Genomic DNA, 115,343 nt, shown 5'->3' with positions numbered 1-115,343 from the left:
TCAATCAATGTATCTTCATCTATAATTAATGGTGGTAAGAATTTAACAATTTGATCTTCACTCCCACAAGTTTCAACAATTAATTTTTCCTCAAATGAGTATTGAGATATATCTGAAGCTATTGAGTTATCACCTTTTATATCAAATCCATAGGCTAATCCTCTACCTCTAACTTCTACTTCTAATTCATCACTGAATTTTTGTGCAATCTCTTCAAGTCTATTTTTTAATATTTTCTCTTTATATTTTACGGCATTTGTTAAATCATCATTATTCCAATATTGTTCAATTGCAACTTTTGCAGCAACAAAAGCTAAGTTATTACCTCTAAAAGTACCTGTATGTTCACCTGGCTTCCATTGGTCTAAGTCTGATTTTAATAGTACAATAGCCATTGGAAGACCCCCTCCAATAGATTTTGAAATTGTTACAATATCTGGATTTATTCCTGCAAATTCGAATGAGAAGAATTCTCCACTTCTACCATTTCCAACTTGAATATCATCAATAATTAGTAAAATATCATACTCTCTACAAATTGATTCAAGCTCTTGAAGCCACTCTTTTGAAGCCACATTTATTCCACCTTCACCTTGTATAGTTTCAACTATTACCGCAGCTGGAATATCAAGACCACTACTACTATCTTCTAAAAATTTTCTAAAGAAGGTCATAGTATTCATATCTCCAAAATATCCATCAAAAGGCATGAAACTAGCATTTGTTCTACTTATATAACTTTCATCTCTATAATCATTATTTCCTGTTACAGAAGATGAACCTTGAGTTAATCCGTGGAAACCATTTGTAAAAGATACAACATTACTTCTACCCTTTACTAGTCTTGCAAGTTTAAGGGCAGTCTCAACTGCATTTGTACCTGTTGGTCCTGTAAATTGTACTTTATAATCTAAGTTTCTAGGAACCAAGATTGTGTCATTAAAAGTTTGAAGGAAATCTTTTTTAGCAGTTGTTGCCATATCTAAACCATGAACAACTCCATCTTTTTTAATATAATCTATTAATGCTTCTTGAATATGTTCATTATTATGTCCATAGTTTAAAGTACCAGCTCCTGCAAAAAAGTCTATATACTCTTCACCTTGTTCATTTGTTAATATAGCACCTTTAGAAGTCTCAAATATAGTAGGGAAACTTCTAATATATCCTCTTACTTCAGACTCTAAATTTTCAAATATTCTCATTTATTTTTCCTTTTGTTTTTTAATTGGGCCAATCTCATATAGTGTTTCTTCTTCATGAGCATCAATAAAGTCTTCTTTTTTGAAAAACTTTTTACTTTTCATTTTTGTATTTAGCTTATTTGCAAGTTTTTCAAACATTCTTATTGAAGATTTGTTATCTGGTGAAACTGTAGTATGAATATAGTTAACTTCACTATTTACTTTTCTTTTTAGAGTATTAGTGATTAGTTTGTTTGCTAATCCTAAACCTCTAAAATTTTCATCTATAGCAACTTGCCAAATGAAAAGTGCATTTTCATTGTTAGGAATCTTATATCCAGATACAAAGCCTACAACTTTATCATCACAAAGTGCTATTGAACAACACTCTTTAAAATGGGTAGACTGTAATAAATATAGGTATTCAGAGTTTAAATCTAAATTACCACAACTCTTAACTAGCTGAAAGATTTTTTTTGAAAACTCTTTTTTTGGTTTTCTAATATATATCTTTTTTTCAGACAAAATTAATCCTTTTTACATTTTTTATGTAAATATGTTACATTTTGATTGTAATAAATTTACATATCTTGTGTAGAAATATAACGTAATAAACTTCAATAAAGCTTAAAGTGGTTGTAACTATTTTGTAATAATTGTGTTAAAAAGATGTACATAGACGTGCACGTAGTACGCTTAGTTAAGTTTATGAGAATTTTTAAAATTTATAAGTTTTAGATTAGTAGTTAAGTTTATAGGTAAGAATTTAAATCTTACCTACAGTTTTATAATTATATTATTTGATAGCCTCTGTGTCTAACAGTATTAATAAAGTTTTCTTCAAAAGTATTTTGAATACCTTTTCTTATGATATTGATATTTACTTCAACAACATTTCTAACAACCCACTCAGGATCATCCCATAAAACATCTAGAAGTTCTTCTTTTGAAATAGCAGACCTATGTCTGTTTTTTATTAGGTATTCCAATATGCTAAAAGGTTTTCCATTAATAACAAGTTTATTATTCTTGTTATCTGAAATAGAACGTTCCTCTTTATTTATTAGATATTTATCTTTGAAAATATATTGATTTTCAAAATTTTCTCTATGGATTGATTTCATCTTTGCAAGAAGTAAATCGTTTGAAATAGAGCCCTTAAGTACATCAATTGCACCTTTTTTTAGTAGTTCTAATTCTTCTTTCTTACTTATTTCATCTACTAAGAAAATCACTGCTGTTTGACGAGGATTAACATATTTAAGTATTTGTTTAAGATACTTAGTGTTATTGTGTTTTACTAATATTATATTGTAATATCTAACTTCACTGTGATATATTGCATCATCAATTTCTGATACATCATCACAAATGTAAAGTTCATTTTCAATAATATAATCTAAAACTTCTTTGTTAATATTTAATGATAAAAGACGCATTTATTATTAAAACCCTTTATACTGAGAATTTAAATCAAGTTAGAGGAATAAATTCAACACCTAAAAGTGTAAAATTTACGTAAATGATGTATACTTATATCATAAAATTCTTATAAAAATCTTAGTTTAAGCTATTTTATACATTTAATTAATAAAAAATTTATTATAATTACGAAAAAAAAAGGAATGACTTGGCTTTATTAGATAACAATAAAGATGTTTTACCATTAAGTAGCATAGCAGAACTACTTACTGCTAAAGTTAGAACACTAAAAATGTATGAAGACAAAGGACTACTACCTCAAAAGAAAGAGGTAAAAAAACTATACTCTATTAATGATGTAAAAATTATATCTTTTGTACATTATTTGGCAAGTGTGAAAAAGATAAATGCTAATGGTATAAAATATATTACTGAGATGTTAGAAAGTAATATGGATGAAAAAAATAGAAAAGAGTTTTTGGATATAGTTGAAAAAAGAATGGAAAAACTATCTGGAGTAGAAGTTAAAGATGTAGAAGTTATCTAGTAACTTCTATATCTTATTTATTATGTCCCTTTTGATTTTTTCTTTGAATTAATTTATCAAAATTTTCCCCACCAACATTGTATGCTTCTCCAAATCCAAATATAGCTTCTCCATAATATGGTGAAAACTCAAAAAAAGAAAAGTCTTTCATGGTTTTTAACATTTTCATTGTTGAACCGTGTTTTTCTTCAAATTGTTTTGCTAAGTTTTCAAACTCTTCATTGTCTCTTTGTAATTTTTCACTTTTACATTGTAAAACTACACGTTTTCTACCAAAAATATTATCACATAAAGATTCATCTTCAATAAAAAATAAAGAGGCTAGGGGATTTAATTCTAAATTCTGATAGTGTTTTGCCATTGAACTTATATATATGTAGTATTTGTTGTTATATTTTACAAATGGTGCATAGCTAGTAAAAGGAGCAGTATTTTCATCAAGTGTTGAAACAGTAAGACTTTTAAACTTATTAATATAATCTTCTAACATTTATATATCCTTTAATAAAATATATAATTGTACATAAATAAATATTTTTTTGATTAATTTTTTTTTGTTAAGTGATAAGTTTAAGTTGTGTAAAAAGTAGAGAAAAGAGATTTAATCTCTTTGTTTTAATCCTCTTTCTCTTCTTTTTGCTTTCATTTTATTTAATGCCAATCTTCTCATATCAGCTGTTGTATCAGATTCATCCATAATCTCTAAACCAAGAAGAGTTTCAATACAATCTTCTAATGTAATAATCCCTTCTGTTTGGTCATAATTATCAAGAACAATAAACATATGTTCCTTTTTCTGGATAAATTTATTTAAAGCTTTTCCTACTGGTATATTTTCATTTAGTGTAAACACTGGTTTCATAATTGATTCAAGTGTTGCACTACTATCTCTAATTGCTTGTTTGAAAAGTTTTTTTGTTAAAACGATACCAATGATATTATCAATTGTATCTTCATAAACTGGTACTCTTGAAAACTTAAAAGTTCTTTTATCATCAAGAATATCTTTTATAGTAGTATTTTTTTCAACAGCATACATTACAGATCTTGGAGTTAAAATATCTTTTATTTTAATCTCATGTAATGTTAGAGTATTTTCTATAATATCAGATTCTAAATCTCCAATAACACCTTCCTCTTCACTAAGTAGAGTTGTATGGATTAATTCTTCCCTTGATAAAGTTTCACTATTATCTTTACCTTTTATTTTTTTAGTAACAAATTGAGTTACTAAAATTATTGGATAAGTAATAAAAACACAAACTCTAATAATTCTTGCAGAGATTGGGGCTAACTCTTTCCAAAATACAGCTCCAATAGTTTTTGGAATAATTTCTGCAAAAAATAAAATTGCAAATGTTAATATGATTGAAACAACCATTACTAATGTTTTGTTACCTTCAAATACATTTTGGGCTTGAACACCAATTGCAGTAGCACCTAAAGTGTTTGCAATAGTATTTAATATAAGTATTGAAGCTATCGATTTATCAATATCTGTTTTTAAATCTTTAAGTAATTTACCAGTTAATGGTGTTTTCTCTTCAATTACAGATATATAAGTATAGTTTGTTGATAGAATAACAGATTCTAAAACGGAACATAAGAACGATGTGCCTATTACAATGATAAAAAGAAATATTAAAAATTCCATTTTTTACCCTTTTTATATAAACTGCACCTCTGGGAACTATCTTCCAATAAGACTCCTTTTTTAAAAATTAATAGCTAATAATAGCAAAAAATATATAAAAATTAATTTTTTTTTGACAAAATATTAAAAATTTTTGTATAATATTATTAAGAATCCTATAAGGAGGTTATTATGGAATATGGATTAATACCAACAATTAATCAATATGCTGAAAATAATGAGTTGTTGATACAACAAGTACAACCTTCTAATGAGATTGCAAAACTAAGTAATGGAAATGAAGCAAAACAGATAGCAAGAGATGCATTTTTAAAAGGTGTTAATGAAGTTTCAGAAACAGAATCTTCAAAAGTATCCAAAACAGAAGAGGTCTCTACTGCAAAAGTTTCGCAATATCAAGAAGTTGTATTAACTAATTTGAATTTTGGTTTTAATGATTCTTCAAGAGACTTTTATGTAAAAGCAGTTCGTGGAGAAGCTGAAAATCAATATCCAACAGATGATATGATGAGATTAAAAGCTTATTATATATCACAGGAACAAGCTTAAGTAGCTACTTCTGAATAAAGTTTTTACTTTTTTATTGTAGAGTTTATTTTCAGAAGTAGTTCTTTTGCTTCTATATATTTTTCTATATTTTCTAAATTAGCTACATTAAGATAATGCTCATATTTTTCAAATACTTTCCAAACTTTTTCATAACTTGTGGGTCTTTTTTTTATAAAAAATAGTGCTAAAGCTGTAGCACCATTTATTAGTCCTTGGATCGCTTTTTCTTCAGGTTTTAAACCCTTTTTTCTATAAAACTTCCAATCCTCTTCCAATACTTCATGGGCTTGGACATATTTTCCTTGTTTAACAATCTCAATAAACTCTTCAATTTTTGTCAAATTAGTTTATCTCTTTATCTAAATAGAAACCAGTATATGAAGCACTTTTTTTATGGTTTTTTGCTAATTGTTCTGGTGTTCCTTCATCAACAATTTTCCCACCTTTACTTCCACCTTCTGGTCCAATATCAATAACCCAATCAGAGTTTTTAATAATATCCAGATTATGTTCAATTACAAGTACTGAGTTTCCAACTTCAACAAGGTGATGTAATACTTTTGTTAATCTATCAACATCCGCAAAGTGAAGACCAGTTGTTGGTTCATCTAAGACATATAAAGTATTTCCTGTATCTTTTTTACTTAATTCTTTACTTAATTTAATTCTTTGAGCTTCACCACCTGAAAGTGTTACTGCATTTTGCCCTAGTGTAATATAGCCAAGTCCAACATCTGATAGAGTTTGAAGTTTAGCTTTTATTTTAGGTACTTTTGTAAAAAACTCTAAGGCTTCATCTACACTCATATTTAATACGTCAGAGATATTTTTACCCTTATACATGATTTCAAGAGTTTGTGCATTGTATCTTGTCCCTTGGCAATCATCACATTTAACCATAATATCTGGTAAGAAGTGCATCTCAATTTTTATTTCACCTTCACCTTGGCATTTTTCACATCTTCCACCTTTTACATTAAATGAGAATCTTCCAACTTTATAACCTCTTAGTTGTGCCTCTTTTGTTTTTGTAAAAAGTGTTCTAATCTCATCCATAAGCCCTGTATATGTAGCAGGATTACTTCTTGGTGTTCTTCCAATAGGACTTTGGTCTAGATATATAACTTTATCAAGTTTATCTAATCCTTCTATACTTACACCATCAACTTTTTTAACTCTTTTTGCATGATTTAAAAGCTCTTTAGCAACTGGTAAAAGTGTTTGTAAGATAAGTGAAGATTTTCCACTTCCTGAAACACCTGTGATTGATACTAGGTTTTTTAATGGAATTTTTACATCAAGGTTTTTAATATTGTTTATATTTACATTTTGAATCTCAATAAACTCTTCTTGAGGTCTATTATGTACATAATCAATTTTTTTCTCACCATTTACATATTTAGCTGTTAATGTTTTTGCTTTATGCATCTCTTCTAAAGTTCCTGCAAAAACAATTTCTCCACCATATTTACCAGCTTTTGGTCCAATATCAACTACAAAATCTGCTGCTTCAATAGTCTCTTTATCGTGTTCAACTACAATAACACTATTACCTTTTTCTTGTAAAGCTTTTAGAGTTTTAATTAGTTTATTAGTATCTCTTTCATGTAATCCAATTGATGGCTCATCTAACACATACATAACACCAGTTAGTCCAGAACCAATTTGTGAAGCAACACGGATTCTTTGAGCTTCTCCTCCACTGATTGTTCTTGCATCTCTTCCCAAAGTAATATATCCAAGACCAACATCATTTAAAAAAAAGATTCTCTCTTTTATCTCTTTTAGAATAGGTGCAGAAATCATCTTCTCTTGGTCATTAAAGTATTCAAAATTTTTTTCATCTTGAAAAAAGGCATGGGCTTCTTCTATTGGTTTATTAATTATATCTGATATTGTTTTTTGTGCTACAAATACACTTTGAGAAGAGGGCTTTAATCTATTTCCATTACAATCAGAGCATATTTTTTCTGTCATAAATTCTGCCATATCTTTTTCATCTTTTATCATGTCATAGGCAATTTTTACAATACCTTCCCACTTTCTTGTAAGCTTATGTCTTTTCCAAGTAAATTTAGCTTCTTCGATACCACCATGTAAAATCGATTTTTGTTGATGTTCTGGTAACTCTTTAAAAGGTATTGTTATATCTATTGAAGCTGCCTCACAATAGGCAATTAGCATCTTAAAATAATATCCCTTATTGAAACCATATATAATTTTAATGGCACCATCTTCAAGTGGTAACTCTTCATTTACAACTTTTTTCATATCTAAAGCATATCTAATTCCTAAACCATCACATGAAGGGCATGCTCCTTTTGGAGAGTTAAATGAGAAAGATAAAGGCTCAAGTGGTTCAAAAGATATTTTACAATCAAAACAAGCCATATGTTCAGAGTAATGGATATGTTTATCGCAACCAACCTCTTGATTGTTCATTACTTCAACTTCTAATTCACCAAAACTTTCTTTTAAACCTTTTTCAACATCTTGTGCTATTCTATCTCTATTTTCATCTTTTACAACAACTCTATCAATTACAACTTTAATTGTGTGCATTTGTGTTTTTGAAAGCTCAATATCCTCATCTAGTCTAACCATAACTCCATCAATCATGGCTCTTACGTAACCTTTTCCTCTTAGACTTTCAAGTAAGTCAGCGAAGGTTCCTTTTTTTCTATTTACTAATGGAGCTAAGATAACAATTTTAGAATTTTCAGGCAAAGATAATACTTGTTCGATAACATCAGAGGCACTCATTTGTGAGATTGGTTGTCCACATTTATGACAGTGTTGTTTCCCAACTCTTGCATATAAAAGTCTAAAATAATCATAAACTTCAGTAATAGTTCCAACTGTAGATCTTGGATTTTTTGAAGTAGTCTTTTGATCAATTGCAATTGCGGGAGTTAAACCTTCAATTCTTTCAACATCAGGTTTTCCAACTTTGTCTAAGAATTGTCTTGCATAAGCTGAAAGTGATTCTATATATCTTCTTTGTCCCTCTGCATATAAAGTATCAAAAGCTAGTGTTGATTTACCAGACCCTGATAGTCCAGTAAATACAACAAGTTTATTTTTTGGTATCTCTAAATTAATATTTTTTAAGTTATTTTCTTTTGCGTTATATATTTTGATTGTATCTTGCATAATATTCCATCTTCACTAAAATTAAAGGGTGCATTATACCAAATAAAAATGAAACTAAATATATATATAATATTAGTTTATAAATTTGTAGTGTTCTTTAATATTAAGTATTTACAATATTAATCACACGATTTTTTATTTTATTAATATTTTTTATTTTTGTATCTATTCCACCAAAAATATTAAAACTAGATAATTCCATACCACAAAAATTAATAATTTGCTCTTTCCACATATTTTTCAATCTTCTATTTGCTCCTGTTAGATCATAGTAGAATTTTGGAGCACCTGTTGTAGTAAATACAGTTACTTTCTTATTTTTTAATAATCCTTTTGGTTTTGAATTTTCATAACTATATGCAAAATTTGTTGAGAAGTTCCAATCTAACCAATTTTTTAGAATAGCTGGAATTGAGCCCCACCAATATGGAAATACAAATATTATTTCATCTGCTTTTGTTATCTTATCTTGAAAATATATTCTCTCTTTTGTATTTTCATTTTCTAGCTTATAAAATCCTTGTTGATAATCTGATTTATATAAATCTATATATTCAACATAGTTCTTTTTTGACATCTCATCTTTAATAAGAGATGCTATGTAATGGTTTAATGACTCTTCATTTGGATGGGCCAATATAAGTAAAATGTTTTTCATTTTATCTCCTTTTGATAAATTAAGTTAACAATGTTAACATATAAAGTTAACATTGTCAACATTAAAGATAAAATTTATGGTATAATATTTTTATGAAAAGTAATAAAGATTTGAAAAAAACTTCAAAATATCATCATGGGAATTTAAAAGAAGAGATGTTACAACTATCTTTGGAAACAATTTCAAAAGAGGGTATAGAGGTTTTAACTTTAAAGTTTTTAGGTGACAAACTTGGTACTTCAAGAAGTGCAATATACAGACACTTTTCTTCAAAACAAGATTTAATACAAAATGTTATTGTTTATGGTTTTACTCTTTTTGAGGAAGCTTTAATACCCACTTTAAATAGAGATAATGGAACAGTTTTAGAAAGATTATACTCAATGGGTAGTTCATATATAAATTTTGCAATAAAAAATCAAAATTTATATAGAGTTTTATTTGGTGAAAAATATCAAGATATAAGAGAAAATACCTGTACTATTGATGATGAGAATATTGAAGATAGCTTTAAACTTTTAATAAAACTTTTGGAAGAGGGTAAAGAGAAAGATATTTTAAAGATAGAAAACTCTTTTTTACAAGCTCAAACAATACATGCTTTGATTCATGGTATAGCAATACTTTATATTGATGGACATATTAATATTAAAAAAAATATAGAAGAGTTGTATAAAATATCTTTTGACTCATTAATTAATGGAATAAAAAAGTAAAGGGTTTATATATTTGGATATTGTAAATAGTTTTGAAATTGAAAATGAAGTCTTCTATTATTATGATTTAAAAAAGTTAACAAATGAAAATAAAAGATTAGAAAAACTTCCAATTGTTTTAAAAATTTTATTAGAATCTAATTTAAGAAAAGCAACTAATAAAGAGCAATTTGAACAGATAATTAATAGTTTTGAAAATAGAAGAAATGATAAAATTAGTTTTTATCCATCAAGATTAGTTTTAGAAGAATTTAGTGAACTTCCTATTTTTATTGATTTAGCAGTCCTAAGAGAAAAAGTTGATATCTTAGGTGGTGATTTAAAAAAAGTAAATCCACAAATACTAATAGATTTGATTATTGATAATAGATTTTTAGAAGAGAATGTAAAATCTTCAAAAGAAAGTGAATATAATCTTGTTGAAGAGAAATATCATTTTATAAAATGGGCTTCACATAATTTCACTAACTTAAGAATAATTCCACCTGGTTCTGGAATATGTAACCAAGTTAATTTAGAGTTTCTTTCTACAATTTTACATGTTGAAAGAAAAGATAATAAATTCTTTTTATATCCAGAAACTATTTTAGGTACAGATACCCATGCAACAATGATAAATTCTTTAGGTGTACTTGGTTTTAGAATTGATAGTATTGAATCTCAGCTTGCTATTTTGGGTTTACCTGTTAAAATAGATTTTCCAAAGGTTCTAGGTATAAATATATTTGGTAAACTTAATAATGCTGTCACTTCATCAGATTTAGTAACTTTTTTAATTGAAAAATTAAAAAATTCAAATATTAATGGTGAATTGGTTGAATTTTTTGGTGAAGGATTAGAGTATTTAACTTTAGAAGATAGATCTTTCATATCAATAGCTGCACCTAAATATAATGCTTCATGCTCTTATTTTGCAATAGATAATAAAACAATTAGATATTTCAAAAAAACTAGAGGTAATGAGGATTATGGCAAACTAATTAAAACATATTTAGAAAATCAAGGACTTTTTTATACTAACGAAATTTTAGATTATGACAAAATAATTGATTTTGATTTATCAACAGTTTATCCTGATATAAAAGATAAAAAAAATTTAAATGAAAGTTTGATTAACTTAAAGAAATTTCCATTAATGAAAAAAGGTAATTTTTTAAAAGATGGAGATATTGTATTATCACTTCTATTTACATCTAAGCTTAGTCTTCATCATCTAATTCACTCTTTATTACTCGCTAAAAAAGCTGTTACTTTAGGAATAAAAGTTAATAAAAATATAAATGCTAAATTTGTAATTGACACAAATATAAAAAAGGAGCATTTAGAAAGCTTAAATTTGATTAGATATATTGAAGATTTAGGTTTTGAAATAAAATATGATGAATATCATTTTAATTCAAGTGAAATAGATGAAGATATTAAAAAAGATATATTAACAAATAATTTAAATCTATGTTCAATTAGTTCACAAAATGTCGATTATTTAGAAAATAGTATGAATTTAATAAAATCAAACTATATAGTATCATCTTCATTAGTAGTCTTTTTTTCTTTAGTAGGAAATGTAAAATTTGATTTTGAAAATGATGTTATAGAGATTATTGACAATAAAGCTGTTTATCTTAATGATATATGGCCTACTAATGAGGAAGTAGTTTCATATCTTGGAAAAGTTGATTATACTTTATATAAAGAGATTTATAAAGATATCTATAAAGGTAATGAGTTTTGGCAAAACTTAAATATTGAGTTAAGTAATACTTATAACTGGAATCAGGATTCTACATATATCCAAGCTTCTCAAATAATCACACAAGAAAATTTTATAAGTGATTTAAGAATAGAAAATGCAGAGATTTTAGCTTTATTTGCAGATAATATCTCAACTGAACAAATTTTACCTTCAAAAAATATATCTTTATATTCACCTACGGCAAGATATTTAGAAGAAAAAGGTATAAAATCTTTTGAATATAATGACTTTGAAAGTAGATATGGAAATTTTGAAGTGATGATAAGAAATCTTTTTGATACAAGCGAAGTTAAAAATATGATGATATCAAAAGAGGGTGGTTATACTATTGATTATGAAAATAATGAGATAGTACCAATTTTTGAAAAAGCATTAAAATCTAAGAGTAAAAATATCCCACAAATCATTATTGCTGGTAAAGATTTTGGTAAAGGAAAAACAAAATATTGGGCAATACGAGCATTAAAAATTATTGGTGTAGATATAATTATTGCAAAATCATTTGATGAAAAATATAGAAAAAATTTGATTAATTTTGGTATTTTACCTCTTGAATTTGTTGATGATGATATTGAATCGATAAAATTAAAAGGCAATGAGAAAATTACAATTATTAATGAAAAAATAAAAGAAAAATCAATTATAGATGCTATTATAAAAAAAGAAAGTATAAATATCTCAATTGAATTAAAATGTAGATTAGATAATGATGAAGAGGTAAATTACTATAAAGAGGGTGGGGTCTTAAATTTTTTATTTAAAAATATTTTAAATAGTTCTTTATAATATAGTTTTATAAACCATTGTGCATAGAATTATAAGGTTCATTATAAGTATAGATTTTTTATAGTTTTTAGCTCCTATGGCATTTTTAGTTTTTATTCCAAAAAACACACCAACAAGTGAAGCTAAACCAATAATCAAACCTTCGTGAAAGGGCATTTGTCCAGTTATAGTTAAAGAAGTAAAACCTGCAACTGAAGAAAATATAACAAAAAATAAACTTAAACTTGTTGCTGATTTTAAAGGATACTTCATAAAACTTACTAGTATAGGTATAAGCATAATTGCTCCTCCCACGCCAATACTCATTGCAATCACACCAACAACAAATCCAACTAAAATTAAAACCAATTTACTATGATGTTTTACTTCTTGATCATGTTCAGCCGGAGATATAAATATTTTAATGATAGAGAAGATAATTATTATAATAAAAACATATTGTAAAAAAATGTCAGAAACTAATGAATGGATAAAACTATTTAAAAGTCCACCTAAAGAGCCACCAATACCTAGTATTATTCCATCTTTAAAAATATGTTTTGCTTTTTTAGAGTTTAAAAAAGAACCGTATATAGAACTAAATACCATTTGCATAATTGAAATTGCAATTGCTTCTTTCATAGCAAATCCTGCAATAACTAAAATAGGAGTTAAAACTGTACCTCCTCCTAATCCAAAGAAACCGGAAACAAAGCCAGCTGTTAATCCAAATAGTATCAGTTCTAAAGTCATTATTTTTCTATAGAGTTCATTGCACTAATAAATTTTTTATAAATACATTCTAAATCATGATCTTCATTAGCTAAATCAATTCCATCATGATCTTTTACAGCATGTTCAAGCAGAGCAACTCTTTTTAATAAGTATTCAAACATCTCTTTATTAATATCTGGAAGATCACTATGGTTTAGTCTTCCATTTTTATCATCTCTTTTAATCACTTTTGCTGGAACACCAACTGCTGTTGAGTTTTTAGGTACATCACAAATAACTACAGAATTTGCTCCAATTTTACCATTTTTACCAATAGTAATATTTCCTAAAACTTTTGCACCACTTCCTATTACTGAATTTGCTCTGATTGTTGGGTGTCTTTTCCCTTTATCTAAGCTAACCCCACCAAGAGTTACACCTTGATAGATTAAGACATCATCTTCAATAATTGCAGTTGCTCCAATTACTACTCCAATTGCATGGTCAATGAAAACTCTTCTACCTATAGTTGCTGCTGGATGTATATCTGTTTTTGTAAATAATGAACTAATCCCAACTAAAGCTCTTGCTAGTTTTATCCAACCTTTATTATAAAGTTTATTTGCAATTCTGTGGTTAATAATTGCCCATACTCCTGGATAGTTAAAAAAAAGCTCAAAGCTTGAGTCTAAAGCTGGGTCATTTAATTTAGGTACTGTAAAATCTTCTTTAATCTGTTTCCAAAGACCTAACTCTTTTTGTTCCTCTAAAATTTTTTCTTTAATCTTTTCATGTAAATCTTTCTCATCATTCATATTTAACTCCATGTTGTCTTTAGATAACTATTATCGTGTAAATATTTTTTTAGTATTTTATATGTTTTGTCATCTAAATTTGTTTTTAATACCTCTTTTATATTTTTAGTATCATGATCAATATCTTCTAAAATATCAATAATTTTCTGAGATTCTAATATTTTTTCAAGTTTTAGTTTGCCATTTTCAAAAACTACATTGATTTCAGTTGGATGTGAAAAAAGATTATGTCTCATACCTAATATATCTTGATATGCTCCAACATGGAAAAAACCTAAGTAGTATTCTTCTAATTTTAAATTTACATCATGTAAATAAAGTGGTTTTTCTGGATTAAATCCAATCTCTCCATCACTATCACAAGTAATATCCCAAAGGGAAGCACTTCTTGTTGGTTTTTTATTTAAATGTGTAATTGGCATCATAGGAAACTCTTGTTTAATACCCCAAAAATCAGGTAATGATTGAAAAATTGAAAAGTTTACAAGATATTTTTCTTGTATTTTATTATCTATTCTTTTTAACTCTTTATAATCATCAACTTCTAAGAACCAAATTGCTTTTTTAATTATTAGATTAGTTAATATCTCTGCATTACTTCTGTCTTCTAAATCTATATAACCTAAATCAAATAATTTTAATAATGATTCTAAATGGTCAATACTATCATGCATATATTCTAATGCAGTTTTTGAATTCATATCATTATATAAATCTCTTAACTCTTCAATTAAAGGTGGATTTTTTTCTTTAAGTCTTAAATGTTCTGCATCATACTCAGCTGTAAATAGTTCTAATACAGGAGTAATAAGTACAGTGGAACTAGCACTTATAAATCTTCCTGATTCTGTAAAAATATCAGGTTCCTCTACACCTTTTTGTTTTGCAATATTTTTTAATGTGAAAATTACATCATTTGCAAACTCTTGTAAATGGTATTGTGCCGTTCTATGAAATTGAGAATATTCTACTGCTAATCCTCCACCAATATTTATTGCAGATAAATTAACAGCACCAAGATTTTTAAGTTCAGCATAGATATGACCAGATTCTTTTAAAGCATTTTTTAAAGGTTTAATTGTTTCCATTGATGAACCAATATGAAAATGTATCATTGTAAGAATATTAGCTAAGTTGTTCTCTTCAAGCATCTCAAATGCCTCAAGAATTTCTGTAGAACTTAATCCAAATTTTGCATCAATACCACCAGATTTAGCCCAAGCTCCACCACCTGAATTGAAAAGTCTAACTCTAATACCAACATTTGGTGTTGGTAAAGAGGTTTCTTTTTCCACTTCAAGTATAGTTTCTAGTTCATTTAAACCCTCTATAATAATAGTTATATCATGCCCCATTTGTTTTGCAATAAAACCTAAATGAATCATCTCTTTATCTTTAAATCCATTTACTGTAATTGGTGCACCAAACTTATTATAAGTCATTGCTAAGAAAAGCTCAGCTTTACTTCCTGCTTCTAAACCATAATTGTATTTTTCTCCTGCTTTTACAAGAGGTAATATAAAATTTGGAAGTTGGTTAACTTTTAAAGGGAAAACAGCATTAAATTTACCCTTGTAATTATACTCTTTAATAGCATTTGAATATAGAGTATAAAGTTTGTTTATTTGCTTCTCTATTAAGTGTGGAAACCTAAAAAGTAGGGGTCCTTTATAATCTTTTTCTCTAATATCTTTTACCATATTTATTAAAGAAGGTTTAGAGGCATAGTTTAATTTTACTACTCCATCTTCTATAATAAAATTGTCGTCAGCCCAGATATCAATACCATAATTTTCCAATCTAAAAATCCTCTAATTTGATTGTTTTTTCTTCTTGCGTTTTAATATTTTTTGTATAAATAGTTCCATCATTTAATTCATTTTCACCAACTAATGCAACAATTGTTGCTCTACACTTTTCTGCAAGTTTAAAGTGTTTTCCAAAACCTCTAGGTGTATATTCCATAAAAGTTTTTGTATTATCTCTTTTTTTGGTTGCAATTTGGGTCAAGGTGTTTAAAGCCTCTTCATTTAATGCACCTAAATATATTACATCTTTCTTTTCTTCTTTTATTTTTACTAGTTCTAGAAGTCTTTCTATACCTATTGCAAAACCTATTCCAGGAGTTGCTCTTCCTCCTAAAAACTCAACAAGTCTATCATATCTTCCTCCACCTGCTATTGCACTTTGTGCTCCAATTTCACTTGAAGTAAATTCAAAAGCAGTTTGAGAATAGTAATCTAAACCTCTAACTAAATTAGTATCAATCTCATATTCAATGTTATTGAAATCTAAAATCTCTTTTAACTTTTCAAAATCAGTATCACATTTTTCACATAAATTATTAGTGATTTTTGGAGCATTGTATAATAGTTTTTGACAGTTTTCAATTTTACAATCAAGAACTCTTATTGGATTTGTTTCAATACGTCTATTACAGTCTTCACATAACTCTTCTTTTATATTTGTTAAATACTTAACTAGCTTATCTCTATACACTGGCATACATGTTGGACACCCTAATGAGTTTAGTTGTAATTTAAATCCTATTTGGAAAAAATCAAGAATATCTTTTATCATCATAATGATATTTGCATCTTCATAAACTGAACTTACTCCAAATACTTCACAACCAAATTGGTGAAATTCTCTTAATCTTCCTTTTTGAGGTCTTTCATATCTAAACATTGGACCATAATAGTACCATCTATAAGTTCCACCAGCTCTGTCAAACTTGTTTTGAACAAAGCTTCTTACTACTCCTGCTGTTCCTTCAGGTCTCAGACATACGTCATTCTCACCTTTGTCAATAAATTGATACATCTCTTTATTTACAATATCTGAACTCTCTCCAACTGATCTTTTAAAAAGTGCAGTTTCTTCTAAAATAGGTGTTTCTATATATGTAAATCCATAGTTTTTTGCAATTCTTGATGCATTTTCTACAAAATATGTAAATAACTCACTATCATCACCTAATATATCATTCATTCCTCTTAAGCTTTGAATATTAGCCATTAATAAAATCCTCAATCTTTTTTGAAATCTCTTCAATGCTTAAACTAGCATCTATAAAAATATAATTTAAATTTAATTGTTTAATTGTTCTTTTCATTCTATCTTGTATGTCCAATAGATAATCAATTCCTCTTGACTCGATAGAATCATTTGTTTTACCTTCTAATCGCTTTGTTAACTCTTCTTTTGACAACTCTAATAGGATAACATGGGATGGTAAAGTATTTGATGTTGCTATAAGATTTAGTGTTGTTACTATCTCTATTGGCATATTAGATGCATAAGCTATACCACTTATAATACTTCTATCACTAATTACCATCTTATATTCATTCGGTTTTATAACCTCTTCGATGTGTTCTGCTCTATCTGCTAGAAAAAGAAACATCTCTGCAACTTTACTTTTTGCTTCTCCATTTAAAGCCATAGCTCTTAATTTAAGACCTATTTCTGTACCACCAGGTTCTTTGGTGAAAATAGCCTCTGGATGGTTTACTTTTAGGATATCAAGTTGAGTTGATTTTCCGGCTGTATCTATCCCCTCAATTACTGCATACATTCTAATACCTTTTGTGGAACTAAGTGCTCAAATTTACCATTAAACCGAATTATCTCACGCACAATTGTAGATGAAACAAAGGCATTTTCTAGTGTTGGCATAAGATAAAGTGTTTCAAGTTTTTTATTTATTGATGAATTCGCATATCCCATTTGTAATTCATACTCAAAATCTGAAACAGCTCTAAGCCCTCTAATAATAGTATTTATTTTAAGTTCACTTGCTAAATCAACTAATAAAGTATCAAATCCAATAACCTTAACTTTTTGCATATCTTTTGTTGCAGCTTGAGCAAAAGCTACCCTTTTTTCATGGGAAAACATAGGGCTTTTCATCTCACTTTTTGCAACTGCTATAATCACTTCATCAAAAATATATGTAGCTCTTTTAATAATATCCATATGACCGTTGGTTATAGGATCAAAAGTACCACTATATATCGCTTTTCTATACGTTGTTGTATTATTATTAACCTGCATATTTATTTCCATCTTTCATATAAGTTATGCTCAATTTTAAGTAAATCGTACCATTTACCAATCATAAAGTCTTCCATTAATTCTAATGAGTTTTGTTTTGAATAGTATGCTAAAACAGGAGGTGCAATTGTTACTCCTAATTGAGAAAGTTTGTGCATATTTTCAAGTGCAATAGTTGAAAAAGGCATTTCTCTAGGTGCAAGTACTATTTCTCTTTTTTCTTTTAACATTACTGTAAAAGCTCTTGTGATTAGATTATCTGAAATCCCTACGGAACATTTTGCCAAAGTATTCATAGAACAAGGTAATATTATCATCTTTTCAGTTTTAAATGAACCTGAAGAAATAGGAGCTTCAATCTGATTTTCTTTAAATATGTGAATTTTTTCGTTCTCTTTAAAAAGTTTTGTAATATCAATACCTTCTTCAAGTTTTAAAGCTTTTTTTGCACTTTTTGAAAATACAGCAAACACTTCAATACTTTCTGGTAAGTTCTGTATAAATTTAATTCCAAGTTTTGAACCGCTAGAACCGGTTATAGCTACAACTAATTTCACTTTTAAAACCTTCATTAGTTTTTATATTAAGGTTTAGATATTAGCCAAAAATCCCTTTATTTTCAAAAACCAAAAAAAATTAATAAAAAAATTATAAAACTTTTTAAAATTTAACCAATTCTTAAGAAAAGTATAAGATGAAACTGTATATCATTTTGTATAATAAAAAACTATATATAAGTTTACATATTGTATGATATTTATATATAAATTTATAATTTTGTAAAAGGAATAAAGATGTCTAAAATATTCAGTTTTGTAAGAGTTAACAATAACAATGAGTCGTATACTAAAACACAAAAGAAGGGGTTGTCTGATTATAAAAGCGTTAACAATATTTCAGTTTATAAAGAGATTGAAATTGAGATAGATACTCCTGATGATGAAAAAAATATGTTGAATTTTCTAAAAAGTTGTGAATCTTCATCTACACTTTTAGTTTATGATTTAAATGTTTTTGGAAGAACAATTGAAACTATTTTAGAGATTGTTAGATTTTTACTTTCTAATAAAATTAGAATTATTGTTGTAAAACAAAATCTTGATTTAGTAGATGATAAAGATATGTTAACCCAAATGATTTTAGGTGTAATATCTATGACAGTTAATTTAGAAAAAGATTTAATGAGCTTAAGAACTAAAGAAGCACTTACTGCAAAAAAATTAAAAGGTGAAAGTTTAGGTAAACCAAAAGGAACGATACAAAAATCTAAATTTGATAAACAAAGAGATAAAATTGAAGAATTATTAGCAGTAGGATTATCAGTTAGAAAAATTGCTAAACTTTTAGGTTATAATAATCATATTGGATTAAATAATTATGTTAAGAAAAGAAATATTAGACATAACTTGCCAAACACTTTAGATATAGCAAGTTGAAACAATAATAAAAAAGAGTAGCTATGTTTGCAATATATAATAACAATGGACTTAGTTTTAGAAGTACAGTAGATAATCTTTATAGTTTGTCAAATGTTGATTCAATTGCAAAAGTTAGAAATAATGTAAATGAAGGTCTACCAAAAGATCATTCAACTAGACCTAAAAAAAGACTTTATGAAAATGATAAAGTAAATGAAGCTACTCAAATCTATAGAGATATTGCAAATATTGATACCTCTGAGCAAATATTTCATGTAAAAGATTTGATGACAAAAGATGTTATTGTACTAAATCAAGATAATACTCTTCAAGAAGCTTATAACCTTATGGAAGAAAAAGATATACGACAAATTCCCATATTAGATACAAATGAAAACAATAAGATAATAGCAATGATAAATCAAAAAGATATTTTGAATTCAATACTAAATGATTTAGAATATGTAAATACTACTTTAAGAAGACCTCTTTCTAGTTTTGATTTAGGAGAAGTAATTACAGCTGATCCTATAACTGATATAAGAAGAGTAGCAAAAGTTATGGTTGATTTTAGTTTAACAGCTATCCCTATTGTTGATCAGGATGATAATCTTGAAGGAATAGTTTCAAGAGCTAATATTTTAAAAGCTGTTGCAAATACTCCCCCTCTACAAATCTGGAGCTAAAAGATTTTTTTATATTTATAAAAGCTTTAATTATAAATTTTTTTTATATAATTCGCCCATGAATAAAATTTATGGATTATTGTTATGTATGATTGTTGCAGGAATTGCAACGTTATTTCAAGTTATATACCTATAGGTTCAGTTGCCATTGCCATCATTTTAGGAGCTATTTTAGGAAATAGCATTACTATACCTTCAAAATTTGCATCAGGCATAACTTTTGCTGAAAAGTCACTTCTTTCATTTTCTATTGCTTTAATGGGAATAAATTTAGATTTTAATGTATTAAATGCATTAGGTGCAAATACGATTCTTATAATTGTAATCTCTTTAATTGCTACAATATTTTTTGCTTTGTATGTATCAAAAAAACAAGATTTTGATAAAAAGTTAGGATTAATTTTAGGTATAGGAAATGCAGTTTGTGGAAGTGCTGCAATAGCTGCAACAAAAGATATAGTAAAACTTAATAAAGAAAAATCTGCTTTAGCAATAGCTATTGTAAATTTATTAGGTACAGCAGGACTTTTTATTTTGCCTTTTATTGGATTGTTATTAGGATTTAATGATATTGAAATAGGTATTTTGTTAGGTAACACTTTACAATCCGTAGGTCATGCAGTTGCTGCAGGATTTGGAGTAAATGAAACAGTAGGACAAAGTGCAACTATTGTTAAGATGGGAAGAATTTTACTTTTAACACCGGTTATTATTTGGTTAATATTTTTTATTTCAAAAAAAAATACAAAAAGTGCCAAAAATACAAAAAGATTTCAAATACCTCTATTTATATTAGGATTTATTTTCTTTTCAATTATTGCATCAATACAGGTTTTGCCACAAAATATAATAGATTATATATCTTTAGTCTCAAAAATATCTTTACTTTTAGCTATGAGTGCCATAGGATTAAAAATAAGTTTTAAAGCAATTAAAGAAAGTGGTTGGGATGCTTTGGTTTTAGCCGGATATATTTTTAAGTTTCAAATATTACTTTCAATTGTTTTAATAGCAATATTTTAATATAATTTTCATTTATAAAATTATAAATGGAAAGATATGTCAAAAAAAATAAAAATTGATTCATTATATGAAAAATTAGTAAATGAAGAAGATGCTAGAGTTTGTAAAGCAATTGATGAAAGTGCTTGCAAAGTAGTTCCTGGTAATTTTTTTATTACAATCATTAGTTACTTTTTTAATAAATTAGCAGATTCTGTTGCTAATGCTAAAATTGTTTTACCTTGGATAATGGAAAGTTTAAATGTCCCAATTTTTTTAATCTCATTTTTAGTTCCAATAAGAGAATCAGGTTCTTTATTACCCCAGTTGGTAATTGCCGCATATATAAGAAAAATGCCTATAAGAAAAAATATTTGGGTTTTAGGAAGCTTTGGACAAGCATTATGTATGATAGGTATTGCAATAGTTGCAATAACATTAGAGGGGATTGCTGCTGGTTATGCAATTATAGGTTTATTGATACTTTTTAGTTTAGCAAGAGGATTAAGCTCTGTTGCTGCAAAAGATGTTGTTGGAAAAACAATTCCTAAAACAAGAAGAGGTGCATTAAACGGATGGTCAGCAAGTGCAGCTGGTATTTTAGTTATAGCTCTTGGGATTTATTTCTTGATAAATGGTGAAAAACCATTTTCCCCTTCTAACTTTGCTGTATTATTAAGTTTAGCTGGTCTTTTTTGGATAATAGCAGGTATTGTATATAGTCGTATTAAAGAGTTTGATGGTGAAACAGAAGGTGGTGGGAATGCTGCTGTTGTTGCTTTTAAAAAATTGTCTATTTTAAAAACAGATAATAATTTTAGGCTTTTTGTTATAACAAGAGCATTGTTTTTATGTTCTGTTTTAAGTGCACCATTTTATGTTGTTTTAGCACAAAAAAATTCAGATTCAAATACTTATTTATTGGGATTATTTATTTTATCAAGTGGGATGGCAAATTTATTTTCAGCTCCAATATGGGGAAAGTTTTCTGATATTTCAAGTAGAAAAGTGATGATTTATGGAGCTTTGATTTGTAGTGTATTAGGTATATTTATTTTTTTTATGGATATGTATTTTCAATCATTATTTTCAATAATATGGGTTATGCCTATTTTATATTTTATTCTTAGTATTGGATATCAAGGTATTCGTATAGGAAGAAAAACATATTTAGTTGATTTAGCTGAAGGAAATAAAAGAACAGATTATGTAGCTGTTAGTAATACTTTAATAGGAATTATTTTACTTTTCAGCGGATTAATCGGAACATTAAGTAGTATTATTAGTCTAGCAGGAGTTATATTGTTTTTATCTATTTTGGGAATAATTGGTATTATTCTAGCTTTAAAATTACCAGAGATTGAATAGTTTTTTATATTAGCTAACAAATAATTAATAGATATATTTTATAATACTTTCTAGATATGTAATGTACGGAGAGTATATTGAAAGCATTAAGAGTTTTAATTTTAAAAGATTATGATACTTCCATTATAAGAATTATTAACATTCTTGAAAGAAATGGATTTTATTTAGATATATGCGATAATGTAAATGAATTTTTGGAATACACTTATTATAATCATTATGATTTATATATTATAGATATTGATGATAGAAATAAATCTAGATTTAAACTAATTAAACTTTTAAATGAATATCAAGATAAAACAATGAAATTAGTTATAGCTAGAAGACCAAATATAATTAAAGCTTCATTTCTTTACGGTTGTGATGAATGTATTGTTAAAAGTATAGATGAAAATGAATTGCTTTTAAGAATAAAAGCTTTGATCAGAAGAGAATATAAAGTTCATTCAGATTTAATTAGTTTATCTAATAATTTGGTTTATGATATCTTTAGAAAAAAAATCTTAAAAAATAAATCTGAAATATTAATAGGTGAAAAACCTTTACAAATAATAGCTTACCTTCTTAAGTATAGAGGACTTTTTGTAAGTTCAAAAAATCTAGAAAATGGTGTATATCCTGCAAATTCAAATAATAAAAACGGTTCAATCAGATTTCATGTTCATAAAATTAGACAAGTTATTGGAGAAGATTTAATCATATCAAATAGAACTAATGGTTATAAGATTAATATTCAATAATTTTATGGGTCATTCTAAAGTAGTTTAGGAGTATAACTCTTTCAGAAAATTAGTAGGAGGAGACTGATTGAGTTAAAATATGGATTTGTCTTTAAAATGACCGTTGAAAGAATTGTAAGATTAGATTGTTAATTTTCTGTTTGATTAAAAAATCAATTATCTTTTTTTAAGCTAATTCTAATCTTGAACCTTAATACTCACTTCAAATACTTTATTGTAAAATACTCAACTTTTAAAAATTGGAGATGTAATGAAAGTATTATTGATTAAAGATGTAAAAGGTACTGGTAAAGCTGGTGATGTTAAAGATGTTAAAGATGGATATGGTAAAAATTTTTTAATAGCAAAAGGTTTTGCTCTTCATGCAACTGAAGAAGTTTTAGCAAATTATGCAGAAGAACAAAAAATAAAAGCGGAACAAGAAGCAAAAGAGATTGCTGAAGCTAACGAATTAGCAGAAAAGTTAAATGCTACAAAACTTACAATTAAACATAAAGTTGGAGCAAATGGACATTTAATTGGTTCTGTGACAAATAAAGAGATTAGTGAATCTCTACAAGAAGAGTTTAATATTGAAATTGATAAAAAAGCTATTACATTAAAAAATAAAATAAAAGCTACAGGAATTTTCGATGTTGATTGTAAACTAGGGCATGGAGTTCATGCTACACTAAAAGTAGATATAATTGGAGAATAATTAATGTTTGAAGCAACAACGATACTTGCATACAAAGGTCAAGGTGAAGCTGTTATAGGTGGAGATGGTCAAGTTACATTTGGAAATGCAGTTCTAAAAGGAAATGCAACAAAGATTAGAAAATTGTATAAAGATCAAATATTAGCTGGTTTTGCAGGTAGTACAGCTGATGCTTTTAACCTTTTTGATATGTTTGAAGGACATTTAGAATCATCTAAAGGTGACCTTTTAAAAGCTGTAGTTGCTTTTTCTAAAGAATGGAGAAAAGATAAAGTTTTAAGAAGATTAGAAGCGATGATGATTGTATTAAATAAAGAAAATATCTTTATTCTGTCAGGAACAGGTGATGTAGTAGAGCCAGAAGATGGAAGTATAGCTTCAATTGGTAGTGGTGGTAACTTTGCCATTTCTGCTGCTAGAGCTTTAGCTAAACATTCTGATTTAAAGCCTGTTGATTTAGTAAAAGAATCACTTATGATTGCAGGTGAACTTTGTATTTATACAAATCAAAATATTAAAATATTAGAGATAGAGGATTAATATATAATGGAATTAACACCAAAGCAGATTGTATCTTATTTAGATGATTATATTATTGGTCAAAATGATGCTAAAAAGACAATCGCTCTTGCTTTAAGAAATAGATTTAGAAGAATGAATGTATCTCCTGAGTTAAGAGAAGAGATTATGCCTAAAAATATTCTTATGATAGGTAGTACAGGGGTTGGTAAAACCGAGATAGCAAGAAGACTTGCTAAAATGATGGGATTACCATTTATAAAAGTGGAAGCATCAAAATATACAGAAGTTGGTTTTGTAGGTCGTGATGTAGAATCTATGATTAGGGATTTAGTTTTTGAATCAATTAATTTAGTTACAAGAGAGTTTGAAGAAAAAATTAAAGATAAAATTGGTGAAGAAATAAATAGACAAATAATTGAAAAATTAGTTCCCCCTTTACCAGATGGTGCAACTGATAGCGCTAGAGAATCATTTATTAAAACATATAATAAAATGGAAGAAAAATTACTTTCAGGACAATTAGATGAAAGAGTAATTGAAATTGAAATTCCTAGAAAAACCCATGTAGAGATTATTGATTCCTCTATGCCAATGGATATGTCTTCTATGCAAGAGAGTCTAAATAAAATGCTAGGTGGCTTAAATAAAGAAAAAATCAAAAAAGAAGTTAAAATAAAAGATGCTAAAATTCTTTTAAAAGAAGTAGCAGGAGATAAACTTTTAGATCAAGAAGCTATTAAAATCGAAGCTATAAAAAGAGCAGAAAATGGTGGAATTATCTTTTTAGATGAAATTGATAAAATTGCTACTGGAACAAAATCTCAAAATCAAGACCCAAGTAAAGAGGGTGTACAAAGAGATTTATTACCAATTGTTGAAGGAAGTTCTGTTCATACAAAATTTGGACAAATAAAAACAGACCATATTTTATTTATAGCAGCTGGTGCTTTTCATGTTTCTAAACCATCTGATTTATTACCTGAACTTCAAGGAAGATTTCCTTTGAGAGTTGAGTTAGATAATTTAGATGAAGAATCATTATATAAAATATTAACAAATACAAAAAATTCTTTATTAAGACAATATCAAGCATTATTAAAAGTTGAAGATGTAGAATTAGAGTTTACAGATGATGCTATTAGAGCTTTTGCTAAGTATTCTGTAAGTGCAAATGAAAAAACAGAAGATATAGGAGCAAGAAGACTTCATACAGTTATTGAGAAAGTGATAGAAGATATTTCATACGAAGCTGATGAGAGAGCTGGTGAAAAAGTTATTATTACAAAAGAGCTTGTTGAAGAAAAACTTGATGATATTGTAGATAATGAAGATACAGCAAGGTATATTTTATAAAAAAATACAGTTTAAAACTGTTATTATTTTTTTTTAGATAAAATTTAGGAAACAACAACAGGGAGATAGAAATGAGAGTAGTAACCTTTTGTGATATAGATGAATCGGTAATTGATTCAAAACATACAATAGAAAATTTTCAAAGTGGATGTTCAGGTGAGGCACAAATTGCAATATTGGATATTAATTCAATATTTGATTTTGAAGAAAATAAACATGAAGCTTGTGCAGATAAATTTACAACTATTGCAATAGTTGAAGATGATAGTGATTATGATGCTTTTAAAAATTTTGGTATCGATGCTTGGATTAAAGCTGATGATTTTTCAGATATTAATGAGCTTATAAATTTAATTGAAAAAAGGCTTTTCTCATAATTATTGATACACACTGTCATTTAGACAATAAACAATACTATGAAGATATTGATGAGGTAATATCAAGGGCGTTAGAGCATGGTGTAAAAGGTTTCTTGATTCCTGGTGCTGATTATGATGATTTACCTCAAGCAGTAATGTTAGCTGAAAAATATGATGAAGTATATTTTGCAGTAGGTACTCACCCTTATGATATGGAACAATATGATGAAAATATATTAGAAAAATATATTAACCATCCTAAATGTATTGCTGTTGGTGAATGTGGTTTAGACTACTTTAGACTCCCTGAAGATGAACTTGAAAAAGAGCAAACTAAAAAGAAACAAAAAGAGGTTTTTGCAGCTCAAATTGAGTTTGCAAAAAAAGTAAATAAACCTCTAATAGTACATATTAGAGAAGCATCTAATGATTCAAGAGAAATACTTGTTAATCATAATGCAAATGAAGTAGGTGGAGTATTACATTGTTTTAATGCAAGTGAGCATCTACTGCCACTTGCTGAACATAATTTTTACTTTGGTATAGGTGGTGTTTTAACTTTTAAAAATGCCAAAAAACTTGTAGAGATATTACCTAAAATTCCACAAGAAAAAATTATTATTGAAACTGATGGACCATATTTAACTCCACACCCACATAGAGGAAAAAGAAATGAACCTTTTTATACTACTTTTGTTGCGGATAAAATATCAGAGTTATTAGATATAGATAGACGAGAGGTTGAAGAACTTACCACAAACAATGCAAAAACCTTATTTAAGCAGTTTTCTAAAATTATTTAGATAAAATATTACCTATTTTAAGAAATAGGATAGAATTTGAGAAAAATATTATTTGTTCTTTTAATTTTCTCTGCTTATTTAAATGCGACACTTACAGGTTCTAATTTTACACAAAGAGATTTAGAAATTTTAGAGGATTTAGATATAAATCCATCTTTTATTACAGATTATAAACTGCAAGAAGTATATGAGAGATTACAATATAAAACAAGTTTAGACCATTATATTCAAAAAATGGAAGATGCTTCTATTTTTATACCAAGAATAAAAGAGATCTTAAGAGAAGAATCTATACCTGATTCATTTTTATATATGGCAATGGCTGAATCAAACTTTACAATTGATGCAAGGTCAAATGCAAGGGCAACTGGACTTTGGCAATTTATGTATGCTACAGGGAAAAGATATGGCCTTGATAGTAATATCTATGTTGATGAAAGAATGGATTTAGTAAAATCTACAGTAGCAGCAACAAAATATTTAAAAGCTTTACATGATAGATTTGGCAAATGGTATTTAGCTGCTATAGCATATAATTGTGGTGAAGGAAGAGTTGTAGAAGCTCTTACTAGAGCTACCATTGATCTTTATGTACAAAAATATCCGAAAGAAAAAAATAGTAAAAAAATAAAAGAATATAGAAAAGTAATTAGAGATTATCAACAAAGAAGAGCTAGATTTTATAGTTTAAGAGATGTATATAGAAAGGTTCAAAAACTTCATATAGAACCTGAATTAGAATTTCTTTTAAGAGAACAAAAAAATCTTAGCAGACAATATTTACCAAGAGAGAGTAGACGATATATTAGAAAAATTATCTCTTTAGGGATGATGAACTCTAAAAATTTTATTAAAGAGTATGAAAATTCACATTTATTAAATATGGGTATTTCAAAAACAATTGCAACTGTACCTGTAAAAGGTGGTTTACACCTTAGAAATATTGCAAAAGTTATTGATATGTCTTATCGTGAGCTATTAGATTTAAATAAACATATTAAACAATCAATTATTCCACCTACAAAAAACTATTACACAATTAATATCCCATATGATAAGTTAACACTATTTAATAAAAATAGTAGTTTAATTGAGGATACTAAGTATGCAATTCATGTAGTTAGACGTGGAGATACTTTATATGATATTTCAAGAAAATATAAAGTGCCATTGAAGCTTATTAAAACCCATAATCATTTAAAAACTTCAAGATTATCTATAAAACAAAAAATTGTTTTACCAATACCTAGTGATATGTTAGGAAAGGTCGATTTTAAAACTTTTAGTGATAGAAAAAGAGTTAAAAAATATATAGTAAAAAATGGAGATTCTTTATATTCTATCGCAAAAAAATATAAGATTAATGTAAACAAACTTATGAGAGATAATAAATTAAAAACTACACTTTTAAGAATAGGAGATAGTATTGTTATTCGATAAATATAAATTGCCACTTTTGATTGTTTCTTTCTCTTCAATTGTTCTTTTTAGTGGATGTTCAGAGAAAAGTAGAACTATAAGTTATTATACTAGTAATTCAAATTCAAAAGTTTATAAGGATATTCCAAAAGAAAAGATTAGAAATTCAAAAGCTATGCATAGAGCAACTATGAGACCTTATAAAATTGCAGGAAAATGGTATTATCCAACATTAGCAAAAGTTGGCGATGTACAAAGAGGTATTGCTTCATGGTATGGACCAAATTTTCATGCTAAAAAAACTTCTAATGGAGAAGTTTATAATATGTATGCAATGACAGCTGCTCATAAAACACTTCCTATGAATACAATGGTTAAAGTAGATAATTTAGATAATGGGAAATCAACCATAGTTCGAATCAATGATAGAGGACCTTTTGTTAGTGGAAGAATAATTGATTTATCAAATAAAGCTGCTCACGATATAGATATGGTTGGAAGAGGAACTGCTAATGTTAAAGTTACAGTTTTAGGTTTCCATGCAAAAATTGCAAAAACAAAACAAGAAAAAGCTGAAACAGCTACTGTTGGTAAATATTATGTTCAAGTTGGTGCATTTAGAAGAGCAGAGGGTGCACAGATTACAAAAAGAAAATTTGAAATGATTCTTGAAGATAGGTATAATGTAATAATAAAAGAGGGTGTTTATTCAGGACAACCAATTAACCGTGTATGGGTTTCAGGTTTCAGATCAGAAGAAGAAGCAAGAGACTTTAAAAAGAATAATGATCTTAATACTGCAATGATAATTGCTGAATAGGAAAAAGAATGACAGAATTAACTAGAAAAACAAAAGAAACAGATATCTTCTGTAAAGTTGATATTAACGGTTGTGGTAACTCTAAAATAGAAACTGGAGTTGGTTTTTTTGATCATATGTTAGAAGCATTATCAAAGCATAGTGGTGTTGATATTGAGTTGACTTGTAAGGGTGATTTACATATTGATGCACATCATAGTGTTGAAGATTGTGGTATTGTTTTAGGAAAAGCTTTAAAAGATGAGATTTTCCCTATAAAAAATGTTGAAAGATATGGAAATGCAACTGTTGTTATGGATGAAGCTTCAACAACTTGTGCTTTAGATTTATCAAATAGACCTTTTTTAGTGTATGAAGTAAATATTACTGGCAAAGTTGGTACATTTGATGTGGAATTAGCTGAAGAGTTTTTTCATGCTTTAGTTATGAATTCTGGAATTACTTGTCATATTATAAATGATAGAGGAAGAAATAAACATCATATTTTGGAAGCTAGTTTTAAAGCTTTTGCAGTTGCTTTAAGAAGAGCAATGGTAATAAATGAAAAACTTGGAGTACCTAGTACAAAAGGTGTTTTATGATTGAATTAATTGTTCTTGATGTTGATGGTACATTAACTGATGGAGGAATAACTTATACAAATAGTGGGGAAGAGTTAAAAACATTTGATGTCTCAGATGGTTTAGCAATAGCAACATGGACAAAAAAACTTAATAAAAATGCAGCAATTATTACTGGACGAAAATCTTTAATAGTAGAAAAAAGAGCAAAAGAGTTAGGTATAAAACATCTTTATCAAGGTGTTCACAATAAAGATGAAGTATTAGAAAATATTTTAAAAGAAGAAAATATTTCTTGGAGTCAAGTTGCAGCTATTGGTGATGATTTAAATGATTATAAAATGTTAAAAAAAGCGGGTTTGTCTTTTACTCCTTTTACTGGTTCAAATTATATTAAAGAGATAGTAAATATAGTTTGTAATTCATCAGGTGGAAAAGGTGCAGTTAGAGAGATGATTGAATTTATAGTCAAAGAAGATGGTATTGAAGAGGATTTTATTAAAGTATGGTTATAAGAATATTTGTATTTGTTCTTTTTAGTTTATCAGTTATAGGTTATTTTATGCCTGTTGAACAAAGGGCTAAAAAAGATGCTGACAAAGATAGACCTTTATTAACATTTGTTGACTCAACTATGTATACTTTAAATACTGATAGTATGAATAGAATTATATTTACTAAAGAGGCTATTAGATATAAAAATAGAGATGTTATGCATGATGGTTCCTTGATGCTTAAAAGTATTGACAATGACAATCAAGAGATTACTGATACTTTACTGGCGGATCTTATTATAAAAAGAGGAGATAATTTTAAGTTTATAAATGATGTTCAATTTACTAGAAATGATTATATGACTTTAAATACCAATGAATTATTGTATAATGCCGAAACAAAAATAGCAACAAATACCTTACCCTTTGAAGGAACTTATTTTAATAACTATTTAGAGGGTGAAAATATGTATTTAGACTTAAATAATTATTATATGAATGCGTTAAAAACGCATTTTGAAATTGAGATAGAGAAAAAAGGAAATTAATAATATGAAATTTTTATTTGTAGTTTTTATATTAACTACTATGCTTTTTGCAGCAACAGAAAAACTTATAATAGATGCTAAGCATTTTGAAACAAATGATGCTACAGGATTAACAATATTTACGGGTAATGTAAAACTTTTAAAAGTAAAAGATAAGTTAAATTCTCAAAAGCTAGAAATATATATGAAACCTAATAGTAAAGGTAAAGCAAAACAACCTATAAAATATATTGCTACAGGAAATGTAGATTTTGAGATACACTCTAATGGTAAAGTCTATAAAGGTAGAGGTAAAAAAGTAATTTACAATCCAAATACACAAGAGTACACAGTTATTGGGGATGGTTATATAAAAGAAGAAGTTGAACAAAGAGAGCTTATTGGTGAAAAAATCTATATAAATCAATTAACTGGGAATGCTAGAGTTGTTGGAAAAGAAGATAAGCCAGTTAGATTTATCTTAAATATTGATAGCGGGTCGAATAACTAATGAAAATAGTAGATGCAAAATTTTTAACGTCAGCTCAAAGTATAGTTGATTCGCCAAGTCCAGATAAAGCGGAAGTGGCTTTTTTAGGTAGAAGTAATGTTGGAAAATCATCGTTATTAAATACTTTAACAAATAGAAAAGGCTTAGCAAAATCTTCTTCTACTCCAGGTAAAACACAATTAATAAACTATTTTGATATTAAGTTTAAAACCCAAAATGAAGAGTTACCTTATATTTATGCAAGATTTGTTGATTTACCTGGATTTGGCTATGCAAGAGTATCAAAAAGTCTAAAAAAAGAGTGGAATAAGAATTTAACTGGATATTTGGAACAAAGACCATGTTTGCAGATTTTTGTACATTTAATTGATGCAAGACATCCAGAGTTGGATATAGATAAAAATGTGGATGAATTTTTAGCATCAATTAAAAGAGGTGATCAAATTATAATTCATGCTTTTACAAAAATTGATAAATTAAAGCAAAATGATCTACAAAAACTTAAAAGAGCATACCCACAAGGTATATTTGTGTCAAACCTTAAAAAAAGAGGCTTAGATCAATTACAAAATGCAATAACAGGATATCTTTTTGGAAATTAATTTTTTTAAACCAGATGTAACGCATATTAAAGAGATGCAAGAGTTAGTACAAGAAGAAGTAGATAAAGGTATTATTTTACTTCGAACAGAAGATGAAATGGCTAATACAATTAGATCTTACACTGTTGTAGAAGTAGATGGAAAGATAGCAGGATTCACAGCTTTACATATACATTCTATTAGATTGTCTGAGGTTAGAAGTTTAGTTGTTTCAGAAAAATATAGAGGTCTAAAATTAGGTAAAAAACTTGTTGAAGCCTGTATTACAGAAGGTAGAAAACTAGGTTTACAACAAATTTTATCTCTTACTTATCAAAAAGGTTTTTTTGAGAGTTTAGGATTTTATGAAATTGAAAAAGATAAGATACCAGAACATAAAATTTGGGCTGATTGTATTCGATGTAAACATTTCCCTGTCTGTGAAGAAATAGCTATGGTTTACGACTTATAAGGTTACCTTTTAAAAGGTAACCTTTTTTTATTTTAAAATATATTTTATTTGATTTTTTATAATAACGGGAACAAAAAACATAGATACTATATAGGAGATTAATGTTCCACCAATTAGTGCAACACCTAATCCTCCAAATACTGCATCTGTAGCTAAGAGTGAAGAAGCAAAAACCATTGTAAGTACAGTAAGTATAATTGGTTTTGATCTTGTTGCAGTTGCTTTTGCTATAGCCTCATTTATTGATAATCCTTTTTCCTCAACTAATTGTTTAGTAAAATCAATAATTAAAGTAGAATTTCTTGAGTTTATACCAATTAAACCAATAAATCCTATTAAAGATGTTGCTGTTAGATAAAAAGTATCGGTAGTTATTAAGTCCATGATTATATGAGCAAATATAACTCCTATAATAGAAATAAAACTAGCTAATACAATTCCTCCTGAAACAGCAAAGTTTTTATAGTAAACAACCATTAGGAAGAAAATTAATACTAAAGCAATTATAAAAGCTCCACCTAAATCAATAAATGTGTCAATTGTAACTTTTAACTCTCCATCCCAAATAAGTTTAAATGTTTCATTTGTATTTTTATCTTTAAATTCAAGATTTAATAGGTTTGAACGACTTACTTCATAGTTAGTATTGAAATTGTTTAAAAACTCATCTCTTGCATCTAACAAGGGATATATTTGACTATCTTTATCAGTTTCAGCAATAACATTTATCATAGGATTTAAATCTTTTGATGTTAGAGTTGGTTCCTTTATAGTTTTTCTAACTTCTATTAATTCAGTTAATGGAATATTAAATCCATTTTTATTTACAAGTTTTAGAGTTGATAGTTTATTTAAAATATCCTCTTTTTTATTTGAGTCAAATAATCTTTGATTATCAAGTCTTAAAAATATTGGTATTTGACTTTGTGAGTCTTTTTCATTTACAACTGATAGTACAACTCCCTCATATGCTATATAGATTATATTTTTTACTTGTTCTAATGATAAACCACTTTTTATAATTTTATTATTGTCTAAAATAATCTCATATTTGTCATATATATCATCAGCCATAATATCCACATCTACAAGAGTTTTTTGATTTTTAAGTACTTTTGCTACTTCAATAGCAAGTTTTTTTCTACTTTCAAAAGAGTTCCCACCATATATTTCAGCAACAATTGAAGCAAGTACGGGAGGTCCCGCTGGTAATTCTATTAATTTTATATTTGCATCATATTTTGAACAACTTTGAAGTTCTTCTCTTATTGAACTTACAAAGTTATAGCTTGTCATATCTCTATCTTTTTTGATATTTACCATTATTTCAGCTTGAGATTGTTTATCTTTTAATGCACTTTGTTTAACCAAAGCAGCAAAATCAAGAGGTTGCCCTTCTCCAACGAATACAGAAACATCAGTTACTAAATCTTTCGATATAAGTTTTTTTGAAATACATGTTGTAACCTCTTTTGTTTCACTTACTGATGAACCATCTTTTAAATCAACATATACAGAAAAAGTATTAGAGTCCTTACTAGGTAACATTTTTGCTTTTACTATTTCAGTAGGAAAGGTTGCAATACTCAACATAAATAATACTAAGGTAATTAGATATACCATTAAAGTTTTTTTAGGGCTTTGAAGTATTTCATAAATAAATTTTTCTAGTTTCATTTTCAAGCCTTATAAAATTTTTTTAACTAAATATGGAGTAAATATATATGCTACTACAAGAGAAACAACTAGGGCTATAGGAACAAAAATAGGAAGAGGGTGCATAAATTGTCCCATCATACCTCCCACAAAAAACATTGGGAAAAATGTCATTATAATAGCAATTGTAGCTATATTTGTAGCATTTCCAATCTCATTTGTTGCATTTATAGATAAAGTTTTTATATCAGTTTTTCCTTTATCCTCTTTTTTATGCCTTACAATATTTTCAATTACAATAATTGCAGCATCAACTAGCATCCCTAAACTTACAATCAATGCAAAGAGTGTAATTCTATTAATAGTCTCTTCCATCAAAAAACCTATGAATAGAGTCAAAGATAATATCATAGGTACTAATAAAGATACTATCATAGCCTCTTTAAAACCTAAAGAGAAGATAAGTAAAATTGCAATAATAAGTATTGAGATTAAAAGGTTTTGCACAAGAGAGTTTACTGCATTATTTGCTGTATAACCATCATCTCTGGTAATAACGTATTTAATACCTTTTTCATTAAGTTGATTTTTTATTGAAGAGATATATTCAAAAATATTTTCATTTATAGTTACAGAGTTTGCCCCTTTTAGTTTTGATATTGTTAATGTAACTTGTTCAATTGCTGTTTCTTTTGTGTCTTTTTTATAAAGAAGTGCTTCTTTTTTATTTTGTTTATCATAACTTCTTGAGATAGATGCTATATCTTTTAAAAGAATAGGGGTATTATAATTATATGAAATTATTATATTTTCTAAATCTTCTTTTGATTCTATTGCATTTTTGATACTTAATACAGTTAGATTTTTATTGTTGTTATCAGAGTTGATATTTGGAGTAGTTAGTGATAAGGCTTTTATTTGATTTGCTATTTGCCCTAAAGATAAATTGTATGCTGCAATTTTATTTGCATTTACTTCAATATTGTATTGTTCTTTTTTCTCACCTTTTAAATCTACTAATGCTACTTTTTCTATTTTATTTATTTCATAAGCGATTTTACTTATTTCATTATAAAGTTTAGTTTGAGAAATATTATTATCTTTTGCAAAAAATGCGATAGTTGCAATTGGTATATCAGTATCTATATCCATTGTTTTTATAATTGGATTCATAGCCCCTTTTGGCATTTTATCCATATTTCTCATAACTTGGTCATAAAGTTTTAAATTTGATTCCTCTTTATCTTCTCCTATATAATATTGTACTTGTACAATACCCATTGAATCTTTTGCATATGAATAGATATGTTCTACACCTTTTATTTCACGAATCTTTTTTTCTAAGGGTTCAATAATTACTTTTTTTATTTCACTTGGTCTCGCTCCTGGTAATGCCACAATAACAGCTCCACCACTTACTTTTATTTGTGGATTTTCTTCTCTTGGCATAAATTCTAAAGAAATAAAACCCAATAAAAGTATAAATATACTTAAAATCAAAGTTAAAGGATGGTCTATAAATACTTTAGCAAGTCTTCCTGCTATATTTAATTGATTATTCATTTTTATCCAATACTAAGTTAATTTTACTATACATTCCAGGATATATATGTTTACCTTTTTTATCAAAAGAGATTTTAATAGTAAAAGAGTGAGTCATATTTTGTATATTTGGAATTATTGAAGCAATTTTACCTTTCGATTGTAGGTTTATAGATTCTATAAAAACATCAACCTCTTGTCCTATTTTTATTTTTCCTAAATTACTCTCATTTATATCAGTTTTAATTTTTAAACTATCTAAATCAGAAAGAATCATAGCCGGAGCACTAGGCATTGCCATCTCTCCACTTTTAATACTCTTTTTTATTATAAGTCCAGCATTTGGTGCTCTTATCTTTAAATATCTATATTGATATTTAACCTCTTTTACTTTTGCTTCAGCAATAGAAATCATATTTTTTATATTTTTTAGTTTTAACTCTAATTGTTCTAAATCATATTTAGGGATTAGATCTTTTTCATATAATCTTTTATATCTTTCATAGTTTGTTTTTACATTATCCAAATTATTTTGTTGTATTTGAAGATTTAATAAAGCTTCGCGGTTTTTACTATCAATATTTGAAGAATCTATTTCATAAAGTAAATCCCCTTTTTTTACAAAGTCTCCTTCATTTACATATACATTTTTTATAAATCCCATATATCTACTAGTTATAATTTTTTCATTATCAGAGATTACTGTACCACTTAATTCTATTGCTAATAGGTTTGTCATATTTAATAAAAATACAACTAAAAATAAAATTGATTTCTTCATATCTTTTCCTTTATTTTCTCAAACTTTGACCTGAAACAAGATTTATTCTTGCAAGTGCTAGTGATAATTCATAATTTGCCATAATTAATGATGCTTCATTTTCTCTGTAGATTGCTTCTTGTTTTAGAAGTTCAGTCATTGGTATTAACTGGTTTTTATACATCAGTTTTGATTGTTCTAAAACTTCAAAAGCAAGTTCTTTAGCTTCTTGTTTCTCTTTAAAAGCTTTTCTTTTTGCTTCAAGATTTAATAATGTCTTTTCAACTTCTAGTTTAATTGCATCTTTTAATTGATTTAAATTTAATGCAGTTTTATTTAACATTATTTGACTTTTTTGTTTTTGAATATTCCTAGTATTATCAAAAAGAGTAAATTTTATTCCTAACATACCCATATAGTAGTCTTTTTCATTATCGAATGTTATTTTGTCATCATTAAACCCATATTCTAAATATGAATATACATTTGGATAATAAGAAGAGTTAGAAACTTCAACATTTTTTTGCATACTTTTTTCTTGTTGTTTTAACATTTTTAAATCATCTCTTTTTTCTACAGCTTCTTTGTAAAGTGATTGAAAGTTAAATTCTTTTGCTTTTATCATCTCTAAATTTTCTACATCTGTAATATTATCTTGTGAAGTTAAAAACTTTAGATAAGCAAGGGCTATATTAAATTTATTTTGAGCTTCTGTTAATTTACTTTGAACATTTAATTCATGTACTCTTGCTTGTTTAGTATCAATTTTAGTTACCAATCCCTCTTTATAAAATTCATTTGCAGAAGTAACAAAAAGTTTAACAGATTCTCTAGCTTTTTTTGTAGCTTTTATAAACTCTTTTGCAACAACAGCAGCATTATAAGCTTTTAGAACTTCAAATTCTAATGATTTTTTATCAAGATTTAGTTTTAACTGTTGAGCCTTTTTTGCAATTTTCATCATATCTTCTTGATTTTGTAATTTAAAACCTGTAAAGATTGGTAATTCAAAAGTTATTTTTGTATTAAAATTATTTCTTACCTCTGGATAATTTAGGTTCTTTGGTTCAACATTTAAAGCAGATATTCCTGTAAATTCAGATGCACCAAAATCATTAAAAGTAGCTTCTCTTGAAGAAAGTTTATTATTAAATACATATCCTGAATGGTTGGTTCTACTCATTTCATGCTTTAATTCTAATTTTCCATAAGAGTAAGATTTTACATTTTCAATATCTAAAGTAGATTTTTTAATATTTAATTCTTGTTCTTTTAATTTTAGATTATTCTCAAGTGTTAAATTAATCACTTTTTTATAGTTTACACTTTGTGAAAATAGATAAGTATTTACTAATAATAAATATAAGATAACTTTATACATTGCCCATCCTATCGTCTTTTTGTATGGGATTATACAAAAAAATATTTAATTTTTCTAATAAAAGAATTATTAATCTAAATTATCTTCCTTTTTTTTAGTTAAGTATGCTAAAAGTAACACTACAAAAACTATTACACTAAAAGATATTATTTCGTTTATGATATTTTCCATTTATTACCCATTTTTCTATTAGTCTATTTTATAAAAAAAGATATAATAATGCAATTTATTTAAAGGATTTATATGTATTGCAATTGTTCAGATAATTTTACATCAACTGAAATACCAAAAACAAAAGGTGCAAATATATCAGTACTTACTCCAAAAGAGGATAAGGATTTTATAGTAAGAAAAATAGTTTTATCTGATGGTGGATTTATGCCAAATCACAAAAATAAAATTCAACATCAACAGTTTGTATTAAGTGGGGAAGCAAAGGTTTTAATAGGCGATAAAGAGTATCATGCAAAAAAAGGAGACTTTTTATATATTCCTGCAGGAGTAGAACATTTTTATGAGGCCTGTTATGGGCAAGACTATGAATTTTTGTGTATGATTACCACAAAAGAGGATGAGATAGAGTTCTTAGACTGATTTTAAGATATATCTAAATTTTATAATTTTTTATTTAATTAAGGAGTTCGCTTCTTTTCCCATTGTGAATTAAAGAAAATATATTAGATATCTTTATTTAGAAGCTTAGATAATAGATATAAAATATCATTTTCTTTTTTGTTAAATTAATAGGAATATTATCATATAAAAAGTCAAATTTTTAGATCATATTTTTATTATGTTATAAGTTTTACTATATTATTTTTTAATAGTTTTTTCATTAAAGTAAATTATGATGTAAATTTCTAATAATATATTATTCCTGTAATAAGAGAATTGATTTTGTGTTACTTAAGGCTCAATTCCATAAGAAGCAGCAAGTTGAATAAACTCCTGAGAACCAATAAAGCCATTTAAAATATCATCAGTTGTTGCACCTTGTGCTATTTGTGACAACCAACTATTTTTACCTCCTGCATCTGCCTCTCTATTAAAAAATGCTCTATAGCATATATCTAAGAATGTTGAATCATCTAATCCTCTTTGGATATACTCTTGGGAATTAAAAAACCCTTTTGCTATATCTCCTCCTGCTTTTGTCCCTGCTCTTAATTGACTTACCCAATCATTAAATCCTACTTCATCTGCGCTTCTATTTAACACTAAGTTATAGAATCTATTTACATATCCTGGTACTTCTGTTATTTGATCTATATCTCTTATTTGTGTTACTCCAAAACTATCTGCTAGGTTTTTAAATTCTTGAGCATTTAGAAATCCGTATATTACTTCTATTCTACTAGTACCATTATTTAATTGATTTAACCAAATATCTCTTCCTCCACTATCTGCTACTCTATCAAAAAGTGTTTGGTACAGTATATCTACGAATTCTTCATTTGAGAGTCCTAGGTTTATAAATTCTTGTGATTGGAAAAATCCTAGGGCTACTTTTGCGGCACTTTGATTTTGGATTACATCTAACCAGGTGTTCATTCCTCCTGTATCTGCGCTTCTATTTAGGATGTTTTGGTAGAATCGTTCTATAAAAGCTTTTTGTTGAGCTACAATAGAATAAATATTTGAAGGATCATTAGATGTTAAAGAAATAGTATAATTATATTCATTATCACTAAAAAAATAGCCATTACTATCTGAAAATGAAGAAAGAACTAAATAATATTTACCTTCATTTAAGTCTAATGAAAAATCTCTATAGCTAGAATAAATTAAAATTTGATTTTCATCATAAATATTTAAATAGTAATTAGAATAATTAAAATCAAAATTTATTGTACCTTTTAATAAAAATAAAAAAGAATCTCTATCATATTCATCACTTAAAGTACCATTTAATATATTATTTATAGCAGTATCACCATCTTCTAATACTTCTGACAAATTATGATTACTTATAATTGATTTAGAATTTCTAATCGTTTTAGAACAGTCTGCAGAATTTGAAAAACCTTCTTCTATCCCAATATAGTTTCCATTATATAAAATATTAGGATTTGAAAAATAATTTATTGTTGGAGAATCATAACTCATTATAGTTGCAAATTCATGAGGTTGGTCATATCCATAAGAATAAGAAAACAAACCATGTATAGAAGCATGATCTCTATCATGTGCGCAACCAAAATTATGGCCTAACTCATGAATTAGTGTTGTATCACTACAATAATAACCATTTTCACTACTACTTTTAACTTCTACTACAGTGTATGAAAACATTGCACTAAAAATACTTAATTCGTCTAATACATATCCTAGTCCACATGTAGAACTATATCCATCATATCTTCTCATTAAAGATATCATGTCAGCGTTATATAATCTTTTTAAAGCATTCACATTTTTATCGTATGTAATTTGATTTAAAGCTGTATCTATATTATAATTTTCATTTGCTTGTGTATTTTCATATAATTCTGTTTTTATTAAGTTTAATTTTGCATTTACTAATGAGTTTTCTAATACCTCATTCCCTATATCAACGAAATTCTGAATTAGTGCTGGAAGTGAATTTCCATAATAGTTTAACATTTCTTGAGTATATAGTATTAATAAATCTATAGTGACTAGTTCTTCTGAGTTATTATTTAATAAATCTTTTTTTATTGGTAGAGAAGTTAAAAATGATTTAAGCTTATTAGGATTACTTATACCATTAGTATCATTTTTTATAACTTTTGAATCATTGTTTTCTACTATTTGAAATAAATCTTTATGTGGTAATATAGAGTATTTTTTATTGTTGTATATAATGTTACCAAAGATAAAATTATTTTTTGAAGTTAAAATTAATGAATTTTTATTATTATTATTGGCAACTAATTTAAATCCATTTATTCTTTTTTCAAATTTTGTTATAATAAATGTAAGCTCAGTATTTGAATCTACAAATAAATTTATTTTACTAGTATTTTTATTTATTATTGATGTGTTGAATTTTACAAATATTTTATTTTCTTCACTTTTTATTAACTTAGTAAAAGGTTCATTAGCAAAACATAATACAGATAAAAATATTAATAAAATTATTTTATTCATTATTTTCCTTATTTAAAATTAGTCTAATTTTTTAAAATTTATTTTAAAGGAAGATTTTCAAACAATAAAAACTCTTCCGACGTAATTGTATCATGTTTTACTAAACTTCTTGCTCCAAATTCAATAGATGAACCATTAGTAGATGTATTAAATACACAATTAGAATTATTACATTGGCTTAAAATTCCATTATTTATTTCAAAAACCTTCCATGTGTTTCCTCTATATGTAGGAACATTAAAAGTATAAGATCTGTTACCAAAATATACTTTTACAGAAGCTCCTGAATTTGCTAAAAAAGTTGAATCGTTAGAATATCTATTACTATAATCATGTACATAATATTTATACTGTCCATTTAAAGACATATTTGTAACAGTTGTTGTTTCTGGACCATAAGATGACATATCATCTCTATCGAGTGTAATATAATTATTATTTTGATTTCCTTCCTCTTTATTACTATAATAATTGTGATAAATTCTTTGTCCATTTTCAAGATATGCTGTATGAGAATCGAGGTCATATGGAGATGCTCCCCATGTTAGAATAATTCTTATCTCATTATGAGCCAAAATAGGAGATATGGTAAAGTCTCTTTCTTGTATTTGATTATTTCCACCAATTGTGAAAGAATATGAACTTGATAAATAATTGTCTTTTGATAAAGTGATAGTATAGTATCCTGCTTCTAGTCCATCTAATGTATAATACCCATCATACGAAGAAATAGTTCTTATAGGAGTTCCTTCTGTGGTATTTAATCCTGAATAGACTGTAATAAATACATTTGTTAAGTTATTCCCTGAAAATGCATCTATTATATAACCTGATATAGAACCTTGAGAAAATTGTGCATTATTTTCAGGCATTAATACTTGAGAAAATACATTATTTGTATTAGGAAGAATATCAAAGTTTCCGATTGCATCTAGATAGTCATCACTTGAAAAATTAATAGTATAGTTTCCTCCTCTTAAATTTTGAAAATAATAAAAACCATTTGTATCAGTAGTAGTTGAATCAACTAAATTTGAATTTGTGTCATATAATGATATATTTATATTAGATAAAGGTGTTCTATTTTCATAATCTTGTACGTTTCCTAAAAGATTTCCTGTTTCAAGTGTTGCAGATATACCATATTCATTCGCTAAATTTTCAAATTCTTGAGAATTACTAAAACCATCAATTATATTTTGTCTAGTTTCACCATTATTTAATTGATCAACCCAATTTTGATATCCAGCTGTATCTGGAGATCTATTAAAAAATGTATTATATAAAATATTAACAAAGTTTTCATTAGAAAGGTTTCTATTTACAAATTCTGGGGAATTAAAAAAACCATTAGCTACATCTGCTCCAGATCTTATACCACTATTAAGTTGGTTTATCCAATCTATAAGTCCTGCAGCATCTGGGTTTCTCCCCAATACTAAATTATAAAATCTTGTTACAAAATCTTCTACATCTTCAAGTTGATCTTGTTCTCTAATAGCTGTAATACCAAAGCTATCTGCAAGATTTGAAAATTCTTGTGAGTTATAAAATCCTTGTTGAATTCTTTCTCTTGACATTCCATTATCCATTATATTTAACCAATAAAGAATTCCATTTTGATCTGCTTCTCTATCAAATAATGTTGAATAAAGAATCTCTAAATATTCTGAGTTACTTAAATTCATGTTTTCTAATTCTTGCGAATTTAAAAATCCTGATGCAACATTTGCTCCTGATTCTGATTGTAATCTTTCTAGCCAATAAGATAAACCATCATTGTCTGACGCTCTATTTAGAACATTTTGATAAAGTCTTTCAATAAATTGTTCTGCAGTTTGTTCTGCAAAAATTTCTGTATTGACAGTAAGTATCATTAGAAACATTATTATAATTTTTTTCATTTTTCTTTTCTCCAATAATAATATTTTATAATTATATATTATTTTTCATTATAATATAATTATAAAATATCTTATTTTATTAATTTGAAGGAAAATTAAAAATAAATTTTGTAAAATTGTAAAAATACAAGGAATAATTTGTGATAAAATATATTTTTATGATATTAGTATTGATAATTTTTAATGGTTGTGTCGTTGGAGACACTATTGCTCTTCCATTTAGAGTTACTGGTGCTGTAGTCAATGTTGTTGCACCTGATGTAGTTGGAGATACAATATCTACAACAGGAAATAGTATTGATACAGCTATACCCTTTTAGATATAGTTAATTTTATATTTTAAATAAATAAAATAAAAATAAAAGTATACAAAATTTATAATATAGCATTTTGTAGATGGAAAAGTAGTTATTCAAAAAGTAGATACAATAGTAACAGCAATTTTAAATGTAATTATATCATTTATGTTTCAATAAATTTTTTAATTTATTGAAACATTTTTCATTTTCTATATATATATATTTTTTTTGAACTATACCATGAATCCCATATTTATCTTTTGTTATTATTCTAAGTCCTTTACACTTATAGAATTTAATATTATTTATTGTTTCAAATGAGCAGTTTTTATAATATCTTTTAATATCATCATCAACAGATGTTAAATAAAATGCTTTTTTTGCTGTTAAGTCTGGAAAAACTCTATATTGAATAACTTTACAATCCTCATCATTTGAACTATATGAGACAAATGAACTATTTGCTTTTTTAGGAATACTGACTAATTTACCATATCTTTCTTTTATCTCGTTTGTATCTTTTAATATATAAACTTTATCATCTAATAGAATAGAAGTGGTATGATTTTTTTCATTATAATTCACATTAAACTTAGAGTTACTACAACCAGAAAAAATGATTAATAGTATAAATATAGTTAAAGATAATATATGTTTTTTCATTTCATTCCTTGATTAATATAATCAAGTTGTATTATATCAAATTTAAATAAAAAAATATATTAATTTATTATAAAAATATTGTTAAATTATTTAAAGGACTGGGCCAGATTTCCTATAATCAACGCCCAACCATCAATCACAATAAAAAATATGATTTTAATAGGTAAGGATATCATAACAGGTGGAAGCATCATCATACCCAAAGACATAAGAATAGAAGCTACAATAATATCAATAACTAGAAAGGGTAAAAAGATTAAAAATCCAATCTCAAAGGCAGTTTTTAATTCACTTACGACAAATGCAGGCATCAATAAAGTTAATGGTACTGCATCAATATTTTTAGGGTTTTCTTCATTTTTTATTCTATAAAAAAGTGCTAAATCTTTTTCTCTTGTATTTTTTATCATAAACTCTTTAAAGGGTTTAACTCCTCTTTCAAAAGCAACTTCATATCCTATAGTTTCATCCATATAGGGTTTTATCGCATCATCCCAAGATTTTTTTGCATAAGGTTCCATAATAAAAATTGTAAGTATAAGAGACAAAGAGATAATTATTTGATTTGGAGGTGTAGTTTGTAATCCCATCGCTTGCCTTAATAATGAAAATACAATTATTAGTCTTGTAAAACTAGTAATCATTAAAAGAAGGGTAGGGGCAAGTACTAAAAGTACAAGTATTATAGCTATATTAATTGTTTTTACAAATTGTGCAGGTTCTTCTAAAGCAGCTACTGAAAGGTTAATTATTGGCACTTGTTCTTCTGCTGCAAATAATGAGATTGTAAAAATTAATAAAGTAATGAATATTTTCAATTACAGTCCTTAGATAAACTTGGATGAATAATATCAAAAATAATATTAATATGCTATAATTCCGCTTTTTTTAAGGAATATAATGGATTATAAACAAAGTTTAAACTCTTCACTTAAGAGTGCTTGGATTATCATAAAATTAGTTATACCAATTTATATATTTGCCGAAGTCTTATATTATTACAATATTTTGTCTTATATTTCATTTCTAGTGGAACCCTTAACATCATTTTTAGATTTACCTAAAGAAGCAGCACTTAGTATTTTAAGTGGAATTTTTTTGAATCTATATGCAGCAATTGCTTTTGCTGCTCCATTGGATCTAACCCCGAAAGAGTGGACAATTTTAGCTGTGTTTTTAGGTATTTGTCATTCTTTAATTGTTGAAACTGCTGTTATGAAAAAGATTGGATTGCCAAATGGTTATTCGATTTTATTAAGACTTATTAGTGGTGTTATTGTTGCTTTTCTAGTTACGTTTTTACCAAATGAATTATTTAATGGTATTGTTTCAAATGTTATAGTTGAAAAAAAAGAATATATAAACTTATTAGATGTTTTAATGTCATCTTTTGTAGATTCAATAAAGCTAACTATTGAAATAATTATTCTGATATCTTTAATTATCTTATTTATGGATTATATTAAAAGTAGGCCATTTATTAAAAAGTTTGAGAAAAATTTATCAAGAAATTTTTCAATTTTTGTTGGTGTAATATTAGGAATAACCTATGGTGCAGGGATTTTAATCAAAGAAGCTAAAAGTAGTAGTCTTACAAAAAGAGATATCTTTTTTATTGGTACATTTTTGATGATTTGTCATGCTATTATTGAAGATACTTTACTTTTTGTGATTTTTAATGCAAATCTATATGTTATAGTTATATTTAGAATCATTGCTGCGATTATTTTTAGTTTAATTTTATTGAAATTATATGATAGAAGAGTTATTTAGTTTTTAATATAACCTAACTCTTCTAATTTATTATATATCTTACTGACTACATGACCTGCGGCACTTCCTCCGTGTCCACCATGCTCTACTAAGACAGTTACTACATATTGTGGATTTTTATATGGTCCATAAGTTGTAATCCAAGCATGAGACCTATGATAATATTTTAATTCACTCTCTTTCATTCTTACTTTTTCAGATTGAGGGATAGTAACTACTTGTGCAGTACCAGTTTTACCTGCTAAAGTGACTTTTGATTCTCTTACATGGTAATATGCTGTACCTTTTGGTTTATTTGTTACTTCATACATCCCTTGTCTTATAATTTTCATATAATTTTTGTTGTATTCAATCTCTTTAGGTTCTTCATAGTTTAATTTTGAAAAATGTGGTCTTGGAAGTTTCCCTGTCGCTAAAAATGCTGTGTATCTTGCAATTTGCATTGGTGTTACAGTCATATAGCCTTGACCAATTGAAGCATTAATTGTATCACCTATATACCAAGGTTGATTATATTTTTTTTCTTTCCAATCTTTATTAGGATTTGTAGCATAAAATTCATTTACTAAATCAATTCCAGTTTCTTCTCCTATTCCATAGTTTCTTAAAGACTTAGAAATTTTATTGATCCCTACAAGTAGACTTCCTTTATAAAAGAAGGTATCGCAACTCTCTTTTATCGCTTTTACAAATCCTACTTTTCCATGACCTGTAGGTTTCCAATCTCTAAATTTTCTATTTCCTATTTGTATAAAACCACTGTCATAGATTTCGTAATCAGGTTTTATTCCATTATCTAAAAAAGAAAGTGCAATTCCCATTTTTATAACTGAACCTGGAGGATAAAGACCGTTTATTAGTTTGTTTGTAAAAGGATGATTAAAATCATTTTTCATTTTATTCCAGGCATCAATTGAAATACCATCAACAAAAATATTATTATCAAATTCAGGATATGAGCCGGCAGATAATATCTCACCATTTCTTGCATCCATTACAATTATTGCCCCACTATCATTTCCAAATATTTCTTGAATATATTTTTGAAGTTCAATATCAATAGAAATAGTTAAATCATTATCTGATGAAGGATCTTTTTCATCTAATACTTCAACTTCTTTGTTTAAAGCATTAACTTTAACAGTTTTTTCTCCAAGTTTTCCTTGTAATTCTTTGTTATAGTATTTTTCTAGACCATTCTTACCAATTATTCCACTATGTTTTGAAAATTCGTTATTTTGTATGTCTATTTTTGAAGCTCTTCCTACATATCCAATTATATGTGAAGCATTTTTCCCTTCAGGATATACTCTTTTTACTTCTGATTTTATTTCGATGTCATCATTTGAATTAAATAAGGTATATTTATCAAAAAATTCTTCATAAGGAATAAACTCAACAATTTTTACAAAATCATGCTTATAGTTAGAATCTAACTTTTTATACTCTTTATATAAACTATCTTTTGAATATTTAGGAAAATTTTCATTTATTAAATTAACTAAGTCGTCTAAAATATGTTTTTTCTTGTAAGATCTTAAATGGGGTCTAATATTTATTGAAAAGCCCAATTTATTCATAGCTAAAGGTACGCCATTTCTATCTTTTATAATTCCTCTATTTGGAACTTTGTAGATTTTTTTTATATAGTTTCTTTTTGATAACTCTTCATAATAAGTGTTTGATTTAATACTTAAAAAATAAACTCTAGAAAGAAGTGTTATTAATATGATAAAAATTATTATAAATATTAAGTTTAATCTTTTCAAATAAATACCCCGAATATTATGAAATCAATAACCAAGTTTACCAATAAAGTGTAATTTATTTGTGGAGTCAAGTCATTATTTAATGACCACATAATATAAACACCTAAATAGAATACTCCCATATAAATATATGAATTTAATGAAGTGAAACTTAATGTTCTTTTTATATATGGAGCAATAAATACATATACAAATGTGGCTAATAAAGATAAAGAAAATATCTTAAATCCATTATTTAACTCAATAAAACAAAATGTAATGATAACAAACATAAGTGAGTAGTTATATCTTCTTTTTAAACAAACAAAAAAAGACATAAACAAGATTCCTAAAAATAATATAGGAAAAAAATAAATTGATGATATTATATTACTTATTATTGCAAATATACAAAATGTTACTATGAAAAAAGGATTATCAAGATTGTTGATTTTCATTTAGTGCCAGTTCTTATTTTTCTTTGGATTATATTATAATTGTACTTATAAAAGTATCAATATCCTTTGAAGTTTTCTTCTCTTTTTTTTCTTTCAATTTTTGTTAAATCGTATATAAAAGCAAATATTTCAGATACTGCTTTATACATTGAATCAGGAATCTCTTTATCAATATCAATTGCAGACAATAGTTCAATTAAATCTTCATCTTTTTTAATAGGAACTTCATTCTCTTGTGCAATTTTGATTATATTTTTTGCTACACTTCCAGTACCTTTTGCTACAACTTTAGGAGCATTGTCTGTTTCTATATCATAACCAAGTGCAACAGCTTTTTTTAAATTATCTTTTTGCATATTAAACCCTAATATTAAATCCAGTATCTAAATCTTGATTTTGAGCATATGGATTAGAGTTGACTTTTTGATTCTCTTGCTCTTTATCTTTTTTCATATCTATAATATTTATATTTGTGGGTACTAAATTTACTGAATTTAAAGCTTGTTTTAATTTTGTTAAATTTTCTCTAAAAGTTTTTTTAAAATACTCTTTTGAGACATAAACAGTTATATCAATTTTATTTTTGTCATATAAAGCTAAAAGTAATTGTGTTTGTCCTAACTCTTTAAGTGACAAATTTATCTCACAGAAAAATTTATCTTCATTTATTTTTTTCATAGAGATTGTTCCATCATCTAACATATCCCAAATAAAAGGAAGATAGACATTATTGCTATTTGATGTTATTGATAATAGTTGATGATATTCAACTTGTGTAATTAATCTATCAACATTTTTTAATAGCTCTTGTGAACTTGCATCGCTTTTAGTTTGCAATTCAGTTTGCATTTGTAAAAGTACAGTTTTTATATCATTTTGCAAGTTATTCTGAGAAAGATTTTTATCAGGTAATTGCATTTGTTGTAAAATATTATGACTTATACTCTCTAATTTTTCTATATTTTTAAAAATAGTGTTGTGAAGATTTAGACTTTCTGGATTTGATGAAAGATTAACAATACTCTCTTTTAAATTTACTATCAAGTTATTTATATTTGAGGCAAAATTACTTTGAAAATTGTTTGGCAAATTATTTTGCATAGTATTTTTTACATCAATAGGAATTTCAATTTTTGAAAATATATTTTGAATATTTAATAATCTATCAATTATTTGATTAATAGCTTTATTATCACTATTAGGAATATTAGAAAGTTCATTTCTTAAGTTTAAAATAGTTTGTTGAATATCTTTGGTAAGAGTTGCTTTTTCAACTTGTATATTTTGATTTTGTAAAACTTTATTTTCTAAATTTGTTATCTCATCACTTTGATTTTTTAACATCCCTACAAGTTTTTCAATGTTTCCGTTTATATTTGTAAGGTTTTTATTGTCTATTTGAGCTGTAAGTTGGTTTAGTAAGTTTTTTACTTCAATTTGTGAGGTGTCTTTTGTAAATAAATCTTTTGTTTGAATAAGTGTATCAATCTGTTTTAACAAGCTTTCTTTATTTTGTATATTATTATTTGATTGAATTTCACTTCTTAATTGAAAAAGTGTATCAAGGGTTTTAGATAATATGTTCTCTTTATTTTGTAAAAGTGTTTGATTAGTGTTAGTATTCTCTAAGCTTGCTAAATTCTGATTGGTATTTGTATTTTGTGTATTTGGCAAATTTTGATTAGAGTTTATATTTTGATTTACTTGTGTGGTTGTATTTTGACTGGTAGGTTTAAAATTTTCTAGTTTTGATTCAATTAATTGACCATCTAAAGATATATTTTTTAAATTGTTTGTTAATGTTAATAGATTTGTTAATTGAGAATTGTTTAATCCTTTTGAAAGTTGTTGCAATCCATTGATTAAAGTTTTTAAATCATTTCCTAACTGTTGAACTGTATTATTTGTAGAATTGTTTTGCAACATTTTATCAATTAGATTTGATAAGTTTTTACTTTCTAAAGTCGGAATATCTTTTAATACATTTTTTATTTGATTTAAGAGTGTTTCCAAGTTTTTTGGTATATTTGTATTCCCTTTAGTTTGTTCTAAAGCTTTAGCTTCTAAAAAAACTCCGGACCTATTTATTAACTCTTTTAAGCTATTTGAATCTAAATTTATAATATCTTTTAAAAAGTTTTCTAATAATGGTTTATATTTTTGTAAAGAGGGGTCATCCAATTGTTTTAGTAGATTATTTATATTTTTTGAGAAATTTCCTAAATCTTTAAAAATATTTGAATTTTTTAATAAATTCTCAATAGTTGAGAGATTCTTATCTCCAGTTTTTAAGTCAGTAAAAAGGTTTTTTAATATATCACCGACAGTAGTTGTGCCTTTATTTAGGCTTTCTAAGGTTTTTGCATCAGCATCTTTCAATACATCTTTTAAAACTTTATTTTCATTTGGCAATAATATATTTAATAAGTTATTGTTACTTGACACTATCATACTTTAGAGTATAACATAAAATAATGGATTATTAATTGACAACAAATTCTATTTTTTGTAAAATCACTCAATTTTATAAAGGGGTCTTATGGTTTATGAAGTAGTAGTACCCATTGATGGATGTAAAGAAGAAACAGAATTTGAATTAACAAAATTAGATGATTTTTTTTCTGTAATCACTGGAATGGAAACAGGGGTGACTTTAAGACTTATGAGTTTTGGGGCATTAAAATCATTGGCTTTTGAATTTCCTGATGATTTTAAGGAAAAACTTGATATTCAAAATTTGGAAGAATTATCTATTTTTTATATATTTGTATTACAATCTCAAGTTTCAGAATCTTCAATGAATATTTTTTCTCCAATAGTCATAAATAACAGATCTCATAAAATGGGACAGATTCATCTTAATTTAGAAGAATTAGGACTAGAAAGTCTAAACAATATTTTACCAAAATTTTAATTTTAAAGGTTTTTAATGAGCAAAATAACTATTTTACATAATCCTAGATGTTCGAAATCTAGAAATGCTTTAGCATATTTAGAAGAGAAAGGATTAGAGTTAAATGTTGTTAAATATTTAGTTGATACTCCATCAAAAGAGGAACTAATAAAAATAATAGAGATGTTAAATATCACTCCAAGAGAGCTAATGAGAACAAAAGAGGATATTTATAAAGAGTTAAATTTAAAAGATGCAAAATCAGATGAAGTTTTAATTACTGCGATGATTGAAAATCCAAAATTAATAGAAAGACCTATTATAATAAAAGATAACAAAGCTGTTATTGCTAGACCATTAGAAAATATAGATAAGATACTTTAGTATGCATGATAAGCAATTAAGAATAAGATATATTAGAGTTTTAGAAAAGTTTTTTACAAGAACAGTTTCTTTATTAAAACTTGAAAATTTTGATAAAGAGCTATTTAAAGAAAGAACACTTAAAAATTACGAAGATATTAAAAGAGTAAAATCAATTGAATTAAATTCAAAATATTTAACTGAATTGATAGCTTTTATTAATAAAACACTACATTATATAGAACATCATACTGAAACTTTTGAGGATGAAAGATCTACACTTTTAAAAGATGCAAATCTTTTACAAAAAGAGAAAAATAAAAACTCTTATAGAAAAGATAAACATAAAAAATCTAAATTTGATGATGGTTATTAATGGAAAATGACCAAGAGCAAGAAAAACTTTTTAATCTAAGTGGTATATTAAAAAAGGTTCTTTATAAAAATGATGAAACAAAATATGTAATTGCAATCTTAGAAAACAATCAAAAAATATGTGGAACTTATTTTGATACTGATATTGAAAAACTGCTAGGAGAAGAGATTCTTTTAAAAGGTGATTGGACTACCCATAAAAAATATGGTGTTCAATTTCAATTTCAAACTTTAGAGTTAAAAGAAGCAGAGATATTTTTCTTTTTAACAAAAATAGTAAAAGGTATAGGAAAAAAGTTTGCTCATGAGTTGTTAGAAGAGTACTCTGAAGATGAATTAGTTAAGATTTTAAATGAAAAACCTGGAGAACTCCTAAAGTTTAAAGGGATAAAAGAAAAAAAACTTGACAAGATAGTCTCTTCATGGAATAAATTTAAACATTTAAGAGAGTTAGGAACTTTTCTTTCAAAATTTGGAGTTACTTCAAATCTTATAAATAAAATATATTCTCATTTTAGTGAAGTTGATGATTTAATAGATAAAATTAAAAAAAATCCATATATGCTTATAAATATTAAAGGTATAGGATTTAAAAGAGCAGATGAAATAGCAAAAGCATTAGGAATTGACCCTAAATCTGAGTTTAGAATAAATGCTTGTATAAATTATACTTTAAGAGAATTTTGTGATAATAATGGAAACTCTTCAATTGATAAGTCACATTTATATAAACTTTTAGATGAAGCTTTAAACTTTAGAGATGAAGATATTTTATATGAAAACTCAATAACTAAAATGTTAGTTGAGGAGGAGATATTTCAAACTAAAGAGAATAGATTAGCTCCTTCTATATTATATTATGCAGAGCGTAGAATATTAGAATTTTTTCAAAGACGAAAAGATGAAAAAAATAAAAAAATAGTTGCAAATTTTGATGAATATATAAAAAAGAAAGAGTCAAGTTTAGGCTTTGAATTAAGTGAAGAACAAAAAAAAGCTGTAGAGATTATAAATGAAGGAAGTAATACACTTTTTTTAATAGGTTATGCAGGAACAGGTAAATCTACATCAAGTAGGGCGGTTTTAGAATTGCTTGAAGAAGTGGTTTCTTATGATGATATTATTACCATTGCATTAAGTGGTATTGCAAGCCAAAGAATCTCTGATACAACAGGTTATAATAGTTCAACTATCCAATCACTTTTTGTAAAATTTGAAGATAAAGAGTTTTTCCCCCATAGAGTTATACTTTTAGATGAAGCTTCTATGGTAAATTCAGTGATGTTTTATAATCTTATAAAAAAGATTTCAGATGATGCTGTGTTTATAATCGTTGGAGATGATGGGCAATTACCTGCAATTGGTGCAGGGAATATTTTAGCTGATGCTATAAAATATGAGTTAGCACCTATTTGTAAATTAACAAAAATATATAGACAAAGTGAAAACCAAGCAATTGCAGTAATAGCAAACGATATTAGACAAGGAAATATTCCAGAATATTCTAAAGAGTATGATGATTTTAAATTTATTAATGTTTCTATAAATAATTATTATGCAGTAAAAAATAGTTTAAAACAAACAGAATTTTCAAATGTAAGAGCTCAGATTAGTGAAAATATATTAAATACAGTATTAAATATCTCAACACATTATATACAAAAATATTATGATTATATAAAACAAAAAGATATTTCTAAAGCATTAACTCTTTTTCAAGTTATTACACCTATGAAAGCTGGTCCTTTAGGTGTTGAAAATTTGAATATGCAACTTCAAACACTTTTTAATCATTCTAAAGGAAAAGCTTACAAAACAAAACTATATGAGTTTAAGATGAGTGATAAAGTTATTCATATTAAAAATGAAAATATGAAAGCCCAAACTATGCAAATGTACAAAGCTAATTCAACAGAATACTTGGAAAAAAGAGTATTTAATGGACAATTAGGGCTTATCATCAAACTAGATTTTGAAGAAAACCAATGTATAGTTTTATATCCAAATGATGATATGGTAGTATTTTATGATTTTGATGATTTAAGTTCTTTATTATCTTTGGCATATTGTTTAACTATCCATAAAACACAAGGTATGGAGTATGAAAATGCTTTAATCCCTATGAGTTTTTCCCATTATATAATGCATAATACTAAGTTATTATATACAGCAATTACAAGAGCAAAAGATATGTGTTTTATTGTTGGAGAAGAGGATGCCTTTAAAAGTGCGTGTAAAAGAATTGAAACTACAAGGCGTGAGTCTGTAATAAATGACCTATTATCAAAAAAATTATAGTTTCTCTTTACCTCTTTAAAAGCAACTTTTGAGTAATATAGGCGAAATTTAAAAAAGGGTTATAATTTATGATAAGTTGGATGCAAAGACATAAAAAATGGCTTGTAATTACTATTTGGATAAGTACAATAGCATTTGTAGGAGCAGGTTTTGTTGGCTGGGGCTCTTATGACTATGGTTCAAAAGGTGGAACTGTAGCTGTTGTTGGAGACAGAGAAGTAAGTGTTGATGAATATCAAAGAGAGTATTCGTCTTTATATGATCAATATGCAAAAATCTTTGGTGAACAGTTTAATCAAGAGATGGCTGATAAATTAAATTTAAAACAAGTTGCATACAATATGGTGATTCAAAAAAATCTTATTTTATCTTTTGCTGATGAATTAGGTCTGTCTGTGACAGATGAAGAGGTTGCAAAAGAACTTGTTAAGATTCCTGGATTTATAAAAGATGGTAAATTTGATAAAGATACATATATAAAAGTTTTAAATCAAAATAGAACAAATCCAACAAAATTTGAAACTTCATTAAAAAGAGATTTATTATTAAAAAAAGTGGAAAAGATATTTAGTATTGAATCTCAGAAAAATGAGATAAAAAACTTAAATAAGCTTTTGTTCTCTGAAGATGATATAAATATTGAAATATTAAGTTTAGATGATGTTAAGATTGAAACTACAGAAGAAAAGATTAAAAACTACTGGGAAGCTAATAAAGATAATTATAAATCACAGCCAGCAGTTAAGTTACAAATTGATGAGATAGCCTTAACTACAAAAAGTTTTACTGATGATGAGATTTCTAGTCATTATAACAAATTTAAAACTGACTTTACTAAAGAAGATGGAAAACTTAAAACTTTAGAAGAAGCAAAAGAAGATGTTATTAATGCTTTAAATGAAAAAGCTACAAAAAGAGTTGCTTTAAAACATTATTTAAAACTTAAAAAAGATGAAGAGAAGTTTGAACAAACTATAGAAATGGTTGAAGCAAACTTACCTTATGGTGAAGAAAACAATGCAGAAATCTTAAATGCAGTTCCTGGAGATGTTTTAAAACCATTTATATATAATGGTAAATATCTTGTTGTAAAAGTTGTAAATAAAATTTCTCCAAAAACCTTATCTTTTGAAGATGCTAAAGATATGGCGAAAGTTGATTATGTAAAAGTTACTAAAGGAATTGAACTTGAAAAGCTTGCAACAAATAAATTAAAAGATTTTAAAGGAACTCATGTAGGTTTTGTTTCAAGAAATTCATTTAATAAAATTGAAGGTCTTAATGCAAATGATGCTTTAACATTTTTAAATAAACTTTTTTCAAGTACTGAAAAAACTGGTAAAATAACTCTTGCAGATAAAATTGTACTTTATAGAATTAATGATTCAAAATTAGCTTCATATGATGAAACTAAAGATGAAGCAGTTAAAAGTACAATGGATAATCTATTAAATCAAGAGTTGATGAATAATTTAGTAAAAAATTTAGAGAATAGATATGAAGTGCAATCTTCAATAAATTTTGAGGAGTAATTTTGAACAAGACTCTTTTAGCAATTGATATTGGTTCATCGAATATTACTGCTGTAATTGCTAGAAATAATCTAGATTATAAGATTAATATTTTAGGGACAGGTTCATATAAAAGTGATGGTATAAACAAAGGAGTTATCTCAAATATTGAGTTAGCTTCTAAGTCTATTAAAGAAGCAGTTTCTATTGCAAGGAAAAATACTACAGAACAGATTGAATCTACTGTTGTATCTATTTCAGGTTCATATACAAAAGGACTTAGAAGCTCAGGAAGTGTAAATATTCCAAATGGTTTGATTACAGAAAATGAGATTAATCAAGTTTTACAAATGGCTTTATATAATGCTACAATAATACCTGAATATGAAGTAGTACATGTAATACCAATATTTTTCAAAATAGATGATTCAGCAGATGTTGAAAATCCATTAAATATGAATGGTTCAAGACTTGAAGTATCTGTTTATGTGGTAACTGCAAAGAAAACAGCTCTTACAAATATCAAATCAGCTTTTAAAATGGCAAACATAACTGTAAATAATTTTGTTTTAAATTCATATGCAACTGCAATTTCAATTTTAGATGAACAGCAAAGAAAATTTGGTGCAACTGTAATAAATATGGGCTCTACAACTACAGAATTTGCATGTTATAAAGGTTCTTCATTAATCTACAATGGTTTTATTCCAGTTGGATCAAATCATATTACAAATGATTTATCAGTTATGCTTCATACTCCACCAATAGCAGCAGAAAAAATAAAAACAGAGTATGGAGACCTATTAAAGTCTGATGAAGAATTAGCAAATAAAAAAGTTAGAACACCAAGAATTGGTGATGAAAAAAACTCTTCAGAAGTTTCTTTAGAATATGTGCAAACAATTATTCATGCAAGAGTTGAAGAGGTATTGACTTTAATAAAAAATAATTTAGGAAAAAGTGGTATCCATGAAAGCCTAGGTACAGGAATAGTGATTACTGGTGGAATGAGTAAATTGATAGGTGTTAAAGAGTTAGCAACATTGATTTTTGATAACTTACCTGTTAAAATCTCTAATCCAATTAATATTAAAAATGGATATATGAGTTTTGAAGATCCTAAGATGGCTACTATTGTAGGTTTATTACTTTACTCTTTAGAAACAAATAGAAATTTTGAACTTGATTCAAATAAAAATTTAATTAGAAAAATAAAAAATGTTGAGCAAGCAGCAACAAAAGCACAACCAGAAGAATTTGCTGAGTCTATACGTGCTGCTGATATCCAAAAAACTGTTTTAAATAATAAAAATAAAGATGTCAGTGAAGAAGATGATTCTAAATTATTACCAACTCTAACAAAAAAGGATAAGAACACTGGCGTTAAAAAATTGTGGAATGCAATTACGGAGTGGTTCTAATGAACGAAAATTTATTTAATGTGGATGATATAAAAGTGGAAATGCCTAGTAAAACTCTTTCGGATAATATAGCTAAAATTTCAGTAATTGGAGTTGGTGGTGGTGGTTGTAATATGATCAACCACATGATAAATGAGGGAACTCATAAGATTGACTTAATTGCTGCAAATACAGATTTACAGGTATTGAGAATATCAAAAGCACCAAAGAAGATTCAACTTGGATTAAAGCTAACAAAAGGACTTGGTGCAGGAATGAAACCAGAGATTGGTAGAGATTCTGCTGTTGAAAGTTATGAAGATATTAAAGATTCATTAAAAGGTGCTGATATTGTATTTATTGCCGCTGGTTTAGGTGGTGGTACTGGTACAGGAGCTGCTGCTATTATAGCAAAAGCTGCAAAAGAGATTGGTGCATTAACTGTTTCTGTTGTAACTAAACCTTTTACATGGGAAGGTAAAAAAAGAGCAGGGTTAGCAAATCTTGGTCTTGAAGAGATTAAAAAAATATCTGATTCTATAATTGTTGTGCCAAATGATAGATTATTAGAAATAATTGATGAAAATGTTGGTATGAAAGATGCTTTCAAAATTATTGATAATATCCTTTATCAAGCTGTTAATGGTATGACTGAAGTTATTTTAAATCCTGGTAATTCAGATATTAATACTGACTTTGCTGATGTTAAAACTATTATGCAACATAAAGGTATGGCATTAATGGGGATTGGTAAAGCAAAAGGTGAGAATGCAGCCCAAAAAGCATTAGAAGATGCAATTGATTCACCATTACTTGACAAAGTATCATTAAGTGGTGCAAAAGGTATTCTGATTCACTTTAATACTCACCCACAAGTTTCATTATTTGCTATTAATGATGTAATGTCTAAAATTCATGAAACTATTGATTCTAATGCAGAAATTATATTTGGTACAACTTCAGATAGTACACTTGAAACTGATGAAGTTAAAATAACAATAGTAGCTACTGGTTTTGAATCTAAAAATGATACACATTTTGAGACTAAACCTGTAGAAGAAGATAAGTCTAAAAAAGTTTCACCTGATGATGAAAACTATTTAGATATCCCTCCATTAATGAGAGATTACAAAGTTCAATATCAATTGGCTTAGAAGAGTAGTTAAAAACTACTCTTCAAAAATTACTACATCATAAGAACTTTTTTTAATAACCAAAGCTTTAGAGTTTGGCACAAGACCAAATTTATTTATATCTTTTAGTTTCTTTTTATGAATCTTTACTTCTTCTTCTAAAAGAGTGATTTTCTCATTTAATTGTAAAATTAAATCAACTCCAGCTAAATTTATACCTAACTCTCTAGTCAAAGTTAATACATATCTAATATGGTCTATATCTTTTTGTGAATAAAGTCTTATTTTTCCATTAGTTCTAGAAGGTTTTATTAACCCTTCTCTTTCATATTGTCTTAGTGTTTGAGGATGGATATTTAAAATCTCAGCAACGGCAGAGATTAAATATACTGGTTCATTATATGCATTTGTATCCATAGTCAATCCTTTTAAATTGTTTCAGGAAGTTTCTCTTTTAATACTTCAATTAAATCTTCATCTAAACTGTCTACTTTAGGTAAAACTATATTTGCTTTTAAATATAAATCGCCTTTTACTCCACTTTTTCTATCTAAGACTCCTAACTCTTTTACTCTAAATCTTTGATTTTGTTTAGTGTTTTCTGGTACTTTTAGAGTTATGGTTTTATGTATTGTTTTAATCTCAACTTTTCCACCAAATAGAGCAGTTTTTAAAGGTACATCAAAAGCCTTAGTTAAAGTTGAGTTTTCTCTTTCGTATTCTGGACTAGCAGCAACATTAACTTTAATAATTAAATCACCTCTTTGTCCTTGATAAGATTTACCTTTCCCTTTTGCTCTAATTTTTTGACCATTTGCAATACCTTCAGGTATTTTTATATCAAATGAATCATTGTTTAAAGAGATATGTTGTTTCCCTCCAAGCACTGATACATCAAAAGGTATAGTTATTTGTGCTTGTGTATCAAGATCCGGTTCACCAAAACCTTGATTGCCAAAGCCATTAAAATTACTAAATCCACTTTGTGAGAATCCTGATGATCCAAATCCTCCTCCAGCACCAAACATTTGTCTTAATATTTCATCTAAATCTACGCCAGAACCTTGACCTCTTGCAAAGTCATGAAAGTTTTGACCACCAAACATTGAATCACCAAATTGGTCATATTGTTGTTTTTTCTCTGTATCACTTAAAACTTCATAAGCAGCATTTATCTCTTTGAATTTTTCTTCTGCTTTAGGGTCTTTATTTACGTCTGGGTGATATTTTCTTGCTAATTTTCTATAAGCTTTTTTTATTTCATCATGTGTTGCATTTTCACTTACTTCAAGTGTTTCATATAAACTTTTTGACATATTTTAATCCTAATAATTTATTATATTTTGTAGTTTTATTTTAGCATAAACTTGAGTCAAAGTCAATCAAGTTAAAAAATTACCTTAGCACTTATGACTCAATTATATAAAAAAGTAATTATAATTACTATTTTAAGAGAGTTTAAACAGTTTTTAGGAATTATATTAGAATGTTTGAAAAAGATGAATGGACACAACAAGAGCTTTATAAATATACAAAAGAGTTAGAAAAAGAGGGTATCAATGTAGTTTTAGTAGATACTATTTTAAAACCACTTGATAATATTGAAACAATCACTTACAATCCATATGAGATGTCACAAATGCCAGAAAATACTGTTTTTGTATTTTATTGTGATACTGGAAAAACTACAAAAGAAAGATTAAACTTTTATAGAAAAAAACTACCAAATCATAAGTGTGTTAGCTTAAGGGGTGGAAGAGGGTACTGGAGACCCAACTACCAACTTTTTGATGAGATGTAGAAAAAGTTTATTTAACTAGCATCTCTTCTAAAGTTTTTTTGATTTTTGGAATTTGAGAAATATCAAGTTTTCCAATATACTTAGTAATTCTTTTTTTTGGTAAAGATGAAATTTGGTCAACTCTTATTCTAGTTTTCTCATTTATTAAAAAAGTTGTGGGTGTAATAGCACATTTGTCACACATGGGTGCAATAATTACTGTCTTTAGTATATCATTCATCTCATTTGGTGAAAGTATAGTCCCATATATTACATTTTCAGGCATTTCATCACCTTTTATTGCTCCACTTACATCTATTTCATATATATGATATTGAAGTATATCCATCTTATGCTCCTTTACTTTTATCCAAAAGACAAGTTTTGCTATTGCAAAATGCCTCTTTCCAACCAACTCTTACTGAATTTTTTGTAGGTTTTAAAAATATTCCAAAATCAGTTATGTTTAATTTGAATCCATCAGGATTATTAAACTCTTTTAGAATCTTAGAAGGTATCCTAATACCTTTTGATGAACCTATTTTTACTATTTTTACTTCCATATTAAATCCTAAAAGATAATTACTTTATAATTATATTATTTTGATAATTAGTATTAAAATTATAATATAAAATAGATTAGATTAATATTATATAAAATAAAAAAGATTCTAGAGCCTATAAAATGGCACTTTATTTAACGTAACGATAATCATTCTCATAATTAAGATGTATTTAAAGTTTTATTTTCTATTATTCATTAAAAATTTCAGGAGGTTAATATGTATAAAAAATCGTTAGTTGTGACATTGATTACATTTGGTTTGTTTTTATCTGGTTGTGGTGGTGGAGGAGGTTCCTCTTCGGGTAGTATAATTTCAACAGGAACTACAACAAAATCAGTATCTGGAAATGTTATTGATCCTGCAGTTGAGGGAGCATCAATATCTTTGGTGTGTGGAGATAAAACCTATACATCATCAACAAAAACAGATGAAGATGGTAAGTTTACAATAAAAGGTATACCATCAAGTGAAAATTTATTTTATTGTACAATTGAAGCGGAAGGTGGAAGTGACGGTGATGATTTATCAGGCTTGATATTAAAAACACCATATTCTTTATTTAATAGTAATGATGGGATTTTTGTTACCCCTTTAACTACTCTTTTAAGTAAACATGATGACTTTTCATCAAATATTGAAAATGCAAAAAAAGAAGTTGCAGATTTTTTAGGAATAGAAGTAGAAGATTTAATTAAAAATCCTTTATCATCTTTAGCTCTTGCAAAGAAAACAAAAAAAATAACTAAAGTTGCATTATCAAGGGATACAAATGGTAATTTGATTGGTTATTTGGATGTTGACAGTTCTGATGTAACACAAAATAGTTTTGAAGATTTTATTGGAGTTGATTTAGTATCTCGTTTAAGTAATGAAGAAAGAGATGAATTAAATGAAGAACTTAAATTAGTTGATGATTCAAGTTCTATAGATGAAATAATAAAAAATACTATAACAGGGAGTGTTTTATATAGATTAAAAAATGCTTTTGGTCAAGAATCATACAATAGTATTATAGAAACAAATTTAGAATATTTGGCTAACCAAATAGTAGAAGAAGTTAAGTCACTAGAAAATAAATATAAACTAGTATCAAAATATCAAATTAGAAAAATATTGTTCGATTTAGGTCTTACTCCAAGTTTTAAAGATGATAGTACTTTAATCGATTCTATTAATACAACATTAAATCTTTCATCTAGTGATTTTGCTAATTATTATAATAATAAAGTAATTGATATTTCAAGTATTGATGGTATTAAAATCTTTGATTCAAAAATTACTAAGAGTATATTAGGAAATGACAATGCTAAAAGAGTTGAATATTATACATTTTCTGATAAATCACATATTAGTAAAGCTATTGAATTAATTGAAAACACTTATGATGATGCTTTATTAAATCCTTCATATGTACAGATTGCAAGAGGTTTTGCTATATTAGGATATTCAAATGAAGCTATTGATATATTAAATAATAATATTTTTGGTCAATTAGAAAAAATCAATGGTCATACATATGTTGCTTCAATATTATTAGAACAAGATAAAAATGATGATGCAAAAATATTATTAGATAGAAGTTTTAATCTAATGCAAAAATATTTAGACTCTAAAGGTGCAAAATTTGTAGAAAGTGATGATATTTATGCTGTATTAGATTTATATTTAACTTACTTTAGTGCAGGGTATGATAAATCCGTAGCCAATGTTATCGATGCACAGGATGTAATAGATTACTTTAATAATGAAATTGTTTTAAAAGTTGATAATATGACTGCTTATGGAAGAATTACATATCAATTTAGAAATATTATTCAAGATTATATTGATAAAAATGAGATTCTAAAAGCAAGAAAAATGTTTGAACAAGCAGCAAATTATGTTATATCAATACCTTATGATAGTTCAAATGTTAGAAGTCTAATTTCTATGCTTACCTCTATAGCAAAATTAGGACCAATATTAAAAAATACAGCACAATCAACTGCTATTCTTAATAGAGCTTATTCTATAGATGATAACTTAGGTACAAACTATACAAAAATCACAGCAGCAGGAGAATCATTTTCTCAATATTATGCTGAATATGGGGCAACTATTGCAGGAATTAGAGCTTTAAATGGTGAACTTGAAGAGATGTTAAATATTTTTGAAACGAAAGGTATGAAATATTATACAAAAAGTACTTCTTTAAGAGACCATGAAGATACAGCATTGGTTGATGGTCTAGTAACAGCATTATTTTTAGAAGGTTCAAATGAAAGTAAACAAAAAGCTATTGATTTAATCTATGAATATAGACCTTTTAAAGATTTTGAAGGAGATCCCTATAATTTAGGAAATCAAATTTATAGATATTATTCAAGAACTGAAATTAGTAGATCTGCTTTTAGTCCAGCAAGACAGTTAAAAGCTTATGATAATGATTTAATGGTTGATTTTTTTGAAATGCTAGTTAATGATATGGAAACAAGACCGTGGACACTAACTGATAAATCGATATCAAAATATGTTTTAAATGAGGATTATGGTTTAACAGCAGTAATTAGACAATATGATTCAATTAATAACACAGTTAAAAGAGATGAAATGCTTGAAAAAGCAATTAATCTTGCAAATAGTATGAGTGATGAAGTTTATAAACTTAATGCATATCAAGCTATAGTTGGTGTTGTTGATGATCTAAATCTACCTAAAACAACACTTATTACTTCTTTAGTAAATAGCTTAGGAGAACTTGTTTCGGGTGTACAACTTGATAGTAATGATGATGACTATATTAATAAATTAAGAAATATTGTAGCTCAAAGTAAATACTTGGCATTGTATGGGAATCTTACTGAAGCTAGAAAACTTATAGAAAAAGGTATTAACTCATTGCCTTCAATTACTAGTGGAGATGTTGATAGTATTGAATATAAAATGAGAAGAGCAATAGGTTATTATGATGATGGTCAGAGTGCACAATTTGTAAGTGATTCTATTTTAAGTGCACTTATTCAAACAAAAGATTTTAAAAAAGCAGAAGATTTAATAGATGAGATAAGTAACAATATCTCTACACTAGGTGAAAGTTTAGATGCTTATAGTTTTTATAGAAATGTTGCAAGAGCTTATGCTTCAATAAATAACTTAGATAAGGTAAAAATAACATTAGAAAAAATTAAGTTAATTAAGGAAAAAACTCAAGGTACATTATTCTCTGTAACTTATTTATCAAATTTTGATGCATTTAATAATACTTCTATTGCTTTTGTAGATACAGATATGGACGGTAAACCAGACTTTTTCCTTCCTTCGGCAACTCAATCTAAAATTGATTCTTCAGGGCTTATTTTAGATGATGATATTGATGGTGATGGAATATATGATGATATAGATGAATTACCATATTATGTAAATGATTAAAAGACTGCTTATGAATAAAAAGATAATTTTAAGTTTGTTTACAATTGTAGGGTTAGGGTATAGTGATACTCTTCCTACAATTAGTGTTAGTGATAAGAGTACAGATCCTTCAACTATATCTTCTCAAAATATCAGTCAAAAAGACATAGAACTAATGTCTCATGGAAATGGAGATATTGGTTCAGTTTTAAAATTAAATCCAAATATCCAAGTAGAAGATAAATTTAATGACAAAGACACTATAAGCGATATCAAACCTAGTAAAATAAGAATAAATGGAGCTAAATTTTATCAAAATAGTTTACTTTTGGATGGAATATCAAATGATTCTTTATTGGATCCAGTAAATGATAACGATTATGCAATTACTGATGTGCCTGGAAATGAAAATTCGATGTATATTGATTTAGATTTAGTTGAAAGTATTGATGTATATGATAGTGGTATTTCTGCTAAATATGGAAATTTTAACGGTGGAGTTATTGATGTAAAATTAAAAAGACCAAGTTTTGAAAGAAAAACAAAGTTTAAATATAGACATACAAGTGAATCATTTGTAAATTTTCACACTAAAATTTCACAAGATGATGATACTTTTGGTGAAGATATGGAGTCTTTATCAGATTTTGAAAAAACTTTTTTCACTTTTCATCATAATCAACCAATAAATGAAAAAAGTGCAGTTTTCGCAACTTATAATTATAAAAAATCAATTCTTCCAAAAGATTACTTTTCATCTTACAAAGATGAAACCCAAGAAAACCATAATTTACTTTTGAAGTATTCTTATTTTTTTGATGATGATTCCATATTAGATTTAACTGGAATATATTCTAATTTTGAGAATAAACTTTTTAGAGATTATGTTTTAAACAGTGAGTTTACAAATATTGGAAGTGGTTTAAATATTAAAGCAAACTATGAAAAAAGTTTTGATTTTTGGAATATGGAATCGGCTTTTGCGTTAGGAAGAAATGAAAATTCAAGAGAAGATAGTGCAACTGATTATAAAAAATGGTTAAGGTATGGAAGTAAACCTTGGGGTATTGAATCTATAGATAATAAAAGTTATTCTAAAGAGGGAGGATATGGAAATATTGAAAAAACAAATGATAAGATTGAACTTAATAGTGACTTTAGTTCCAAAAAATTCTCTTTTTTAAATACAGAAAATGAACTTTTTACAGGTTTTCAACTCTCTTATCAAAAAGCAAATTATACAAGAGACCAAAATAGTTATAGTTATTATAACCCAATTTATAATTCTGAAATAATTTGTAATGGTTATACCAGTGACTGTGTAGATAGAGAACAATATTTTTCAAAAAGAATAGTTTATAAGGCTGAAGATGTTGATGTAGATATGGCAAGTTTAGGTTTATATTTTGAAGATAATATTACATATAAAAATCTACAAATTAAGCCAGGTATTAGATTGGATTACAATACATATTTAAAAAATTATGACTTATCTCCTAGATTAAATATTTCATATGATCTTTTTGGAAATGGTAAAACAGTACTTTTTGGAGGTTTAAATAGATATTATGATAAATCACTTTTAGCTTTTAAATTAAGGGAAGCTAGAAGTCCATATCAAAGTGAATATAGGTCACGTTATAAAAATGAATTAAATTCTTCTTTAATACCAAGTGGTACCTTTAATAATACAGTTTGGAATGTTGATTCTGATAAGGGAGATAATAGATATACTTTTAGTACACTTGACACTCCTTATACAGATGAAAAAGTAATTGGATTAAGACAAGAATTTTTTAATAATTATTTAAAAGTTAAATATATACAAAGAGACTCTAAAAATCAATTTAAAGAAGAAACAGGAGAAAAACAGTCTTATATAAGAGAAGATGGATATGTGGGGTATTATGAACCTATTTCTGTAACTAATAATGGTGTAAGTGAATATGATTCTATGACAATAAGTATAGAAAATGTTGAACCTATAAAAATTGGAGAAGCTGATTTTTCATATATGTTTTCTACACGAATAAATAATAAAAATGAAACAAATTTTTTAACTTATGATTTGGATGATAACACTGTTAGTCGTACTAAAGTACAATATAAAGATGAGCTTATTAATAGAAATTTACTACCTAGTTATGATGATCCACAAGTTTACAAATTATATCTTGCGTTAGATAATATAAAATATAAGGTGTTTAATTATAAAGCAAATATCTCCTTTTCTAGTATCTTTAAATATACTGAAAAATATAAAACCACAAAACTTCTTGAAGGTGATTATATGGAAGCAGGTACAGATTATCTAATATATGAAGATAAAGAGTTTCGTGAACACTATACAATTGATGCAAAAGTTAATATGTATTTTCCTCTTCCCAAAAAACAATCTTTAAATGCTTCTTTAGAGGTAATTAATCTATTAGATAGAGAAAATGAAGAGCAATTTTTTGATGATAATTATAGTATTGGAAGACAAGTATGGTTAGAACTTTCTTATACATTTTAAAGGATGTTAATGCAAAATATAATTGAATGTAAAAATCTTACACATTATTATGGAAAAAGAAAAATCTTTGAGGATTTTTCTTTTTCTATTTCTAAGGGTAAGATTATTGGATTATTGGGTAAAAATGGTGTAGGAAAATCAACTACAATAAATATTTTAATGGGTTTTTTAGAACCAACTTCAGGAGAATGTTTAGTTTATGGTGAGAAATCTCATGAATTAACTCCTAAAACAAAAGCTAAAATAGGGCTTTTACATGAAGGTCATGTTCAATATGATTTTATGACAATTGAGCAAATTGAAAAATACTATTCAAAATTTTTTCCAAATCAGTGGAAAAAAGAGTTATATTATGAACTTGTTTCTAAGTTAAAAGTGCCTAATAATCAAGTTATAAAAAAACTTTCATGTGGACAAAGGTCACAAGTGGTTTTAGGTTTGATTTTTGCTCAAGATGCAGATTTATTAATACTTGATGATTATTCTATGGGCTTAGACGTTGGTTATAGAAGTTTGTTTTTAGAGTATTTAAAAGAGTATATTATTAAATATAATAAAACACTTCTAATGACTACGCATATTATGCAAAACTTGGAAACAATTTTAGATGATATTATAATTTTAGATTCTCAACAAGAGATATTACAGACTAGTTTAGATGACTTTTTAAACAACTTTAAACAATATAAAATAGTTGGTGTAGAAGGAAGTCAAATAAAAAAGAATAATGATATTGTTAATATAGAAAATTTCCCTGAATATTCATATGTGTATAGTTTTTCTTCACTAAAAGAGATAGAAACATATTTAACAAAAGAGAAAATTGTATTTAATTCTATAAGTGAAATAAATATGAATTTTGAAGAAGCCTTTATAGGTTATACAGGAAGATATTAATGTTAAGTGCAATTATTTATAAAGAGGTTTTGAAATGTTATAAAGTAATAATATTTTTTATATTACTTATCTCATTTAGTTTACTGTTTACTTTTGTTGATATAAAAAATATAGTTAGTGGAATGAATGTTACACAAGCAATATTAGAAATATCATTTAAAGGAAAATTTGATTTTAATTATATACATTATTTATGTATAATTTTTTCTGTAAGTCTAGGTATTGTTCAGTTTTATCCAGAGATAAATAATGCTAGAATTAGACTCTACCTTCATCTACCATTAAGTCATTTTACATTGATAACAATTTTAATTTTTACAGGTATTATATTTTTGGCAATATTGTTTGTAGTTATTTCTATTTTTTATTATTTTATAATCACAAGATATTATCCACAAGAGATTTTTGATGCGATATTTTCTAAAATGTTGCCAATGTTTATTTTATCTTTTTTGTGTTATTTGACTACTATTTTAGCTTTTATAGAACCTAAGATAATGAAAAAAGTGATATATGTACTTGTAAGTTTTTTGATTTTAATTATTTATCTTCCATTATCACAATCTGAATTTTTTGTTAGTTATAAACTTAATATTATAGGAATATTTATAATTTTAGTATATATTTTTACAATTTATAAAGTATTTACATCTTATACAAAAGGATATATAAAATGAAAAATTTAAAAATTTATCCATTTATTATAGTTTCAATTCTTGTTTTATCAATTTATTTGCCTGGTGTATTTAAGAGTTTTTATGCAAATCCTATTGATAGGAATAAAGTTTATTATTCTCCTGTAGATGAGGATTTTGTTAGGTTTAATCTTGATGGCAAAACAAAGAATTATAATTACTCTAATTTAGATGGGAGTATAAAATTAACAGAAGATGAATATCGAGCTAAATTACCATTTATTTATTTTTCAGATTTAATCAAGACTGATAACTTCCCAGAGAAGTTAAGTATTTATGGACAAGACACAAGAGTTATTAGAAGAGAAAGAAGTTTTTTAAGAATTAGAACAAATGAAATAATATCTAATAACGTGAATTTATATCCATTATTTGAGTCAAATCCTAAATATGCTTCTTTGGAACTACCAAAAGACTTATTTAAATTAGGTGATAAAGGAATAACTTTTATTGAATCTGATAAAAATAAAATTGATACAATAAAATCAGAAGCTTATAATAAAATTTTAATTCAAAAAGGTGCTAAATTCCCTTTAAAAAGTGCATTTGGTAATCCTACAACTAGAAAGCCATTTGATGAAGGTTATTTTATAATTGATTCTGAGTATAATTTATTCCATGTAAAACAAGTTAATTCAAAACCATTTATAAAAAAAGTTGATAATAATGGTAAAAAAATAAGATATATATTAAATAAAGAGGATAATAGAAAAGAATACTATGGTTTTGCAATTAGTGAAGATAATGAAATATACTTAATAATGTATGATAATTATCAATTTGTTAAACTTCCTATAGACAACTATAATTATCTTACAACAGATTTTAAGATGATGACAACTCCTATAAATAGAATTTTAACACTTATTGAAGATGATGATACTAATAAAAAAAGAAATATAAATTTATTTGTAACCAATTTAGATTATGATCTAATAAATAAAGCCTCATATTCATACTCTTTACAAAGAGGAAAAATATATGAGATGATAAAATCTATTATTTTTCCTTATGATATTGATATTATCAAAAATAGTGATGGTTACTATTTTTTCGAGCTAAAAAATTTAAGTATAAAATCGTTTGTACTTTATGCTGTTTTAGCATTTTTATATTTAATTTTTATAAAAATGAAAAAAAATATTTTAACAAACCATTTGATTCAAGCTATGTTAATAGTTTTAGGAGGAGTATATTCTATTATTATCCTTCTTCTATTTAATAAATTATTTATAATAAATCAAAAAAATATAAAAAGAGAGATATAAATGAAATCATATATAAATATTATATTTTGCCTATTTTTTTGTTTTTCAATTTTAAATGCAACTGCATTAAAGGTTGAACCATCATTAATACAAGGGCAATTAGAAAATGGATTAAAATATACAATAAAAGAAAACAGTAAGCCTGAAAAAAAAGCTTCAATTAGGCTTTTAGTTGAAGCTGGTTCTTTAGAAGAAGATGATGATCAAAAAGGTATAGCTCATCTTGTTGAGCATATGGCATTTAATGGTACAGAACATTTTAAAGGTAATGATATTATTAAATTCCTTGAATCTATTGGTGTTGGTTTTGGAAGTCATTTAAATGCAAGTACTACTACAACTAGAACATTATACACTTTAGAGATTCCTTTAAAAAATGATAATTTAGAAAAAGCAATGTTGATTTTTTCTGATTGGGCTGGACGTATAGATTTTACAGAAAAAGAACTAGATAAAGAAAGAGGTGTAGTTTTAGAAGAGGCTAGATACAGAAACAATCTTCGATATAGAATCTATCAGCAACTAAAACATGAAATGTATGCAAATAGTAAATATATACAAAGAGACCCAATTGGAGATTTAGATATTGTCAAAAATATTAAAATAGATAGGGTAAAAGCTTTTTATGATGATTGGTATAGACCTGAATTTATGCATCTAGTTGTGGTTGGTGATTTTGATTCAAAAAATATTGAAAAAATGATTAAAGAAAAGTTTAGTGACTTTAAAAACAATAGCAAAAGAAAACAAGCAACAAGAGATGTTGAAAAGATTGATAAAACAAGAGTCACAATTGCAAAGGATAAAGAGGTAATTAGTCCTAGTTTAAATATATATTATTATGATGATTATAAAAAAGTTGAAACAGAAGAGGATTTAAAAGATTCATTAGTTAGAACTATTATGATAAAACTTTTTAATCAAAAAGCTAGTGAACAAATGCTTAAGAAAAATCCTATAGCAACTAGAATAGGACTAAATAGTAGAAGGTTTGCTACAAATCTAAGAACCTACTCTTTTAGTTCATCTTATAGCGGAATAAATGAGATACCTGCCTTAAAAGAGATAACAAAACTGATGTATACAATTGAAAAGTTAGGTTTTGATAAAAAAGATTTTCAAAGAGTTATTAAAGAGTTAAAAAAACAAAATAATGATTCATTAAAAAGTTTAAAAAATAAGATGTCAAAAAGATATGCGGATCAGTTAGCATCATATGCTTTAAATAAAGAATTATTTATTGATGAAAAATATGAAGTTGAATTAGTAAATAAATTATTAGATGAACTTACCTTAAGTGATATAAATAAAAAATATAAAAATATTTTAGCTTTAAAAAGCAGACTTGCTATGTATATTGTATCTCCAAATGTAGAAGTATCAAAAAGAAGAGTTAAGAGTATATTAAACAATAAAGATATAGATTTAAAAGTTGCTAAGGATACTAAAGAATTACCTTCAAAATTATCACCTGACAATCTTAAACCTATGAAAATAGTTAAAGAAACATATGATAAAAAATATGATTATTACGAATTTACATTAGAAAATGGTATAAAAGTAGTTTATAAATTTAATGACTATCTTAAAAATTCAGTATCTTTAAATGCTTTTTCAAAAGGTGGGTTTTCTGTATATGATACTAAAGATTTACCCAATGCAAAGTTTGCTTTAAAGGTTATTGGTCGTTCAGGGCTTGATAAATATAATTTTATAGAAGTTAATAAAATCTATGCAGATAAAAGTGTTAGAATCAGACCTCTTATTTCAAGATATGGTGAAGCATTTTCAGGCTCTTCTACAAAAAAAGATTTTGAGTATCTTTTAGAACATATTTATACTTTCGTAACTATGTATAGATTTGATGACAACGTGTTTTCAAATCTTAAAAATATTACTTTAGCAAATATAAAAAGGGAAGATAGAAACCCAAATAGAAAATTTTCTAATGAATTAGCTATTTATAAATATAAAGGCAATGAAAGATATAAACCAACAGATGAAGAGGATATTAAAAAACTAAATAAAGAAGATATAAAAAGAATCTTTGCAGATAGATTTTCAGATATGAATAACTTCACATTTATAATTGTTGGCGATATATCAAAAGATGAGGTTAAGAAGTTTAGTTCTTTATATTTAGGAAACTTGCCTATTAAAAAAAGAGATGAGAATTACAAATTCAGAGGAATAAAACCAGTATCGGGTGAGCATGAGTTTATTAGAAATTATAGTAATGAAAATATAAGTTCAATAGCTTTATCTTATTCAAAAGAATTACCTTATTCCACAAGTGAAGCAATTTATCTTTCAGCTTTTAAAGATGTATTAAGAACAAAATTAAGAGAGTTAATAAGAGAAGATAAATCAGGAGCTTATTCTGTTGGTGTTAGAACTAGTTTTCAACGAGAACCTTATTCTAAAGCAACAGTATCTATATCTTTTACTTGTGATCCAAATAGAAAAGATGAGTTAGTAAAATATATAAAACAAGTAATATCAAATATTCAAAAAAATGAAGTTGAACAAAAGTATATTGATTCTTTTGTAAAAAAAATAATGAATTCATTTGATGAGAATAGAAAAACTCCTAAGTTTTGGTTAAATCAATTAAAAAGTCATTATTACTATGGTGATGATTTAAATAAAATTGAAAAATATAAAGATATATATAATTCTATAAATCCTAAAGTTATTAAAGATATTGCAAATAAATATTTAGATACTAAAGATATTTTTTATATTGAATTAAACCCTAAAACAATGGATGAATAGAGGTATTATTTGAGATTTTTAATTTTTATATTTTCTAGTATATTAGTGATTATCTTACATTATTTTGTAATTACATATATAAATATAAAGCCAGAACCAAAAATTGTGCAGAAGCTTTCTTCAAAAAAGCTTTCTGTACAAATGGTACAGCTAAAGCAAGCTAAGCCAAAAGTAGAAAAAAAAGTAGAAGAAAAGAAAAAAAAAGAAAAAAAAATTGTTAAAAAAGATAAAGCTGTAAAGAAAAAAGAACTAAAAAAAATCACAAAAAAAGCAAAAAGAAAAGTTGTTAAAACAAAAAAAGAAGAAATAAGCAAAAAAATTGAAAAAAAAATAAAGGAAATAAAAAAACAAGTAGTTGAGAAAAAAACTCAAAAAATTGAAAAAGTGCAAGAAAAAAAGTTAGTAAATAAAAAGAATAAAGAACTTTCTAAAAAAGTATCTAAAGTTCAAAATACAAAAAGTATTGAAAAATTTGAGAAGTTTAAAAAAAATTATCAATTTGAATTATGGTCATATTTAGATAAAAATAAAAGATACCCAGTAGCTTCAAAAAGACTAAAAGAACAAGGGGTTGTTACTATAAGTTTTAAAATACTAAAGAATGGTAGTTTTAAAGATATTATTTTAGAAAGTTCAAGTGGAAAAAGAAGATTAGATAAATCTACTTTAAAGATGATAAAAAATTTAAAAAAATTCAAACCTTTTACGGAAGATATTAATAAAAGTTTTATAAATATCTCTGTCCCAATAGAATATAGATTATAAATAGGAGAAAAGATGAAGTATTTAGTTATTGTTGTACTATTTTTTTATACAAATATGCTTTTTGCACAAAAACAAGCATATATAACAATAGGTAACGAACCAAAATATAAAGAGGGATTTAAACACTTTGAATATACAAATCCAAATGCAAAAAAAGGTGGAGTTTTTAAAGCTGCAACTATAGGAACATTTGATTCATTTAATCCTTTTATTTTAAAAGGTAGAAGTGCTGCAGGAATAGGTATGGTTTATGATACGTTGATGACTTCAAGCTTGGATGAACCCTTTGTTTATTATCCTTTGATTGCACAATATGTTGAGATTTCAAAAGATAATGATTGGGTTAAGTTTTATATTAATAAAAAAGCAAGATTTCAAGATGGAAAAGAGGTAACTGCCCAAGATATTAAATTTTCTTTTGATACCTTAATAAATAAAGGAAGTCCACAATATAAAAGATATTATTTTGACGTAAAAGAAGCAGTTGTATTAGATAAATATACTATTCAATTTAATTTTAAAACAAATAAAAATAAAGAATTGCCTCTTATTTTAGGACAACTTAAAGTTCTTCCTAAACATTTTTGGAAAAATAAAGATTTTTTAGATTCGGATTCTGTTATTCCCCTTGGTTCAGGACCTTATATAGTTGACAAATTTAAATATGGAAAATATGTTAGCTATAAACTAGATAAAAATTATTGGGCAAAGAATTTAAATGTAAATGTAGGACAATACAATTATGGGAAAATTCAATACGATTACTATAAAGATAGAACAGTGACTCTAGAAGCATTTATTTCAGGTGAGTTTGATTATCGTATGGAAAACAGTGCTAAAAATTGGGCGACACTTTATACAGGAGAAAACTTTGATAAAGGTAAGATTGTAAAAAAAGAGATTAAACATGAAAAAGCTCAAGGGATGCAAGCTTTTGTATTTAATATTAGAAAACCACTATTTCAAGATATAGAAGTTAGAAAAGCTCTAAATCTAGCCTTTGATTTTGAATGGACAAACAAAAAACTTTTTTACAATCAATATAAAAGATTAAACTCATATTTTGCAAACTGTGAACTTAGTGCTGTTGGTAAACCCTCAAAGGAGGAGTTAAAGCTATTAGATCCTTTTAAAAATGAACTTCCAAAAGAGGTTTTTGGTGAGGCTTTTAAAAGTAACATTACGGATGGCTCAGGAAATATCCGAAAACAATTACGTAAAGCTTTAAAGATACTAAAATCAGCTGGCTGGAAGTTTGAAAATAAGGTTTTAGTAAAAGATGGCAAAAAATTTGAATTTGAGATTTTACTTGGTTCTTCATCTATGGAAAAAGTTTTAAATCCGTATATTAAAAACTTAGAAAAAATTGGAGTAATTGCAAAAGTACGAGTTATAGATCAAGTTGCTTATGCAAATAAGATTAAGAGTTTTGATTATGATATGACTATTAGAAATTTTAGAGTCTCTTTATCTCCTGGAAATGAACAAAGAAATTATTGGGGAAGCCAAGCAGCCAATATAAAAGGAAGTAAAAACTATATTGGTATTAAATCTAAAGCAGTAGATAGTTTGATAGATACTATCATAAAAGCCCAAACAAGAAAAGAGTTAATCACAGCTGTTAGGGCTCTTGATAGAGTTTTAACACACAACTATTATGTTATACCAAATTGGTACATCTCTTCATATAGATTATCATATTGGAATAAATTCAATCAACCAAAAATAGCACCAAAATATGGTTTAGGAGTTTTTACTTGGTGGATAAAAGAGGAATTTAGAAAATAATATAAAAGTTTAAAAAGTATAGATATAATTAAAATTACAAGTAAAAAATGGAGGTTAATAATGTATAAAATATTAGTATTTACTTTATTCTTTAATTCATTGCTTTTTAGTAATGATAGATTTATAAGAGATGATAATTTTGAAATTATTTTTGATAAGAAACTTAATCTAATTTGGCAAGATAATAATAATGAAAATTTATATACTTATAGTGAAGCTGTTGAATACTGTAAAGAATTGAATATTGGTAATTATAATAATTGGAGAATTCCACGTATTAGAGAGCTTCAAAGTATAGTGGATTATACAAGATATAAACCTGCTATTTATATAGCATTTAAAAATACAAACTTTTTTGATTATCCTGTGGGAAAAGTTGGTGTTGATTACAATACTTATGGAACTGAGGGTGTTTACTTATCTTCTAGCAAAGCATTTTTTTTTAAAAGTTATACAGGTTTTTATTATATTTCATTTACTGATGGAACTATAAATACTACTAATGCTAATAAAAAAAATTATATTAGATGTGTAAAAGATATTTGAGGGGGATAAGATGAGATTTCTATTTTTAATATTTATAATCAATATGCATCTTTTTAGTGATATAACTATATTAGATGGTAAGATTATACAATGGCAAGATTTTAATAATGTACCAAAAAAAAATATCATTTGGGATGAAGCTAAAAAATATTGTAAAAATTTAAAAGAGGATGGTTTTAGTGATTGGAAACTACCTACTATAGATGAACTTTTTGATGCTATGTTAAAGACAAAGGATAAACCTAATAGTAAAGTAAAAGACTTTACTATTGTAACTCATATTAATTATGATACAGGGCATAGTGCATCAAATTATAATTATTGGACTATAAATACTAATGCTCAAGACAAAAAATATGCTTGGACATTAAATATATATAATACTAATATTACAAGTTTTAAAAAGACAGACTTATGTTGTTCTGTAAGGTGTGTAAGGATAAAAGATGAATAGAAGAGTTTTTGTTTTCAGTATATTAATAAGTAGCTTCTTTAAAGTACCTAAACTTTTTGAAATGGCTATAAAGTAGACCCAATGAAGTGTATATATAGTAGAGATTCTAATTGTGGTCCTGCTAGTGATATGCCATATTGTTACAATATTTGTCCTGTAGATGCAATTAGTATTCATTATACTAATCCAGATCATGCATGGATAGATCCCAATACATGTATCTCTTGTGGTGGTTGTGTACTTGTATGTCCATCTCAAGCAATTAAAGAAGGATAAGTCTATGAAAATACTTATTATAATATTATCTTTAGTTATAAGTTTTTTTTTAGGCTTGAATTTAAATTCAAAGACAGAAAATATTGATACTAATAACTTAAGAGATGAAAAAATACTTAATAAATTTGGGACTACTAAAATTGAAAAACAAATAGAGATAAAAAAAGTAGAAACCTTGCCTTTTTACATAAAAAAAGATATTTTGGCTCGAGGTTTAGATGTTACAAAATTAAACGAAAATATGTGGAATAGTTTTTTAAAAAAACAAAAGCATAATGATTTTAAAGAGTTTATTAAACTTATAGATACTACAAGTTTACTTCATCAAGCGGCAAAAAAGAGTTCAAAAGAATTAATATTAAAACTAATAGATATGGGCTATGATATAAATACAAATGATAGAGGGAAAACACCACTTATATATGCTATAGAAGCTAATGCAAGTGTAGAGTTTGTTGAGTTTTTGGTAAGTAATGGTGCAAATCTTGAAATAAACAAAGATATTGAAGGAAAATGGGATGCACTAAATTTTGCCTTAGGAACTATAAAAGATGGGTTTAATTTTAAAGAAGATTTGGTCGAATATTTATTGCAAAATAATTTTGAATTTAAGAAAAAACATTTTTTATCATTACTTAAAATTGAAAGCGACAAGAAAAATAAGTATTTAAAAGATTATATTGATACTTTAGAAGTAAATGAAATATATTCAGAAAAAATCAATATAGGTTATTTAGAATATTTTTTAAATAATAAAATTGATGATAACAACATTAGATATTTACTTGATACAAAGATTGATTTTGAAACGTACAATAAAAGTAATAGTGTTGCAATACTATTTGGAGCAGTAAAAAATCATAATATTTCTTTTGAAACATTTTCTAGATTGATGGATAATATTAATTTGGATGTTAATCAAAAAACAGCTTCTAATGTGACACCTTTAATGATCTCTACACAAAATGGTGATTTTCAAAAAATAGAATATCTTTTAAAAAAAGGAGCAAATATATCGATTCAAACACACAGTGGTAAAGATGTATATGATTATCTAAATAATTCAAAGATAGATGAATATAAAAAATTAGAAATCAAGACTTTACTTGATCGATATAAAAAATAAGGGATAAAAAAATGCCAAGCTATATAATAAGAAGACTTCTTCTTATAATCCCAACACTTCTAGGGATTATGACTATTAACTTTTTTATTGTACAAACAAGTCCAGGAGGACCTGTTGAAAAAATGATTTTACAATTAAATGGTGAAAGTGATGGCACTTTAGAAAGAATCACAGGAAGTGACCAAACAGACTTAATGAGTTCCTCAAGTATAGAACAAGAGACTTCATCTTCATACAAAGGCTCAAATGGTCTTGACCCAGAACTGATAAAAGATATAGAAAAATTATATGGTTTTGATAAACCAATACTTGAAAGATATTTTCTAATGTTAAAAAACTATATTACTTTTGATTTTGGTGATAGTTTTTTTAGAAATGCAACAGTATTTGAGTTGATTAAAGAAAAACTGCCCGTATCAATCTCTCTTGGTATTTGGTCCACTTTAATCATATATCTTATCTCAATACCTTTAGGTATAAAAAAAGCACTAAAACATGGAAGTAAATTTGATATATATTCTTCCACAATAGTTGTTGTAGCTACTGCGATTCCAGGGTTTTTATTTGCCATTTTACTTGTAATACTTTTTGCAGGTGGAAACTATTTTGATTGGTTTCCACTACGAGGGCTAGTAAGTGATAATTTTGATACCTTACCTTGGTATAAACAAATAATAGATTATTTTTGGCATTTAACCCTTCCTTTAACAGCTTTAGTTATTGGTGGATTTGCAACTCTTACAATGTTGACTAAAAACTCTTTTTTAGATGAGATATCAAAACAATATGTAATAACAGCAAAAGCAAAAGGTTTGGAAGAAAACAAAGTTTTATATAATCATGTTTTTAGAAATGCTATGTTGATTATAATTTCAGGTTTTCCTGCTGCTTTTATCAGTATGTTTTTTACAGGTTCACTTTTAATAGAAGTGATATTTTCTTTGGATGGAATAGGGCTTTTAGGTTTTGAAGCTACTTTATATAGGGATTATCCAATAATGTTTGCAACATTATATATCTTTACTCTAATGGGACTTTTCATCTCATTAATTTCTGATTTAGTTTATACTTGGGTTGACCCAAGAATAAATTTTGATAAGGTTTAAGATGCAAACAGTTATCGAAAAAAGAATTAATGTGTTTAAAGAGAATAAAAGAGGATATTACTCTTTATGGATATTTCTATTTTTATTTGTAATTACGCTATTTTCAGAATTTATTGCAAATGATAAGCCTTTGGTTGTTGTATATAAAAACTCTATTTATGCACCTATATTTAATAGCTATTCTGAAAGAACTTTTGGTGGGGATTTTGAAAGTGAAGCTGATTATAAAGATGAGTATGTACAAGAACTAATCAATGAAAATGGATATATAGTTTGGCCTTTGGTTAGATACTCATTTGATACTATAAAAACAGACTCCAAAGAAGCTTTTCCTAGTGCACCAAGTAGTGAAAATATCTTAGGAACAGATGACCAAGGAAGAGATGTATTTGCAAGAATAATGTATGGCTTTAGAATTTCAGTTTTATTTGGACTAGCATTAACAATATTTTCATCTATAATTGGAGTATTTGTTGGAGCTGTTCAAGGGTATTATGGTGGTAAAATAGATCTTCTTGGGCAAAGATTCATAGAGATTTGGGGAGGTTTGCCAACTCTTTATTTGCTAATTATTTTAGCAAACTATATCCAACCCACTTTTTGGTGGCTATTGGGGCTTTTATTACTATTCTCATGGACTTCTCTAGTAGGAGTAGTAAGAGCAGAATTTCTAAGGTCAAGAAATTTTGAATATGTAAAGGCAGCACGTGCTTTAGGACAAAGTGATAAAAATATCATGTTTAAACATATTTTGCCAAATGCTTTAGTTGCAACAGTAACTTTTATGCCTTTTATCTTAAGTGGAAGTATCACTACCTTGACTTCTTTAGATTTTTTAGGTTTTGGATTACCTGCAGGAAGTCCAAGTTTAGGAGAACTATTAGCCCAAGGAAAAGCAAATATGCACGCACCATGGCTTGGAATTACAGCATTTGTGGTTTTATCCTTGCTTTTAACTTTACTTGTGTTTATAGGGGAAGCTTTTAGAGATGCGATGGATCCAAAAATTGCACAGAAGTAGTTTTATAATAAATATCTAAATCTATTATAAAGTTAAGGAACAATTTATTTTCTTAAATATATAATATTGATATTCATTATTATAAAGGAATTAGATGAAAAGAAAATTCCTTTCCCACCAATTCTAGGGATAAATGTTGATTTAAAACAATTATTTGTAAGACTAGAGTATGAAATTGTTGATTTTGTTGAGAGTAGAAGATGGTTTTTGAAATTTATAATTATATACAATTATAGTGGTGATAAAATTGAAGTAAAAAAGGGAAATTAATCATGTTTAGTAATATAAAACTATTTTTTATTTTATCTATTTGCATCTCTTTTTTTATGGGATTTTTTTTTGATAAGATTTATTTTAAAGATACAGAAAAAGCTATTGAAAATATTTCAATGAATAAGATTGAAAATAAAAAAAATGAAGATTCTAAAAATACTTATTTAATGGAAAAAGAGATTGTAAAAAGCATTGAGCTTCCTACTTTTATAAAAAATGATATAGAAAAATTTCATATAACTACTAATGATTTCACACAAAAAGATTGGGAAAAGTTTTTGTATTTATATTCAAAAAAGTATTTAAAAGAAGAAATTAATAAAAATTTTTTTAGAAATACACCTTTTCATGTAATTGCAACGGGTTTTTATAATTTTAACGACATTAAAAAAATGCTTGAAGAGGGTTTTGATATAAATCAAAAAAATTCTAAAGGAGAAAGCCCTTTAATGTTGGCTTTTAAAAGTAATAATATTCTTGTTATTAAAGAATTTATAAAAATGGGAGCAATACCTGATGAAAATTGTTTACTTTATGCTTTAAAAAATAGTAATAAATATACAAAAAAAGCTTCTATAAATATTTTAAAACAATATGGAATACAGTTGGATAATGTAAAGTTTTTTGATGTAGCAAATAGCATAGAAAATAAAGAATATTTACATGAGTTAATAGAAAATATAGATGTTAATACACAAGTAAAAGAAAATAGTTATATTAGTCTTTTTGAAGATATGTTATTACAAAATCATGACAATAAAACAATAAGTAAGTTTTTGAATAATGGTGTTAAATTCGAAAAAAAAGATGGTTTTAACTCTTTACATGCCTTAGTAACGAATAATAATATATCTAATGAAAATATTCAAAAAATTATTGATATGGGTGAAAATGTAAATGAGGTTTTTTATAACGGAACAGGTAATACTCCATTACTAAGGGCAATGGCATTTGCAAATGTTGTTGATATAAATAAAATAGATACCTTACTTAAAAATGGTGCTGATATGAATGTTGTTAATAAAAAAGGCAATGGAGTTTATGAGTATCTAGATAGAGTAAAAGATGAAGATAAAAAAAATAAAATAATTGAAATACTTAATAAATATAAATAAAGGATAAAAAATGGAGAATAAAGATAAACAAAAAAATAAAATGCAAAGTTTTTTAGCAAAATATAAAAAGGAAAAATAATGAGTACACAATATAAAGAAAAAAATAATCTTAATGATTTTAGGCAAGCTGTAAATATGGTATTTTTTATAATTATTTATATTGATTTAATAATTTTAAATCTCTTTGGTTATGAAAGAGGAAGTGACTTTTATCTTTTTTATTATTTTCCTGCTACAGCATTAATAACAAGTTTTTCTATTTATTTAATAGAAGAAAAGTATAAAAAATCATTTATTATTTTTTATTTAAGTGAAGCTTTTAAAATAACTCACATAAAATATAAAGTTTTATCTTTTATTATATTATTAGTTATACCTATAGGTTGTATCTATTTTTTATCAAATTATTAATACAACGATTTTGTTTGTATTTTAGTTATGAATATTTTAAAAGGATAAAAATGAAAAACAATATATTAAATTTATTAAAGGAATATGATGGAAAATAAAGATAAACAAAAAGAATCACCATTGATTGTTTTTATTGGAGTATTAAGTGTATTTAATGCAATTTTTGCAGTAATAAATGTACTTAAATAAAATCATGAATGATATAGTTTACAAATGTAAAATTTTTAAAAGTCAAAGGTTTTGTTTAAAATGAAACAAAGTTTATTTGGCTTAATTGGCATTTCTTTATTTTTCTTTGGCTTATTATCTGGAAAGGTCTTTTTTAAGCCAGAGATAATAGTCAAAGATGAGAATAGAAACCTTGTACAAGAAAATAAGATTCTAGAAAAATCTATTTCTAATGAAGAAAAAGATTTAGCTATTAAAATAGTTGACAATAATAAAGTTAATTTACCAATTTTTATCAAAAATACTATTAAAAGTTATGGTATTGATTCAGAAAATCTTAGTGAAGAAGATTGGAATAATTTTCTTTTACAACTAAAAAAAGACAATTTAAATACTCTTTTAGATGAAGATGTTAATGGCTTAAATTTATTACATATTGCAGTAAAAAGTGGTTCTATGACAATGACTAAGAAACTCCTTGATTTAGGCTATGATGTAAATGTAAAAGATAAGTATGGGAATACTCCTTTGATATATGCTTCTAAAGATTCTAATAATTTAAATCTAATAAAAGAACTTATAAATAATGGAGCAGATATATTTACAAACTATTATAACAAGAGTCCTGATGTATTAACAAATGCATTAAGATCTGGAAAATGGAATACTGAACTTGTCTCTTATTTGAAAGAACAAGGTTTAGAATTTAAGAAAAAACACTTGAATGAATTAACTTATGATTATAATAAAGAGTATTTATATGAACATTTACAAACTATAGGAATTAATCCCCAAGTAAGTGAAGGTAGAAGTTATTTTGAACAATTATTAAAAAATAATACAAGCAATGATGTTATTGAATATATGTTGGATAATAATTTAGATTTAGAAAATGATTCTAAAGGGTATAATGCTTTACATTCTGCAACAATGAATCAAAATATTACTATAGAAAACCTTCAAAGAATTATTAATGCAGGAGTTGATATAAATGCAGTTGCAAGTGAAAAATCACAACAAACTCCAATTATGTATGCTGTATTTAGAGCAAATATAAAAAAAATCAAGCTTTATCTTGAAAATGGTGCAGATACTTCAAAAATAGATTGGTTAGGTAAAAATGTTTATGATTATTTGGAACGTTCAAAATTTTACAAAAGCGATGAAGAAAAGATTGAAGTAAAAAAAATGTTGGATAAATATGGAAAATAAAAATAAAAATAGTTTAGCTAGTTTAGTAAGATCATTTTTAATTTTATTTATACTTGTTTGTTGGTCTTTTACTTTTAAGTCAATTTTAGATTCTTATATAGAAAATTTGTATCAATTCAACTTTTTTATATTATTAATACTAGGAACTATATTTTTTTATATTTTTGAGTCTAAAGATTATAAGAACTTAAAGATTATATATTATCTTGAAAAATTGTATCTTTATATTATGAAAAGAAAAATAATATTTATATTAGCTTTTCCTTTACCTAGTTATATTTTTTCACTTATAAGTTTTTTAAGTGATTAGAATCTTAGGCTTCGAATTACAGCATTTGTAGTGTTGTCTTTGCTTTTAACATTACTTGTGTTTATAGGGGAAGCTTTTAGAGATGCGATGGATCCAAAAATTGCACAGAAGTAGTTTTATAATAAATATTTAAATTCATTATAATATTAAGGAATAATTTATTTTACTGGATATATAATATTGATATTCATTATTATAAATTAAAAATATGGAAAATTTTTCTTACAGATATAGATATTGGAATAATAAAAATATTAAAAAAACTTTAATACTTTTTCTTTTAATGATAAAGCTTATGCAGAAGATTATACTCCAGTGATGATAGATGCAATTATAAAAAGTGATCCTTCAGGAGCATTTTATATTTGTACAGAAAAAAATTAAAGGGCATTAAATATGAGAGAAAAAATATTATTAGTTATTTCAATTATTGGAATGATTCTTATGTACTATATCGGTTTAAATTATAGTAAAAATAATGACAAAAATGTGATAGAAAAAGAATCTATACAAACAAATACTTATAATGGGGAAATTAAAAATGAAATTATAAGTATTATTCCCAATTATATAGCAGAAGATTTAGAAAAATATGGTTTTGAGTCAACTAGTTTTGATAAAAATAATTGGGAAAAATTTAAAAATATTTTAAAAAAAGAAAATATTAAAAGTGAATATGAAAAAAATAATATACTTTTTGGATCAGCATTAAAAGGTAATGTTGACATAGACAAAATAAGAGAGCTTATAAAATTAGGATATGATATAAATAGAACAAATGAGAGGGGAGAGACATATTTACAACTATTAGTAAAAAATCTAAAAAATATTGAAAATGTGTATTTAATTGATGAATTAATTAAATTAGGTGCAAATATCAATGTAACTTCAGATATAGATGTTTTAATGAATGGATTTAATGGTAAAATGGATATTCTTAATTATGCGCTAGCTAATAAAAATGCAGATGTTAGGAATAAAGTTTTAGATATCCTTTCAGAAAATGGTATGAGCGTAAGAAATAATCCTTCTAAATATATTCAAGCAGTGTTTATAAATGAAAAATTTAAAAAACAAATTATAGAAAATATAGATATGAGTACAAAAATAACTAAAGATGAAAATAGTTTTGAATATTTGTTTACAAAACTTAATTCAGATGAAATATCAGAAATTTTAAAAAATGATTCTAATATCGATTATTCTTATGAAGGTACAAATTTATTACATAAAATAGCACAAAGTGATCAAGTATCTAAAAAAAATATTAAAAGTATTTTAGAATTAAATTTAAATGTAAATGCAAATTCTGATTTTTTAGACTTGGGAATGACCCCTCTACAAGCCAATATTTTTAAGGGAGATTATGAAACTATAGAATTACTTTTAAAAAAAGGTGCAAATCCTTATATACAGGATTATAAAGGTAATAATTCATTTTCATATGCAGAAAAAATAGTTAAAGAGAAAGAAAATATAATCAAAATTTTAGAAAAATATAAAAATAATTTTAAAGAGATAAATTGATTGCTTACCTTTTTTATGTGTTTATCTATACGATAATATTTATTGTTTTATTTTATTTGGGTAATGACATAGAATTAGAATATAAATTAATTATCTTTACAGGGTTTATATGTGTAGTTACTATGAAATATTTTTCAAAGTTTAAATATAAAAAGAATCCAAGAACATTATTTGAAAAGATAAATAATAAATCATACTTATTTGAAAAAAAATATAAAAAATATATAAATTTTATTTGGCTTATTTTTTATGTATTATTGTTTAATTTAGTTTATGGATATTTCAAATCAAATTACTTTTAGATGATATGACTTATAAGAAGATGATGTGCTAATTTATATATTTAGATAGGAGATAAAAAATGGATGAATTTTTTAGTATGATAGGCTTATTGTTTTTAGTATTGTTTATTTGGTTTTTTTGGATAAATAAAGAAAGGTCTGAAAAAATAGCTAAAGCTATCAACCGATGGTTGGACTCAATTGCTAGAAATAAAGAATACTCAAAAATAGATGAGCTTGAAAAAAGAATAGAATTATTAGAAAAAAAATTTGATGATAACAAGAGAGATTAAATATGAGCAAAATATTAGATATAAAAAACCTAGATATATTTATAAAATCAAAAGAGGAAAAGACTATTGTACAAGGGATGCAATTACAGATAAATCAAGCTCAAACTGTAGCATTGGTTGGTGAGAGTGGTAGTGGTAAATCAATGACTGCATACTCAATTTTACAACTACTTCCTAAAGAATCAAATTTTAAAATAAATGGAAATATTTATTTTGAAGATAAAAATATTTTAGAATATTCAAAAAAAGAGCTTCTAAGTCTTAGAGGAAATCAAATCTCAATGATATTTCAAGAACCAATGAGTGCATTAAACCCTTTACATACAGTTTTTGTTCAAATTGCAGAGATAATCACAATACATAATCCAATTTCTAAAAAAGAATTAAAAGAAAAAGTATATGAGTTATTAGAAAAAGTTGAATTACAAAAATATGGAAACTTAGAAAAAATATCGAAATCTTATCCCCATGAGTTAAGTGGAGGACAAAGGCAAAGAGTTATGATAGCAATGGCTATTGCAAACAATCCAAAGCTTTTAATAGCTGATGAACCAACCACGGCTTTGGATTTAACTATACAATATCAGATTTTACAGCTACTAAAAAAACTTCAAAAAGAGTATAAAATGTCTATACTTTTGATAACTCATGATTTAGCAGTTGTTAAAGAGTATTCAGATTATATTTATGTAATAAATCAAGGGAAAATAGTTGAACAAAATACTACAGAAGAATTATTTGAAAATCCTCAAAATCAATATACAAAGCTTTTATTAAAAAATGATATCACTCCAAATAGCTTTGAATATAAAGATAAAAAAACAATTTTAGATATAAAAAATCTGAATGTAAAATTTCCAATTACAAAAGGGATATTTAAAAGAGTAGTTGATAACTTTATAGCGGTAAATAATGTGAGTTTTAATATATTTGAAGGGGAGTGTTTAGGTATTATTGGAGAAAGTGGAAGTGGTAAGTCCACACTTTCCCAAGCAATTCTAAAACTTGTTAATTCAGAAGGAAAAATTAGTTTTTTAGGAAATGATTTAACTAATCTTGATAAAAAATCCTTACAAAAGCTTAGAATAAATATGCAAATTGTATTTCAAGACCCTTTTAATAGTTTAAATCCAAGAATGAGTATCTTTTCAATAGTAAGTGAAGGTTTAGATATCCATACAAATCTTACAAAAGAAGAGAAAAAAAATGAAGTGGAAAAAATACTTGAAGTTGTAGGATTACCAAAAGATTCAATATATAGATATCCCCATGAATTTAGTGGAGGGCAGAGGCAAAGAATAGCAATAGCAAGAGCTTTAATACTTAAACCAAAGTTATTAATACTTGATGAACCAACATCAGCTTTAGATAGACAAATTCAATTTGCTTTATTAAAACTTTTAAAACAGATACAAAAAAAATATAATTTAACATATATTTTTATATCCCATGATTTAGAAGTTATACAAGCTATTTCAAATAGGGTTGCAGTTATGAAAGAGGGGATTATAGTTGAAAACAATTATACAAATGAAATTTTTTCAAGCCCTAAACATAAATATACAAAAGAGCTTATAGAGGCATCTTAAAAATTATAAATAAAAAACTTTAAGGATTTAAAATGTATTTTTGGAATATTAATTCATTGAAAAATGATATAAGAGATAATGGCTTTAATGATAGATTTGTTTTTCCATATATTTTGGTATATGTAATAATTACTACATTCTCAATTGAGATATTAAGATATACAGGAGTTGAAGAGGGTTCAATATATGAGTATTTTTATACTGCTTTAGTACTTATATTAAGTATTTTAGGGACTATATATATTTATAAAAAGAATGGAATGGAAAATGGAAATAATTTTGCAAATAAATTTTTTACAATAGGTTTGGTTGTTCTTATTAGAACTTCTATTTATTTTATTTTATTTTCTATTTTTATTGGATTTATTTTAATTGCTTTTTTTTCTGATGATATATTAGAAGAAAGTTTAGGTTTTATAGAGCTTCTGTATATAATATTTTATTATTATATATTAGGAAATCATATTTTAGATATAAAAGATGTATAAAGAAAAACAAAAACTATAAGGATGTTTTCTGTTATTTTCATAATAATAGAAAACACTTTACGATAAAATATCCAATTAATTAAATAGATTGGATAAAGATGTTAAAAGAGTATGAATATATTATAGTTGGAGCTGGTATTGCTGGGTGTAGTACAGCCTATTTTTTGTCTAAATACAGTGATTCTATATTACTTATTGATAGAAACTGTGATTTAGCTCAAGGTGCTAGTGGTGCTGCTGGTGCTTTTCTCTCTCCACTTTTAGGTAAGCCAAATAAGTTTAAAGATTTAGTAACTGAGGCAATTAAATTTTCTACAAAGTTTTATTTAGAAAATACACCCAAAGATATTACTAATTGTGGAGTTGTTAGAATTCCTAAAAATCAAGAAGATGAAGATAAGTTCCAATCTTATAAACCTTATATGGATTTTGAGTATGAGCAAATGGAGGGTGGATATTATTTTGATATAGGTTCACAAGTAAACTCTTACAATATTTGTAAAGTTTTGGCAAAAGATGTTGAAAAGCTTTTTAAATATGAAGTAACAAATATTGAAAAAAAAGATGATTCTTGGATAGTAAACAATGAATTTAAAGCAAAAAATCTAATCTTAACTACAGGTGCAGATATTTCATTGATTGATGAAGACTATTTTAACATAAGAGCTGTTTGGGGACAAAAAATAGATATTTATACTTCAACTAAAACTACAAAAAATTATCATAAAGAGTGTTCTTTATCCCATTCAACTTATATAGATGAAAAAAATATAAACTTAACTTCCATTGGAGCAACACACCATAGAATAGATGAAGATTTAAAAATCTGTAATCATTGCCTTAATTCTTTTAAAAATGAGAGTTCTTATAGTAAACAAAGAGCCAAAGAGGATTGTGAAAAATTAATTTCTCTTGCAAATGATATAAAAGTATTAGAAGATGTGGAAGTTTGTGATATAAAAATTGGACCTAGAGCTTCTAGTTTAGATTATTTTCCTATGATTGGACAGTTAATAGATTCAAAAACTACAATTGAAAAATATCCACATTTGGTAAATGGATCCCATGTAAAAGATGAAATGTTAATAAACTTTGATAATTTATATGTATTAAATGGAGTAGGGGGAAGAGGTTATGTTTTATCTCCTTACTTAGCAAAAAACTTAGTTGAAAATATTATAAATAATAGTGAAATTAAAGCAGAAATAAAAGTCCATAGAATGTTTAAAAGGTGGGTGAAAAAATCTAAAATAACTAAATAATATATAGTTTTTATTATTTATTTATATTAAAGTTTTTATTAATAAAAAGTTAACTTTTATAAGATAGAATAGATTCAAATTTAAATAGAGGATAATTATGGCAAACTTATTAAAAATAGTTTTTTTAGGTCTAGTTGGATTTGGTTTATTAGTTTATTTTACAGCTGAGAAGCCTAAACAAGTGGTAGCAAATGATAATGTATTAAATATTATTAAATATGATTCTTTACCTGCAAAATTTGAATTAGTAGGAAAAGATAACGAAATAAAAAAAGAATCATTATTTGAAAAAAATAAAAAATATTTAATCATAGTAGGAAATCATGACTCATTAGCAGTGGTAAAAGATTTACCAAAATTATATAAAATAGAAACTCCTTATATAATGGTTGCGAATATTTCTGCAGCTCCTTGGTTTGTAAAAAAGATGTTTATTCCAGGAAAACTTGAGGAGTTAAATGAGGGTACAAATATTCCAATGATATTTGATATGGATGGAAGTATGGTTAATGCTTTAAAAGTTACAGACAATTCAAAGACAAAATTCTTTGCATATATTTTAACTGAAGTTGGTACTATCTCTAAAATATATGAAGGAACTGTCAAAGAGGGTGCTTTAGATGGTACAATGAACAAAGAAGAGATAAAAAATACTTTAAAACCATTATACGAACTTTTACAAAAACAGTAGAATTTTAAATTCTACTGTTACTTTGATTAAAAAATATACACAAAATTATTATATCGATAGCAATTATCAAATATCTTTAAGAGTACTTTGTTATAATTATTTTTTTAAGGATTTAAGATGAGTAAAAATGATATTAGACTAAAAGAAGATTTATCTAAACTATTAATTTATAGTATTGATGATGATGCAAAATTTGAATACTTATTATTAAATGGTGCAAATATAAATTACCAAACAAATAATGGTTGGTCTGCAATGTTTCAAGCCATTGTATCAAAAGAGAACAAAAGATTAAAAAATATTATAGAATTAGGTGCAGATGTAAACCAACGAGACAAAAGTACAAAAAATGGTCTTTTTTGGGCAATTTATTCAGGAAATATTACTGCTTTTAATCTTTTATTAACAAAAGGAATAAGTCTAAATGTTTTTTTTAAAGATAAACTTCATGCCTTGCACTACAGTGTGTATAAAGGAAGACTTGATTTTGTAAAATCTTTAATTAAAAAAAGATCAATTGATATAAATTTGTGTGATCATCTTGAAGCAAATCCTTTTCTTTATGCAGTGTTATATAAACATAAAAACTTAATAGAATTTTTTTCAAAAAATAAAGCAGATAAGTACAAACAAGATGTATTTGGGAATAGTGCTTACTCATTATCAAAAGAATATGGGATAAAAATTTAAATAGGACAAAATTTGTCTTAAATAAAAAATTAACATATATCTCTTATTTTTCATTAAAGAAAAAGGAGTAAGATTATTTTGTAATTTGAATTTACGAAAGGATTAAATATGAAACATGAATTAATGAAACTACCTTATGAGATGGATGCTTTAGAACCATATATGTCGAAAGAGACTTTAGAATTCCACTATGGAAAACATCATCAAACATATGTAACAAAATTGAATGGATTAATTGAGGGTACAAAATATGAAGATTCTTCTTTAGAAGATATTATAAAAAATTCAGAGGGTGGTATATTTAATAATTCTGCACAAGTTTTTAACCACGATTTCTTCTGGCATGGATTAACTCCTGGGGGTTCAATAATTCCACAAGAAGTTGAAACTGCATTAACTGAAGCATTTGGTTCTGTAGAAAAATTTAAAGAAGATTTTACAAATACAGCAGTAAACCATTTTGGTTCAGGTTGGGCTTGGTTAGTTAAAGATATTACAGGTAAATTAGAAATTGTAGCAACTGCTAATGCTGCTACTCCTATAACTGAAGGTTTAACTCCATTACTTACATGTGATGTGTGGGAACATGCATATTATATTGATACTAGAAATGCAAGACCAAAATATTTAGAAAACTTTTGGAATCTTGTAAACTGGGATTTTGTAGCTAAAAATTTAGCTAAATAATAAAAAGAGGTTTTCCTCTTTTTATTCATTTAACCAAGAATAAGCTTCGTTTTCATCCTCAAAACTTTTTATCTCTCCTGACATAAACCAAGAACTAATTTTTGCACCTATTTTAATCCATTCTTTACTTTTCAAAATAGCGATTTTTTCAAATTCATTACCATGTTGTAAACCTAATTTTAAATCATCCCATGCTGCTTGTAATTCCCAGCCTTCTAATTGGCTACAGTCTATTAAAGCTTTTATTTTAGGTTCTTTTACACCATTAAGCGTAGAGTTAATTATAGGAATTATTGTTTCATAATCTTCGTGAGTTAATGTACCTATGGCTTTTAAAGTAAGATAAAATTTATCTTCAATTCTTTCTATTCCAATAGATAATCCATGTTTTTTAAGTTTCATGATAATCTCCTTAAGTATATTTTATATTTTTATTTTAATACTATATAACTTAAGGAGAATAATTTAAAAGTGATAAATAGTTATTTTAGAAAAACCTTTCTTCTAAAACATCAACTAATGATTTTACTGAATCTATTGAATTAGCAAATTGTTTTGTTTGATTTTCATCAAGTTTTAGTTCCATAATTTTTTCTACACCTTTATTTCCTAACATCACAGGAACTCCAGCAACAATGTTTTCATATCCATACTCTCCATCTAACATCACTGCACAAGGGTATATTTTCTTTTTGTTATCTAAAATAGCTTCAACCATAAGTGAAGTTGCATGAGCTGGTGCATAATATGCAGAACCTGTTTCAAGAAGTTTTACTATTTGTAGACCACCGTTTTTAGTTTTTTCAACAATCTCATTTATCTCTTCTTCCTCTAAAATTTCAGTTATTGCAACTCCTGCAACAGTTGAATGTTTAGGAAGGGGAACCATATCATCACCATGTCCACCCATAACTGATGATTCTATTTGTCCTGCACCAAAACCTACTTTCTCCAATATAAAGTGACTCATTCTTGCACTATCTAAGATTCCTGCCATCCCAACAATTTGCTCTTTTTTAAATCCTGAAGTTTTAATTGCAGTATAAACCATAGCATCTAATGGATTTGAAACAATAATTACAATTGCATTTGGTGCATAGTTTTTTATATCTTCGATTACACTTTTCATAATTTTTGCATTTGTTAAAAGTAAATCATCTCTACTCATTCCAGGCTTTCTTGGAATGCCAGCAGTTATCACAACAACATCACAATCTTTTAAGTCTTCTCCAGATTTTGCTGGATGTACAACTGTATGTGATTTTGCTGCATTTGCAGATTGTGAAATATCTAAAGCCATAGCTTCAACAATGTTTTCTCTAATATCTTTTAATACTATAGAAGAACATATGCCTTTGTGAGCTAATGTATAAGCAAGTGTGGAACCCACATTTCCTACACCTATAATTCCTACTTTTTTATTAATCAAAATATAGCCTTTATTTTTAATATATTTTAATTATATCAAAAAAAATTTAGTAAAATTAAAATAATTGTATATTTTTTATAAAAAAAAAGGTAAGGTGTTACCCTTACCTTTTTAAATTTTTATTTATCAATTATGCAATAATTGAATTTAATGTTGCTGATGGTCTCATAGCTGCAGTTGCTTTTGATTCATCTGGTAAATAATAACCACCGATATCAGAAGGGTTACCATGATTTGCCACTAATTCATTAACAATTTTATCTTCATTCTCAGCCATTGCATTTGCAATTGGTTCAAATTCAGCTTTTAAATCAGCATCATCATTTTGTGCCGCTAATTCTTGTGCCCAATACATTGCTAAATAAAAATGTGAACCTCTATTATCAATAGAACCTAATTTTCTAGCTGGAGATTTGTCATTTTCTAAGAATGTTCCAGTAGCTTTATCTAAAGTTGTAGCTAAAACTTGTGCTTTAGTGTTATTTTGAGTATTTGCTAAGTGTTCAAATGAAGCTGCTAATGCCATAAATTCACCTAATGAATCCCATCTTAAATACGATTCTTCAATAAATTGTTGTACATGTTTAGGAGCAGATCCTCCTGCACCAGTTTCAAATAATCCTCCACCTTGCATTAATGGAACAATTGAAAGCATTTTAGCTGAAGTTCCAAGCTCTAAAATTGGGAAAAGGTCAGTGTTATAATCTCTTAATACATTACCAGTTACAGAGATAGTATCTAATCCTTTTCTCATTCTTTCTAAAGATTTTTTAGTTGCATCTAATGGCGTCATAATTGAGATATCTAATCCTGTTGTATCATGATCTTTTAAATATGTGTTAACTTTTTTAATAAGTTCAGCATCGTGTGCTCTATTTTCATCTAACCAGAAGATTGCTGGTGTATCAGAAAGTCTAGCTCTTGTAACTGCTAGTTTAACCCAGTCTTTAATAGGAGCATCTTTTGCTTGGCACATTCTAAAAATATCACCTTTATCAGCGTCTAAAGTAAATACAGTTTCTCCTGCTTTGTTTGTAACAACAAATTTACCATCAGTTTCTGCTTGGAAAGTTTTATCATGAGAACCATACTCTTCGGCTTTTTTAGCCATTAAACCAACATTTGGAACAGTACCCATAGTTGTTGGATCTAATGCACCATTTTCTTTACAATCTTCAATAACAGCTTGGTAAGTAGTAGCATAACATCTATCTGGAATCATCGCTAAAGTATCTTCTTCTTTATCTTCCGCATTCCACATTTTACCACCACCTTTAATCATAGCTGGCATAGATGCATCAATAATAACATCAGATGGTACATGTAAGTTTGTAATCCCTTTAGCAGAATTTACCATTGCAAGTCTTGGTTGTTTTTCATAAATTGCAGCAATATCTGCTTCAATTTCTGCTTTTTTGTCTGTATCTATAGAATCTAATTTAGAGTATAAATCACCTAGACCATTGTTGAAGTTTACATCTAATTCATCAAATAACGCACCATGTTTTTCAATTAATTCTTTGAAGAATACTTTTACGGCAAATCCAAACATAATTGGATCTGATACTTTCATCATAGTAGCTTTAAGGTGTAATGATAATAATACATCTTTTTGTTTAGCTTCATCAATTGATTTTTGATAAAACTCTTGTAAAGCTTTTGCAGACATTTTCGTTGCATCAATAACTTCACCAGCTTCTAAAGGTAAAGATTCTTTTAACACTTTTTCTTCACCATTAGAAGATACAAATTTAATTTGGAAGTCATCTTCTGCTACTAAAGTTGTAGAAACTTCTGAACCATAGAAATCATCTGCATCCATATGTGCAACTTCAGTTTTTGAATCTTTAACCCAAGCTCCCATTCTATGTGGATTTTTCTTAGCATAGTTTTTAACTGCTCCTGGAGCTCTTCTATCTGAGTTTCCTTCTCTTAAAACTGGGTTAACAGCAGATCCTAAGATTTTTGCATATCTAGCACTAATCTCTTCTGATTCATCATAATTTGGTACATTAAAACCTTTTGATTGTAATTCAGCAATTGCAGCTTTTAATTGTGGAATTGAAGCTGAAATATTTGGTAACTTAACAATGTTACAATTTGGATCTTGTGTCATCTCTCCAAGTTCTGCTAATGCATCACCAATTTTTTGATCTTCTTTTAGATTCTCTGGGAAGTTTGCTAAAATTCTTCCTGCAAGTGAGATATCTTTTGTTACCATTTCAATACCAGAGCTTTTTGTAAATGCTCTAATGATAGGTAGAAAAGAATATGTTGCTAATGCTGGTGCTTCATCAACTTTTGTATAAATGATTTTTGACATGTCTGTTCCTAAGTATTAAATTTTGAATAGTGATATAATAGCAGTATTTGAGTTTATGCTTATTGAATTTTTTATAATAATTAGTTACAAAAAGATTACTGTTTCAATATTTCACATTAAATTATTGTACATTATTCCATAAATCTTTAATTGAGCTAGGTTTTTGCTTAGAAACATCCGTATTCATAATCTTTTTTGCTTGTTTATCTATTTTTGTCACTTTTTCTTTAACTTTAGTGTAACTTTTCTTAACACCTCTATTTGCATTTATATTGTTTACATGTTTAGCATATGAGTTAGAAAATTTGTGAAGTCCTGTTTTATTGTCTTTTACAAAATATAGATAATCACTTTTTACCGGGAAAATAGCTGCTTTTATTGCATTTAAACTTACAGCACAAATAGGGCTTGTTGGTAAACCTTTGTTTTTATAAGTATTGTATGAAGTGGTATCCTCTTTAATTCTTCTTGCAGTTACTCTTACATGGGAGTATTTTCCATAGTTTAGAGTTCCATCCATTTGCAACGCCATGCCCTTTCTTAATCTATTATATATAACGCTAGAGACTAAAGGCATCTCATCTTCATTTGCTGCTTCTTTTTGGATTATTGAGGCAATGGTTAGATAAAAGTACCATTTCTTTTTATCATAATATCCAAATATTTTTCTTGAAAATTCTTCATATTGTTTATTTGTATGGGAAAATAAATAAAACAAAAGATGATCCTCTTTCATTCCATAAGGTAATGAATATGTTTCTGCTAAAATGTTTCCGTCTTCTTTATATGCATGTTCATAATAGATTTTTTGAAGTTTTTTTAATGATAAATTAAATTTTTTGGCTAATTGTTCTAAAAATATATAAGAAGTTTCACCTGGGATTAAAGTGATTGTTTTTAGAGCTGCTTTAGATTTTGTAATTTTATAAAGAAAATCCCCTTTAGTCATATATTGAGTTTTTAAATCTATCCAACCATTTTGAGGGTAGCCAAAACTTCGTACAACAAGTTTATCTAGTGTATTAGTTTCATAACCATTTTTATTTAAATGAGTTATAATACTATTAGTACTACCCTTAGGGATATATATTACTTTTGTTGAACTTACTGGAATATTTAAATAAAAAAGTACTGCAATCGTTGCAATAAGGAATAATTCGATTATGTTAAAAACTGTTAAAGTTATAAGTTTATTTTTTTTAATTTTTTTCATTCTATTAGGATTTTCACTCTTTTCTGGTATTAAAATTGATTCATTTACATTAGGAAACTTTTCAGTTTCGAAATTCTATTTAAAATTGGATAAAAAACTCATTTTAGAGACTCAAAATGTAAAAATAAATTTACAAAAAAACAGTGATAGAAGCTCATTTAAAGATACTTTAAATTTAATTTCAAATCTTAATTATGTATTGAATATATTTGAAAGAATTAGTGTGAAAAATTTATATATTGGAGATAATAAAGTAACAGTTTTTTTAGACAAAAATCAATTATATGTAGATAATAAGTATGTTAACATCTCATCTGAAATAAAAATGGATAATAATTTTATTGATTTAAATATTAATTCTATCTATTTTAAGGATAATACCTTAACTTTATTTGGGAATATTAAAATTGATTTGGAAAAAAATGTAGCAAGTTTTTTTGGAAAATATATTTATAAATATGTTGAGGGAGATATTAATACAAAATTATCAAATGATATATTTGATTTTTATTTAAGTGCTGAGAAACAAATTGATTCTTTGATTTTTTTAAAAGACTTTTTTAGACTTGATAAAGTTGCTGAAGCTTGGATGTATGATAATGTTGAGGGAAAAATCAAATTAAACTATTTACTTGGTAAAATTGATTTAAAAAATAAAAAACCTATAATTGATTCTATAAAAGGACAAGCTGTAATTGATAATGCAAAAATTAGGTTTCACAAAAATGCAAAGACTGTGAATACTCCTAAATTAGTAGTTAATTATGAAAATAATACTCTTTCATTTGATTTAGAAAAACCTATGTATGATAAAAGTAAATTATATGGAAGTAGGGTATATATTACAGATTTGACAAGTTTGAAAAAAGGTGTTGTACATGTTGATTTGAAATCTGATTCAATACTAAATAAAGATATTTTAGAGATACTAAATGCTTATAAAATCTCCTTACCTGTTAAACAATTTAGTGGTGAATTAAGCTCAAAATTATTATTGGAAATACCTTATTTAGCTTCAAGAAAAATGCATGCCTTTGGTGAGTTTAAAGCACAAAATGCAATTTTTAGATTAGGTTCATTTGAATTTTATGCAAATAAAGCGGATGTAACTTTAAAAGATACTATTGTGACAATTAACAAAGCTCATGTAAAACATAAAGATATATTAGATGCAAATTTAAATTTAACTATTGACACAAAAAATAAAACGGCAACAGGAAAGACAAATATTAATAGTTTTGAAATAAAAAAAGATAATGATAATATAATTTCTTTAAAAGATTTTGATACTGACATAAATATTGATTTTAATGAAAAGACAATTTTAAATATTGCTAAACTAAATACTCAATTACTTATTAATGAAGATAATGTGGAGATAAATATACCAGAATTACAAAAAGTTTACTTATATTCTGATTTATTAAAAAATATAAAAGTAAAAGAGGGTAAATTAAAAATAAATATTATTGATGAAAATAATATAAATTTTGATATTGATGCAAAAAATTTAGATTTTCCTTTCAAAAAAAATGCACAACTAATAAAAGATTTAAATGCAACTGGTGTAATAAAAAATGGTTCTACTTTTATTAAAACTGCAGATAGTGATATTAATATTATATTGAAAAAGAATAAGTCTCCATTAATCAAATTAAATAATATTGATTTAGTTTTATCAGATAATGAGGTCAACTCTTCAACTTCATATCCTGATATAGATATAGAATTGAAAAACTCAACTATTATTTTAGATCAGGAACATAAATATGATACTTCATGGATAAATTTAAATATTAAAGACTCAAACATTAAATTTAAAGGTGAAGCTTTAAATTTAGACTTTCCAATCTCAAAAAATGGGGAAAAGGTCACAAGTTTAGAAGTAAATGGAGAGTTTAAAGATAAACAATTAAAACTTGAAACAACTGATAAAAAAATATCTTTAAATTATAATTTGGAAAATGAAAAAATTAACATGAATGTTGTAGATTATGATGTTATTTATAATACTAATGAAGATTCTAAAACTGATAATTCAATCTCATATGATATAAAAGGGGTTGATTCAAATATTATAATAAATAAAGAACATATTGCAAAAGCAAATTCTTATAATTTTAAATTCCAAAAAGATAGCACAGAAATAGAATTAAAATATAATCTTACCTCTTTTTATTACAAAAAAGATATTGATGGTAATATAAATTTTGATGCTCAAAATATGAATGATTCTTTTTTAAATTCATTACTTGGAAAAAATTTAATAAAAGATGGAAATGTTAATTTAACTGCAAGTGGGAAGGATGATAAAGTTATTGGATATGCAAATCTAAATGAAACAAAAATTATTGATTTAGCTATTTTAAATAATTTAATTATTTTAATAAATACGTCACCTGCAATAATTAATCCTTTTTTAGCAATACCATCTGTCGTAGGTATGGCTACAAATGGTGGATTTAATTTAAATGGTTATAGAATAATAGAGGGTAGAGTTGATTTTTCATATGATTTTAAAAATAAATATTTAAATATGAATCATATAGAAACAAAAGGTAATGGTATTGATTTTGATGGTAATATGACTATAGATTTCCAAACTTCAAATGTTGATGCAATATTAAAACTTATATTTTTTAAAGATTATTCTAAATTAGTAGGTTATATTCCGGTAGTAAACTATGTACTTTTAGGAGATGAAAAGAGAGTTGATACAGAGGTTATAATATCAGGCACTTTAGATGAACCAGAATACAAAACCAATTTAATAAATGAGGGAGTAACTGCTCCAGTTAATTTTATAAAAAGACTTATTACAACGCCAATAGATTTATTAAAATCTATTGGAAGTGATAAAGATAAAGAAAAGTAGTTATTCGTTTCTTAGTACATCTATTACATCTATATTAGTTGCTTTTTTTGCAGGATAATATGATGAAAGGAAAACAATAACTATAGCACCAATAACAATTGATATAAAATCAATTGTTGATAAATCTAAAGGTAGTTTTGATGTGCCATAAACATCAGCAGGTAAAGATATTATATTAAAAGTATCCAATAACCACATCCCAGTAAAACCAAGTACAATACCACTTATAATCCCTGAAAATCCAATAATAGTCCCAAGTTTTAGGAAAATATATTTTATCTCTTTTGTTGTGGCACCCATAGATAAAAGTAGGGCAATCTCTTTTCTTCTACTCATAACAGTCATTAGAAGTGAAGAGATGATATTTAAAGATGCAACTAAAATAATAAGCATTAATACTATAAATAAAGCTCTTTTTTCCATCTCCATAGCTGCAAAGAAGTTACCATTTTGTTGCCACCAACCAACAATTCCTACACCATAAGGTAATAAATATTCATCTAGTTTTTTAATATCTTTCATTGCATTTTTTGAGTAAACATGTATCCCATCAAAACTATCTTTATCTTTACGCAATATAGTTTGTAAAGCTTCTATAGAGGTATAAACGTATGCTTTATCATAAGCATGTAAGCCAGATTCAAAAGAGTTTTTAAAAGTAAATCTTTTCATTTTTGGAAGCATTGATAAACCAGTAGGATTTAAAGATGTAAAATACAAAGTGACTTTATCACCTTGTTGTACATAAAGGTTTTCTTCAATACCTTTACCTATTATAATGTCATATTTATTTAGGTTTTGATTTTCAGCTGCTTTTTTATAGATAGAATTTATTTTTGATTCATCTTCTGGATTTACACCAAAGATAATCCCACCATTCATATTCTCACCACTTTGTAAAATAACTTGAGAACTTAAATAAGCTGAAAATTGCAAATTTGGAAATTCTTTTTGTAAATCTTGAAGTAGTTTTTTATTAATACTTTTTTGAAACTTTGGATAGATTGATAAAGGATAATTCATTGTAAAGAGTTTACTCTCAAACTCTTTTGCAGTACCATTCATAATAGCCATTGATATAATTAATACCATTACACCAATAGCTACACCAAGAAATGCCAAAATGGCACTTATTGATATAAAAGGATTTTTTTTGTCAAATTTTAAGTATTTTTTGACAATAAAGTTTACTAATTTTTTATTCAAATTAGTTTCCTGCTGCTAAACCTCTTTTAGGTCCACTTTTCCCACAACATTGTTTATATTTTTTCCCAGAACCACAAGGGCAAGGTTCATTTCTAGCAATTTTTTTATCACTTTGAGCTACTCTTTCTTGTTCAAAATTTGTAACTAAATTTTCAGTTGCCTCTTCCATTTTTTCTTTCATTCTTTCTAAGGCTTCTTGTTCTCTTTGAGCATCCTCTTTACTTTGAAGTTGAACTGTAAATAAAACTTTTATAATTTCAAGTTTTATTGTGCTTACAAGTTCTACAAACATATTGTATGATTCTTTTTTATATTCAACTAATGGATCTTTTTGGTTATAACCTCTTAGTCCAATACCTGTTTTTAATGTATCCATTGCATATAAATGTTCTCTCCAAGCATTGTCAAGAATTTGTAAATATAATACTCTTTCAATTTCACTTTTTTGCTCAGGTGCAGCAATACTCATTTTTTCTTCATAAACTTCTTTAATAATTGAAACAAGTTTTTCTTCTAAATCATGGTAATTATCAGTTTTTATATCATCTAACTCTACAACTAGATTAAGTTCTTCTTTAAATTTTGCCATGATATATTCGTAATTATAATCTTCTGAAGGCATACCATCTATAATCTCAGCATCAGCAAGTAAATTTACAATATATTCATATCTGTGTTCATCAAGTTTTGACATAATGTCATATTCTGGATTTAATAAATCATTTCTAAAGTTATAGATAACTTTTCTTTGTTGGTTTGCAACATCATCATATTCAAGTAAGTGTTTTCTACTTTCAAAGTGCATTGATTCTACTTTTTTCTGAGCATTTTCTACTGCTCTTGTTACCATTTTAGATTCAATGTGTTCACCCTCTTCAATACCAATTCTCTCCATGATACCTTTTATCTTATCACTACCAAAGATTCTTAATAGGTTATCTTCTAATGATAAATAAAATTGAGATTCCCCAATATCTCCTTGTCTTCCTGATCTTCCTCTTAATTGGTTGTCAATTCTTCTTGACTCATGTCTTTCTGTACCAATAATTGCTAAACCACCAAGTTCAAGCGTTTCTTTAGTAAGTTTAATATCAACACCACGACCTGCCATATTTGTTGCAATTGTAACTGCACCTTTTTGTCCAGCATCTGAGATGATTTTTCCCTCTTTTTCATGTTGTTTTGCATTTAAAACTGTATGTGGGATTTTTAATTTTGTTAATAATTTGTTTAAATGTTCTGATTTTTCAATTGACGCAGTACCAACCAATACTGGTTGACCTTTCTCATGATATTCTTTGATTTTTTTACTTACAGCTTCAAATTTTTCTCTTTCACTTTTAAAAATTAGGTCATTTCTATCTATTCTTTGTACAGGTACATTTGTTGGAATAGAAACAACATCTAAATTATAAATCTCTGCAAATTCTGTTGCTTCTGTTTGTGCAGTACCAGTCATACCTGCAAGTTTATCATACATTCTAAAATAGTTTTGGAATGTGATATCTGCTAAAGTTTGAGATTCATCTTGAATAGTTACACCCTCTTTAGCTTCTAAAGCTTGGTGTAAACCTTCACTAAATCTTCTACCTTCACTAAGTCTTCCTGTAAACTCATCTACAATGATTACTTCGTTATCTTTTACAACATAGTCAACATCTTTTTCAAAGATATAGTTTGCTTTTAAAGCTTGGTCTAAATGGTGAGAAAGGATTGCATTTTCTAAAGAGTAAAGGTTATCAACTTCAAACATTTGTTCAGCTTTTTCAATACCTTTTTCTGTAATTAATACAGCTCTATTTTTTTCATCTACAGTGAAATCACCAGTTGAATAAGGTTTTTGATCAGCAGATTTAGGTTGAATTAATTCACCTTTTTCTAGTTTCATTGCTATTTCATTTGCTTTTGCGTAATTAACGCTTTTATGGTTTGTTGGTCCTGATATAATTAAAGGAGTTCTTGCTTCATCAATTAATATCGAGTCAACTTCATCTACGATTACAAAGAAATGTTCTCTTTGAACTTTTTCTGATAAATCATATCCCATATTATCTCTTAGATAATCAAAACCAAATTCATTGTTTGTTCCATAAGTTATATCAGCAGCATATTGTTCTCTTCTTAGTCCATCATCTCTAATTTCTCCAATAATAGCTCCAACAGTAAATCCAAGAAAATTATATAAAGGTTCTAATTCTGTTGCATCTCTTTTTGCAAGATAGTCATTTACTGTAACAACATGTACACCTTTTCCAGTCATAGCATTTAATACTACAGGAAGTGTAGCAACCAAAGTTTTACCTTCCCCTGTTTTCATCTCAGCTATTCTACCTTCATTTAGAACCATACCACCAATTAACTGAACATCATAATGTCTCATCTTTAAAACTCTTTTACTAGCTTCTCTAGTAATAGCAAAAGAGTCGAATAGTACATCATTTAATTGTTTTTCGCCATTTTGTACTTCATCTTTTAACTTACTAAACACATCTTGTAATTCTTCATCACTTAGTGATTCATAATTTTTTTCTAAAGCTGTTATTTGTTCAGCTTTCTTTCTATATTTTTTTACTTCTCTATCATTAGATGTACCAAAAACTTTTGAAAATATATTAACCATAAAACAAATTCCTTTTATACCAAATGACTCACTATTGATTTACTTTAATTTGGTATTAGTTATAATCGCAAGATTATATAAAAAATAAGGTTAAAGTATGTTTTATCGTATGTTTCTTTTTTGTGTACTATTTTTGATATCAGCCTCAGCTAGTATAGATTTTGAAAAAATAAAAACTTTTAAAGCTGATTTTGTACAAACGATTACTAACGAATCAGGTAAAGAAATCACTTACAAAGGAAAGATTTTTGTAAAAAATTCAGGAAAAGTTTTGTGGGAATATAGTGATCCAATAAAAAAAGATGTTTATATTATTGGACAAAGTGTAATTATTGATGAACCGGAATTAGAACAAGCTATTTTTACCTCTTTAGAGAAGAATATAGATATCTTACAACTTATTAAAGACGCAAAGAAGTTAAGAGAAAATCTTTATGAAGCACGATTATATGACAATATATACTATATTGAAATAATAGATAATAGTGTTAAACAAATATATTTTAAAGATGAATTATCAAATAAAGTTTTAATTGAGTTTAAAAACAATCAAGAAAACATTGATATAGATGATTCTATGTTTTTGTTTAATGCTCCAGAAGGTTATGATGTTATTGAAAAGTAATTTTTAGTTTACTTTGAATATAATACACTTTTAGGTACATCAGACAATAGCTTGTTTTACAAGAGGAAAGTCTGGGCTGCAGTGAAGTATGGTTCCATCTAACGGATGGCTAGAGTAATCTAAGGGACAGTGCAACAGAGAGTAGACCGCCATTATTATCTATCTAAGTAGTTAATGACTATTTTATTAGATAATTTTGGTAAGGGTGAAACGGTAGAGTAAGAGCCTACCAGCATTTTGAGTAATCTTAATGGCTATGTAAACCCAACCAGCAGCAAGAAGAGCGTGGTAATAAACTTCACATAATTGTTCTTCGCAGGATTGTTAAAGTAATTTAACAACTAGATAAATTATTGTCATATACATAACCCAGCTTACAGATGTGCCTAATTATAAACATTACAGTTTATAGGGCTTTAGAGAAGTTTATTTTCTCTGATGTTCTTTTTTCTACAAATTACAATTTAAATCTACTATTAATATAAAAATAAGTTATAAAGAATTTTGAAAATATATAAAAGAATAATGTAAAGAATTGTTTGATAGTTGAATAATTAAAATAATAGAAAGTTAGCTTTTGCTAACTTTTCTATTAAAATCCTGCAGAATAACCTCTACTTGAGTGACTTTTAATTAGACCATAATAAGTTTTATCTCTAATTTGTTTGATCATATTTCTTAATGTAAATATTGAAGTGTTTTTATCTTTCCATGCACTTTTTTTGATTACATCAACATCAACTATAGTTCCTCTACTTTTTAATATAGTATTAAAAATTGACATTTGAGTTTTAGTTAAACCAACATCTTGATTTTTTCTATCAAATACTTTTTTTAATACTTTATCGTAATAAAAACCTTTACCTAAATCAATTCTACTATCAATTTGTTGATTTAAAATCTCTTTTAATGTATCTTCTACAGATAAGTTAAATTCTTTTGATTTACTTTTTAGAAATCTTTCCATTTCTTTTGTTAAATCAATTGTTAAAATATTACTACTCATGTTATATCTCACTTTTTTTATTTTGATTATAACACATTATGTTATGATAAAACTTAAAAATGAGACATTTTTGAGACAAATCTTATTAAATTTTAATAAATAATCAAAATTTAACTTTTTGATTATTAAATATGCTGATTCCACATATTTAAAAAATCATGACGATTATATATTTTTGCACCTAAATCAATCTTATATTGAAGTTGGGGATGCCCTAGATTCCAGAGCTTATAGCCATTTTTGTATAAATACTTGTTAAGTAGTACAAGTTGTAACTTACCCCAATTATTATATTTTTTTTCTCTTGTAGTGAATCCTGTCAAAGATGTGTATGTTTTTCCAATTTTATAACCAATTTCACCTGAAATGAGTCTTTTTGTTTCTTTTTCACACACTTCTACTGTCATAAGCTTAAAGTCTTTATCTAATTCATTATTTTTAATATTTTTAAGTATAGTGATATACTCTGGTTTTAACCAAGAATCATCATGATAAGTATTTATGTTATTAATAACTTCATCAAATCGGTTATTTATGGAGAATTCATACATATTTTCACTTAATAGTTTTTGTACTTTTTTATTGATTTTGATTTCAGAAAACTCTAAAACTGCATATTCAAATTGAATTTCAGGTAAAAGAACAAATTGTTTTTTCTTTGTATGAAATGAAGTTGTAATAAATCCACATTGTGCAGCTTTTATATAAAATTCAGTTGAACAATCTTCAGTCCAATAGTAATTTTCATTCATATTTGCATATATTTCATGTTCTAATATATGTTTGTTATTTAAATCTTCAAGTGTTAGATAGTAAATGATTTTTAATCCCTTATATCAATTGATTTTTTATAAACTCTAAATAATGTCCCTCTTCATCTTCTAGTTCTTGATGAGTTCCTCTTTGGACAACTTTCCCATCATCTAGTACATAAATCATATTTGCATTTTTTACTGTACTTAGTCTATGTGCAATTGTAATTACAGTTTTATTTTCTAATATTGGTTTTAAGTCATTAAATAGTTTTGCTTCTGTGTGTACATCAAGAGCAGATGTTGACTCATCAAAAATAACAATAGCAGGATTTGCAATAATCATTCTTGCTATTGATAATCTTTGTCTTTGCCCTCCACTAAGTCGAATACCATGTCTACCCACTATTGTGTCTAAACCTTCAGTCATATTATCTATACTATCTTTTAATTGTGCAATTTCAAGTGCTTTTAGTATCTTTTTATCCTCAATATCATTTTTTCCCATAGTGATATTAAATCTAAGTGTATTATTAAATAATATAGGCATTTGTAAAACTAAAAAAATATTTTCTCTTAATGAATGTTTATCAATATTTTCAATATCTATATTATTGTATTGTATTTTTCCCTCATCTTTTGTATAAAAACCTGCAATTATTTGTGCTAGTGTTGTTTTCCCACTTCCGCTAGCTCCTATTAGGGCAACTTTATCTTTATTCTTTATTTCTAAAGAGATATCTTTTAATATCTTTTTGTCTTTATTATATGAGAAGTTTAAATTATCTATTTTTATCTCAATGCCATTACTACTTTTTTCTAATTTTCTATTACCACTATTTTCTGTTGATAAATCAAGTATTTTATTTATCCTTTTTATTGCAGCATTTGCAGTAGTATAAGAGTATTGCATTGATAAAATATCTTGTACAGGTGTCATAATAAACCAGATATATCCAAACATTGCAAACATCATACCAATTGATAAATCAGAATATGCAACCATTACAAGTCCACTTGCTCTTAATATTTCAAAAGCTATGAGAAATATAGTAAAAGAAAATCTTTCATAAGCAACACTTTTGTAACTATAATCATTTGAAGTCTCTTTTATTTTTTCAGCTTTTTTTATAGCATCATCAAAAAAATAAGCTTCTTTGTTACTTGCTTTTATTTGACCAAATAATTCTAGTGATTCTCCAATATTATCTTGAAACTCTTCAATAGCTTGGTTTTCAATTTTTTTTAAAGTACCAACTTGTTTTGAAATTTTTTTTGATAATATCATTATAATAGGTTGAATAAATAGAATCATTAAACCTAGAATTGGATGAATAGCTATCATTACAATAGAAACAGCAATTAAAGTTAATATTGAAGCTATAAATTTACTAGCACTAGTAACAATAAAATTATCAAGGGTGTTTACATCTGTTATTAGGTTTGCAGCTACTGCACCGCTTCCTATACTTTCATATTCGTTCATAGAAACATTTTTTAAATGAGTAATTAGTTTTTCTCTTATTTTAAACGTTACAAATTTTGAGATTGAAGTAAATATTTTTGTATTTATTACTGTTGTTATAAAATGTATAAATCTTAGAAATATTACACACAAAGTAACAATAGCTATATAATAAAAAGTATCTCCAGCCCCAAAATAACTATTTATAGTGTTAACAAAAAAGTCAGGTTTATCCAATAATACTTCATCTACTAATGCAGGAAGCATTAATGGTATAGGTACACTAAGAAGTATGGCTAGTATAGTGACAAATTGACCTAAAATCAAGTTTCTTTTATTTTTTAATAAAAGTTTCCATATATATTTTAGATCAATTTTTTCTTTTTTATCGGACAATTTTATTTACTCAATTTTTCACAAATATCTACTTTCATTCCTTCATGATATTTGCAGTTTAATCCACATTGATAATCACCTACTATTTCAAGGTTCAGGTTTTTTAATTCTGCTAAAGAGCTTTTTCTACACTCTTCTATTGTTTTAAACACCCCATGTTTTTTACTTCTTTTAGTATTGTTTTTATCTGGATATATTAGTGAAGTCCACTCTTGTTCTGAACTACCTTGTCCAAAACAACCACCTAGAACAAAAACACTTAAAATTGAAATTAAAATAGCTTTTTTCATATTCTCTCTTTATTTTTTCAAGATTTTATTATAAATCAAATTTATTCATTATAAAACTTGGGGTGATTTACTTTTTTTCTACAATTTTATGTTATCATTACAAAAATTATTTATCAAAAGTGACAAGATGAAAAGAATTATAACTACTTTTTTATTTTTTATATTAACTATTCCTTTATTTGCTGTAGATTATTCTGAGATGAGTACTCAAGAATTAATTGAAATAATGGGTTATGTTGAAAAAAAGAACCTTAATAAGTTTAATAAAGAGTTGAAAAGTAGGGTTCCTACAATGAATACAAAAGAAAAAGCAAAATATAAAAAAAATCTAAAAAAGTTAGAGAAATAAAATGAAAACTAAACTTTTGCTTTTGGAAGATGATTTAACTCTTAGTGAAACAGTTATTGACTATTTTGAAGAACAAGGTTTTGAAGTTAAAGCTGTTTATGATGGGGAAGAAGCTCAAGAGATTATATATGAAGAAAAGTTTGATATATTTTTATTAGATGTAAATGTACCTTTAATAAATGGTTTTGAATTATTAAAAAAAGTAAGGCAAGAGGGTAATACTACACCTGCTATATTTATTACTTCTTTAAACTCTATGAACTCTTTAGAAGAGGGGTTTGATAGTGGTTGTGACGATTATATAAGAAAACCTTTTGAGTTAAAAGAACTGTTGTTAAGAGTACAAACAATAGTAAAAAGAGAATTTTCTAAAAATAAAGATACAAAAATTCAAATAGATGAAAATATTATATTTGATTCGTCTTCAAATGAACTTACAAAAGATGGTGAAGTTGTACAATTAAATTTTAAAGAACAAAAATTATTAAAATTTTTTCTACAAAATAGTGATGAACTTTTAGTTCATGATAGAATTTATGATTATGTTTGGGATTATGATGAACAATATAGTGATAACTCTTTACGTACATATATAAAAAACTTGAGAAAAGTTTTAGGAAAAGATAGAATTGTTAGTCTTAAAAAGCTTGGATATAGATTTAACTCAAAGTGAGAAAAAAACACTTTTAGGGTTTTTGTCATTATACTCATTTTTTACTATTGTAATCTTATTTTTTATTTCATTTTTATATTTTTCATTTCAAAAAGACTTAATGTTACAACAAAAAAGAATCTTAATGCAAGAGTATGCAAACGATTTTGTATTTAGATTAAAAGATTTGCATGTAAATTTTGATAAATACAAATATTATCCAAGAGATGAAAAGTTTAATTCAGCAATATATGATAGTGATAGAAAACTTATTTTCTCAACTTTAGAATCAAACAAAGTCCATTTAGATGATGTGGCCTATAGATCAGGAGGAAAAATACATTTTATTGAGGAACCTGAGTCTTATTATTTAGGAGCTAAATATATTGTTCTTGAAATTCCTGATGATGAAGAATGGTTAATTTTATTAGAAAAAGAGATTACTTTATTTGTATTAATTGCATTTTTCTTTATGACACTTTTAGGATATTTCCTTCTAAAAATATTTTTAAGACCTATGCGAGATGCTTTACATCTTTTAGATAGGTTTATAAAAGATACTACTCATGAATTAAATACTCCTGTTAGTGCAATTATCTCAAATGTTGAGATGATTGATATTCAATCTTTAGATGAAAAACTTGCTAGAAAAATCAAAAGAATAGATATTGGAGCTAAAACTATATCTAATATATATGAGGATTTAACTTTTTTAACTTTAGACAATAAAATAATATCACAAAATGAAATTTTAGATTTATCAACAATTTTAAAACAAAGAGTAGAGTATTTTAAAACATTAGCTGAAGTTAAAAAAATTGAATTTATACTAGATATTAAAAAAGATATTTCAATTTTCTGTGATAAGAAGAAATTAGCAAAACTTATTGATAACTTTTTATCAAATGCTATAAAATACAATAAGGTCAAAGGTAAAATTTTAGTTACACTTTATGAAAATCATATGAGTATTGAAGATACAGGGAAGGGTATGTCTCAAGAACAAATTGAAAATCTTTTTCAAAGATATGTTAGATTTGATAATAGTGTAGGTGGTTTTGGGATAGGTTTAAATATTGTTTCTCTTATTGCAAAAGAGTATAACTTTAAAATAGATGTAATTTCAAAATTGGGTGAAGGTACAAAAATGGAGATAAGATGGTAAAAAACATATTAGTATTGGCACTTTTTCTTAATTTTGCTTATTCAAATATATATGAAAGTAATTGTTTAAAATGTCATAATAAACTACCTGTATCTATAGATAAATATTTTTATAGATATTTACTTAAATATAGTAGTGAAAGGGAAGTAAAAAGAGCTATGGCTACATACTTAAAAAATCCTACAGAAGATACGACAATAATGCCAAAAGCTTTTATAAATAGGTTTGGAGTAAAAAAGAAAACTAAACTATCTGATGAAGAGTTAAAGAAATCATTAGATATATATTGGGAAAAATACAAAGTATTTGGAAAACTGAAATAACAATATATTAACATTCACAATCAATCCACAATTAGATTTTATACTTCTTATATAAAAATTAAGGAGTACAAAATGAAACTAACAAAAATTTTAGCAACAATGGCAATCTTAGGAGTAACATCTTTATTTGCAGCAGATGGAGCAACATTATTTAAAGCATGTGCTACATGTCATGGTGCAAATGCTGAAAAATCAGCATTAAATAAATCTCAAGTAATTAAAGGTTGGGATGCAGCAAAAATTGAAGCAGCTTTACATGGTTATAAAGATGGTTCATATGGTGGAGCTATGAAAGGTGTAATGAAAGGTCAAGTAGCAAGATTATCTGATGCGGATATTAAAGCACTTGCAGGATATATTTCAGCAATGAAATAGTAACTGACATAAGAGCAGTTTAAAAAGGATTTATCATGATTAAACTAAACAATATATCAAGTATTTTGAAAAAAACTTTTTTAGCTGGAGTTATTTTAACTTCAGCAGCATATGCAGGTAGTGATAGATATCACGATTTTGCAAGAGTGACATATTCTGAGCCGATCTATGAATATGTGTATGAGAATGTACCAAATCAAGTTTGCGAAGAAGTAAGATATAAAGTAAGAGATAATTATGATAATAGATATTACTCTTCAGGCTATGATGATAGTCTAGGTGTTGATACTTTAATTGGTACAGCTGCAGGTGCCGTACTTGGAAGTCAAGTTGGAAAAGGGAATGGTAGAGTTGCTGCACAAATAGTTGGTGGATTATTGGGTGCAAAAGTTGCACATGAAATAAGAAATAATTATAAACCTAATTCGTACAATAATAGAAATTATAGATATGAAACAAAAACTGAGTGTTATGATAGACCTCAAAGAGTAGAAAGAAAAATGTTAACAGGATATAAAAATTATTTTGTTTACAATGGAAATAAACATTTTAAAATAACTAATAGACCCATTAAAAGGGTTAAAATTAACCACACAATAAGTTTTTAAACCTAAGTTTTAAACTTAGGTTTAATTATGTAAGTAATCTATTTACAATATTTTGATTAATATTATTAGATTGAGCAGCTGCATAAGCGCCAACTTGAGCTAATATATTTTGTTTACTGAAATTTGCAACTTCTTGTGCATAATCAACATCTTGAATAATAGAAGTAGCACTACTTGTTTCAGTATATTGTGTCATAAGACTTCCCATAGAACTTTGTAATTGGTTTTGTGTAGAACCTAAATCTGATCTATAGCTATTTACTGTATCTATTGCTGAATCAATTGTATCTAAAAAACCTCTGGCAGTTTCAGCATTAAATGTTGAAGCATCTTGACTTAATAAACCATCTAATCCTAAACCTTCTGTATTTGATTGGACTGCATCTGTCTCTATTATATCGTTAGAATTTTCTCCTGCTTGAAATTGTAAAACTTCAGAACCTGATGTATCACTTTGTGAATTTTGTAGTAAAGTTTGACCATTATAGTTTGTACTACTAGCAATATTATTTAGATTTTTCAATAAATCTTGTGTCTCATTTAATAGTGCTTGTCTACCTTCATCTGAAGTTGTATCAGTTGATGCTTGTAAAAGATTTTCTCTTACTTGATTTAATATACTTGATTGTTCACCTAAAGCTTGATCACCAATTTGAACAGCTGCTATAGCATTAGAAGTGTTTTCAACAGCTTGTGCTACACCAGAATTATCCGCTTTTAACTGTTCTGCTATACTTAATGCAGCAGGATCTTCTGCAGCAGATGTTTGTGCACCAGCTGAAATTCTATTCAAAGACTGATTTAAGTTAACATATACTGATGGGTCATATTGTACATTATTTCCTATTTGCATAATGACTCCTTTCTAGAGTATTTAATCAATTTTAGTACTTTCTTTTTTAAAAAATTATTAAGTAGAAATATTAGTTATTTTTCTAACTATGTATTTTAATGCTTATTTTCTTTTTTTAGGATAATATTTCAGTATTCTGCAATATTTAGAATTTTAGTTATTATTTGAATATGATGGCTCAATTTTTATAAAAGTGATTTTAAAATTTAGAATTTATTTATATATAACAATAAAAGAGAAAATTCTCTTTTATTGTTTTTATTTCATAGGTTTAGCTTCAACCCAAATAACAGCATCTTGACTTAGTTCTTTACCTTTGTATTCTTTGTCAGGACCAGCACCAAGCGCGCAAAATCCCCAAAATCCAGCTTTAGGAATTGAGAATGTAAACTCACCATCTTTATTTGCTTTGATTCCCATTGTTACAAATGAATCTTGTGGTGCTTCGTATTTATTTGGTCCCATTGCATTGTTTTTCATATCCGGTGTATTATTTATATATTCAACTTCTATTTCTGCAAAAGGTACAGGTTTTCCATTTGATTTTACTATACCTGTAAAACTTCCACCTTCCCAAATTGAATAAGGTTTTGTTAATGGTACAATCTCAGCTTTTAATCCTAATTGCGCATCCCAATCTGTTGGTGTTCCTGCTACATTGATTACTGTTTTTGTAATTTGTTGGATATAAATCCCTTCACCTGCTTCAAAATATGGAACTGGTTTCATAACAAATACATGATCCCCCATTCTTCTAGCTTTATATGATGATTCAAAAGCTTTTCCTGAGTTATGTTTACCTTTCCAAGTGATAGGTTTTAAACTATCTATTAAATCTTTCTTTTTACCTTTATTAATTACATAAAACTCTTCTACTCCTGCCATATCCATTGTATGTTCATCTGCAAATGGGTGAGTAAATACATGTTTAAACTCTATTGTTTTACCTTTTTCTAATGCTGTATTTGGTGTATATACCATTTGAAAGTGTGCTAATGCTCCTGTTGCTAAAACTGTTGCCGCGGCTAATCCTACGATTGTCTTTTTCATTTCTTCTCCAATTTTTTCTAATTTATAGTTATAATTAAGTGTTAACTTTAGACTTTTTTAGATCTAAAATAACACTTACAAATATTATATTTTTTTACTTATTCAGTAATATCTGAACCTTTTACATGAACTTGATGTCCTTCACCTGCATCAAATACAGCAGTATAAGTACCTGAAGGCTTTTTAAAAGTAACTTCGCTATCTTCATTCATTTTTGCTTCATAAATGATTTTTCCATCTTTTAAAACATGAAATTTTACACCACTTGCACTACTACCATCAGAAAAACCACCTTCGCAAGTGATTGTTTCATCTCCATTATCAAAACAACTCATAATCGCTGTATGAGCAAACATTGAACTTGCAACAAATGCAAGACCTAATAAAATTTTTTTCATCTTTTGTCTCCTTTATTTTAAGATTGAATTTGTTTATTGATTTTGGGTTTTAATCCACCCTTCCAATTTATATTTTTATTTGGGAATAATCCTATTATTAAAGCAATTACAACTATCGTTATATAAAAGTAAGTCATTGCATCAAGACCACTCCAACCAAAGTTAAGACCTAGTGTAAATACTAAAGAGGATAGTATTAATCCTAAAAATACTGGGAAAAATATTGCAAACATCATCCATTTGTAGCTATCTGTTTGTATTTTAACAACTATCATTGTTGCAATACAAGGTGGCGTTAAAATCATGAAAATAATAATTGCAACTGCATGAAGTGGGGTATATCCACTATTTTGAGCCATCGCTTCTTCAGCTCTCATATTATCTGCCTTATTGTTCTCGTATAAACTTCCCAAAGTTGCAACAGCACTTTCTCTTGCAGCAAAAGAACTTAAAAAGGCAACATTGATTTTCCAATCAAAGCCTGCATATTGAGTTAATGGTTCAATTGATCTTCCTGCCATACCAAGTATAGAGTTTTCAACTTTTTCATTTTTCATATTTCTTAGAATTCTTTTTCTTTTTTTAGATAATTTTCTAAGTTCCCTATTTATAAGTTTTGCATCTTTATCTTTTCCTGTTCTAATATATTTGTACATAGAAGCACTCATTTGTTTGTAGTCTTCATCAACAGAACTAGAACCTGACATTTTTTTTGCTCTATAACCATCATAGAAATTTAACAATTTTGACACTTCTTCTTTTGTGTCAACCTCTTCATAATATTTTGATTTTTTAACTTTCTTATCAAAACTAGCTAAAGCTTTGTTTGAATCTACATCATATTTAGCTTGTGATTCTTCACTTAATCCTGGAAATTGAAGCATAGCAAAAAGTATAATAGCCACAGCAAGTACAATAGTTACAACTTTCTTAATATATAACCAAACTCTTTGTGATGCTCTAATAATTACACCTTTGAATGTTGGCATATGATAAGGTGGAAGTTCCATTAAAAAAGGAGCTGTTTCCCTTGTCTTTAAAATTGTAGATGTGATAAATTTTGATACAATCATTGCTATAAATACAGTAATTGTAGAGATAAAGAACATCATTAAAGCCATATCAGGTTTGAAAAATGCACCTAAAATAAGGGTATAAAATGGAACCTTTGCTAAGCAATTCATATAAGGAACAGCAAATATTGTTGCCATTCTTGCTCTATCATCAGCAATACCTTTTGTGGACATTACTCCTGGAACCGCACATCCTCCTACCATTGCACCACCTAATACTAAAGGTAGAGTTGATTGTCCATGAAGTCCAAATCTTTTAAATACTCTATCCAATATAAAAGCCATACGTGGCATATAACCTACATCTTCCATAATTGCAATTAAAGCAAAAAGAATAAAGAAAATTGGAATATAATTCATCAAGGCATTTGCACTATTTACCATCCATACTGCAAAATCTGTTATCATTGGAACATCGGTAAAGTTTGCTTCAGGAACTATATCAATTACAAAGTTTTTTACAGCAGCTAAAAGAGGCCAAGTATAATCTGTTAGTTTATAACCCCATACAATAGATATTTGATAAACCATAAACATTAAAAATATTAAAATAGGAATAGCTAAAAATCTATTTAATATTATCTTGTCTACTTTATCTGTGAGAGTTAGCTCACCTTTATGTTTTTCTTTAATAGCTTTATGATGAATAATATCAGCAGAGTCATATCTAAATGAGGCTAAAAATGAAACAGTATCTTTATCATATTTTTCATGAAAAGCATCAATTTGTGTTTTTGAAAACTCTTCTATATCCGGTACATGATTTTTTAATCTATCAATAATAGGTTGGTCACCCTCTAAAGCTTTTATAGCAAGCCATCTTGTGCTTTGGTTTAAATCTATTTTTTGAAGTTTATCTTCAATATTTTTTATATGTGGTTCAAGTTCTTCATAGTTTATTACAAACTCTTCATACTCATCTTTAGAAGATGCAGTATGAACAATATTTTTCATGATCTCTTCCCCACCTATCCCTTTTGCACCACTTGCTTCTACAACTGGGCAATTAAGCATTTGTGAGATTTTTTTTGAGTCAATCTCTATATCTCTTCTTTTAGCAACATCCATCATATTTAAAATTACAACAACAGGGAGACCTATTTCTAAAAGTTGAAAAGTTAAATATAAGTTCCTTTTTATATTTGAAGCATCAATTACATTTACAATAACATCTGGGTTTTCATCTATTATAAAATCTTTTGCAACCCTTTCTTCTAATGAATAAGAGCTAAATGAATAAGTACCTGGTAAGTCAACCATTTCAATTCTATTGTTTGCATAATTAAAAAAACCTGTTTTTTTATCAACAGTTACTCCAGGATAATTTGCAATGTGTTGTTCTATTCCACTTACAAGGTTGAAAATTGTGGATTTACCACAATTTGGTTGACCTGCAAGTGCTACTTTTATTTTATTCATCTATTTATTTTCCTCTACTTCTATAAGTTCTGCTTCACTTTTTCTAACTGTTAAAAGGTAGTTTTGAAGTCTAAGTTCCATTGGATCAAAAAGTGGAGCTTCTCTAATAACTTCAATCTCTACATTGTTTACAAATCCCATATCTAAAAGTTTATGTAAAAGTTTACCTTTTGCATTTAGCTTACTTATTTTGGCTCTTTGCCCTTTATTTAAGCATGCCAAAGTTTTCATTTTTGCATTCATTCTATATTCCTTCTTACTCAAATACTTCTTTATCTAATTTATTAAAAATTTTGTCAAACACAACGGAATAATAAATATCAACATTGTTTGATAATCTATAGTAAAATCAGTTAATTATCTTTTTTGTGTGTAGAACAGCTTTTGTTACCACAATTGCAACCATTATTTTTGAATGTTTTTTTATAAAGATAATATGCTGAAAGTAAAGCAATTAATATTAAAAATATCTCTTCCAATTTGTTGCCTTTTTTTATATGTAATTCATAATCAATATGATAATCATTATTAACTTGTTAAAAGCTTAAAATTTTGAAATTTTTATATAAAAGTTAAATTATAATTCAATATTAAGTTAAATTAAAGATACTTGTATGGTTTTTATAATTGTGAATATAAGTATATTTTATATCATATAGAAATAAAATATACTTTTTTATAATGTTATAATTATTCTTATTTTTAATATTGCATAAGTTAAATAGTATAAAAAGAAAGGATAAATATGTACGAAAAGATAGAGGAACAATTTGCTAGTGATAATTATTCGCAAATTTGTCCTGAAGTACTTGAAAAAATAATAGAATTAAATAATGATTATGCTCCAGCTTATGGAAATGATTTTTATACGAAATTTGCAGCAGATAAATTAAGAGAACTATTTGAAATAGATTGTGAAGTTTTTTTTGTATTTAATGGGACAGCTGCAAACTCTTTAAGTTTGGCATCATTATGCAACTCTTATCATAGTATTATTTGTAGTGATGTAGCACATATTGAAACAGATGAATGTGGTGCACCAGAATTTTTTTCAAATGGTGCAAAATTACTTGTTGCTAATTCAAATAATGGAAAATTAACCCCTAAAGAGATAAGTTATTTAGCAACTAAAAGAGATGATATACATTATCCAAAACCAAAAGTGATTTCTATTACACAATCAACTGAATTAGGAACAGTTTATACAATAGAAGAGTTAAAAGAGATTAAGAAAGTAGCAAATGAACATAATCTTCATATACAAATGGATGGTGCAAGATTTGCTAATGCAGTTGTAAGTTTAGGTTGTAAACCAGCAGATATAACT

The 115,343-nt window shown here is 26.4% G+C and carries 112 protein-coding genes, 1 other RNA gene and 1 pseudogene (2 of these 114 cut by a window edge); 69 read left to right on the top strand and 45 right to left on the bottom strand.

Annotated elements, in window-relative coordinates; all coding sequences use genetic code 11:
• The 3 genes from ectB to ACKU4C_RS08425 form a co-directional block, all read right to left on the bottom strand.
• On the bottom strand, positions 1-1,205 hold the 5' portion of the coding sequence (gene ectB, locus ACKU4C_RS08435) for a diaminobutyrate--2-oxoglutarate transaminase (protein ID WP_321311365.1). Its footprint begins 76 nt before the window's first position; only the first 1,205 of its 1,281 coding nucleotides appear in the window; it begins with the start codon at positions 1,203-1,205; its stop codon lies beyond the left edge, outside the window.
• Complete coding sequence (gene ectA, locus ACKU4C_RS08430) at positions 1,206-1,709, bottom strand: diaminobutyrate acetyltransferase (protein WP_321311363.1); 504 nt, start codon at positions 1,707-1,709, stop codon at positions 1,206-1,208.
• Between the two features lie 266 nt (positions 1,710-1,975).
• Positions 1,976-2,623, bottom strand: a complete 648-nt coding sequence (locus ACKU4C_RS08425; RefSeq protein WP_321311361.1) for a winged helix-turn-helix domain-containing protein — start codon at positions 2,621-2,623, stop codon at positions 1,976-1,978.
• A gap of 191 nt (positions 2,624-2,814) precedes the next feature.
• Between ACKU4C_RS08425 and ACKU4C_RS08420 the strand changes: the two genes are divergently transcribed.
• A complete protein-coding gene (locus ACKU4C_RS08420) occupies positions 2,815-3,153 on the top strand; it encodes a MerR family transcriptional regulator (protein WP_321311360.1) in 339 nt (112 codons plus the stop codon).
• A gap of 13 nt (positions 3,154-3,166) precedes the next feature.
• Here the strand turns inward: ACKU4C_RS08420 and ACKU4C_RS08415 are convergent, their stop codons facing one another.
• Positions 3,167-3,643 carry a pyridoxamine 5'-phosphate oxidase family protein gene (locus ACKU4C_RS08415; protein WP_321311357.1) on the bottom strand — a complete coding sequence of 159 codons (477 nt, stop codon included), beginning with the start codon at positions 3,641-3,643 and terminating at the stop codon, positions 3,167-3,169.
• A 111-nt stretch (positions 3,644-3,754) separates the two neighbouring features.
• Complete coding sequence (locus ACKU4C_RS08410) at positions 3,755-4,807, bottom strand: CNNM domain-containing protein (protein ID WP_321311356.1); 1,053 nt, start codon at positions 4,805-4,807, stop codon at positions 3,755-3,757.
• A 171-nt stretch (positions 4,808-4,978) separates the two neighbouring features.
• Between ACKU4C_RS08410 and ACKU4C_RS08405 the strand changes: the two genes are divergently transcribed.
• Positions 4,979-5,356, top strand: coding sequence for a hypothetical protein (locus ACKU4C_RS08405; protein WP_321311354.1), 378 nt, complete (start codon positions 4,979-4,981; stop codon positions 5,354-5,356).
• 23 nt (positions 5,357-5,379) lie between these two features.
• Here ACKU4C_RS08405 and ACKU4C_RS08400 read toward each other — a convergent pair whose 3' ends face one another.
• The 3 genes from ACKU4C_RS08400 to ACKU4C_RS08390 all read right to left on the bottom strand — a co-directional run bounded on the left by ACKU4C_RS08400 (position 5,380) and on the right by ACKU4C_RS08390 (position 9,167).
• Entirely contained in the window at positions 5,380-5,697 is a 318-nt protein-coding gene (locus ACKU4C_RS08400) for a DUF309 domain-containing protein (RefSeq protein ID WP_321311351.1), read from the bottom strand.
• Position 5,698: 1 nt separating this feature from the next.
• Positions 5,699-8,509 (bottom strand): excinuclease ABC subunit UvrA, encoded by a 2,811-nt coding sequence (gene uvrA, locus ACKU4C_RS08395; RefSeq protein WP_321311349.1) that lies wholly within the window; start codon positions 8,507-8,509, stop codon positions 5,699-5,701.
• A gap of 103 nt (positions 8,510-8,612) precedes the next feature.
• Positions 8,613-9,167, bottom strand: coding sequence for an NAD(P)H-dependent oxidoreductase (locus tag ACKU4C_RS08390; RefSeq protein ID WP_321311348.1), 555 nt, complete (start codon positions 9,165-9,167; stop codon positions 8,613-8,615).
• A 92-nt stretch (positions 9,168-9,259) separates the two neighbouring features.
• Here ACKU4C_RS08390 and ACKU4C_RS08385 point away from each other — a divergent pair, with 92 nt between their 5' ends.
• Together ACKU4C_RS08385 and ACKU4C_RS08380 are read left to right on the top strand one after the other, a co-directional pair.
• The gene (locus tag ACKU4C_RS08385) at positions 9,260-9,883 is read left to right on the top strand and encodes a TetR/AcrR family transcriptional regulator (RefSeq protein WP_321311346.1); all 624 of its coding nucleotides are present in this window, start codon (positions 9,260-9,262) and stop codon (positions 9,881-9,883) included.
• A 13-nt stretch (positions 9,884-9,896) separates the two neighbouring features.
• Positions 9,897-12,422, top strand: coding sequence for an aconitase family protein (locus tag ACKU4C_RS08380; RefSeq protein ID WP_321311343.1), 2,526 nt, complete (start codon positions 9,897-9,899; stop codon positions 12,420-12,422).
• On the opposite strand, the gene ACKU4C_RS08375 is transcribed toward ACKU4C_RS08380, so the two are convergent.
• The 7 genes from ACKU4C_RS08375 to ACKU4C_RS08345 are packed head-to-tail and all read right to left on the bottom strand — an operon-like array spanning position 12,417 to position 18,543.
• Positions 12,417-13,154: a sulfite exporter TauE/SafE family protein gene (locus ACKU4C_RS08375; protein WP_321311341.1), complete on the bottom strand. Its 738-nt coding sequence runs from the start codon at positions 13,152-13,154 to the stop codon at positions 12,417-12,419. The two genes, ACKU4C_RS08380 and ACKU4C_RS08375, sit on opposite strands and share 6 nt — an antisense overlap.
• Positions 13,154-13,930, bottom strand: coding sequence for a serine O-acetyltransferase (gene cysE / locus ACKU4C_RS08370; protein ID WP_321311339.1), 777 nt, complete (start codon positions 13,928-13,930; stop codon positions 13,154-13,156). Before cysE ends, ACKU4C_RS08375 begins: the two co-directional genes overlap by 1 nt.
• A 2-nt stretch (positions 13,931-13,932) precedes the next feature.
• Positions 13,933-15,729 carry a biosynthetic arginine decarboxylase gene (speA, locus tag ACKU4C_RS08365; RefSeq protein WP_321311337.1) on the bottom strand — a complete coding sequence of 599 codons (1,797 nt, stop codon included), beginning with the start codon at positions 15,727-15,729 and terminating at the stop codon, positions 13,933-13,935.
• Between the two features lies 1 nt (position 15,730).
• Positions 15,731-16,948, bottom strand: a complete 1,218-nt coding sequence (gene hisS, locus ACKU4C_RS08360) for a histidine--tRNA ligase (RefSeq protein ID WP_321311335.1) — start codon at positions 16,946-16,948, stop codon at positions 15,731-15,733.
• Positions 16,941-17,507 carry a dTMP kinase gene (gene tmk / locus ACKU4C_RS08355; RefSeq protein ID WP_321311333.1) on the bottom strand — a complete coding sequence of 189 codons (567 nt, stop codon included), beginning with the start codon at positions 17,505-17,507 and terminating at the stop codon, positions 16,941-16,943. The genes hisS and tmk overlap by 8 nt, the downstream gene beginning before the upstream one ends.
• Positions 17,495-17,986 (bottom strand): pantetheine-phosphate adenylyltransferase, encoded by a 492-nt coding sequence (coaD, locus tag ACKU4C_RS08350; RefSeq protein ID WP_321311331.1) that lies wholly within the window; start codon positions 17,984-17,986, stop codon positions 17,495-17,497. The genes tmk and coaD overlap by 13 nt, the downstream gene beginning before the upstream one ends.
• Before the next feature lie 2 nt (positions 17,987-17,988).
• Entirely contained in the window at positions 17,989-18,543 is a 555-nt protein-coding gene (locus ACKU4C_RS08345; protein WP_321311329.1) for a UbiX family flavin prenyltransferase, read from the bottom strand.
• Positions 18,544-18,780: 237 nt separating this feature from the next.
• Between ACKU4C_RS08345 and ACKU4C_RS08340 the strand changes: the two genes are divergently transcribed.
• The 18 genes from ACKU4C_RS08340 (at position 18,781) to ACKU4C_RS08255 (ending at position 32,321) form a co-directional block, all read left to right on the top strand.
• Positions 18,781-19,422 carry a recombinase family protein gene (locus ACKU4C_RS08340; RefSeq protein ID WP_321311327.1) on the top strand — a complete coding sequence of 214 codons (642 nt, stop codon included), beginning with the start codon at positions 18,781-18,783 and terminating at the stop codon, positions 19,420-19,422.
• 23 nt (positions 19,423-19,445) lie between these two features.
• On the top strand, positions 19,446-20,090 hold the full coding sequence (locus tag ACKU4C_RS08335; protein ID WP_321311326.1) for a CBS domain-containing protein: 645 nt from the start codon (positions 19,446-19,448) through the stop codon (positions 20,088-20,090).
• 84 nt (positions 20,091-20,174) lie between these two features.
• Positions 20,175-21,113 carry a putative sulfate exporter family transporter gene (locus tag ACKU4C_RS08330; RefSeq protein ID WP_321311324.1) on the top strand — a complete coding sequence of 313 codons (939 nt, stop codon included), beginning with the start codon at positions 20,175-20,177 and terminating at the stop codon, positions 21,111-21,113.
• A 36-nt stretch (positions 21,114-21,149) separates the two neighbouring features.
• Positions 21,150-22,460, top strand: a complete 1,311-nt coding sequence (locus ACKU4C_RS08325; RefSeq protein WP_321311322.1) for an MFS transporter — start codon at positions 21,150-21,152, stop codon at positions 22,458-22,460.
• A 77-nt stretch (positions 22,461-22,537) separates the two neighbouring features.
• Positions 22,538-23,203 carry a winged helix-turn-helix domain-containing protein gene (locus tag ACKU4C_RS08320; protein ID WP_321311320.1) on the top strand — a complete coding sequence of 222 codons (666 nt, stop codon included), beginning with the start codon at positions 22,538-22,540 and terminating at the stop codon, positions 23,201-23,203.
• A 250-nt stretch (positions 23,204-23,453) separates the two neighbouring features.
• Positions 23,454-23,900, top strand: a complete 447-nt coding sequence (gene rplI, locus ACKU4C_RS08315; protein WP_321311318.1) for a 50S ribosomal protein L9 — start codon at positions 23,454-23,456, stop codon at positions 23,898-23,900.
• A 3-nt stretch (positions 23,901-23,903) separates the two neighbouring features.
• Positions 23,904-24,440: an ATP-dependent protease subunit HslV gene (gene hslV, locus ACKU4C_RS08310; RefSeq protein ID WP_320034268.1), complete on the top strand. Its 537-nt coding sequence runs from the start codon at positions 23,904-23,906 to the stop codon at positions 24,438-24,440.
• A 6-nt stretch (positions 24,441-24,446) separates the two neighbouring features.
• Positions 24,447-25,775 carry an ATP-dependent protease ATPase subunit HslU gene (gene hslU / locus ACKU4C_RS08305; protein ID WP_321311316.1) on the top strand — a complete coding sequence of 443 codons (1,329 nt, stop codon included), beginning with the start codon at positions 24,447-24,449 and terminating at the stop codon, positions 25,773-25,775.
• A gap of 71 nt (positions 25,776-25,846) precedes the next feature.
• Positions 25,847-26,152: a hypothetical protein gene (locus ACKU4C_RS08300; RefSeq protein WP_321311314.1), complete on the top strand. Its 306-nt coding sequence runs from the start codon at positions 25,847-25,849 to the stop codon at positions 26,150-26,152.
• Positions 26,149-26,937, top strand: coding sequence for a TatD family hydrolase (locus ACKU4C_RS08295; RefSeq protein WP_321315855.1), 789 nt, complete (start codon positions 26,149-26,151; stop codon positions 26,935-26,937). Before ACKU4C_RS08300 ends, ACKU4C_RS08295 begins: the two co-directional genes overlap by 4 nt.
• A gap of 36 nt (positions 26,938-26,973) precedes the next feature.
• Positions 26,974-28,377 carry a LysM peptidoglycan-binding domain-containing protein gene (locus ACKU4C_RS08290; RefSeq protein ID WP_321311311.1) on the top strand — a complete coding sequence of 468 codons (1,404 nt, stop codon included), beginning with the start codon at positions 26,974-26,976 and terminating at the stop codon, positions 28,375-28,377.
• On the top strand, positions 28,364-29,176 hold the full coding sequence (locus ACKU4C_RS08285) for a septal ring lytic transglycosylase RlpA family protein (RefSeq protein ID WP_321311309.1): 813 nt from the start codon (positions 28,364-28,366) through the stop codon (positions 29,174-29,176). The genes ACKU4C_RS08290 and ACKU4C_RS08285 overlap by 14 nt, the downstream gene beginning before the upstream one ends.
• 8 nt (positions 29,177-29,184) lie before the next feature.
• Positions 29,185-29,757 carry an imidazoleglycerol-phosphate dehydratase HisB gene (hisB, locus tag ACKU4C_RS08280; protein ID WP_321311307.1) on the top strand — a complete coding sequence of 191 codons (573 nt, stop codon included), beginning with the start codon at positions 29,185-29,187 and terminating at the stop codon, positions 29,755-29,757.
• Positions 29,754-30,251, top strand: coding sequence for an HAD hydrolase family protein (locus tag ACKU4C_RS08275; RefSeq protein ID WP_321311305.1), 498 nt, complete (start codon positions 29,754-29,756; stop codon positions 30,249-30,251). The genes hisB and ACKU4C_RS08275 overlap by 4 nt, the downstream gene beginning before the upstream one ends.
• On the top strand, positions 30,242-30,778 hold the full coding sequence (locus ACKU4C_RS08270; RefSeq protein WP_321311303.1) for an LPS export ABC transporter periplasmic protein LptC: 537 nt from the start codon (positions 30,242-30,244) through the stop codon (positions 30,776-30,778). The genes ACKU4C_RS08275 and ACKU4C_RS08270 overlap by 10 nt, the downstream gene beginning before the upstream one ends.
• Before the next feature lie 4 nt (positions 30,779-30,782).
• A complete protein-coding gene (locus ACKU4C_RS08265; protein ID WP_321311301.1) occupies positions 30,783-31,268 on the top strand; it encodes an LptA/OstA family protein in 486 nt (161 codons plus the stop codon).
• Positions 31,268-31,870: a ribosome biogenesis GTP-binding protein YihA/YsxC gene (gene yihA, locus ACKU4C_RS08260; RefSeq protein ID WP_321311299.1), complete on the top strand. Its 603-nt coding sequence runs from the start codon at positions 31,268-31,270 to the stop codon at positions 31,868-31,870. The genes ACKU4C_RS08265 and yihA overlap by 1 nt, the downstream gene beginning before the upstream one ends.
• The gene (locus ACKU4C_RS08255; protein WP_321311297.1) at positions 31,860-32,321 is read left to right on the top strand and encodes an N-acetyltransferase; all 462 of its coding nucleotides are present in this window, start codon (positions 31,860-31,862) and stop codon (positions 32,319-32,321) included. Before yihA ends, ACKU4C_RS08255 begins: the two co-directional genes overlap by 11 nt.
• A 27-nt stretch (positions 32,322-32,348) precedes the next feature.
• On the opposite strand, the pseudogene ACKU4C_RS08250 reads toward ACKU4C_RS08255, so the two are convergent.
• The 3 genes and pseudogenes from ACKU4C_RS08250 to ACKU4C_RS08240 all read right to left on the bottom strand — a co-directional run bounded on the left by ACKU4C_RS08250 (position 32,349) and on the right by ACKU4C_RS08240 (position 37,660).
• A pseudogene (locus ACKU4C_RS08250) lies at positions 32,349-35,540 on the bottom strand (efflux RND transporter permease subunit).
• Positions 35,533-36,300, bottom strand: a complete 768-nt coding sequence (locus ACKU4C_RS08245; RefSeq protein ID WP_321311295.1) for an efflux RND transporter periplasmic adaptor subunit — start codon at positions 36,298-36,300, stop codon at positions 35,533-35,535. The pseudogene ACKU4C_RS08250 and the gene ACKU4C_RS08245 overlap by 8 nt, the downstream one beginning before the upstream one ends.
• Before the next feature lie 10 nt (positions 36,301-36,310).
• Entirely contained in the window at positions 36,311-37,660 is a 1,350-nt protein-coding gene (locus tag ACKU4C_RS08240) for a TolC family protein (RefSeq protein WP_321311293.1), read from the bottom strand.
• Between the two features lie 243 nt (positions 37,661-37,903).
• Between ACKU4C_RS08240 and ACKU4C_RS08235 the strand changes: the two genes are divergently transcribed.
• Positions 37,904-38,254 (top strand): cupin domain-containing protein, encoded by a 351-nt coding sequence (locus ACKU4C_RS08235; RefSeq protein ID WP_321311291.1) that lies wholly within the window; start codon positions 37,904-37,906, stop codon positions 38,252-38,254.
• 312 nt (positions 38,255-38,566) lie between these two features.
• Here ACKU4C_RS08235 and ACKU4C_RS08230 read toward each other — a convergent pair whose 3' ends face one another.
• Both ACKU4C_RS08230 and ACKU4C_RS08225 read right to left on the bottom strand, forming a co-directional pair.
• Positions 38,567-40,771 carry a DUF4214 domain-containing protein gene (locus tag ACKU4C_RS08230; protein ID WP_321311289.1) on the bottom strand — a complete coding sequence of 735 codons (2,205 nt, stop codon included), beginning with the start codon at positions 40,769-40,771 and terminating at the stop codon, positions 38,567-38,569.
• 38 nt (positions 40,772-40,809) lie between these two features.
• Positions 40,810-42,675: a DUF4214 domain-containing protein gene (locus tag ACKU4C_RS08225; protein WP_321311287.1), complete on the bottom strand. Its 1,866-nt coding sequence runs from the start codon at positions 42,673-42,675 to the stop codon at positions 40,810-40,812.
• 140 nt (positions 42,676-42,815) lie between these two features.
• On the opposite strand from ACKU4C_RS08225, the gene ACKU4C_RS08220 reads away from it, so the two are divergent.
• Entirely contained in the window at positions 42,816-42,995 is a 180-nt protein-coding gene (locus ACKU4C_RS08220) for a DUF6726 family protein (protein ID WP_321311285.1), read from the top strand.
• 138 nt (positions 42,996-43,133) lie between these two features.
• Here ACKU4C_RS08220 and ACKU4C_RS08215 read toward each other — a convergent pair whose 3' ends face one another.
• Positions 43,134-43,637 carry a hypothetical protein gene (locus tag ACKU4C_RS08215; protein WP_321311283.1) on the bottom strand — a complete coding sequence of 168 codons (504 nt, stop codon included), beginning with the start codon at positions 43,635-43,637 and terminating at the stop codon, positions 43,134-43,136.
• 86 nt (positions 43,638-43,723) lie between these two features.
• A complete protein-coding gene (gene fliP / locus ACKU4C_RS08210; protein WP_321311281.1) occupies positions 43,724-44,455 on the bottom strand; it encodes a flagellar type III secretion system pore protein FliP in 732 nt (243 codons plus the stop codon).
• A gap of 82 nt (positions 44,456-44,537) precedes the next feature.
• On the opposite strand from fliP, the gene ACKU4C_RS08205 reads away from it, so the two are divergent.
• Positions 44,538-45,410, top strand: coding sequence for a nucleoside recognition domain-containing protein (locus tag ACKU4C_RS08205; RefSeq protein WP_321311279.1), 873 nt, complete (start codon positions 44,538-44,540; stop codon positions 45,408-45,410).
• On the opposite strand, the gene mrdA is transcribed toward ACKU4C_RS08205, so the two are convergent.
• The 4 genes from mrdA to ACKU4C_RS08185 form a co-directional block, all read right to left on the bottom strand.
• Entirely contained in the window at positions 45,407-47,179 is a 1,773-nt protein-coding gene (gene mrdA, locus ACKU4C_RS08200; protein ID WP_321311277.1) for a penicillin-binding protein 2, read from the bottom strand. The genes ACKU4C_RS08205 and mrdA overlap by 4 nt on opposite strands.
• Positions 47,176-47,496, bottom strand: coding sequence for a hypothetical protein (locus ACKU4C_RS08195; RefSeq protein ID WP_321311275.1), 321 nt, complete (start codon positions 47,494-47,496; stop codon positions 47,176-47,178). Before ACKU4C_RS08195 ends, mrdA begins: the two co-directional genes overlap by 4 nt.
• Before the next feature lie 176 nt (positions 47,497-47,672).
• Positions 47,673-47,972 carry an EscU/YscU/HrcU family type III secretion system export apparatus switch protein gene (locus ACKU4C_RS08190; RefSeq protein ID WP_321311273.1) on the bottom strand — a complete coding sequence of 100 codons (300 nt, stop codon included), beginning with the start codon at positions 47,970-47,972 and terminating at the stop codon, positions 47,673-47,675.
• 1 nt (position 47,973) lies between these two features.
• Positions 47,974-50,061, bottom strand: a complete 2,088-nt coding sequence (locus tag ACKU4C_RS08185; protein WP_321311271.1) for a hypothetical protein — start codon at positions 50,059-50,061, stop codon at positions 47,974-47,976.
• A gap of 94 nt (positions 50,062-50,155) precedes the next feature.
• On the opposite strand from ACKU4C_RS08185, the gene fliW reads away from it, so the two are divergent.
• From fliW to ftsZ, 7 genes are all read left to right on the top strand, one after another.
• On the top strand, positions 50,156-50,530 hold the full coding sequence (fliW, locus tag ACKU4C_RS08180; protein ID WP_321311269.1) for a flagellar assembly protein FliW: 375 nt from the start codon (positions 50,156-50,158) through the stop codon (positions 50,528-50,530).
• A gap of 15 nt (positions 50,531-50,545) precedes the next feature.
• Positions 50,546-50,893: an arsenate reductase (glutaredoxin) gene (arsC, locus tag ACKU4C_RS08175; RefSeq protein WP_321311267.1), complete on the top strand. Its 348-nt coding sequence runs from the start codon at positions 50,546-50,548 to the stop codon at positions 50,891-50,893.
• Between the two features lies 1 nt (position 50,894).
• Positions 50,895-51,248 (top strand): hypothetical protein, encoded by a 354-nt coding sequence (locus ACKU4C_RS08170; protein ID WP_321311265.1) that lies wholly within the window; start codon positions 50,895-50,897, stop codon positions 51,246-51,248.
• Positions 51,248-53,545 (top strand): AAA family ATPase, encoded by a 2,298-nt coding sequence (locus ACKU4C_RS08165; RefSeq protein ID WP_321311263.1) that lies wholly within the window; start codon positions 51,248-51,250, stop codon positions 53,543-53,545. Before ACKU4C_RS08170 ends, ACKU4C_RS08165 begins: the two co-directional genes overlap by 1 nt.
• 68 nt (positions 53,546-53,613) lie before the next feature.
• On the top strand, positions 53,614-55,077 hold the full coding sequence (locus ACKU4C_RS08160; RefSeq protein ID WP_321311261.1) for a peptidylprolyl isomerase: 1,464 nt from the start codon (positions 53,614-53,616) through the stop codon (positions 55,075-55,077).
• A 2-nt stretch (positions 55,078-55,079) separates the two neighbouring features.
• Positions 55,080-56,477, top strand: a complete 1,398-nt coding sequence (gene ftsA, locus ACKU4C_RS08155) for a cell division protein FtsA (RefSeq protein WP_321311259.1) — start codon at positions 55,080-55,082, stop codon at positions 56,475-56,477.
• Positions 56,477-57,610 (top strand): cell division protein FtsZ, encoded by a 1,134-nt coding sequence (gene ftsZ, locus ACKU4C_RS08150; RefSeq protein WP_321311257.1) that lies wholly within the window; start codon positions 56,477-56,479, stop codon positions 57,608-57,610. Before ftsA ends, ftsZ begins: the two co-directional genes overlap by 1 nt.
• 15 nt (positions 57,611-57,625) lie before the next feature.
• Here the strand turns inward: ftsZ and ACKU4C_RS08145 are convergent, their stop codons facing one another.
• Positions 57,626-58,006 carry a heat shock protein transcriptional repressor HspR gene (locus tag ACKU4C_RS08145; RefSeq protein ID WP_321311255.1) on the bottom strand — a complete coding sequence of 127 codons (381 nt, stop codon included), beginning with the start codon at positions 58,004-58,006 and terminating at the stop codon, positions 57,626-57,628.
• Between the two features lie 11 nt (positions 58,007-58,017).
• Positions 58,018-58,905, bottom strand: coding sequence for a DnaJ C-terminal domain-containing protein (locus tag ACKU4C_RS08140; RefSeq protein WP_321311253.1), 888 nt, complete (start codon positions 58,903-58,905; stop codon positions 58,018-58,020).
• A 170-nt stretch (positions 58,906-59,075) separates the two neighbouring features.
• Here ACKU4C_RS08140 and ACKU4C_RS08135 point away from each other — a divergent pair, with 170 nt between their 5' ends.
• Positions 59,076-59,390 carry a hypothetical protein gene (locus ACKU4C_RS08135; RefSeq protein ID WP_321311251.1) on the top strand — a complete coding sequence of 105 codons (315 nt, stop codon included), beginning with the start codon at positions 59,076-59,078 and terminating at the stop codon, positions 59,388-59,390.
• Between the two features lie 7 nt (positions 59,391-59,397).
• Here the strand turns inward: ACKU4C_RS08135 and ACKU4C_RS08130 are convergent, their stop codons facing one another.
• Positions 59,398-59,718: a type II toxin-antitoxin system PemK/MazF family toxin gene (locus ACKU4C_RS08130; RefSeq protein WP_321311250.1), complete on the bottom strand. Its 321-nt coding sequence runs from the start codon at positions 59,716-59,718 to the stop codon at positions 59,398-59,400.
• Between the two features lies 1 nt (position 59,719).
• Positions 59,720-59,932, bottom strand: coding sequence for a hypothetical protein (locus ACKU4C_RS08125; protein ID WP_321311248.1), 213 nt, complete (start codon positions 59,930-59,932; stop codon positions 59,720-59,722).
• A 219-nt stretch (positions 59,933-60,151) separates the two neighbouring features.
• Here ACKU4C_RS08125 and ACKU4C_RS08120 point away from each other — a divergent pair, with 219 nt between their 5' ends.
• The 26 genes from ACKU4C_RS08120 (at position 60,152) to ACKU4C_RS07995 (ending at position 89,551) form a co-directional block, all read left to right on the top strand.
• The gene (locus tag ACKU4C_RS08120; protein WP_321311246.1) at positions 60,152-63,343 is read left to right on the top strand and encodes a carboxypeptidase-like regulatory domain-containing protein; all 3,192 of its coding nucleotides are present in this window, start codon (positions 60,152-60,154) and stop codon (positions 63,341-63,343) included.
• 10 nt (positions 63,344-63,353) lie between these two features.
• Complete coding sequence (locus ACKU4C_RS08115; RefSeq protein WP_321311245.1) at positions 63,354-65,837, top strand: TonB-dependent receptor plug domain-containing protein; 2,484 nt, start codon at positions 63,354-63,356, stop codon at positions 65,835-65,837.
• Positions 65,838-65,846: 9 nt separating this feature from the next.
• Positions 65,847-66,734, top strand: coding sequence for an ABC transporter ATP-binding protein (locus ACKU4C_RS08110; RefSeq protein WP_321311243.1), 888 nt, complete (start codon positions 65,847-65,849; stop codon positions 66,732-66,734).
• Positions 66,734-67,411, top strand: coding sequence for a hypothetical protein (locus ACKU4C_RS08105; RefSeq protein ID WP_321311242.1), 678 nt, complete (start codon positions 66,734-66,736; stop codon positions 67,409-67,411). The genes ACKU4C_RS08110 and ACKU4C_RS08105 overlap by 1 nt, the downstream gene beginning before the upstream one ends.
• Positions 67,408-68,697 (top strand): DUF4857 domain-containing protein, encoded by a 1,290-nt coding sequence (locus ACKU4C_RS08100; protein WP_321311241.1) that lies wholly within the window; start codon positions 67,408-67,410, stop codon positions 68,695-68,697. Before ACKU4C_RS08105 ends, ACKU4C_RS08100 begins: the two co-directional genes overlap by 4 nt.
• Positions 68,698-71,472, top strand: a complete 2,775-nt coding sequence (locus ACKU4C_RS08095; RefSeq protein ID WP_321311239.1) for an insulinase family protein — start codon at positions 68,698-68,700, stop codon at positions 71,470-71,472.
• A gap of 9 nt (positions 71,473-71,481) precedes the next feature.
• On the top strand, positions 71,482-72,237 hold the full coding sequence (locus ACKU4C_RS08090) for an energy transducer TonB (RefSeq protein ID WP_321311238.1): 756 nt from the start codon (positions 71,482-71,484) through the stop codon (positions 72,235-72,237).
• Between the two features lie 12 nt (positions 72,238-72,249).
• A complete protein-coding gene (locus tag ACKU4C_RS08085) occupies positions 72,250-74,025 on the top strand; it encodes an extracellular solute-binding protein (RefSeq protein ID WP_321311237.1) in 1,776 nt (591 codons plus the stop codon).
• A gap of 60 nt (positions 74,026-74,085) precedes the next feature.
• The gene (locus tag ACKU4C_RS08080) at positions 74,086-74,571 is read left to right on the top strand and encodes a DUF1566 domain-containing protein (RefSeq protein WP_321311235.1); all 486 of its coding nucleotides are present in this window, start codon (positions 74,086-74,088) and stop codon (positions 74,569-74,571) included.
• A gap of 10 nt (positions 74,572-74,581) precedes the next feature.
• Entirely contained in the window at positions 74,582-75,025 is a 444-nt protein-coding gene (locus ACKU4C_RS08075; RefSeq protein ID WP_321311233.1) for a DUF1566 domain-containing protein, read from the top strand.
• Between the two features lie 81 nt (positions 75,026-75,106).
• Complete coding sequence (locus ACKU4C_RS08070) at positions 75,107-75,301, top strand: 4Fe-4S binding protein (protein WP_321311231.1); 195 nt, start codon at positions 75,107-75,109, stop codon at positions 75,299-75,301.
• Positions 75,302-75,305: 4 nt separating this feature from the next.
• The gene (locus tag ACKU4C_RS08065) at positions 75,306-76,427 is read left to right on the top strand and encodes an ankyrin repeat domain-containing protein (protein WP_321311229.1); all 1,122 of its coding nucleotides are present in this window, start codon (positions 75,306-75,308) and stop codon (positions 76,425-76,427) included.
• A gap of 11 nt (positions 76,428-76,438) precedes the next feature.
• Positions 76,439-77,533 (top strand): microcin C ABC transporter permease YejB, encoded by a 1,095-nt coding sequence (locus ACKU4C_RS08060; protein WP_321311227.1) that lies wholly within the window; start codon positions 76,439-76,441, stop codon positions 77,531-77,533.
• Between the two features lies 1 nt (position 77,534).
• Positions 77,535-78,554 carry an ABC transporter permease gene (locus ACKU4C_RS08055; RefSeq protein ID WP_321311226.1) on the top strand — a complete coding sequence of 340 codons (1,020 nt, stop codon included), beginning with the start codon at positions 77,535-77,537 and terminating at the stop codon, positions 78,552-78,554.
• A 66-nt stretch (positions 78,555-78,620) separates the two neighbouring features.
• Positions 78,621-78,824, top strand: a complete 204-nt coding sequence (locus ACKU4C_RS08050) for a hypothetical protein (RefSeq protein ID WP_321311224.1) — start codon at positions 78,621-78,623, stop codon at positions 78,822-78,824.
• A 2-nt stretch (positions 78,825-78,826) separates the two neighbouring features.
• Positions 78,827-79,942: a hypothetical protein gene (locus ACKU4C_RS08045; RefSeq protein WP_321311222.1), complete on the top strand. Its 1,116-nt coding sequence runs from the start codon at positions 78,827-78,829 to the stop codon at positions 79,940-79,942.
• 78 nt (positions 79,943-80,020) lie between these two features.
• Positions 80,021-80,353, top strand: coding sequence for a hypothetical protein (locus ACKU4C_RS08040; RefSeq protein ID WP_321311220.1), 333 nt, complete (start codon positions 80,021-80,023; stop codon positions 80,351-80,353).
• A gap of 249 nt (positions 80,354-80,602) precedes the next feature.
• Positions 80,603-81,733 carry an ankyrin repeat domain-containing protein gene (locus tag ACKU4C_RS08035; RefSeq protein ID WP_321311218.1) on the top strand — a complete coding sequence of 377 codons (1,131 nt, stop codon included), beginning with the start codon at positions 80,603-80,605 and terminating at the stop codon, positions 81,731-81,733.
• Positions 81,734-82,439: 706 nt separating this feature from the next.
• A complete protein-coding gene (locus ACKU4C_RS08030; protein ID WP_321311216.1) occupies positions 82,440-83,570 on the top strand; it encodes a hypothetical protein in 1,131 nt (376 codons plus the stop codon).
• A gap of 361 nt (positions 83,571-83,931) precedes the next feature.
• Positions 83,932-84,144, top strand: a complete 213-nt coding sequence (locus ACKU4C_RS08025) for a hypothetical protein (RefSeq protein WP_321311214.1) — start codon at positions 83,932-83,934, stop codon at positions 84,142-84,144.
• A gap of 2 nt (positions 84,145-84,146) precedes the next feature.
• Entirely contained in the window at positions 84,147-85,733 is a 1,587-nt protein-coding gene (locus tag ACKU4C_RS08020; protein WP_321311213.1) for a dipeptide ABC transporter ATP-binding protein, read from the top strand.
• A 32-nt stretch (positions 85,734-85,765) separates the two neighbouring features.
• Positions 85,766-86,221 carry a hypothetical protein gene (locus ACKU4C_RS08015; protein WP_321311211.1) on the top strand — a complete coding sequence of 152 codons (456 nt, stop codon included), beginning with the start codon at positions 85,766-85,768 and terminating at the stop codon, positions 86,219-86,221.
• A 98-nt stretch (positions 86,222-86,319) separates the two neighbouring features.
• Positions 86,320-87,483, top strand: coding sequence for an FAD-dependent oxidoreductase (locus tag ACKU4C_RS08010; protein ID WP_321311209.1), 1,164 nt, complete (start codon positions 86,320-86,322; stop codon positions 87,481-87,483).
• 97 nt (positions 87,484-87,580) lie between these two features.
• Positions 87,581-88,174: a hypothetical protein gene (locus ACKU4C_RS08005; protein ID WP_321311207.1), complete on the top strand. Its 594-nt coding sequence runs from the start codon at positions 87,581-87,583 to the stop codon at positions 88,172-88,174.
• A 117-nt stretch (positions 88,175-88,291) separates the two neighbouring features.
• Positions 88,292-88,864, top strand: coding sequence for an ankyrin repeat domain-containing protein (locus ACKU4C_RS08000; RefSeq protein WP_321311205.1), 573 nt, complete (start codon positions 88,292-88,294; stop codon positions 88,862-88,864).
• A gap of 108 nt (positions 88,865-88,972) precedes the next feature.
• The gene (locus ACKU4C_RS07995) at positions 88,973-89,551 is read left to right on the top strand and encodes a superoxide dismutase (RefSeq protein WP_321311203.1); all 579 of its coding nucleotides are present in this window, start codon (positions 88,973-88,975) and stop codon (positions 89,549-89,551) included.
• Between the two features lie 21 nt (positions 89,552-89,572).
• On the opposite strand, the gene ACKU4C_RS07990 is transcribed toward ACKU4C_RS07995, so the two are convergent.
• From ACKU4C_RS07990 to mltG, 4 genes are all read right to left on the bottom strand, one after another.
• Positions 89,573-89,953: an STAS/SEC14 domain-containing protein gene (locus tag ACKU4C_RS07990; protein WP_321311201.1), complete on the bottom strand. Its 381-nt coding sequence runs from the start codon at positions 89,951-89,953 to the stop codon at positions 89,573-89,575.
• 85 nt (positions 89,954-90,038) lie between these two features.
• Entirely contained in the window at positions 90,039-90,980 is a 942-nt protein-coding gene (mdh, locus tag ACKU4C_RS07985; protein ID WP_321311199.1) for a malate dehydrogenase, read from the bottom strand.
• Between the two features lie 130 nt (positions 90,981-91,110).
• Positions 91,111-93,303, bottom strand: a complete 2,193-nt coding sequence (locus tag ACKU4C_RS07980; RefSeq protein WP_321311198.1) for an NADP-dependent isocitrate dehydrogenase — start codon at positions 93,301-93,303, stop codon at positions 91,111-91,113.
• Positions 93,304-93,424: 121 nt separating this feature from the next.
• Positions 93,425-94,516 (bottom strand): endolytic transglycosylase MltG, encoded by a 1,092-nt coding sequence (mltG, locus tag ACKU4C_RS07975; protein WP_321311196.1) that lies wholly within the window; start codon positions 94,514-94,516, stop codon positions 93,425-93,427.
• Positions 94,517-94,739: 223 nt separating this feature from the next.
• Between mltG and ACKU4C_RS07970 the strand changes: the two genes are divergently transcribed.
• Positions 94,740-97,391 (top strand): AsmA-like C-terminal domain-containing protein, encoded by a 2,652-nt coding sequence (locus tag ACKU4C_RS07970; RefSeq protein WP_321311194.1) that lies wholly within the window; start codon positions 94,740-94,742, stop codon positions 97,389-97,391.
• Here ACKU4C_RS07970 and ACKU4C_RS07965 read toward each other — a convergent pair whose 3' ends face one another.
• Entirely contained in the window at positions 97,392-98,597 is a 1,206-nt protein-coding gene (locus tag ACKU4C_RS07965) for an ABC transporter permease (protein ID WP_321311193.1), read from the bottom strand.
• A 1-nt stretch (position 98,598) separates the two neighbouring features.
• Positions 98,599-101,217 carry a preprotein translocase subunit SecA gene (secA, locus tag ACKU4C_RS07960; RefSeq protein ID WP_321311192.1) on the bottom strand — a complete coding sequence of 873 codons (2,619 nt, stop codon included), beginning with the start codon at positions 101,215-101,217 and terminating at the stop codon, positions 98,599-98,601.
• A gap of 97 nt (positions 101,218-101,314) precedes the next feature.
• Here secA and lolA point away from each other — a divergent pair, with 97 nt between their 5' ends.
• Both lolA and rnpB read left to right on the top strand, forming a co-directional pair.
• Positions 101,315-101,842 (top strand): LolA-like outer membrane lipoprotein chaperone, encoded by a 528-nt coding sequence (gene lolA / locus ACKU4C_RS07955; RefSeq protein WP_321311189.1) that lies wholly within the window; start codon positions 101,315-101,317, stop codon positions 101,840-101,842.
• 31 nt (positions 101,843-101,873) lie between these two features.
• Positions 101,874-102,235: RNase P RNA component class A (gene rnpB, locus ACKU4C_RS07950), an RNA gene on the top strand.
• Positions 102,236-102,434: 199 nt separating this feature from the next.
• Here the strand turns inward: rnpB and ACKU4C_RS07945 are convergent.
• The 4 genes from ACKU4C_RS07945 to ACKU4C_RS07930 all read right to left on the bottom strand — a co-directional run bounded on the left by ACKU4C_RS07945 (position 102,435) and on the right by ACKU4C_RS07930 (position 105,751).
• Positions 102,435-102,848 (bottom strand): hypothetical protein, encoded by a 414-nt coding sequence (locus ACKU4C_RS07945; RefSeq protein WP_321311187.1) that lies wholly within the window; start codon positions 102,846-102,848, stop codon positions 102,435-102,437.
• A 125-nt stretch (positions 102,849-102,973) separates the two neighbouring features.
• Entirely contained in the window at positions 102,974-103,600 is a 627-nt protein-coding gene (locus ACKU4C_RS07940) for a hypothetical protein (protein ID WP_321311185.1), read from the bottom strand.
• 79 nt (positions 103,601-103,679) lie between these two features.
• Entirely contained in the window at positions 103,680-105,461 is a 1,782-nt protein-coding gene (locus ACKU4C_RS07935; protein WP_321311184.1) for an ABC transporter ATP-binding protein, read from the bottom strand.
• Between the two features lie 2 nt (positions 105,462-105,463).
• Complete coding sequence (locus ACKU4C_RS07930; protein ID WP_321311182.1) at positions 105,464-105,751, bottom strand: hypothetical protein; 288 nt, start codon at positions 105,749-105,751, stop codon at positions 105,464-105,466.
• Positions 105,752-105,878: 127 nt separating this feature from the next.
• Between ACKU4C_RS07930 and ACKU4C_RS07925 the strand changes: the two genes are divergently transcribed.
• The 6 genes from ACKU4C_RS07925 to ACKU4C_RS07900 all read left to right on the top strand — a co-directional run bounded on the left by ACKU4C_RS07925 (position 105,879) and on the right by ACKU4C_RS07900 (position 109,223).
• Entirely contained in the window at positions 105,879-106,100 is a 222-nt protein-coding gene (locus tag ACKU4C_RS07925; protein ID WP_321311180.1) for a DUF1104 domain-containing protein, read from the top strand.
• A 1-nt stretch (position 106,101) separates the two neighbouring features.
• Positions 106,102-106,773: a response regulator transcription factor gene (locus ACKU4C_RS07920; protein ID WP_321311178.1), complete on the top strand. Its 672-nt coding sequence runs from the start codon at positions 106,102-106,104 to the stop codon at positions 106,771-106,773.
• Positions 106,774-106,873: 100 nt separating this feature from the next.
• A complete protein-coding gene (locus ACKU4C_RS07915) occupies positions 106,874-107,917 on the top strand; it encodes a HAMP domain-containing sensor histidine kinase (RefSeq protein WP_321311176.1) in 1,044 nt (347 codons plus the stop codon).
• The gene (locus ACKU4C_RS07910) at positions 107,911-108,240 is read left to right on the top strand and encodes a hypothetical protein (protein ID WP_321311175.1); all 330 of its coding nucleotides are present in this window, start codon (positions 107,911-107,913) and stop codon (positions 108,238-108,240) included. Before ACKU4C_RS07915 ends, ACKU4C_RS07910 begins: the two co-directional genes overlap by 7 nt.
• A gap of 72 nt (positions 108,241-108,312) precedes the next feature.
• Positions 108,313-108,615 carry a c-type cytochrome gene (locus ACKU4C_RS07905; RefSeq protein WP_321311173.1) on the top strand — a complete coding sequence of 101 codons (303 nt, stop codon included), beginning with the start codon at positions 108,313-108,315 and terminating at the stop codon, positions 108,613-108,615.
• 35 nt (positions 108,616-108,650) lie between these two features.
• A complete protein-coding gene (locus ACKU4C_RS07900) occupies positions 108,651-109,223 on the top strand; it encodes a glycine zipper 2TM domain-containing protein (protein WP_321311171.1) in 573 nt (190 codons plus the stop codon).
• Between the two features lie 25 nt (positions 109,224-109,248).
• On the opposite strand, the gene ACKU4C_RS07895 is transcribed toward ACKU4C_RS07900, so the two are convergent.
• From ACKU4C_RS07895 to ACKU4C_RS07875, 5 genes are all read right to left on the bottom strand, one after another.
• Entirely contained in the window at positions 109,249-110,076 is an 828-nt protein-coding gene (locus tag ACKU4C_RS07895; RefSeq protein WP_321311169.1) for a flagellin, read from the bottom strand.
• 258 nt (positions 110,077-110,334) lie between these two features.
• Positions 110,335-111,126 carry a DUF4198 domain-containing protein gene (locus tag ACKU4C_RS07890; protein ID WP_321311167.1) on the bottom strand — a complete coding sequence of 264 codons (792 nt, stop codon included), beginning with the start codon at positions 111,124-111,126 and terminating at the stop codon, positions 110,335-110,337.
• A 98-nt stretch (positions 111,127-111,224) separates the two neighbouring features.
• Entirely contained in the window at positions 111,225-111,524 is a 300-nt protein-coding gene (locus tag ACKU4C_RS07885) for a hypothetical protein (RefSeq protein WP_321311165.1), read from the bottom strand.
• Between the two features lie 17 nt (positions 111,525-111,541).
• Positions 111,542-114,016 carry a ferrous iron transport protein B gene (gene feoB / locus ACKU4C_RS07880; RefSeq protein WP_321311163.1) on the bottom strand — a complete coding sequence of 825 codons (2,475 nt, stop codon included), beginning with the start codon at positions 114,014-114,016 and terminating at the stop codon, positions 111,542-111,544.
• Positions 114,017-114,259: a FeoA family protein gene (locus ACKU4C_RS07875; protein ID WP_321311161.1), complete on the bottom strand. Its 243-nt coding sequence runs from the start codon at positions 114,257-114,259 to the stop codon at positions 114,017-114,019.
• A 502-nt stretch (positions 114,260-114,761) separates the two neighbouring features.
• Between ACKU4C_RS07875 and ACKU4C_RS07870 the strand changes: the two genes are divergently transcribed.
• A protein-coding gene (locus ACKU4C_RS07870; protein ID WP_321311160.1) for a low specificity L-threonine aldolase crosses the window boundary here: on the top strand, positions 114,762-115,343 show its 5' portion. 450 nt of this gene lie beyond the right edge of the window; only the first 582 of its 1,032 coding nucleotides appear in the window; it begins with the start codon at positions 114,762-114,764; the stop codon falls past the right edge of the window.

The organism is Halarcobacter sp. (genome assembly GCF_963676935.1).
In the GTDB taxonomy this organism is placed as follows: Bacteria; Campylobacterota; Campylobacteria; order Campylobacterales; family Arcobacteraceae; genus Halarcobacter.
Note: the sequence above shows the minus strand (reverse complement) of the source record. Positions and strands in the feature narration are given on the sequence as shown.

Coding starts and splice junctions, on each gene's coding strand:
- ACKU4C_RS08425 (WP_321311361.1), bottom strand. CDS start 2,623: ATGCGTCTTTTATCATTAAATATTAACAAAGAAGTTTTAGATTATATT.
- ACKU4C_RS08415 (WP_321311357.1), bottom strand. CDS start 3,643: ATGTTAGAAGATTATATTAATAAGTTTAAAAGTCTTACTGTTTCAACA.
- ACKU4C_RS08410 (WP_321311356.1), bottom strand. CDS start 4,807: ATGGAATTTTTAATATTTCTTTTTATCATTGTAATAGGCACATCGTTC.
- ACKU4C_RS08405 (WP_321311354.1), top strand. CDS start 4,979: ATGGAATATGGATTAATACCAACAATTAATCAATATGCTGAAAATAAT.
- uvrA (WP_321311349.1), bottom strand. CDS start 8,509: ATGCAAGATACAATCAAAATATATAACGCAAAAGAAAATAACTTAAAA.
- ACKU4C_RS08390 (WP_321311348.1), bottom strand. CDS start 9,167: ATGAAAAACATTTTACTTATATTGGCCCATCCAAATGAAGAGTCATTA.
- ACKU4C_RS08385 (WP_321311346.1), top strand. CDS start 9,260: ATGAAAAGTAATAAAGATTTGAAAAAAACTTCAAAATATCATCATGGG.
- ACKU4C_RS08375 (WP_321311341.1), bottom strand. CDS start 13,154: ATGACTTTAGAACTGATACTATTTGGATTAACAGCTGGCTTTGTTTCC.
- cysE (WP_321311339.1), bottom strand. CDS start 13,930: ATGAATGATGAGAAAGATTTACATGAAAAGATTAAAGAAAAAATTTTA.
- hisS (WP_321311335.1), bottom strand. CDS start 16,948: ATGGCTAATATTCAAAGCTTAAGAGGAATGAATGATATATTAGGTGAT.
- tmk (WP_321311333.1), bottom strand. CDS start 17,507: ATGTATGCAGTAATTGAGGGGATAGATACAGCCGGAAAATCAACTCAA.
- coaD (WP_321311331.1), bottom strand. CDS start 17,986: ATGCAGGTTAATAATAATACAACAACGTATAGAAAAGCGATATATAGT.
- ACKU4C_RS08340 (WP_321311327.1), top strand. CDS start 18,781: ATGTCTAAAATATTCAGTTTTGTAAGAGTTAACAATAACAATGAGTCG.
- ACKU4C_RS08335 (WP_321311326.1), top strand. CDS start 19,446: ATGTTTGCAATATATAATAACAATGGACTTAGTTTTAGAAGTACAGTA.
- ACKU4C_RS08330 (WP_321311324.1), top strand. CDS start 20,175: ATGTATGATTGTTGCAGGAATTGCAACGTTATTTCAAGTTATATACCT.
- ACKU4C_RS08325 (WP_321311322.1), top strand. CDS start 21,150: ATGTCAAAAAAAATAAAAATTGATTCATTATATGAAAAATTAGTAAAT.
- rplI (WP_321311318.1), top strand. CDS start 23,454: ATGAAAGTATTATTGATTAAAGATGTAAAAGGTACTGGTAAAGCTGGT.
- hslV (WP_320034268.1), top strand. CDS start 23,904: ATGTTTGAAGCAACAACGATACTTGCATACAAAGGTCAAGGTGAAGCT.
- hslU (WP_321311316.1), top strand. CDS start 24,447: ATGGAATTAACACCAAAGCAGATTGTATCTTATTTAGATGATTATATT.
- ACKU4C_RS08300 (WP_321311314.1), top strand. CDS start 25,847: ATGAGAGTAGTAACCTTTTGTGATATAGATGAATCGGTAATTGATTCA.
- hisB (WP_321311307.1), top strand. CDS start 29,185: ATGACAGAATTAACTAGAAAAACAAAAGAAACAGATATCTTCTGTAAA.
- ACKU4C_RS08275 (WP_321311305.1), top strand. CDS start 29,754: ATGATTGAATTAATTGTTCTTGATGTTGATGGTACATTAACTGATGGA.
- ACKU4C_RS08270 (WP_321311303.1), top strand. CDS start 30,242: ATGGTTATAAGAATATTTGTATTTGTTCTTTTTAGTTTATCAGTTATA.
- ACKU4C_RS08265 (WP_321311301.1), top strand. CDS start 30,783: ATGAAATTTTTATTTGTAGTTTTTATATTAACTACTATGCTTTTTGCA.
- yihA (WP_321311299.1), top strand. CDS start 31,268: ATGAAAATAGTAGATGCAAAATTTTTAACGTCAGCTCAAAGTATAGTT.
- ACKU4C_RS08245 (WP_321311295.1), bottom strand. CDS start 36,300: ATGAAGAAATCAATTTTATTTTTAGTTGTATTTTTATTAAATATGACA.
- ACKU4C_RS08240 (WP_321311293.1), bottom strand. CDS start 37,660: ATGTATAAAGTTATCTTATATTTATTATTAGTAAATACTTATCTATTT.
- ACKU4C_RS08235 (WP_321311291.1), top strand. CDS start 37,904: ATGTATTGCAATTGTTCAGATAATTTTACATCAACTGAAATACCAAAA.
- ACKU4C_RS08230 (WP_321311289.1), bottom strand. CDS start 40,771: ATGAATAAAATAATTTTATTAATATTTTTATCTGTATTATGTTTTGCT.
- ACKU4C_RS08225 (WP_321311287.1), bottom strand. CDS start 42,675: ATGAAAAAAATTATAATAATGTTTCTAATGATACTTACTGTCAATACA.
- ACKU4C_RS08215 (WP_321311283.1), bottom strand. CDS start 43,637: ATGAAAAAACATATATTATCTTTAACTATATTTATACTATTAATCATT.
- ACKU4C_RS08205 (WP_321311279.1), top strand. CDS start 44,538: ATGGATTATAAACAAAGTTTAAACTCTTCACTTAAGAGTGCTTGGATT.
- ACKU4C_RS08195 (WP_321311275.1), bottom strand. CDS start 47,496: ATGTCTTTTTTTGTTTGTTTAAAAAGAAGATATAACTACTCACTTATG.
- ACKU4C_RS08190 (WP_321311273.1), bottom strand. CDS start 47,972: ATGCAAAAAGATAATTTAAAAAAAGCTGTTGCACTTGGTTATGATATA.
- fliW (WP_321311269.1), top strand. CDS start 50,156: ATGGTTTATGAAGTAGTAGTACCCATTGATGGATGTAAAGAAGAAACA.
- arsC (WP_321311267.1), top strand. CDS start 50,546: ATGAGCAAAATAACTATTTTACATAATCCTAGATGTTCGAAATCTAGA.
- ACKU4C_RS08170 (WP_321311265.1), top strand. CDS start 50,895: ATGCATGATAAGCAATTAAGAATAAGATATATTAGAGTTTTAGAAAAG.
- ACKU4C_RS08165 (WP_321311263.1), top strand. CDS start 51,248: ATGGAAAATGACCAAGAGCAAGAAAAACTTTTTAATCTAAGTGGTATA.
- ACKU4C_RS08160 (WP_321311261.1), top strand. CDS start 53,614: ATGATAAGTTGGATGCAAAGACATAAAAAATGGCTTGTAATTACTATT.
- ftsZ (WP_321311257.1), top strand. CDS start 56,477: ATGAACGAAAATTTATTTAATGTGGATGATATAAAAGTGGAAATGCCT.
- ACKU4C_RS08145 (WP_321311255.1), bottom strand. CDS start 58,006: ATGGATACAAATGCATATAATGAACCAGTATATTTAATCTCTGCCGTT.
- ACKU4C_RS08140 (WP_321311253.1), bottom strand. CDS start 58,905: ATGTCAAAAAGTTTATATGAAACACTTGAAGTAAGTGAAAATGCAACA.
- ACKU4C_RS08135 (WP_321311251.1), top strand. CDS start 59,076: ATGTTTGAAAAAGATGAATGGACACAACAAGAGCTTTATAAATATACA.
- ACKU4C_RS08130 (WP_321311250.1), bottom strand. CDS start 59,718: ATGGATATACTTCAATATCATATATATGAAATAGATGTAAGTGGAGCA.
- ACKU4C_RS08125 (WP_321311248.1), bottom strand. CDS start 59,932: ATGGAAGTAAAAATAGTAAAAATAGGTTCATCAAAAGGTATTAGGATA.
- ACKU4C_RS08120 (WP_321311246.1), top strand. CDS start 60,152: ATGTATAAAAAATCGTTAGTTGTGACATTGATTACATTTGGTTTGTTT.
- ACKU4C_RS08115 (WP_321311245.1), top strand. CDS start 63,354: ATGAATAAAAAGATAATTTTAAGTTTGTTTACAATTGTAGGGTTAGGG.
- ACKU4C_RS08110 (WP_321311243.1), top strand. CDS start 65,847: ATGCAAAATATAATTGAATGTAAAAATCTTACACATTATTATGGAAAA.
- ACKU4C_RS08105 (WP_321311242.1), top strand. CDS start 66,734: ATGTTAAGTGCAATTATTTATAAAGAGGTTTTGAAATGTTATAAAGTA.
- ACKU4C_RS08100 (WP_321311241.1), top strand. CDS start 67,408: ATGAAAAATTTAAAAATTTATCCATTTATTATAGTTTCAATTCTTGTT.
- ACKU4C_RS08095 (WP_321311239.1), top strand. CDS start 68,698: ATGAAATCATATATAAATATTATATTTTGCCTATTTTTTTGTTTTTCA.
- ACKU4C_RS08085 (WP_321311237.1), top strand. CDS start 72,250: ATGAAGTATTTAGTTATTGTTGTACTATTTTTTTATACAAATATGCTT.
- ACKU4C_RS08080 (WP_321311235.1), top strand. CDS start 74,086: ATGTATAAAATATTAGTATTTACTTTATTCTTTAATTCATTGCTTTTT.
- ACKU4C_RS08075 (WP_321311233.1), top strand. CDS start 74,582: ATGAGATTTCTATTTTTAATATTTATAATCAATATGCATCTTTTTAGT.
- ACKU4C_RS08070 (WP_321311231.1), top strand. CDS start 75,107: ATGAAGTGTATATATAGTAGAGATTCTAATTGTGGTCCTGCTAGTGAT.
- ACKU4C_RS08065 (WP_321311229.1), top strand. CDS start 75,306: ATGAAAATACTTATTATAATATTATCTTTAGTTATAAGTTTTTTTTTA.
- ACKU4C_RS08060 (WP_321311227.1), top strand. CDS start 76,439: ATGCCAAGCTATATAATAAGAAGACTTCTTCTTATAATCCCAACACTT.
- ACKU4C_RS08055 (WP_321311226.1), top strand. CDS start 77,535: ATGCAAACAGTTATCGAAAAAAGAATTAATGTGTTTAAAGAGAATAAA.
- ACKU4C_RS08045 (WP_321311222.1), top strand. CDS start 78,827: ATGTTTAGTAATATAAAACTATTTTTTATTTTATCTATTTGCATCTCT.
- ACKU4C_RS08040 (WP_321311220.1), top strand. CDS start 80,021: ATGAGTACACAATATAAAGAAAAAAATAATCTTAATGATTTTAGGCAA.
- ACKU4C_RS08035 (WP_321311218.1), top strand. CDS start 80,603: ATGAAACAAAGTTTATTTGGCTTAATTGGCATTTCTTTATTTTTCTTT.
- ACKU4C_RS08030 (WP_321311216.1), top strand. CDS start 82,440: ATGAGAGAAAAAATATTATTAGTTATTTCAATTATTGGAATGATTCTT.
- ACKU4C_RS08025 (WP_321311214.1), top strand. CDS start 83,932: ATGGATGAATTTTTTAGTATGATAGGCTTATTGTTTTTAGTATTGTTT.
- ACKU4C_RS08020 (WP_321311213.1), top strand. CDS start 84,147: ATGAGCAAAATATTAGATATAAAAAACCTAGATATATTTATAAAATCA.
- ACKU4C_RS08015 (WP_321311211.1), top strand. CDS start 85,766: ATGTATTTTTGGAATATTAATTCATTGAAAAATGATATAAGAGATAAT.
- ACKU4C_RS08010 (WP_321311209.1), top strand. CDS start 86,320: ATGTTAAAAGAGTATGAATATATTATAGTTGGAGCTGGTATTGCTGGG.
- ACKU4C_RS08005 (WP_321311207.1), top strand. CDS start 87,581: ATGGCAAACTTATTAAAAATAGTTTTTTTAGGTCTAGTTGGATTTGGT.
- ACKU4C_RS08000 (WP_321311205.1), top strand. CDS start 88,292: ATGAGTAAAAATGATATTAGACTAAAAGAAGATTTATCTAAACTATTA.
- ACKU4C_RS07995 (WP_321311203.1), top strand. CDS start 88,973: ATGAAACATGAATTAATGAAACTACCTTATGAGATGGATGCTTTAGAA.
- ACKU4C_RS07990 (WP_321311201.1), bottom strand. CDS start 89,953: ATGAAACTTAAAAAACATGGATTATCTATTGGAATAGAAAGAATTGAA.
- ACKU4C_RS07980 (WP_321311198.1), bottom strand. CDS start 93,303: ATGTCAAAAATCATTTATACAAAAGTTGATGAAGCACCAGCATTAGCA.
- mltG (WP_321311196.1), bottom strand. CDS start 94,516: ATGAAAAAAATTAAAAAAAATAAACTTATAACTTTAACAGTTTTTAAC.
- secA (WP_321311192.1), bottom strand. CDS start 101,217: ATGGTTAATATATTTTCAAAAGTTTTTGGTACATCTAATGATAGAGAA.
- lolA (WP_321311189.1), top strand. CDS start 101,315: ATGTTTTATCGTATGTTTCTTTTTTGTGTACTATTTTTGATATCAGCC.
- ACKU4C_RS07945 (WP_321311187.1), bottom strand. CDS start 102,848: ATGAGTAGTAATATTTTAACAATTGATTTAACAAAAGAAATGGAAAGA.
- ACKU4C_RS07940 (WP_321311185.1), bottom strand. CDS start 103,600: ATGAATGAAAATTACTATTGGACTGAAGATTGTTCAACTGAATTTTAT.
- ACKU4C_RS07930 (WP_321311182.1), bottom strand. CDS start 105,751: ATGAAAAAAGCTATTTTAATTTCAATTTTAAGTGTTTTTGTTCTAGGT.
- ACKU4C_RS07925 (WP_321311180.1), top strand. CDS start 105,879: ATGAAAAGAATTATAACTACTTTTTTATTTTTTATATTAACTATTCCT.
- ACKU4C_RS07920 (WP_321311178.1), top strand. CDS start 106,102: ATGAAAACTAAACTTTTGCTTTTGGAAGATGATTTAACTCTTAGTGAA.
- ACKU4C_RS07915 (WP_321311176.1), top strand. CDS start 106,874: ATGTTACAACAAAAAAGAATCTTAATGCAAGAGTATGCAAACGATTTT.
- ACKU4C_RS07910 (WP_321311175.1), top strand. CDS start 107,911: ATGGTAAAAAACATATTAGTATTGGCACTTTTTCTTAATTTTGCTTAT.
- ACKU4C_RS07905 (WP_321311173.1), top strand. CDS start 108,313: ATGAAACTAACAAAAATTTTAGCAACAATGGCAATCTTAGGAGTAACA.
- ACKU4C_RS07900 (WP_321311171.1), top strand. CDS start 108,651: ATGATTAAACTAAACAATATATCAAGTATTTTGAAAAAAACTTTTTTA.
- ACKU4C_RS07895 (WP_321311169.1), bottom strand. CDS start 110,076: ATGCAAATAGGAAATAATGTACAATATGACCCATCAGTATATGTTAAC.
- ACKU4C_RS07890 (WP_321311167.1), bottom strand. CDS start 111,126: ATGAAAAAGACAATCGTAGGATTAGCCGCGGCAACAGTTTTAGCAACA.
- ACKU4C_RS07885 (WP_321311165.1), bottom strand. CDS start 111,524: ATGAAAAAAATTTTATTAGGTCTTGCATTTGTTGCAAGTTCAATGTTT.
- feoB (WP_321311163.1), bottom strand. CDS start 114,016: ATGAATAAAATAAAAGTAGCACTTGCAGGTCAACCAAATTGTGGTAAA.
- ACKU4C_RS07875 (WP_321311161.1), bottom strand. CDS start 114,259: ATGAATGCAAAAATGAAAACTTTGGCATGCTTAAATAAAGGGCAAAGA.